Origin of the sequence: Tistrella bauzanensis (genome assembly GCF_014636235.1) — a bacterium.
Lineage (GTDB): Bacteria > Pseudomonadota > Alphaproteobacteria > Tistrellales > Tistrellaceae > Tistrella > Tistrella bauzanensis.
Genome location: NZ_BMDZ01000002.1, coordinates 1 through 115,343 on the forward strand (window position 1 = coordinate 1; position 115,343 = coordinate 115,343).

Genomic DNA, 115,343 nt, shown 5'->3' on the forward strand with positions numbered 1-115,343 from the left:
CATGTCCCCCTCTCAGGAACACTCATACAGACTCCACTTCGCCACCGGTCGCCAGGGCTATTCTTCAAATGCGATTCCCCTGGCGGGGCCCGGCAGAAGCGCGTGACGAATTTGGGATTCGGCCCGCTCCGGGCCACCGCGCCTGCCAATGTCGCTTTTGCCTTGGCGCATTTACCTTGGCACATTTCGCGCTGGACGATGATAATACCCAACCTGCCTGTCGTGACAGGTGGGGTGACTCGCGTCAGGACGGGTGTCCCCCCTTGTTCCAGAGGACTATCAGTGCTCGGTATCAAGCTCAGTGAAATCGCGACATTCCTGGCGGTGGCCGAGGCCGGATCGATCAATGGCGCGGCGCGGCGCCTCAACCTGACGCAGCCCGCGGTCACCCGTCAGGTCCAGCGGCTGGAAGCCGAACTTGGCCTGGTCCTGCTCGATCGCCGCAGCAAGCCACCGGTGCTGACCGCCGCCGGGCGCGACGCCATCGAACAATGCCGCCGGATTCTGGACGCCGTCGACGACCTGAAAGCACTGGGGTCGGGCGATAGCGGCACCGCTGGCCGGCTGCGCCTGGGCTTCGCCCATGGTGTGGTCGATCTGGCCGTCACCCGGCCGATCGACGACCTGCGGACGGCCTTTCCGATGGTGGCGCTGCAGATCGGCAGCGGCTGGACGGGCGAGTTGATCGATCAGGTTCGCGATGGTGCCTTGGACGCCGCCGTGGTGCTGATCGACCAGGACGACCAGCCGCCACAGGATCTCCAGGCGGTGCGGGTGGGGACCGAGCCGGTGTGGATCGTCGCCGCCGCCCATGCGACACCAGCGGGGCTGATCCTGAACGACACGGGCGGCGATGCCGCCCATCCGCTGCCGGTCGAGGCGCTGATGAAGGCAAGCTGGGTGCTTAACCCGGAAGGGTGCGGCTATCACATGGTCATCCAGCGCCATCTGGAGCGGATGGGTGGCCGGTTGAAGGTCGCCGCCGAGGTGCTGGGCCCCGACATCCAACTGTCGTTGATCGCACGCGGCGTGGGGCTGGGGCTGGTACCCGGCCGGCGCGTGGCACAAAGCGCAGCGGCAAGCGACCTGCGTCAGTTGAATGTCGAGGGCCTGAACCTGTCGCTGGCGGTGTGGGTCTTGCGATCATCCCTGTCCAGCCGGCTCAGTCCGGCCATCGATCATCTGGCGGCTTCCCTCGCCATCCTCTGGTCGGAACCGGCTGGCAATGCCGGCGCGGACACTGTGGCCGACGCCGATGCCTGACCAGCCGATGCCTGGCCAACCGCGCGGGCGATCGCCGACCCCAACGCCCGGGCGATACAGGCATAACCGATGGTGTTCAGGTGGAACCGGTCGGTGAACAACAGGTCGGGCGACGGATTGGCACGATCATTCTCCCATGCGGTCATCAGATCGAAGCGGGAATAGAGCGGCGTCGCCGTTTCCGTGGCCAGCCGCCGCATCAGGGCCACATAGGCCGCATAGGTCTCGGGGTCGCGGGCGCCGGGATAAACCTGAAGATCCATCAGCAGCGCATCGGCGCCATGGGTGCGGATGCGCGCCAGCCCGTCACGCACCTCGCCTGCGAACCTGACACGATCGACGGCACGCAGCGCGTCATTCGTGCCGGCCTGCCAGATCACCAGATCGGGCCGGTTGTCGGCCAGAAGCTTGTCCAGCCGCGCCAACTGATCGGCCGCGATCTCGCCACCGACGCCGGCATTGATCACCTGAATGCGGCTGTCGGGGTAGCGGCGCGCCAGATCGCGCTCCAACCGGAACGGATAGCTCGCCTCGGGCCGCGGCGCGCCATAGCCCTGGGTGGAGGATGACCCGATCGCCAGGATCACCAGCGGTCCGCCCTCGGCCAGACGCTGGCGGGTGTGCGGCAAGGGCGCGCGATCGCCCGGCCCGCCGATCGGCGGGCCGTCGCCCGGCACCGGGCAAACGCCGGCGATCTGGCCGTCCAATCGGTTGCCGAACTGGCGCGCATCTTCCTGTCGCTCGGGTTCCCGGACGTCGGATGGCTCCGCGGTCGGGGCCGCGGCGCCTGTCACAGACGGCACCGCCGCCATGCCCAGAACCAGCATGGCGGCGGCCACGTGCCGATAACACTGAACCATCAAGGACATCACGCGCCGATGGGGCCAAGGCCGTGGGTCGCCGCCGGCTGCGACCGCATGGTCGCGGGCTGGGGTGACGCAACCGGGCGCGGCAGACCGGCCTTCGGCGCGCCAGCGGGCGTGACGGCAGGCTTGGCGGCGGCACGGCGCTTCAACCATTCCAGGCTCCCGGCAAGAACGACCAGTGCGACGAGACCGGAGAGCACCAATACCATATCCAGCATCCAGCCTCCACCGAGCGGCTCGCGGATGAGCTGCGCGCCCACGGCCAGCACCGAGCCGGTGGCGAAGACCGGCAGACCCTGACGGCCCATGATCGCGAAGGGGTTGCCGGCGCCGAAGCTGCGCAGCCGCGCGCCCAGCGGCGAATAGGCGACCACATAGACCATGGCCAGCATGTGCAGGATGCGCGGCAGGGTCGCGAAGGTCTTGTCCTGGCCATACAGGAAGAACGGGATCGGCAGCATGCCGGGCTCAGGATAGAAGGCGGCCAGCTTCATCGCCAGCGACACCACCAGCCAGGCCACCGCCAGCCACCAGATCCAGGCACGATAGGGCACGATCTGTGCGCGGCCCATGATACCGGCACCGACCGTGAAGCCGATCGCGAACACGAACTGCCAGGCCAGGGGATTGAAGAACCAGCCGCCGTCATTCGGCCATTGTGGCGCGTTCAGGCCGGTGATGTTGGCGATGGCCCAGACGGTCGCCGACGCGGCCAGCATCGCGCCGACACTGGCACGCGCGATCAGCATCATCACCGGCAGCATCAGCATGAAGCAGATATACATCGGCAGAATATTGAAATAGCCGGGCTGGTGGGTCAGCGCGACCAGGCCGATCAGCGCTTGCGCCGGATCCTTGAAAACGGCGCCCAGATTGATCCAGTCCAGCTTGTCGGGGTTCAGCGTCAGGCTGGCGGTCAGCGCCACCATTGCCGCCACCACCACGATGCAGAACAGATGCACCACATAAAGGTCGAAGCCGCGCTTCGCGGCCCGGGCCGCGGCCGTCCACGGCTGACCGGTCGTGAATTTGCGGAAATAGGCCAAAGCCGCGGCAAGACCGGCCAGGAACACGAACATCTCGGTCGCGTCAGACAGACCGAAATTGCGAATGGTCAACTGGTCCAGAGGATTGCCCGGCACGTGGTCGATAAAGATCGTGGCCAGGGCAAGGCCCCGCACCGTATCGATCTCATCCAGTCGCCCACGCCTGATCGCGCCCATTGGTCCGTGTCCTTGGTGATTGTGCCACGCTGCTTTATCAGCAACACCATTGAAGCGCCCGGGCCATCATCACGAACAGGGGCATATTGTGGATCACCCGGGGCAAATCCGGGGCAGACCGTGGTCACAGCGCCCGCGAGGGCCGCTGATCCATGTCGATCCGGTAATGATCATTATGTTCATTATGCATTGGAAACATGATCTGTTTCGGCATTATGCTCTCCTTGTGTTCCCGGTATGGTTGACTTCATCCCCGCCACGACGCTCTCCCAAGGGGCGGTGTGGCGGGGATTTTTCCCTCCGGAAACCTCAACTTATGCGCAATATTCAAGCCAATGATACACGCTAGGATGCAATGGCCGGTGATCGTGATGCGACCGCCCCAGTATCGCCACCGGCGACGATGCCGACACCATCGAGGCCAAAGCTGGACCATACCGCCCGCACGGTGCTGATCGCGGCAGCACTGGTGGTGACCATCTCGATGGGCGTCCGCCAGGCCTTTGGCGTGTTTCTGACCCCGGTGGTTCAGGAACTGGGCATCGGGCGCGAGGTTTTCGGCTTTGCGATCGCGCTGCAGAACCTGTTGTTCGGGCTGATCCAGCCGTTCATCGGCATGATCGCCGACCGGTTCGGCCCGTCGCGCGTGGTGGTGGCCGGCACCGTCGCTTATGTGGCCGGTCTGGTGTTCGCCGCCTCGACCGCCGATCCGACCGGGCTGCTGGTCACATTGGGAATTGCCGTCGGCATCGGCCTTGCCGGAACCAGTTTTGTGGTGGTTCTGGGCGCCGTGGGCCGGGTGGTGCCGGAAGCACGCCGCCCGCAATGCTTCGCGCTGGTCACCGCCGGCGGTTCGCTCGGCATGTTCGCGGTGGTGCCCGGGGCCTATGCCATGCTCGACGCCTTCGGCTGGCGCGATGCCATTCTGCTGCTGGCGCTGGTGGCGAGCACCATGATCGCCTTTGGCTTCGCGCTCGACGGCAGCCGCCGCCGCGACCGTCTGTCCGCCACCGCGGGCAGCCCTTCCCCGGCTCAGCCAGCCGGCGCGGTGTCGCTGTCGCAGGCGATGACCGAGGCCCGAGGCAGCGGCAGTTTCTGGCTGTTGAGCCTGGGCTTCGGCGTCTGCGGCTTCCAGATCACCTTCATCGGCACCCATCTGCCGGCCTATGTGGGCGATGTCGGCGTCGCCGGCTGGGTCGCCGCCTGGGCGCTGGGGCTGATCGGCGCCTGCAACATCGCCGGCGCCTATATCATCGGCAGCCTGGGCAGCCGGTATCGCAGCCGGAACGTTCTGGTCGTGGTCTATGCGCTGCGGACGGCTTTCGTGCTGGCCGTGGTGCTGCTGCCGCCATCGCCGGCGGTCATTCTGGCCTTTGCCGCCTGTTTCGGCTTCACCTGGCTCGGCACCATTCCGCTCACCAGCAGTCTGGTCGCGCGGATCTTCGGCCCTCGCTATCTCTCCACCCTCTATGGCATCGTGTTTCTCAGCCATCAGGTCGGCGCCTTTCTGGGCGCCTGGGGTGGCGGTTATATCTATGACCTTCTGGGGTCTTACGATGCCGTCTGGATGGCCATGGCCGGGCTGTCGGCCGTGGCCGCCATCATCCACCTGCCGATTTCGGACCGGCCGGTGGTTCATGCGGCAGCAAAGGCCACATGAACCGCCGGCCGAAACCGGTTAGGATCATGCGTCACCACGTCGCGCGTCACAGCGCGCCATCGGAGGGACCGGCATGAGTGCTCAACCGTCACACGTCGCCGCCATCTCCCGCCGGACGGACATGTCCCCGGCTGTCGAAGGGTCTCCGCGTGCCGATGGTGCGCCGGCCGATGATGCCCCGGCGCCGGCCTGGCTGCCCTATGCCGTGGCCGGTGCGCTGGGGCTGGTCCTCGCCGTCGCCCTCTATGGCTGGGGCCGATATGCGGCCCTGATCTCGATGGACTGGGTCACGATGCTCTGTGGGTGAACGGCCGCCCCGCAGAGGGTGACCGTCGCCCCGCGGATCAGCAACGCTCGATGATCAGCGCGATGCCCTGGCCGATGCCGATGCACATCGACACGGCGGCATAGCGCCCGCCACGCCGCTCCAACTCGCGCAGGGCCGTCAGGGTCAGCCGCGTGCCCGAGGCACCCAAGGGGTGGCCGGTCGCGATCGCGCCGCCATTCGGGTTCACCCGCCTGTCGTCGAAGGCGATGTCCATCTGCTTAAGGCAGCCCAGAACCTGGGTGGCGAAGGCCTCGTTGATCTCGATCACGTCCAGATCGTCCAGCGACAGTCCGGCGCGCGCCAGCGCCTTCTGCATCGCCGGCACCGGCCCCAGCCCCATCACCCGCGGCGCCACCCCGGCCACCGCCGCCGAGACGATCCGCGCCCGCGGCTTCAGCCCGAAACGCCCGCCGGCAGCTTCGGTCCCCAGCAGCAGCGCGCCCGCGCCATCATTGATGCCCGACGCATTGCCGGCCGTCACCACACCGTCCGCCGCCAACGGCCGCAGCTTGCCAAGCGCTGCCAGATCGCTGGCCGGCCGGGGGTGTTCGTCGGCTGCCACCGCACGCGGCGGCGCCTTGCGGCCCTGATCCACCGAAATGGCGGTGATCTCGTCGTCATAGAAGCCGGCCACGCGCGCCGTCTCATAGCCGGCCTGCGAGCGCGCCGCGAAGATGTCGCTGTCCTCGCGGCCGATGCCCAGATCACGCGCGATGTTGTCGGCGGTCTCGGGCATGGTGTCGCCCCCATAGGCGGCGATCAGTTTCGGGTTGGGGAACCGGGCGCCGATGGCGCTGTCATAGACCTTGAAATCACGGCCGAAGGCCTGCTCCGATTTGGCGACCACGAAGGGGGCGCGGGTCATCGATTCCACCCCGCCCGCGATCATCAGGTCGCCATCGCCCAGCCGGATCGCGCGCGCGGCATCGATCACCGCCGCCATGCCGCTGCCACACAGCCGGTTGACGGTCTGGCCGGCCACCTCGATCGGCAGCCCCGCCAGCAGGGCGCCATGGCGGGCGACATTGCGGGCATCCTCGCCGGCCTGACAGGCGCAGCCGGCGATGACATCCTCGATCGCGGTCGGATCGATGCCGGTGCGCGCGATCAGCGCCCGGATCACCTGCCCCAGCAGATCATCGGGGCGGATATTGGCGAGCGCGCCGCCCTGGCGACCGAAGGGGCTGCGCACACCGTCGAAGATAAAGGCCTGATCGGACATCGGGGGCATGGCTCCTGCTGGCGGAATGAACGAGGGATCGGCAGTACGCATTGTACAATGTCAGGCTTCGTCGTGGGTGAGCGACAGGCCCAGCCGCGCGCGACGCGACAACCACGGGCTGGGCCGGTAGCGCGGATCACCGGTGGCGCCGAACAGACCCTCCAGCACCGTCAGCACATGCAACGGCCCCAGCCGGTCGCCCAGTGCCAGCGGCCCGGTGGGATAGCCCAGCCCCATTTCCACCGCCGGATCGATATCGCAGGGCGCCGCGATGCGCATCTGGGCAATCTCGCAGCCGACATTGATGATCTGGGCGGTGATGCGTTGGGCCACGAAGCCCACGCTGTCGCGAATACGCGTGACCGCGACATCGCCGGTGCTCAGCCGCACCGCCATGCCCTCGGCCAGTGCCGGATCGGTGGCGGGCGAGGTCATCAGGGTCAGCCGCCGGCCGACACCGAACATCGGATCCAGCGCCATCGCCCGGCGCGGGTCGACATCATGGGCCAGCGCGGCGCCGGTGCAGTCCTGGCCCAGCGGCAGCAGCAGCGCGATGCTCGATGGCTGCGGCCGCGCGCCCGCATCCACCTGAAGGCCGGCCTGTGCCACCAGTGTCTGCACCTCGCCGCGCCAGCGCGGATCGGCGGCAGGGCCGACCCAGATCGGGGCGTCGACAGCGGCACCGGCGCGCGGGTCCGGCTCCGGATCGGGCTCGATCCGCGCGCGCCCGTTCTCGTAGACATAGAACCCGGCGCCGGTCTTGCGGCCCAGCAGGCCCGACTCCATCCGGTTGCGGCCGATCGGCGACGGCCGGAAGCGCGGCTCCTGAAAGAACTGGTTGTAGATCGATTCCATCACCGGCTGCGAGACGTCGAGCCCCACCAGATCGAACAGCTCGAACGGCCCCATCCTGAAGCCAGCGGCATCGCGCATGATCCGGTCGATATCTACCGGTCGGGCGACGCCGTCCTGAAGGATGCGCAGCGCCTCGACCCCGAAGCCGCGGCCGGCATGATTGACCAGAAAGCCGGGGCTGTCGGCGACATTGGCCGCCCGATGGCCGGTGCGGCCGGCAAGGGCGGTCAGCGCCGCCGTCACCCAGGGGGCCGTGCGGGCACCCGCCACCACCTCGACGATCTTCATCACCGGCACCGGGTTGAAGAAATGGAAGCCGGCCACCCGTTCGGGCACGGCACAGCCGGCGGCGATCGCCGTCACCGACAGCGACGACGTATTGGAGGCAAGGATACAATCCGGGCCGACTGCCGGCTCCAGGCCGCTGAACAGGCGGCGCTTGACGTCCAGCGCCTCGACGATCGCCTCGACCACCAGATCGACGCCCGCAAAGGCCTCGGGCTCGGCACGCACGATGACCAGCCGGTCGAGCGTCGCCACGCGATGGGCCTCGTCGCACTGGCCCTTGGCGATCTTGCGTGCCAGCATGTCGGCGATGAAGCCGCGTGCGGCTTCGGCCGCCCCGGGATTGGCATCGGCCAGACGCACCACGACCCCGGCTTCGGCCAGAACCTGGGCGATGCCGCGGCCCATCGATCCGGTGCCGATAACGCCGGCCATGCCGATCGGGCGGCCGGTCTGACCGGATGCCGATGACGGGGAAGATGGCATTGCGGGGGGCATGGCAGGTCACTCCGGTGGTGGCCGCAGCATCATTTCCGCACTGCGGACCCTAATTCCATCACATTGACGGCGAGGTTAGGCAGTGTCAGATTGGCCTGCAACCGCAATCCGTATGCGCGCGCATTCGCGGAATTTGACGGCCATGGCGACGTTCCTGTGCGAATAGGTCGGCCCTGTGCGAATAGGTCGGCCCTGTGCGAATAGGTCGGCCCTGTGCGAATAGATCGGCCCTGTGCGAATAGATCGGCCCTGTGCGAATAGATCGGCCCTGTGCGAATAGATCGGCCCTGTGCGAATAGATCGGCGCGCGCAGCGCGGCAGGCGGGGGGTTATAAATCCGGCGACCGACCGGAGACGCCCCGGGGAGGAAAAGTGGGAGACTGGCATGCGGAAACGTGCCGAGATCGAGCCGATCGCGGAGCTCGACCCGGAAGAAGCCTCACGCGATCGGAATTTCGTCACGGCGCTGGCGCGCGGGCTGGAGGTGCTCCGCGCCTTCCGGGTCGGCAATCAGCCGATGGGCAATCAGGAACTGGCCGAGATCACCGGCCTGCCCAAGCCCACAGTGTCGCGCCTGACCTATACCCTGACCCGGCTGGGCTATCTGTCCTATAACGAGCGGATCGGCAAATACCGGTTGGGCTCGGCGGTGCTGACCCTGGGCTACAGCATGCTCGCCGGATTGACGGTGCGCGAGATCGCCCGGCCGATGCTGCAGGAGATCGCCGATTATTCCGGCGTGTCGGCGGCACTGGGCGACCGTGACCGGCTGAACGTGCTCTATGTGGAATGCTGCCGCGCCGACACCGCGGTGACGCTGCGGCTGGATGTGGGATCGCGCATCCCGATCGCCACCAGCGCCATCGGCCGGGCCTTTCTGGCTGGCCTGCCGGAAAACGAGCGCGGCTTTCTGATGGAACACATCCAGCGCCGCAGCGGCGCCGATTGGCCCAGGATCGAGGACGGCATCAAACAGGCGGTCGACGAGATCGAGGCGCGCGGCTTCTGCACCTCGATCGGTGAATGGACCACCGGCGTCAATGCCGTGGGCGTGCCCGTCCGCCGCCCATCCGGCGGGCTGATGGCGATCAATTGCGGCGGCCCCAGCTTCATCGTGCATCGCGAGCGGATCGAGAAGGATATCGGGCCGCGGCTGGTGCGCATCGCTCAGCAGATCGAGGCATCGCTGGTGCGCCGCTGACCCCCTGCCCTATCCCGACGACACCGCCCACACCTCAACCGGAGCCAGAGCCCGACCATGTCCGGACGCCCGACGATTTTCTCGCCCGCCGCATCACCCGATGCGGTGGAACTGGCCGCCATTCTGGCCGAGGGCGAGCCGCCGGGCGCCTATAACGGATTGATCGGCACCCGCCTGATGCGCTGGCAGCCCGACTATGCCGAGGTGACGCTGATGCTCGGTCCCCAGCACATGAACCGCGCCGGCGTGCCCCATGGCGGCGTCATCGCCTCGCTGCTCGACAGCGCCTGCGGCTATGCCGGCAATTACTGCGCCGACCCTGAGCGGGCGCGCTATTGCGTCACCCTGTCGCTGACCATCGGCTTCATCGGCCAGACCCGCGGCCGGCAGTTGACGGCACGCGGGCGGGTGATGGGCGGCGGTCGCAAGATCTTCATGGTGACGGGCGAGGTCTCGGACGAACACGGCGCCCTGATCGCCTCGGCCCAGGGCACCTTCCGCTATCGTGGCGGCAGCGAGGATGCCGCAGGCCAGCCGCGCCGCTGATGCGCAGCACAGCCGGCCGGATCCCGAGCCCGGTCAGATGAAGACCTTGCGCAGCCAGCCCGAGACGACGTCGATCAGGCTGACCATCACGATGACCATGATCATCACCGCACAGGTCTCGGCGAAATAGAAGCCACGGATGGCCTCCCACAACACCACACCGATACCGCCGGCGCCGACCATGCCGACCACGGTGGCCGAACGGACATTCGACTCGAACCGATACAGCGAGAACGAGATCCACAGCGGCAGCACCTGCGGGATCACGCCATAGATCACCTCGGCCAGCGGCCCGGCGCCGGTGGCGCGGATGCCTTCAACCGGGCGCGGATCGATCGCCTCGACCGCTTCGGAAAACAGCTTGGCCAGAACGCCGGTGGTGTGGACGAACAATGCCATCGCCCCGGCGAACGGCCCCAGGCCGACCGCCACCACGAACAGCATCGCGAACACCATCTCGTTGATCGCCCGCAGCGCGTCCATCAGCCGGCGCACCGGCTGCACGACCCAGATCGGCGCCACGTTGGATGACGACAGGATGCCGAAGGGAATGGCGAACACCACCGCAAGCGCCGTTCCCCAGACCGCGATCTGCATAGTGACGAGCAGTTCGCTGAGATAGAACTGCCAATCGGTGAAGTTCGGCGGGAAGAAGTCGGCGCCGAACTCCCGCATATTGCCGGCATCGCGGAACAGTTCGAGCGGCCGCATCTCGGCGCCGTCCCACGACCAGACCAGCAGGGCCGCAAGCAGGCCATAGGTGAGATAACGCAGCAGCGAGCCCTTGATGTCACGCGGCGGCGTGATGCTCGGCGTGCGGGGCTGGGCCAGATCGGTCATGGTCGGTCGGACCTTCGGGAAAAAGGACGGATCAGGGGGCAGACAAGACGAAGGCCGGCGGCACCAGGGCGCCGCCGGCCTGATCGCAGGCGGGATCAGGAGGCCTTGGCGGCCTTCTCGATCTCGGCGGCGCGCTTGTTCAGCACGTCGAGCTGCGCATCGATCTCGGCGATCTTCTTCGCCTTCTCGTCTGCGGCCATGCCCTCGTCGGCGGTGAGCTTCGCCTTGGTGCGGAACAGCTCCAGCTGGCGGATCGGGACCAGCTGATCATTGCTGCTGTCGCGGAACGGCGCCCAGGTGAGGCCGGCCAGAACCGCCTTCTCCTTCTCGACCTCGGGCCCTTCGACGCCATAGGTCATGAAGAAGCTCTTGATCTTGGTCTTGGCATCTTCCGGCAGATTGGTGCGCCAGACGATCGGATCGGCGGGGATCAGCGGCGACTTCCAGATCGCCTTGATCTGCTTGGCCTTCTCGGGGAAGGTCTTTTCCAGGCGGGCGAGGTTCTCGGTGTTGTTGGTCGCGACATCGACCTGGCCGTTGGCGACCGCCAGGGCGTTGGTCTCGTGATTGGCGCTGAGCGTGCGCTTGAAGGCGGTGCGGGCGTCGACATTGTTCTGGGCGAAGACGTAATAGCTCGGCACCAGGAAGCCCGAGGTGGAGTTGGGATCGCCATTCGCGAAGGTCAGATCCTTGGCCTTGGCCAGGAAGTCGTCGAGATTGTTCAGGTCGGTGCGGTCGGCCTGGGTGATCAGCAGCGACCAGTAGCCGGGCGAGCCATCGGCGGCCACCGTCTGCGCGAAGATCTCGCCGCCGGCGCGATCGACCGCTTCCATCGCCGACTTGTTGCCGAACCAGGCGACATCGACCTTGTCGAAACGCATGCCCTGGATGATGCCGGCATAGTCGGGGGCGAAGAAGGCCTTCACCTCGACGCCCAGCTTGGCGCTCATATCCGCCAGGAACGGATCCCACATCGTCCGCAGGTTCTGCGACGACTCGGTCGAGATGATGCCGAAGTTGATCTGGTCCATCGACGAGATCTTGAGATCGTCGGCGGCAACGGCCGGCAGGGCGGTGCCGATGGCAACCGCCGCCGCCGCGGCGGCAAGGCTCAGGCGCTTCAGGAACATGGGTGCGTGCCTTCCGTGGAGTGTGACGCAAGCGCGTGCGAGCGGTCGCAGAGGATGTGCTCCCGACCGGTGGTTCGAAAATTCAGGATGCGGCGAGCGCGCGAAGCGCGGCCGGTTCGGCGCCCAGGGGCTGCGGCGCAGCCGGGCGGTCCGGCAGGCCGATATCCTCGACCTCGGTGCCATAGAGGCTGGCCAGCAGGTCGGTGGTCAGGGCAGCGCTCGGGCCGTCATAGATCAGCCGGCCCTTGGCCAGCGCGATGACCCGCGGGCAGTATTTCAGGGCGTAATCGACCTGATGCAGCGACACCACCACGGTGGTGCCATCCTCGGCATTGATCCGCGCCAGCGTATCCATCACCCGTTTGGCGCTTTCCGGATCGAGCGAGGCGATCGGCTCGTCGGCCATGATCACCTCGGCCTGCTGGACCAGCGCGCGGGCGATCGCCGCGCGCTGCTGCTGGCCGCCGGACAGGGTGGATGCGCGGCGATGCGCCCATTCGGCGATGCCGACCCGGTCGAGCGCCGCCAGCGCCCGCAGTTGATCGACCCGCCGGAAGCGGCCGGTGATCACCCGCCACAGCGGCAATGTGCCGAGCGTGCCGGTGAGGACATTGGTGATGACGCTGAGCCGGCCGACCAGATTGAACTGCTGGAACACCACGCCGATCCGGGCGCGACGGCTGCGGATGTCGCGGGCGATGCGGCCATTCTGCTGAACGCTGCCGCCCAGCACGCGGATGGCGCCGCCATCGTTGCGGTCGCAGGCGATCAGCCCCGACAGATGCCGCATCAGTGTCGACTTTCCCGATCCGGACGCCCCGATCAGGGCCACCATCTCACCCCGGCCGATCTCGAAGCTCACCGCATCAAGTGCGCGGTGGCCACGAAAGGTCTTGGTCAGGCGCGCCACCTTGATGGCGGGTCCGCTTGCCGCATCGGTCATTGCCGATCTGCCCTCCGAAAGTCTGGATCAGGGCCGGTCGATCGCGCGGTCACCAGGTGACACGGGCATCTGCCCCTGAGACAGCACCGCTCATCGTCCTGGCGCTGCCCGTTCTCCGCCCCCGGCGGCCGGCGATCCGGCCCCGTTGCCCACTGATTACCCGTGGTCGATGACGCTTTGGTGACGGCACCATAAAGCATTGATGAAGGGGCGGTGGCCATGGCATGAGGGGGAGCATGGCGGTCGCCTTCCTAGACAAATCCTTGAGATACATCCGGTATTCCGGATGTCAGCGCCGGGATGTCGAAGGTGCGGTCCGTAAAACCCGCCCTCCGCCCCACCCGCCGTACCAAGGTGATGCCTGATGACACCGTTTCACCGCGCCGCGATCTATTTCATGCCGTCCGTCACAACACCGCTCGGCCGGTTCGGCGCAAGCTGGCTGGGGCGTGATGCGGAAGGCGGGCCGGTGGCGGCGCGGCCGCCTGTGCCGGGCCTGGACGATGCAGCACTTCACCGGCTGACCGCCGAACCACGGCGCTATGGCTTTCACGCCACACTCAGAGCGCCGTTCATGGCCGCGGACGTGCTCGACGCTCAAGCGCTGGCCACCGCCATCCGGCGGTTGGCGGCGACGCTGGCACCGGTGACGCTGGATGACGGCCTGTCCGTGCGGCGGATCGGCAGCTTCCTGGCGCTGGTGCCGGCCTCGCCTTCATCGGCACTGACCGAGCTCGCCGCCGCCATCGTCGCCGGCACCGACGATCTGCGCCGGCCATTATCGGCCGACGACCGTGCCCGCCGGATCGCCCGTGGCCGGCTGGATGCCCGCCACACCGCCCTGCTCGACCGCTGGGGCTATCCTTACGTGATGGACGCCTTCCGCTTCCACATGACCCTGACCGGCCCGCTCACCGATATGGCCGGGGCCGAGGCCGTCGAAGAGGCGCTGCCCGGCCTGGCGCGCCGGGCGGGTGCCACGGGGGCGTCTGTGATCATCGATCGGATCGCGATCGCGGTGGAGCCTGCACCGGGTGCCGCATTCAGGCTCCATCTGCAGATCCCGCTCGGCCATCCAACCGAGGGGTGACGACAAAATCCGCAGTTGAATGCCGGCAGGGTTGAAGACGGCATCGGCGGGTGACATGCTGACGTGACATCGGTCGACGCGGTCGCATGCAGGCCCGCCCACCCGGCGACCCGACCCACCGCCCGGACGAAAGCTGCATCAGACAATGCGTGGCAGGATCATCGGCTTCGACAGCCGCACCGGCACCGGCGCCCTGGAGGGTGAGGACGGCAACCGCTATGAATTCGCGGGCGCCGAATGGCGCAGCGACGGCCATCCCGCCGCCGGCTTCCAGGTCGATTTCAGCCCGGATGGCCATCTGGCCGTGGCGATCTTCCCGGTCTATGACCCGGCCGACGTCAGCGGCGATTTCTCGTGGCGGCGGTTTTTCCTGTCGTTCAGTGGCCGCACCAACCGCAAGCCTTATTGGCTGTATTACGTGCTGCCGGTCACCGTCATCAGCCTGCTGCTGATCCCGGTCGACATGGTGCTCGGCACTTATAGCGGTGACGGCAATGTCGGGTTGCTGGGCTCGCTGTTCTCGCTCGCCTGCCTGTGGCCGACCTTCGCGATCGGCGCCCGGCGCTGCCACGACCGGGGCCGCAGCGGCTGGTTTCAGCTAATCATCCTGATCCCGCTGATCGGCGCGATCTGGCTGCTGGTGGAACTGGGCTTCCTGCGTGGCACACACGGTCCCAACCGCTTCGGGCCCGATCCGCTTGGCGGCCGGGCCTGAGGCCACGAGCATTCAGCCGCCGATCGCGCGGATGAACGCGGCCGTCGCCTGATCCAGATCGCCGCCATTGTCGACCACCACGACATCCGGACCGACCGGCATCGTGGCCCGCGCCCGCATCAGGCGGGCCTGGATGTCGGCCGCATCCTCGCGGCCACGGGCGGCCAGCCGCGCAGCCAGCACAGCATCGGGCGCATCGACCACCACGATGCGCACCGGCGCCGCCTCCCGGCGTGCCTGGTCGATGACCGCGCGGGAGACATTGGCGACCACGATCCGCCCCGCCGCGCGGTCGCGGGCGATGGCCGCCGGAATGCCATACCACAGGCCATGCGCCTGCCAGTGCAGCAGGAAGTCGCCGGCCGCCGCACGCCGCGCGAAGCCGTCCGGCGTCTCGGCCAGATGATCCTCGCCACCGCTGCCGGCCGGCCGGGTGATCACCCGGCGCACGAAGACATGGCCGCCGGCCGGGGCCAGAGCCGCCCGCGCCCGATCGATCAGCGTGTCCTTGCCGGCCCCGGAGGGGCCGACGATCAGGCAGAGCAGGCCATCAACGGCCGGTGACGTGCTGGTGGTCATAGGACTACAACACCCTTTCGGCCGCGCGCCACACCGCGCGCACCACCGGCACATGCTCGTCCACAACCGACAGCCGCACCAGATCGGCACGGGCACCTGCGGCGATCCGGCCGCGATCGTCCAGCCCCACCGCCCGCGCCGGTCGGTCGGTGACGGTGCGGATCGCGGCGGCAAGACCGATGCCCCCCACCGCGCCCAGCATCAGCGCCGCATGCAGCATGCTGGCCGGCACGTAATCCGATGACAGCACGTCGAGCAGCCCCGCATCGGCCAGTTCCCGCGCCGAAACATTGCCCGAATGCGACCCGCCGCGCACGAAATTGGGCGCGCCCATCAGCACCGCCATACCCGCATCACGCGATGCCCGCGCGGCATCGATGGTGGTCGGGAATTCGGCGACAGAACAGCCATCGGCCTCAGCCTCGGCGACATGGGCCGGGGTCGCATCGTCGTGGGACGCCAGCGCATAGCCCCGCGCCCGGGCCTCCGCCACCACGAAGGCGCGGTTGGCGGGGCCGTATTCCATCTGCATGCGCTTCTGCCCGGCGATCAGCGCGTCGATCTCGTCGGCGCGCACCCCGTGCTTACCCATATAATATTCGCGGTACTTGTCCTCGTTCACGAACTGCCGCTGGCCCGGGGTGTGGTCCATGATCGACAGCATCGCGGTCAGCGGATGATCGATCAGCGGTTCGACCAGGGCCTGCATCCGCTCATGCGCGATCTCGCAGCGCAGATGCAGCCGGTGATCGATCCGAAGCAGGCCGCGTGCCTTCGCATCGGCCACCGCATTGATCATATCGGCCAGATCGCGGCCGCGATTACCCTGTTTCAGATCGCCGATGGTGACCGCATCGAACACCGTGGTGATGCCGGCCGCGGCCAGTTCCACGTCATGGGCACGCACCGCCGGCAGCGCCGGCCAGCGCACCCCCGGACGCGGCGCGAAATGCCGTTCCAGATTGTCGGTGTGCAGCTCGATCAGGCCGGGGATCAGCAGATCGCCCGCCAGATCCTGCGCCCCCGGCACCGCCGAGACACCGTCCGACAGCTCGATGATCCGGCCATCGGCGATGACCACGGTGCCGGCGGGCAGCACGGCATCGGGAGTGACCACGCGGGCATTGGTGAGAACGGTTTCGAATGTCATGCCGCAACTCCCGCGGGCGTCAGGGAAATCTGTCGGGTGGCGAGCCGGTCGCGCACCGCCCGGTCGTGAAAGATGGCCACGATCGCGGCGCCATTGTCACGGGCGGTCTCGATCAATCCGCAGGCGGCATCGACATTGGCGGCATCGAGCGAGGCGGTCGGCTCGTCGAGCAGCAACACCGGATGACCGGCCGCCAGACCACGGGCGATGTTGACCCGCTGCTGCTCACCACCGGAAAACGTCGCCGGCGGCAGATGCCACAACCGCTCGGGCAGGTTCAGCCGCGCCAGCAGGTCGGCGGCGCGGGCATCGGCGGTGGCCGCATCAACCCCGCGCCGGCGCAGGGGTTCGGCCACGATCTTCAGCGTCGGCACCCGCGGGATCACCCGCAGGAACTGACTGACATAGCCCATGGTATGACGCCGGACGTCGAGGATCTCGCGCGGTTCCGCCCGGCACATGTCGACCACCCGGCCGTCATGGCGCACCAGAACCCGGCCGCGATCGACCAGATAGTTCGCATACAGCGTCTTCAGCAGCGTGCTCTTGCCGGTGCCGGATGGACCGTCCAGCACCACGCAGTCGCCCGGCGCCACCTCAAGATCGATATCGGCCAGCACCGGCAGGCGGGTGCCGCCCTGGGTGTGCAGCACGAAGGTCTTGGCGATGCCTTCGGCCTTCAGGCTCCAGTCGTTCGCAGTCATGTTCCGCATCCCCTCAGACCTGAAGCACCGACGACACCAGCAGCTGGGTATAGGGATGCTGCGGATCATCGAGAATCTGGTCGGTCAACCCCTGCTCCACCACCCGGCCGCGACGCATCACCATCAGCCGGTCGGCCAGAAGCCGTGCGACGGCAAGGTCATGGGTGACGATCATCACCGACAATCCGAGCCCGGCATTCAGTTCGCGGATCAGATCCAGCAGCCGTGCCTGCACTGAGACGTCGAGCCCGCCGGTCGGCTCGTCCATGAACACCAGCCGCGGGCCGATCACCAGATTGCGGGCGATCTGCAAACGCTGCTGCATGCCGCCCGAGAAGGTCCTGGGCAGATCGTCGATGCGCCCGGCATCGATCTCCACCCGGGTCAGCCAGTCGAGCGCGCGGTCGCGGATCCGACCGTAATGGCGGGCACCAGTGGCCATCAGCGGCTCGCCGACATTGGCGCCCGCCGACACATCGAGCCTGAGGCCGTCGCGCGGGTTCTGATGGACCACGCCCCATTCCTCACGCGACAGCCGCCGGCGTTCCGCCTCGCCCATGGTCACCAGGTCATGGACCCGGCCGCCACGGTCGCTATAGAGCGCCTGGCCGCTATCGGCCACCAGACTGCCCGACAACAGGCCCAGAAGCGTGGTCTTGCCCGAGCCGCTTTCGCCGACGATGCCCAGCACCTCGCCCGGCCACATCCGGAAATCGATGCCGGTGCAGCCGACGGCACCGCCATAGGTCTTGGTCAGCCCGCTGACCTCCAGCAAGGGGAGATCCGGCGATCCGGCGGCAGATGGTTGAGCGGCTGGCCGCTGCATGACGGTCATTCTTCCGTCTCCCGATCGATGGCCGGCTCCGGCGAGAACGCCGGGCCTTCATGACCCTCGGCGCGCCGGCCGCCACAGTAATCGGTGTCGGAGCAGACATACATCCGCCCGCCGGCATCATCGATCACGACTTCGTCCAGATAGCTGTCGGTGGCACCGCACAGGGCGCATGGCCGGTCCCAGCCCTCGACCGCGAACGGATGATCGTCGAAATCGAGGCTGCGTACCGTGGTGTGCGGCGGGATGGCATAGATCCGCTTCTCGCGCCCGGCGCCGAACAATTGCAGGAACGGCGCGTCGTCGAGCTTGGGATTGTCGAATTTGGGGATCGGCGACGGCCGCGCCAGATGCCGCCCCGCCACCATCACCGGATAGTCATAGGTGGTGGCGATGCGGCCGTGGCGGGCGATATCCTCGTACAGCTTCACATGCATGGCGCCGTATTCGGCCAGCGCATGCATCCGCCGGGTCTCGGTCTCGCGCGGCTCCAGCCAGCGCAGCGGCTCGGGGATCGGCACCTGATAGACCAGGATCTGGCTGTCGGTCAGCGGGGCCTCGGGCACACGATGGCGGGTCTGGATGATGGTGGCGTCGGCGGTGTGCTCGGTGGTGGCGACGCCTGCGGTGCGGGCGAAGAACCGCCGGATCGACACCGCATTGGTGGTATCGTCGGCCCCCTGATCGATCACCTTCAGCACGTCGTCTTGACCGAGGATGGCGGCGGTCACCTGGATGCCACCGGTGCCCCAGCCATAAGGCAGCGGCATCTCACGGCTGGCGAACGGCACCTGATAGCCGGGTATCGCCACCGCCTTCAGGATGGCGCGGCGGATCATCCGCTTGGTCTGTTCGTCCAGATACGCAAAGTTATAGCCGGTATCGGCGGCGGCATCGGTGGCCGGCCGGTCCTGCAGGATCGCGGTCATTCTGCGGCGTCCCTGTTGCTGCTGTCGTCTTCGCAAGCCGTCCGGCGTTCGGCATGGGCCCGGCGCAGCCGGCGGACCATGTCGAGCTCCGACTGGAAGTCGACATAATGCGGCAGCTTCAGATGCTGAACAAAACCAGAGGCTTCGACATTGTCGCTGTGATACAGCACGAATTCCGGATCCTGCGCCGGCCCCCGTACCGCCTCGCCCAGTTCCTCGGCGCGCATGGCGCGGTCGACCAGCGCCATGGCCATGGTCTTGCGTTCCACCTGACCGAAGCCGATACCATAGCCGCGGGTGAATTGCGCCAGCACCTCACCATTGCCATGGAACTGGTTGATCATCTGGCATTCGGTCAGGGTGATGTCGCCGATCTCGACCGGAAAGCCCAGCTCCTCGGGCACCATCTCGACCGCAACCGCACCGATGCGGATCTCGCCGGCGAAGGGGTGACTGTTGGCATAGCCGCGCTGCGTGGAATAGCCCAGCGCTAGCAGAAAACCTTCATCGCCCCGCGCCAGATTCTGCAAGCGCAGCGCCCGGTCGGCCGGGAAGTCCAACGGCTCGCGCGTCAGGTCCGGCACCGGCGGCAGATCGGCCTCGGCGATGGTCGGATCTTCGGGCAGATCCTGTTCGATCAGCCCTTCATGGTTCAGAATTTCGGTCACGCGCGGCATGGCGTCGTCGAGCGCCGCCGCGGCCGGCACCACCGGCTCCGGTGCGCCACCGCCGGCCAGCAACGAGAAGTCGAGCAGGCGGTGGGTGTAATCGAAGGTCGACCCCAGCACCTGCCCGCCCGGCAGATCCTTGAAGGTCGCCGAAATCCGCCGCCGGATCGCCATCCGCGCGGTATCGACCGGCCGGGTGGCGCCGAAGCGTGGCAGGGTGGTGCGATAGGCGCGCAGCAGGAAGATGGCCTCGACCAAATCGCCCTGGGCCTGCTTGATGGCGAGGCCGGCGAGTTCGGGATCGTAGACCGAGCCCTCGGTCATCACCCGGTCGACCGCGCGCCCCAACTGGCCGGTGACCTGATCGACGCCGAGTTCCGCCACATCGGTGGCCCCCCGGCGATCTTCCGCCAGCAGGGCATGGGCATTGGCGATGGCCGCCTCGCCGCCCTTGACCGCGACATACATGGCTTCAACCCTCTTGCGTGACAGGGGTGGTCTGAATGATGCGGGTGGTGCGCGGTAACGCCACCAGCCGATCGCCACAGGTGAGGATGATGTCGATCCCGCGTGGATAGAGTGGCGCCAGCGCCGCGCGGGCGACCACGAACCCCACCGGCAGCCCCGTCACCCGCAGCAGCCGGCTGCCATCGATGCCGGGGCCATCGAGCCGCCATGCCACACCACGGCCGTCCTGCCCGCCTGAAAGGCCATCGACCTCGATCACCAGCGTCGTCGACCGGTCGGGATAGGCATCGCTGCCAAGAGCGAAGCGGTCCAGCGCCGGCATTGCCGTCGCATCCCCGATCACCGCGAAGGCCGCGCGGTCGGGGGTGCCGGCAACCGTGGCGCCGGTGTGGAACCGCAGATAGGGCAGCGCGGGCGCGGCGGCACGATCCAGCCACACCGCCGTGTCGTGATCGGCCAGCGCCAGCATCACGGAACAGGCGGCGCGCGACAGCGGCCGGTCATGTCCGGGCACGGCGCCGACCGTCATGATCCGGCCGGGGCGTGCCATCGCGTCCAGCACCAGGCGGAAGGTCACCTGCGCATCGGCGGTCGGGTCGGGAAAGCCGGCCGCCAGGGTGGCCAGGTCGGCGGCCGATGCTGTCTCTCGGGTGATGGTCATCCGTCTCACTCTCCCCGCACCATGGTGAAGAACTCGACGCGGCTGGCGGCGGCCTTGCGCGACGCCTGCGACCGCGCCGCCGCCTGTTCGGCGGCAAGCGGCTCAACCAGCCGGGCCGTCAAGGCGACGCCATGCGCCGGCGTCTGCAACAGGGCGTCGATCACGGCCACCAGTTCAGCCTTGTGGCGGTCGCGGCCGGCGACATAGCCGACGCCGGCCTCGCCGCCCGCCAGCCGCACCACCGCGCGCGATACCGTCATCTCGCCGATGTTGAAGCGGCCACCCGATCCACCGGCCCGGCCGCGCACCATGGCAAGTCCGGTCTCCGGCCGGCGCAACGCCACCGCGCCGGCAAGGATCGTGGCGCGGCCGCCGGGCAGGTCGTCGAGCGCCGCCTCAAGCCGCGCTACCGGCGCGCGCGCCAGTACCGCCAGCCAGTTCTGCCGCCGGGCAACCGCTCCGGCGGCAGCCTCCGGCTCGCTGGTCATCCGTGAGGCCGTCATCCCTGGGGACGTCATCCTTGGGGCCTTTCGCAGTCGGGGCAATCCGGGTCATCGGGGTCATCGGGGCCGTCGCGGATCGACCGGTCGGCTCCGAACCATCAGATGTCGACAACTTGGTATATTTGTATAGACATCCGTATCTCTTCATGGGCATGATGCCTCCACAACCCGTCGACGGCAAGGGCCCGACGGTGACGATTGTGTGACGCGCCGGGACCGGACCGGTACAGCAGGAGATGTCGGATGATCATTGAGCGCGAACCGGGGGTGACGCTCTGGCGGCAGATCGAACGGGTGCTGGCCGATGAAATTCAGCGGGGCGTGATGCCGCCGGGGGCGCAGCTCGCGACCGAACATCAGTTGGCCGAGCGCTTCGGCGCCAACCGCCACACCGTCCGCCGCGCCATCCGCGAATTGAAGACCCGCGGCCTGATCCGGGTGGAACAGGGACGCGGCACCTTCGTGCATGAGAATGTGATGGATTATGCGCTGGGTCGGAAAACCCGGTTCAGTGCCAATCTGCGGGCCCAGGACCGCCGCCCCGCGGGCCTGCTGCTCGATACCAGCGCCGTCGCCGCATCGGGGCGGATCGCCGAGGGGCTGAACGTACCTGAGGGCCGGCCGCTGATCTGCCTGGCGACACTGTCCTTCGCCGACAACGTTCCGGTCAGCCTGGGCCGGCATTATCTCGACTTCGACCGCTTCCGCGGCATCGACGAGATCTTCCGGGAAACCCCGTCGATGACCCGGGCACTCGCCCGTTTCGATATCCACGACTACAACCGCGGACGCACGCGCATCACCGCCCGCATGCCCACGGCCGAGGAAGCATCGCTGCTGCGCCAGCCACCGAACCGGCCACTTCTGAAGACCGAATATGTCGATGTCGACACCGCGGGGCGACCGTTGCAATACGGGATGACCCTGTTCGCAGGCGATCGCGTGCAGATCGTGACCGACCCACGTGCCGCTGACATTTTTGAGGCAGACACCGCGACTTGACGATGATTTCCGCCCCATGGCTTGGTTTTGCGGCACTCATCCCCTATATTCCGTCTGAACCCGCCATAACGATCACGATCAGGATCCATCCCTTGGTGATGATCAGCCGACGCGCGGCCCTTGGCTTGATAGCCGGGTGCGCCGCAGCCGCCTTGAGCCCCCTGAACGGGGCCTGGGCCCAGACGACGAACACGCCCGCCACCACGGCGCCCGATCCGGATAACACGCTGATCATGACCCTGGACGCAGGCCAGGTCGTGATCCGCCTGCGTCCGGATATCGCGCCGGCCCATGTGGCGCGGATCAAGGAACTGACCCGCCAGGGTTTCTATGACGGGGTGGTCTTCCACCGCGTCATTCCTGGCTTCATGGCCCAGACCGGCGATCCCACCGGCACGGGCCGTGGCGGCTCCGGCCAGAAGCTGACGGCGGAACTGTCGAATACGCCCTTCCGGCGCGGCACCGTGGGCATGGCGCGCGGCGGCAGCCTCGACAGCGCCGACAGCCAGTTTTTCATCTGCTATGACCGCGCGGCCCATCTGGATGGCAATTACACCGTCTGGGGCGAGGTGGTCGACGGCATGTCGGTGGTCGATCGTATCGCGCGGGGTGAACCGCCCCGACGCCCCGACCGCATCGTGACGATGAAGGTCCAGGCAGACGCCGCGACAAACAAGTAAGACCACAGCCACGGTGACCATGTCGGTCGCCGTGGCCATGTTTGCCTGTCCGTCTATCAACTAATGGTTGATAAATGACGCAGCAACAGACCCGGATCAACAACGCAGGAGGATTTCCCATGAACAACGGCCTATGGGGACCGGATAAGGCCGCGTTCGACGATGTCTATAACCTCGCGGATCCGGCAGCCTATTGGCAGAAGCTTGCCCCGCTGGATTATGTGACGCCCGAGATCGCGGCCGGCTTCTACCGGTCGCTGCTGGGCAGCCTGGCTGTTGCCCGTGGCCGCGGCTCGCTCAAGCTCATCGATCTGTGCAGCGGCTATGGCGCGCTGCCGATGATGCTGAACCACGACCTCCAGCCGGGCACGCTGCACCGGCTTTATACCGACCCGAAGCGCGCGGCGCTGCCGACCGATACGGCGCGGGTCGATTACGACCGCAATATGCTTCAGCGCCGCAAGGCGGCGGCCCAGCATCGCATCGCCGGTGTCGACGTCGCCGACAAGGCGCTCGGTTATTCGCGCGCGGCCGGCCTGATCGAGCGGGCCTTCATTGAGGATCTGGAAGCCGCCGCCCCCAGCGAGGCGCTGGCCGAATGGGCGTCGGATACCGACGTGATCGTCGAGGCCGGTGGCGTCGGCTATGTCGGTGAGGCGAGCATTTCAAAGCTGATCAGCGCCTCGGAAACCGGACGCAAGCCCTGGGTGCTGTCGATGCCGGTGCGCACCGTCGACACCAGCGGCGTGGAAGAGATGCTGGCCGATTACGGCTATGTCGTGGAGCGCAGCTCCAAGACCTTCCGGCATCGCCGCTTCCGCGACAGCAGCGAGCAGGAAGCCGCTCTGACCCGTCTGGGCGAGTTCGGCATCGATGCCGGCGGCGCCGAGATCGATGGCTTCTATCGCTGCCGTCTGCTGGTGGCGCGACCCAGCGCCGAGGCGGCCGCCTGGCCGATCGATGCGCTGCTGCCCGCTGCCTGATCGGCGATCGACGACGACCCGATCACACGCCACGGGCTTTTTCGCTCGCATCGGCGGATGATCGGGCTAGGATGGGCGCGCAAGCGGCAGCCGGTTCCCTCCGGTTGTTCCCTTGCGCGCCTCTTATCGTGGCACCGGCCGCATTCGGGCTGGTCTGCGACGCGCCGTTTTCAGATCCGCCACCTTGACCAACCGCTACGGAGCCCTCCGCTCATGACCGAGACCGCGCCCGACCGCGAGAACACGCTGGTGATGACCCTTGATCATGGGACGGTGGTGATCCGCCTGCGCCCGGATCTTGCCCCGGGCCATGTCGCCCGCATGAAGGAACTGGCGCGCGAAGGCTTTTACGACGGCGTCGTGTTCCATCGCGTGATCGAGGGCTTCATGGCCCAGACCGGCGACCCCACCGGCACCGGCCGTGGCGGTTCCGGCCAGAAGCTGAAGGCGGAATTCACCAAGGCGCCATTCGAACGCGGCGTGATCGGCGCGGCCCGCACCAACGACCCCAACAGTGCCGACAGCCAGTTCTTCATCTGCTTCGCGCCGGCTCGTTTCCTGGATGGTCAGTACACAGTGTGGGGCGAGGTCGTCGAGGGCATGGACGCGGTCGACAAGCTGGCCCGGGGCGAGCCGCCGCGCAAACCCGACCAGATCAAGTCGCTCAAGGTTCAGGCCGACATCGAAGGCTGATCCGACACCTTGGACAGCGACGACACCATTCCCGACTGGATGACCGAGCCCGATCTTGCGATCGGAGCCAGCGCCATGGCGAGCCCCGATCCCGCAACCGGGATCGGGGCCGGCCCGAAGACAGCGACCCGCGAGCCGGCCGAGGTTCTGACCGAGGTTTTCGGCTACAAGGCGTTCCGAAGTCTTCAGGCCGATGTCATCTCGCATGTCACCGCCGGCGGCGACGCCCTGGTGCTGATGCCGACCGGCGGTGGCAAATCGCTGTGCTATCAGATCCCGGCGCTGTGCCGCCCCGGCGTCGGCATCGTGATATCGCCCCTGATCGCACTGATGCAGGATCAGGTCGAGGCGCTGCGCCAACTGGGCGTGCGCGCTGCCGCGCTGAATTCCACCATCCCCTTTCAGGAAGCCATGGCGACCGAGCGGGCGATGCGCCACGGCGAGATCGATCTGGTTTATGTCGCCCCTGAGCGGCTGCTGACCGAGCCCTTCCTGCGTCTGCTCGACGAGATCGACATCGCGCTGTTCGCGATCGACGAGGCGCATTGCGTGTCGCAATGGGGGCATGATTTCCGGCCGGAATACCGCCGGCTGACCATCCTGCATGAGCAGTTTCCCCATGTGCCGCGGGTGGCGCTGACCGCCACCGCCGATGCCCCGACCCGCGCCGATATCCAGACCCATCTGGATCTGGGACAGGGCCGGGTGTTTCTATCCAGCTTCGACCGGCCGAACATCCGCTATCGCGTCGCCCCCAAGGAACAGCCGCGCCAGCAGATCAAGGACGTTCTGGACCGCCATAAGGGCGAGGCCGGAATCGTCTACTGCATGTCGCGCAACAAGGTCGACGAAACCGCGGCCTGGCTGGCCGCCGAAGGCATCGATGCCCTGCCCTATCACGCCGGACTGAACAAGGACGCCCGCGCCGCCAATCAGGATCGCTTCCTGAAGGGCGACGGCGTGGTGATGGTGGCGACCATCGCCTTCGGCATGGGCATCGACAAGCCCGATGTCCGTTTCGTCATCCATCTGGATCTGCCGAAATCGCTGGAAGCCTATTATCAGGAAACCGGCCGTGCCGGCCGTGACGGGCTGGCATCGGAAGTGATGATGCTCTATGGCACGCCCGACATCGCGCGGATCTATCAACTGATCGAGGCATCTGAGTCACCCGAGGTCCAGAAGCGGGTGGAGCGGCGCAAGGTCGATGCACTGGTCGGCTTCTGCGAAACCACGCGCTGCCGCCGTCAGGTGCTGCTGGACTATTTCGACGAGCACGGCACACAGCCCTGCGGCAATTGCGATACCTGTCTGGAACCCGCCGTCACCTTCGACGGCACGGTGGTGGCACAGAAGGCGTTGTCGGCGGTGTATCGTACCGGCCAGTTGTTCGGTGCCGCCCATGTCGTCGACGTGCTGACCGGCACCGCGACCGAGAAGGTCCGTCAGTTCGGCCACGACGCACTCAGCGTGTTCGGCATCGGCACCGAGCTGGACAAGCGGGCGTGGCGGGCGGTGTTCCGCCAACTTGTCGCGCATCGTTTTCTGGTGGTCGACAGCGTCGGGCATGGCGGGCTGAAACTGGGCGACAACGAGACCTGCCGGCCGCTGTTGCGTGGCGAGACCAGCCTGACCCTGCGCCGCGATCCCACGCCACGGGGGCGGGCGCGTGGCACCACCGGCCGCGACCGCCCACGCGCCGAGCGCCCAAGCCTCGCCGGCGAGGATGAAGATATGTTCCAGGCCCTGCGCCGCCTGCGATTTGCGCTGGCCAAGGCACAGGGCGTGCCGCCCTATGTGATCTTCCACGACGCGACGCTGGTCGAGATGGCCCGCCAGCGGCCGCTGGACGAACGCGCGCTGGCGGAAATACCCGGCGTGGCATCCACCAAGCTCAGCCGCTATGGCGAGGCCTTCATCGCGGTTCTGCAAGGCGACGATCCCGATACCGTCGCGGCCGGACACTGACGCCGGCGCATCGCCGGATCGACCATCCCGCCACAAATTATCATCTCAGCCGGCCCGGAACTCGCCCACCGGCACCGGTGCGCCATAATACCAGCCCTGGGCACAGGCGTCCGGATGATACATCGCCAGATGCAGGGCCTGCGCTTCCGTCTCGATGCCTTCCACCACCACATCGACCCCCAATGTTGCCGCCATCGAAAAGATCTGCGGCACGATCGAGGCGCTCACCGCGTCGGTGCCGATGGCCGAGGTGAACAGCCGATCGATCTTGATCACGTCGACCGGCAACTGGGTGAGATGTGCCAGCCCGGAATAGCCGGTGCCGAAATCGTCGATATGAATGTGATAGCCATGGGATCGGATGGTGGTGATCGCCGCCGCCAGCCTGGCGTAGTCGGTGGTCGAACGCTCGGTGATCTCCAGCGCCACGGCATCGGGCGACACGCCATGGCGGGCGGTCTCGGCATCCAGCATCGTCAGGAAAGCCGGATCGATCAGATCCGCCACCGTTACGTTGATGCCCAGTTGCAGCGGCGACGGGCCAGTCAGATATGGATGAAACTCCGCCAATGCCGTGCGGACGGCATAGCGCGCGATCTGCCCCATCAGACCCACCCGCTCGCCCACGGCGATGACCTGTTCCGTCGGGATGTCGCGCCCCGACGGCGTGGTCAGCCGCAGCAGGGCTTCCGCACCGATCACCCGCCCGGTGCGGACATGCACCACCGGTTGATAGACCAGTCGCAGCCGGCCGCGCGCAAGCGCCCGGCGCAGTTCCGCTTCGACCGACCGGCCGCGCCGCTGACGCAATGCGCCGAACAGGCCAAGCCCGCCGCCAGCCATGCCCCCCAGCAAGCCGATGCCTGCGCCGACCAGGGGCGGCTGGTCCAGAATACTCACCATTGCCGACGGCATCGCAATGCAGACGTCGAACCATCGCGAACAGGCGCGCTCGACATCGGCAATGACAGTGGTGGTTTCCCCGCGGCCGTCTCCGCCGGTCATGCCGGCAGCAGCCGGCCGGTCGATGTCGCCGGCGAACGCCATGCCCGGACCGCCGGTGCCCCGGTCGGTGCCTGGCGAGGCATCATTGCCGGCGACATCGACCCAGGACTGCAACAAACGGCGCACTTCGGCATCGGCAATCCGCACCGTGCGGAAGATCTGACCGGTCCCGCGACTATAGATCACGGCCGGATGGCGCGCGGCCAGATCGCGGACCCTGCTGCCGATTTCGGTCTCGGACAGATAAACCACTGTCCGGCTGAAGCCGATCATGTCGGGGGATGTTCGGCGGGTTTCCGCATCGCGCGTCGCCGTCCAGACGTCGGCACCGCTCGGCGCCTGATAGGTGACAGGGCCCAGCGCCATCGGCGTCTCCAGCCGTCCCCACATGGCGGTGCAAACGATGGCACCGTCGGCGCGGCGGGCGATGTCGCTGATGACCGGGTTGTCGAACAGGCGGTTTCTCAGGGTCGCCAGATCGGCATCTGAACAGGACGGGGCCTGATCCTCGTTGGACAACAGGATGACGCGGGTGGCGGTGCCGGTGAAGTCGTCCATCCGAGACACCATCTGTGCCAGTTCACTGCGTATGTCCGCACGGTCCATCTGCACGAGAACAAGTTGCCCGGCAGTCAGTGCCATCGCAGCCCCCGTCAGCGCGGCCGCCGCGACCCCGGCCACCAGCCATGCAGACATGCCATCATGCTCGTCCCGCCGCCGACGGTTCCGGAAAAGCATGCGTCCCCTGCCCTTCGTGTCGACGCCCCGGTTCTGCCGGATTGCAGCCGATGTGACGTCATGAGACGAGTATATGCGTCCCACGATCGCCGTACAGGGGCCATGCCGGACAAACGCTGTCCTGTGCAACCGCCTGTGCCAATCATGCCTGTGCCCATCACGCCTGTGCCAGTCACGCATATGCCTTCAGGCGCGTCTCGCCATACGCACGCCGGCGATCACCACCAGGACCCCCAGGACACGCGCCAGGGTGAGATCTTCTCCCAGCAGAACCACCGCGACCGCGACCGCAACCACCGGTGTCAGATATGTGAAGACCATCGCCCGCGCGACCCCCAGGCGCGTGATGCCTTCATACCACCAGACGAAGGCCAGGGCTGCCGCGAAGACGACACTGAACCAGAAGGCGGCCCAGTGCCCCACGGTCAGCGCCTGCCATGGCTGATCCGCCAGATCCGGTGCCGCCAGCACCGTCAGCCCGATGGCACCGAACAACATGGTCCAGGCCGTCACCGCCAGCGGCCCCAGCCGTGCCAGCACGCCGCGCGACAGGGCCGAATACAGCGCCCATGCCGCTGCGGCGGCCATCATCATCGCATCGCCCGCCAGGCTGCCGCTTTCGATATGAAACCCGGTCAGGCTGTTGTTGACCACCAGTCCCACACCGGCGAAGGCGATCAGAATGCCGGCCCAGCCGCGCGCGCCGGCCTTCTGCCCCATCATCTGCCCCAGCAGTGCACCGAAGATGGGCGCCGCCGACATCATGATCGCGGCACTGGATGCGGCCGTGCGCTGCAGCCCGGCCGCCCAGAACCCCTGAAACGCCGTGATGCCGATCAGCCCCAGCCCGATCAGGGGCAGCACGTCGCCGCGCCCCAGGCTGAGCCGCACCCCGCGCAGGCGCAGCAGCACCAGAAGAATGGCCGCCCCGGCCAGATAACGGGTGGCCGAGAACGCCAGCGGCGAGATCTGGTCGAGCACCGATTTGGCGATGGGAAAGTTCAGACCCCAGATAACGGCCACACTGGCCACATAGAACTCGCCACCGCCGCGGCGTCGTGACGCCGCCGCGCCATTGCTGGTGTCGACCGCCATGGCACGGGCTCTCCTTCAGGCGCATCCTCCACGCCGCCCGCCGCCATCGCGTCTCTGCCGCCGGCACCGCCGTCGACGCAATCGTCGGAAAATCGGGCGCATGGCGGGGGCGATGGTCGCTCAGGGCGATACTGTCGCCGATCCTGCGCCGGTGGCCCGGATCGCGTCAAGCAAACGTTCGACCAATGCAGGTGCCCGATGACCGCGATCGTCAGCCACCTGTCGCTTAATGCCCCCGGTTGGTCACAGCCGGTGCCTGGCTTGACACGCCACCGGCACAGCGATCCGGGCATGATGATCTCGATGGTGAGCGGCCGGCATGTCTCGCCCGACATACCGGCCCTTGAACCCGCAACGCCGACCAGGCCGCGTGGACGCAGGCTCTCCAGCAAGCCTCAACCCTGTCGCCTTTCACGGCGGTCGCGCAGCGCGACCGCCGTTTTTTTGATGTGTGTGGTGGAGGGGTGCGGCCCAGGTGACACAGATGGTGGCGGCAGCGCCACAAGGTGGTCCATTCCGATGCGGCCCCACCCACCGGGCTTTGCAGAGCAGCCGTTCCGGCCCTATATCGCTGAGAGCACGATCGCACTGCACAATTCGAGGCATTCACCGTCATGATCGATCGCCAGCCCACTGATCGTCCTCAGAAAGACCATGTCGACGATCCGATCGGCGATACGTCGCAGGTGTCGCCCAGCAGCGGGCAGCCCGCGGCCGCCATCCGCGCTGCCGCCAGGCGAGCCGGGGTGGTGAAGGTCAAGCCGGTGTCGCTGGCCCTTCAGGGCGGCGGGTCCCACGGTGCCTATACCTGGGGCGTGCTCGACCGTCTGCTTGAAGAGGAGAGCTTCGGTGTCGAGGCCGTCAGCGGCACCAGTGCCGGCGCCCTGAACGCGGCGGCGCTGGTGGCCGGGTTCGAAACCGATGGCCGCGCCGGCGCCCGCAGGGCGCTGGACCAGCTATGGCAGGCAGTGATGGAGGCCAGCCGGTTCAGTCCGATGCGCCGGACACTGCTCGACCGGCTGATGGGCGGCTGGAACATGGACCAGAGCCCGGCCCGGATGCTGTTCGACCTGACCAGCCGGTTCGTGTCGCCCTATCAGTTCAATCCGCTGAACATCAACCCGCTGCGCAGTGTGGTGGCCGAGGCCATCGACCTCGACGCCGTGCGACGCTGTGGCGCGGTCAAGCTGTTCGTGTCCGCCACCAATGTGCGGACGGGCAAGATCAAGGTGTTCGAGAACGCCGCCATCACCCCTGAAGCCCTGCTCGCATCAGCCTGCCTGCCCTATGTCTTCCAGGCGGTCGAGATCGAGAACGAGGCCTATTGGGACGGGGGCTATATGGGAAATCCGGCGATTTTCCCACTGATCTATGGCGCCGAGACCGCAGATGTGGTGATCATCCAGGTGACGCCGATCAACCGGCCCGATGTGCCCCACAGCGCCACCGAGATCTGGGAGCGGGTCAACGAAATCAGCTTCAATTCGTCGCTGATGCGCGAGATGCGCGCCATCGGCTTCGTCGCACGGCTGCTGGACGAGAACCGGCTGGACCCCCGGCGCTACAAGCGCATGCGGATGCACTGGATCGACGGCGAACAGGAGATGGTGCCGCTGGGCAGCTTCTCCAAAATGAATGCCGACCGCGACTTCATCCTGCATCTGCGCGATATCGGCCGCGCCTCAGCCGACACCTGGCTTGCCGCCCATGCCGACAAGATCGGCCGGGAGTCGAGCGTCGACCTCGTGGAGAAGTTTCTGTGAACACGGTCATTGCCGCACACCGCCACACGGCCAGGACAAGCCTGATCGGCGCGACGCTGATCGGCCTTGCCGTCACGGCCGCCCTGCCCGCCTGGGCGCAGACCGCCACCGCCACCGCCGGTGCCACCGTCGGCGCCGCCACGCGCTCGACCACGCCGCAGAAGGCTGACGGCCCCCGCGGCGTCATCGGCCAGATGCAGACCATGATCACACGCCACGAGGACACGCTGGTCGATCTGGCCCGTACCCTGAACGTGGGGTATGTCGAGCTGTTGACCGCCAATCCAGGGGTGGAGCCGTGGCTGCCGGGCGAAGGCACGCAGATCGTGGTCCCCAAGGCCCATCTGCTGCCGGACGTGGCCCCTGAAGGCATCGTGGTCAACATGGGCGACCTCCGGGTCTATTTCTTCCCCAAGAATGGCGGCACGCCGGTCAGCTTCCCGATCGGCATCGGCCGCGAAGGCTTTGCCACGCCCTATGGCAGCACGCGCATCACGCTGAAGCGCGACGGGCCGACCTGGACCCCGACGCCGTCGATGCGCGCCCGCAACCCTGATCTTCCGGCCTTTGTCGGCCCCGGCCCGCAGAACCCGCTTGGCACCCATGCGATGAACATGGGCTGGCCGAATTATGTCATCCACGGCACCCATCGCCCCTATGGTATCGGCCGGCGGGTCAGCCAGGGCTGTGTGCGGCTATATCCTGAAGACATCATCAAGCTGTTCGCAATGACCGAGGTCGGCACCAAGGTGACGGTCATCGACCAGCCGGCCAAAGTGCAGCTGATCGACGGCGCGCTGTATCTTCAGGTCCATCCCACCCAGATGCAGGTCGACCAGATCGAGGAGGTCGGCAAGTTCACGCCGGAGCCGATGCCGGAAGTGGAGCCCAAGGTCGCCACGGCCGCGACCCGTGCCGGCCTTCGGGTCGACTGGGCGGCGGTGACCCGTGCCGTGATCGAGCGCAGCGGCATTCCGGTCAAGGTGTCGGTTGGTGGCAACACGATCCGGGAACTGGCGGCCGTCAAGATCGACCCGCCCAGGGCGGCCGGCCGGGCCAATCCGCAGGATCGCGAGGCGCCGGCGGAAGATGGCGGGCCGCTGCGCCTGACGCCGGCCTCGACCGGCACCAGTGCGATGACGCCGCTCGCTCCCGTCCCCGCCGGAAGCAGTGCCGGTACCGGGCCTGCGAACAACGCCGCTGCGCTGCCGGCACCCTCGATCGACCCCCGGGTCGACCCGCTGACGGCCCATACCTTCCCGGCCGAGATCAAGCCGGTGGAACCCATCCGCCCCGGCGGCGGCGATGGTGTGGTGACGCTGAGCGTGTCGCCGCAGGCGCCGCGATCGGGTGCCAACATCCGGCCGCCGGTGCCATCCGCCTCTGTCCAGCAGCCATCGGGACAACAGCCATCGGGTCGGCCCGCCTCGATCTATGAGCCCGAACCGATCGATCCGAACCGCATTCCGCGCGGCGCGCCGTTGCAGCTGATCCGACCCGCCGATTGACGCCTGCCGGTATGGCTGCCCAATGACGCCTGGCACGGCATCGGCGCAGCCGACGCGACACTCTTGAGGCAAATACGCAACAACTGCATCTGTTGCCACAGATGACGCGGGTGCCGTCGGGTCTGTTCAACGACAACGGGTCTGGTAAACGATGAAACGACCAAGGGGGCCGGCAGTTCACACAGCCGGCCCCCTTGGGTCTGGTCGTCTGGTCGTCCCTAATCGCCGCCGGGCGCATGACTGGTACCGCAGAGCCTTTCGCCCCCGGTGCCTGCATCCGTCAGACGGCAAAACCCCCGGCTGGACACATCCCGCCGGGGGTTTCCACTGCGCCGGCCGGGCCGGCGCAGTCGATCACTTGCGCTGGCCGGCGCTGAACGCACGCTCGGCGCGCTCGGCGGCACGCTCGGCGCGGTCGGCCGACGAGGCAGCCGCCTGGGCGCTGCGGGCGGATTCGGCCGCCGAGGCGCGCGAGGCATCGGCGCTCTGCTTCGCCTGGGCCGCGGTGGTCTTCGCCTCATTCAGCATCATGCGATCCTCGTCCGAGAGGCTCGCGCAGCCGGCGACCGCGATCAGGGCGGTGGCGCCGAAGAGAGGCAGCGCAACGCGCTTGATACGGTTCATATTCATGACATATCTCCAGTTATCTGGGCAGCATGTGGCGCACCCACATGCATACCGTTCAGACCGTAGCATAACATCCGTCACGTTTCACCGGTCCGCGGCGCGCCTTTGCCGTCATGTCACGAGACGCATAGAGATTGTTGCCCATATATCACAGTGAAGCGCATATCACAACAAAGCGCCGGCCAGGCCCTCCATGGGCCATCCCTCCACGGGCCGCCCGTGCCCCGGCACCGGCCCCCGGGAAAATACTCTGCCGGGCGGATGGTTCCTTATGCCGCCGGCAGCAGCCAGCCGCGGCTGATCATCACCGCCTCGCCACTCAGGCGCGCGGAGATAATGCCGGTGTGATCCAGGTCGATCGCCAGATCCAGGCGGCTGGGCCGGCCCATGGCCTCGCCCTGAACGATGGTCCACGACACGGTTGCCGGAACCAGAACCTGCTCGATCGCGGCCAGCCACCCGGCCAGCGCCATGGCGGCGGACCCGGTGGCCGGATCTTCGGCAATGCCGACCGAGGGCCCGAACATCCGTGCGCGCACCCGCCGGGCCGCCCGGTCGACCACCATGGGATAGACCAGCCGCGACGGCGAACCGTGCGGCAGGATCCGGTCGAATGCGGCGAGGTCCGCCCGACAGCGGTCGAGATCGGCGTCCCGCATCAGCGGCACGAACAGGAATGGCAGACCTGCCGACACCACGGCCGCGCCATCGGCAATCGCGTCGGGCGACAGGCCCAGAAGCGCTGCCAGCGCCTCCCGATCGGGCGCATCGGCGACGGGTGCCGGGCATATGGGTGCGCCCATCACCGCCCTCCGCGCGCCGGTCGCCGTATCGGTCCGCAGCTCCACCGCAACCGGCCCGGCCTGTTCTTCGATCACCAGACGCAATGGCATGTCGTCGATGGCGGCCGACAGGCGCCCAAGCGCCGCCAGCATCAGAACACCGCCAATGGTCGGATGGCCCGCGAACGGTAACTCCGCCTGCGGCGAGAAGATCCGGAACCGCAGATCGCAATCCGCGCGGTCCGATGGCAGCACGAACGTCGTCTCGGACAGGTTGAATTCCCGCGCGATGGCCTGCATCGCCGTGCCGTCGAGCCCGGCCGCATCGGGCACGACCGCCAGCGGATTGCCCCCGAAGGGACGATCGGTGAACACGTCGGCGGTGACAAAAAACCGGCCTTCCGGACAATCGGCGTCCATGGTTTGCCCACTTTCGGTAGAAGCTTTGATCTGATGACTGCCTGAACTGGCCGGTCGGCGGCGCCTTCGGTCCCGATTCGATCGCGATCTTGCACTGGCGCGCAGCCCGGCGTCACCCCCTCATCCGCGCCCGATCACAGACCCTGCCACAGACCGCGCCACAAACGCCGGGCGGAGGGCTCCCGTCAGTCCCCGCTCTGGCCGCGCGGCTTCGGGCATGCTTTACTCTCGCTCCGCACGAGACATATCGTCGACGTGATGCACATGGCAGACGGGGGGCGGCTGCGGGCCTCCCGTGCCGGCGCAGATGCCGGCGCCAGATCAGCAGATACCGGCACGATAAAAGCAGACGGGTTTCAGATGACGATGACGGCGCGCGTGTCCTGGCTGGACGGAATGATGTTCGTGGGCGAAAGCGGTTCAGGGCATTCGGTGGTGATGGACGGGGCGCCCGACCACGGCGGCCGCAATCACGGCATCCGTCCCATGGAAATGCTGCTGCTGGGCATGGGCGGCTGCTCGGCCTTCGACGTCGTGCAGATCCTGAAGAAGGGCCGCCAGCCGATCGCCGGCTGCCGGATCGAGATCGAGGGCGACCGCGCCGAAACCGACCCCAAGGTCTATACCCGTATCGTGATGCGCTATGTGGTGTTCGGCGACGGCCTCGACCTCGCCCGGGTCGAGCGGGCGGTGGCGCTGTCGGCGGAAAAATACTGCTCGGCCTCGATCATGATGGGCAAGACCGCAGAGATCGAGCACGTGATCGAGTTGAGGCCGGCGGCGGCGGCGCGCGATGCCGAGGTCTGATCCCCCCGACGAGATGCGCGCGACATCGGGGCCTGCGGGCACGGCCGAGGCACAGGCCACGGCCAAGGCCACGCCCCCACCTCCGGGTATACCGCGCGGGCTGGATGCGCCGCTGTGGATTCTGGTGGTCATCACCGCCATCGGGCCGGTGGCGCTGAACCTGTTCGTGCCATCGATGCCGGCGGCACAGCGGATGCTGGCGATCAGCGATGCCGCGATCCAGTTGACCCTGACCCTGTATCTGGTGGCGCTGGCGGGGGCGCAGCTGATCTATGGCCCGGTCTCCGACCGCTTCGGACGGCGCCCGCCCCTGATCGCCGGACTGGTGTTCCTGGCGCTGGGCAGCGTGGTGGCCGCAACCGCCGACAGCGCCACCCAGCTGGTGCTTGGGCGTGTGCTTCAGGCGGCAGGCGGCTGTGCCGGGCTGGTGCTGGGCCGGGCGATGATCCGCGACCGGCATGATCCGTCCGAGGCAGCATCACGGATCGCGACCGTGACCCTGGCGATGATGCTGGCACCGATGCTGACCCCGGCCGTGGGCGGCTATGCCGACCAGTTCCTGGGCTGGCGGGCGGGGTTCTGGATCATTGCCGGCATCGGCGGCGCGATCTTCGCCGCCGTGGCGCTGAAGCTACCCGAAACCCATCACGACCACCGGCCGATGCCGGGCATCGCGCCCATGATCAACGCCTATCGCAACCTGTTGCGCGACCCGGCATTTCTGGGCCATGCCGGCGCCGCCGGCTTCGGAACCGCGGCCTTCTTCGCCTTCGTGGCCGGCGCGCCACATGTGATCATCGAGTTGATGGGCCGCACGCCCGGCGAATTCGGCCTGTGGTACATCATCACCTCGGGCGGCTATATGCTGGGCAATATCATCACCGCGCGTCTGGCCTCGCGGGCCGGGCCGATGCGGATGGTGGTGGCCGGATCGGCCGCGGCCGTTCTTGGCTATGGCGCGATGGTGGTCAGCACGCTGCTGCTGCCGATGGTGCCGCCGACGGTGTTCCTGCCGATGACCATGATCGCCTTCGCCAACGGCATCATACTGCCCAATGCCATCGCGGGTGCGCTGTCGGCCGCCGGCATGGCCAGCGTGGGGGCGGCGGCGGGGCTCGCCGGCTTCCTTCAGATGGGCAGTGGCGCCGTGGCGTCACAGGTGATCGGCTGGACGCGCGGCACCGACACCTGGCCGCTGGTCTGGGTGATGGTCGGCTGCGGGATCGGCACGGTGTTGTGCACCCTGCTGGCCTGGAGAGCCGAGCGCGCGCGACGAGGCTGAGCGCCGCCTGTGCCCTGAAGCCGGCTGTGCCCTGAAAAAAATCGGGACCGCATCGAGCCAGATGATGCGGTCCCGAAAGTATCGGTCGCGCCGGTGGTCCGGTAGACCGGCGGCGACCGGAGACGTGGGTCACGTGCAACACCATGCCCGCCGCCCTCCCCGCCCGCTTTGACCTGTATCAAGACTTCGACAAATATCGTGCGAATGTGCACCCGCCCCGCTTGCACACCGGCAAGTGCAGTGCCAGGGATGGTGCGGCCACAGGCACGGCGCCACGGACGTGACGGGACAGCGATGCGCGAGATCGAACTCAGATTGGCAGTGGTCTGCTTTGGCGGCATTTCGCTGGCGGTTTATATCCATGGGGTCAGCCGGGAGTTGCTGGCGCTGGTGCGGGCGTCGGAGCGGACCGCCCGCACGCGCCGTGGACAGACCCCGACACCACTCGATCCCACCGAGCAGATCTATGCCGATCTGCTGAACGCCATTGCCGCCGAACGGCCGATGCGGGTGGTGATCGACATTCTGGCCGGCGCGTCGGCAGGCGGCGTCAACGCGGTGACGCTGGCACGGTCTCTGGCCCATGATCTCAGCCTGGAGCCGTTGCGGGCGCTGTGGCTGGAGGGCGCCGATGTCGACGCCCTGACCGCCGAGCGCAACCGGGCCCGGCCGCTGTCGAAGCTGCTGCTGCGCCCGCTTCTGCCGCTGGTGCGACGGCTGGCCATGGGGCATGGTGCCGCCGCCGAGGCCGAGTTCACCGATAAACTGTCGCGCTTCCTGCGCGCACGCTGGTTCGAACCGCCCTTCGACGGCACCGCCCTTGCCGGCCGGTTTCTCGACGCCCTGGCCGCTCAGACACCGGTGCGCGATGCCGGGGCGGGCCCGGATCACCCGGGCTCGCTGATGCCACGCGGTGTGCCCTTGGACCTGATCGTCACCGCGACGGATTTCTATGGCCATCCGCGCCGGGTGGCGGTCGGTGATCCGGCCTGGGTGACGGAGCGCGACCATCGCCACCGGCTGGCCTTCACCTATCGGCGCCATGGCAGCGGCAGGGTCACTGATGATTTCGGTGCCGCCGGTCTGCCGGCGCTGGCCTTCGCGATGCGGGCGACATCATCCTTCCCCGGCGCTTTTCCCCCCGCCCATCTGGGCGAGATCGACGCAGCACTCGACGCCCGCGGTCTACACTGGCCAGCACGTGGGGCGATGGTGGCGCGCTGCTTCGCCGACCAGATTGCAAGCGGCCTGGACCCGGAGCGGATCTGGCTGATCGATGGTGCCGTGCTCGACAACAAGCCCTTCGGGGCAGCGATCGACCGGATCGCGCTTCATCCCGCGCTGCGGCCGGTGGACCGGCGGTTGATCTATATCGATCCTCACCCCCACGAGGTGCCGCCGGCCGATCTTGATGATGCCGGCAACGCCACCGCCGCCGCCGCGCGCACCCCCGGCTTTCTGGCGGCGCTGAAGGCCTCGTTGAGCGATATCCCGCGGCAGGAGCCGATCCGCGACGAGTTGGAGAGCATCGCCGAGACCAATCGCCGCGGCGCCGAGGTTCAGGACGCGGTGAGCCGGACCTGGGACCGGGTCCGGCCGCGCGTTCATGCGGTGGCGGGTGCGGCCCTTGAGCCCGGATCGGATGCGGCGGCGATCGGTGCCGCGCGGGTCGCGGGCCATGAAGCGGCCAGGCAGGATGCGGGCTTTGCCTATGACGCCTATCTTCGTCTGAAGATGGGGCGCGAAATCGACGCGCTGGCCAGGCTGCTGGTGCAACTGGCACCCGGTGGCAGACCCCTGGCCGATGGTGGCCGTGACGGCGGTGCCGGCGATGACGGCGGCGGCGGGCTGTCGCGGCTGATCCCGGACCTGCGGCGTCTGGCCGAGGCGGAAGGATCGGTCGCCTTCCTGCGCCAGTTCGACACCGCCTATGCCGCCCGCCGGCTGCGCTTTCTGCTGCGGGTGGTGAACATCCTGGCCGATGAGCCGGACCCGCCGCCCTATGAGGCGGTGGCGGCGTTGAAAGCGGACCTGTACGCCATGCTGGGCCGGATCGAGCGCGGTGCCTGCGACATGCTGTCGGCCGATGATCCGGCTGCCGCAGAGTTGCGGGCGGCTGTCGACGGCATCCGGTCGGATGATGCCGTGTCGACCGCCGACGCGGCCAGGGCCGCGGCGGGCGCGCTGGCGCTGAGCGACGCGGTCGGCGCGCTGGATGCCCGGCTGGCGGCACTGGACGGCGATTTCGGCGCCGCCTGCCGCAAACGGCTGATCGCCGCCTATATCGGCTTCGCCTGGATCGACGTTCTGCTGCTGCCCCTGTCCGATCCTGACCAGCCTGATCCGTCACAGACCGTGGGCGTGATGCGGATCAGCCCCGACGATGCCCTGTCCCTGGAACCGGGGGGGACGGCAGCAACCCTCAAGGGCATCGGCATGCAGCATTTCGGGGCATTCTTCAGTCGCGCCTGGCGCGAAAACGATTATCTGTGGGGACGGCTGCATGGCGCCGAGCGTATGGTGGACCTGCTGATCGATGCCGCGACCCGCGCCGGTGTAACCACCCTGCCCGACCCGTTGCGCGCCAAATGCCGCCTGTTCCGGGCAATCCTGGAGGTGGAAGCACCGCATCTGCCGCAGGCCAACGCCCTGATCAGGGAACTGCGCACCCGCATCGACAGGATCGAGGACGACCGTCCGTGACCGACATGCCATCGCTGATCGCGCAGCTTCCCCTCATACAGGCGGCGGAAGACTTTATCATTGCAACCACGGTTCAGGACCGGACACCTCTGCTGCCGGAGCTGGTGCTGTATCTGGCCACCGACGTGACACCGCTGTGGCTGGCGACCGAGACCCGGCTGGCCGAAACCGGCCTGCCACCACCGTTCTGGGCCTTTTCCTGGGCCGGTGGCCAGGCCGTGGCCCGTCTGCTGCTGGACCGGCCCGATCTGGTGCGCGGCCGCCGGGTGCTGGATTTCGCCTGTGGAGGCGGTGTGGCGGGGATCGCCGCGGCATTGTCGGGGGCAGCCACGGTGACCGGTGCCGATATCGACCCGATGGCGCTGGCCGCCACCAGCCTGAATGCGCGGGCCAATGATGTCGTGATCCACACCATCGCCGATGACGTCATCGGTCATGTCCCGCCCCCCGGTGGGGCCGAGGTCGTGATCGCGGGCGATGTCTGCTATGAAAAGCCGATGGCCGAACGCGTGTTGGGCTGGCTGCGCGATCTGGCCGATACCGGCGTGCTGGTGCTGCTGGGCGACCCCGCGCGCAGCTATGGCCCGGTCGACGGCGTCGAGGCCGTGATGATGGTCGATGTGCCGACCGATATCGCGATCGAGGACAAGGTCATACGCCGGACAACGGTCTGGCGGGTGCTGCCGCGCGCCTGAAGGGATCGCGCCTGAAATATGCCGGCTGGCGCATCTTCCAGCGGCACGGTGATTGCGCGACCGGGGCCGAATGCCTAAATATGAGGCGACAGCTCGCGCTGTTCCGCAACCGCCATCAATGAGCCTCGGATCATACGGATCCGGTCATCGATGGCGGCGTGCCGCCCGTTCTGGGGGTGCCGCGGAAACAGGGCACACATGGCTTTGACCACTGACTGAAGAGCATGAGGAGCATCGAGCGGTGAGCCGGATTCTGTACGACCGTCTCGGGGTCGCGTCGACTGCGAGCGACACCGACATCCGGGCGGCCTTCCGCCGCCTTGCCAAGCAGTATCATCCCGATCGCAATCCCGGCGACAAGGCGGCCGAAGACCGGTTCAAGCAGATCAGCGCCGCCTATGGCATTCTGGGCGAGCCCGATCTGCGCAAGCGCTATGACGCCGGCGAAATCGACGAAGACGGCCGCGAACGGGCGGCGGCGGGTTTCGGTCCGGGTGGCTTCGGCGGCGCAGGCTTTGGTGGCCGCGGTGGGCGCGGCTTTGAACAGGGATTTTCGGGCGGCCGTGGCGGCGCCGGTTTCGGCGGCTTTTCCGATCTGTTCGACGAGATCCTGGGCGGCCGCGGCCCGCAGGCCGGCGGGTTTTCCGATATCGGCGGCGGCGTGCCGGCCACCGAGGCCCGCATCCGTGTGGGCTTCATCGAGGCTGCGCGCGGTGCCACCCGCCGGATCGCCCTGCCGCACGCATCGGATATCGACCTGAAAATTCCCGCCGGCACCGCCGACGGTGCCAGGTTGCGGCTGCGTGGCAAGGGCCAGGGTGGTGGCGACCTGATCGTCCAGGTCGAGGTGGCGCCGCATCCGCTGTTCCGCCGCGAGGACCGCGACATCCATCTGGACCTGCCGGTGACCCTGGCCGAAGCCGTGCTGGGTGCCAAGGTCGACGTGCCGACACTGGACGGTCATGCCCGGGTGACGGTGCCGGCATCCAGCAGCAGCGGCCGAACCCTGCGGCTGAAGGGCAAGGGCATCCATGCCGGGGGCACATCGGGTGACCTGTATGTGCATCTGAAGATCGTGCTGCCCGAGAAGGCCGATCCGGGACTGGCCGATGCGGTGCGCGGCTGGGCCGAGGCACATCCACAGCCAGACCCGCGCCGCGATCTGCCGGGGATCTGAGCGGTCCCCCTCAACTGCCAGCCATCCTCGCGTCAGCCCTTCATCCCGGCGTCAGCCATTCGGCGGACGCCGGGTACCGGCCAGCGCCAGCACCACCTGCGGCCGCGCGTAGCCGCGATCGACGAAGGCCGACAGCGCCGGCCGCGATGCCAGCGCCACGCCCAGCCAGTCGGCGCGGTGCATCCAGGCCATCAGCCGCATATCGGCCGCCGACCACCGCCCGGCCAGGGTCGGGCCGTCGGCAAGGGCATCCTCGACACGCAGCAGATGCCGGCGCAGCACATCGCGTGCGGCATCGATCGCATCGGGCAGATGGCGCGGGGCGAAGCGCCGCAGGGCCAGCAGCGCCAGCATCGGCGGCACAAGATCGCTCTCGATCCAGCCGAGCCAGTCGCGGGCAACCGCCTGTTCGGCCTGCCGGCGCGGCATCAGCCGCTCGTCGGCCGCCGCCAGCGCGCTCAGGGCCGCGTGCGCCCCGATGATATGGCTGGCGCCGTCGATCACCACGACCGGGGGCCGGAAGCCCATCGGGCAATCGCCCATGAAGGCGGCGGCGGCCGGATCGATCACCCGCGCCGCCGCCGGCACCGGCACCTGCGGCCGGCGCATGGCGCCGAGCGCCAGCGCCACGGCCCCGCCATCGGGTGTGTCACCGGGATGAAAGCCGATCGGCTGCGGCCGTGGCTTGATGAAGGTGCGTTTGGCCATGAGGCGACAGGTCTTCCGGACAGCAGGACGGGTCAGAGCGGCCAGAACAGCAGCAGCAGCGGCACCGACACCACCGCCACCACGATTTCCAGCGGCAATCCCACGCGCCAGTAGTCGCCGAAATGATAGCCGCCGGGGCCCATGACCAGGGCATTGTTCTGATGCCCGATGGGGGTGAGGAACGAAGACGAGGCACCGATCGCCACCGCCATCAGGAACGGATCGGGTGATACCTGAAGCCCCTGGGCAACCGCGATCGAAATCGGCGCCATGATGACCGCGGTCGCGGCATTGTTCAGGATGTCGGACATGGTCATCGTCACCACCAGCAGCGCGCCCAGCAGCACCCAGACCGGCACATCGCCGGCCATGCCAACGATGCCCTCGGCGATCAGCCCGGTGACGCCGGTGCTCTCCAGCGCCGATCCCAGCGGGATCATGGCCCCCAGCAGCACGATCACCGGCCATTCGATGCCGGTATACAGCTCTCGCGTCGGCAGCGCCCGGCTGACCACCAGCCCCAGCACGACCAATGAGAACGCGATCGCCGTGGGCAGCAGGCCGGATGCGGCAAGGGCGATCCCGCAGGCGAACAGGCCCAGCGCCAGCAGGCCGCGGCGCTGGTTCTGCTTCAGGATCTCGCGCTCCACCAGCGGCAGGCAGCCCAGATCGGCCATCACCGCCTGCAGGCGGCGGGCATCGCCCTGCAACAGCAGCACATCGCCGGTCGCCATCCGCACCCGGCTGAGCCGAGACCGGATCGCGGCACCTTCGCGGGACAAGGCCAGCAGATTGATGCCATAGGTCTCACGCAGACCCAACTCGCCGGCATGACGGCCGATCAGCGACGAGGCCGCCCCCACCACCGCTTCCGCCATCACCACATCCTGCGACTGAAGATGTTCCGCGGTCGGGCGCTCGGATGCCGCGAATTCGAGGCCGGCCGCGCGGGCGCGCTTGGTGATCGCCTCGCTTTCGCCGCGCACCAGCAGCACGTCGCCGGCGGCGATGCGTTGACGGGCCATGGCGCCGAAGATCCGGCGGTCATCCCGGATCAGACCGATGACGGTCAGATCACTGTCCTTCCACATGCCTTCGGCATCGCCCACGGTCTTGTCGATCAGCGCCGATCCGGCCTGAACGGTCAACTCGGTGACATAGGCGCTCACCTCCATCAACTCGGCAGCGGCCCCCTTGCCCAGCCGGTCACCGGGGATCAGCCGCCATCCCAGGATGGCGATATAAACCAGCCCCGCCGCCGCAACCGGCAGCCCGACCCAGGCGAAATCGAGCAACCCGAAGGGCTGTCCCACCGCCTGGTCGCGAAAGCCCGAGACGATCAGATTGGGCGGCGTGCCGATCAGCGTGACCATGCCGCCCAGCACCGTCGCGAAGGCAAGCGGCATCAGCACCGCCGCCGGAGACCGTCCGGCGCGGGTGGAACTCTGGATCGCGATCGGCATCAGCAGCGCCAGCGCGCCGACATTGTTCATGAACGCCGATATCACCGCCCCCACGCCGCACAGCGCCAGGATATGGGTGACGGTGCTGCCCGATGCCCGACGCACCAGGCCGGTCAGCGGTTCCAATGCGCCGGTCAGCGACAGCGCCCGGCTGATTGCCAGCACGGCCGCCACGGTGATCACCGCATCATGGCCAAAGCCGGAAAACGCCTTGTCCGCCGGCACCAGGCCCAGCACCACGCCGGCGACCAGGGCGGTCAGCGCCACCAGGTCATAGCGTGGCCGGCCAAGGACGAACAGGACCAGGGCGGCGACAAGCAATCCGCTGATCAGGATCTGGTCCAACGTCATTCGGGCGCATCTTTCTGGGCATGAACGGCACCGAGGGTTGCCGATGCGCCGTCATTGGTCAACGCTGTTGTGCCCGGGGACGACTTGCCGCCGCACCGCCGCATGGCCACATCGGCTGCACGGGGCCAGGATCGGCCAGTCACGTGCGGCATGGAACCGCCATCGGGCCCCCATTCCGTCTGAGCGAGGATTGCATGACCAAGCCGATCGAGCTGTTCTATTGGCCGACCCCCAATGGCTGGAAAATCACCATCGCACTTGAAGAACTGGGCCTGCCCTACACCATCACTCCGGTCAATATCGGCGGCGGCGACCAGTTCAAGCCCGATTTCCTGAAGATCAGCCCCAATAACAAGATGCCCGCGATCATCGATCCCGACGGCCCCGGGGGCACGCCGATCTCGATTTTCGAGTCGGGGGCGATCCTGATCTATTTGGCCGAGAAGACCGGTCATTTGATGCCGTCCGATCCGGCCGGGCGCTACGAGGTTCTGCAGTGGCTGATGTTCCAGATGGGTGGCATCGGCCCGATGCTGGGCCAGGCGCATCATTTCCGCCAGTATGCGCCCGAGAAGATCCAGTATGCCATCGATCGCTATACCAACGAAGCGGGCCGGCTTTACAACGTGCTCGACACGCGGCTCGCCGATCATGAATGGGTGGCGGGCGACAGCTATTCCATCGCCGATATTGCGATCATGCCGTGGATCGTACCCTATGAGCGTCAAGGGCAGTCGCTCGCCGACCGCCCGCATCTGAAGCGCTGGTTCGAGGCGATGAACGCCCGCCCGGCCGTGGTCGCCGGGCTGGCCGTCGCCAAAGGCATCGGGGCCGGCCAGAGCCCGACCGACCCCAAGGCTTTCCAGACCCTGTTCGGCAGTGGTCAGTATCAGAAGCGCTGAGATGGCAACCACGGGCCGGACGGATGATCCATACCGCTCGGCCCGCCGTACTGACTGTGTGTCACCGCATCCATGACCGACAGATGCCCAACGGATGACGGAATGTGTCATTTGTCACCGTCATCGATGTGTGGTTGATGCAGGATGACACTGACGCCACGATGTCGAAGATCACCCGCCGCCGCTTTCACCGCCCCGGGCACGTGCCGTGGGCCGCAGACCTTGATGGCCAGAGGCCCTGCATGACCGATCGCACCATCCCGTCATCCTCGACCTCAGAGGGAACGGGCTCACCGCCGGCATCCAGGCCGGCACAGACGCGCGGCGGCAGCACCTTCCGCCGCCCCGCCGGGCGTGGCGCGCGCATGGTTGCCGCCGCAGCCATGCTGATACTGCCGGGTTGTGCGGCACTCGACCCCAAACCGGTCGCGGTCGACAAGCGGCTTCAGACCTTCCCGGTGAACGGTCTGGACCTGGAACGGCCCGTGGTCCTGCGCTGGACCGACGAACAGGTGCCGTTCATCGAAGCGGACACCGATCGCGACCTCGCCTATACGCTGGGGCTGGTGCATGCCCATCTCAGGCTGGGCCAGATCAACCTGATGAAGCGGGTGGCGCAGGGCCGGTTGTCCGAGATGGGCGGGCCGGTCGCAGGCGATATCGATCGGGCACTGCGCATTCTGGGCTTCGGCCGCGGCGCCACCGAAACCGCGGCGGCACTGCCGCCCGAAAGCCGCCAGTGGGTCAACGCCTTCGTGAAGGGCCTGAACGATTATCAGGACCGGCTGGCAGCGTCCAGGGGGCCCTGGCCGCCGGAATTCGCGCTGCTGGGCATCCGCGCCGAGCCGTGGACGGTCGAAGACGTCCTGACCATCGGCCGGCTGGCGGGCACCGATATCAATTGGCTGGCCTGGGCCGGCCTGCTGCGGGAACGCAGCCGCAATGGCCCCGACGATGCCGGGTGGAAGACCGCCTGGACACGGGCGATCGAGGCCGGTCACGGCAACGCCGCCAGCTTCGGCCCCAACGAAACCCATGCCCGCCTGGAAAAGCTGCTGGCGGATCTGGCGGGCCTGTCGCGCACCGGTTCGAATTCGGTCGCGGTATCGCCGGCCCTGTCCGACACCGGCTCGGCCCTGATCGCCAATGATCCGCATCTGGGCATGAGCCTGCCGAATTTCTGGCTGCTCGCCGGCATGCGCTCCCCCTCCTATCACGCCGTCGGCCTGATGCCGCCAGGACTGCCTTTCGTCGCGGTCGGTCGCAATCCGGGGCTTGCCTGGGGCGGCACCAATATGCGGGCACTGTCGAGCCAGCTCTATGACGTGTCATCGCTGCCTGAGAGCGCGTTCCGCACCGAAACCCACACCATCCGCACCCGATTCTGGTTCGACCGGACGGTCACGGTGCGGATCAGCCCCTATGGCCCGGTGATGTCCGACAGCGATCTCATTCCGTCGCGGCCGGGCGAGGTGCTGGCACTGCGCTGGCTGGGTCATCAGCCATCGGATGAAATCGGCGCGATGCTGGCGGCCATGCGCGCCGGCAACGGCACCGAATTCCGCGCAGCCTTTGCCGAACGGTATTCAGTCTCGGCCCAGAACATGCTCTGGGCCGACCGGGCGGGCCATATCGGTCAGGTGCTGGCCGCCCGCCTGCCGGTGCGACCGGACGGCATCCCCGACGACATGATCTCATCCGCCGGCGACCCGCAGGCCGAATGGACCGCCTATGTCGATGCCGGCAGCCTGCCCGCCGCGGTCGACCCGGCGGAAGGCTTCATCGCCAGCGCCAACAACCGGCCCACCACAACCACCGGTCTGGTGCCGATCGGCCTGTTCTTTTCCACCGATGAACGGGTCGAACGGCTTCAGGCCGTGGTTCGGGCATCCACGCCGGTTTCGATCGACGATCTGAAGCGCCTGCAACAGGACGTGACCTCGCCGGCCTCGGCGAAACTCGCGGCGGCCCTGGTCCGGACGGCGCGCGTTGTCGGCCTTGGCGACCGGCCCGCCGAGGCGCCGGGCCAGCGCAGCCTTGCCCTGATCGATGGCTGGCAGGGCGTCTATGACGCCGATGCGGCGGCACCCGTTGCCTTCGAACAACTGCTCAAGACGGTGGCGACAGCGGTCTATGGCGGCAGCGACGGCGCCGACAGCCGGCTGGGCTTCGCCAGCAACTGGACCCAGTTGACCCGCTATCTGATCGACGATCTGGCGGCACTGCCGCCGGCGGAACAGGCGCGCATCCTGTCGGACGGACTGGCCGCCGCCGATGAAACCCTGAACAGTTTCCCGAGCTGGGGCACCATGCACCGCCTGCGGCTGGGGCATCTGATGGGCCAGGCGCCGGTGATCGGCAGCTTCTTCACCTATGGCGACTGGCCAGTCGGCGGATCGCGCGAGACCCCGATGAAGACCGCGCATGACCTGGTCGACGATCTGCACAGCGCTCGCTATGGCGCCCAGTCGCGCCATGTCTCGGATCTGGGCGACCCTGACGCCAACTGGTTCGTGCTGCTGGGCGGCCAGGATGGCTGGCTGGGCTCCACCACCTTCATGGATCAGGCGAGCCTGTGGCGGAGCGGCGAATATCTGAAGCTGCCGCTGACCGATGCGGCGGTCAAACAGCGCTTCGGCCGGGTGATGACCCTGACCCCCTGACCGGTATCACGGTGCCGCCCGCATCTTCGTGGCGGGCGGCACCTGCATCTGATCGTCAGCGCGGCGTCACCACATCACCGGGGCGATCGCGATCGCCGGCACCAGGGCGATGATCGCCAGGACCAGAAGCATCAGCCCGGCAAATGGCAGAGCACCGCGAAACACGTCGCCAAGCGTGATGTTCGGATCGTCCAGCGAGGATCGGATCACGAACACCGACAGCCCCAGCGGCGGTGTCAGCAGACCCACCTCGACCGCAATCACCGTGATCACGCCGAACCAGACCATGTTCATGCCGAAGCCGTCGACCACCGGCATCGCCAGCGGCACCAGGATCAACAGGATGGAGCTGCTGTCCAGGATGGTGCCCAGCAGCACCGCGATCAGCACATAGATCACCAGGAACCCGGCAGGGCCAAGGCCCGCATCGGCGAACAGCGCGCCCATGGCATCGGGCACCCCGGTCAGCGCCAGCATGCGGCTGTAGAGCGAGGCCGCGATGATCAGCAGCGAGATCGAGGCAGTGACGTGGCCTGTGTCGACCAGCACCTTCCAGAACCCGCGCAGGTCCAGCCGCCGGCGGCCGACCGCCACCAGCAGCGCGCCGGCGGCACCCACGGCACCCGCCTCGGTGGGCGTGAACAGCCCGCCATAGATGCCGCCCAGCACCAGCAGGATCAGCCCGAACAGCGGTGCGCCCTCGGCGAAGACATTGCCCCGCCGGCCGTGGCGCTGATCGGCTGCGGCCGCCAGACGCACCGCCTCGGCAGCCGCGCGCGGCTGAACGCTGTCGGGGCGCAGATGCGCCATCAGCACGATATAAATGCCGAAGACCAGCGCCATCAGCAGTCCGGGGCCGATGCCGGCCAGGAACATGTCGCCCACCGACTGCTCGGCGACCACCGCATACAGGATCAGCAGCAGGCTGGGCGGGATCAGCATGCCCAGCACCGACGAGCCGGCGACCACACCGACCGCGAAGCGGGGCATATAGCCCAGCCGGATCATCTCGGGCACCGCCACCTTGGTGAACACGGCGGCGGAGGCAATGGAAATGCCGGTCACGGCCGCGAAGGCCGCGTTGGCGCCGACAGTGGCGACGCCCAGCCCGCCCCGCAACCGCCCGACCACCCGGTCGGCCAGCCGGAAGGCATCGCGCCCCAGATCGGACACGCCCACCAGATAGCCCATCAGCACGAACAGCGGCACGACGCCGAAGACATAGCTGTCGATCGAATCCAGCGCCGCCTGTGCGATCGCGCTGGCGGCCACCGACCAGCGGCCACGCACTTCCCAGATCGCCAGCAGCGAGACCAGACCCAGCGCCACCGACACATGCATGCCCGCCCAGATCAGCAGCAGCAGCGCCACCACCGACAGCAGGCCGATTTCAAGTCCGGTCATGACCGTCCCCCGGCGACACGGCGGAGGGCAGCCGCCGCCAGAATGAGATAGATCCCGATCACCATCACCGAGCCCGCGACCATCAGCACCCGGATCGGCCAGACCGGCAGGGTGAAGTCGCCGGCGGCGCCGACATAATCGCCTTCCTCGATCGCCCGCAGCAGGCGCGGCCACAGCGCCCAGGCCAGGATCGAGAAGAAGGCCGCGCCGGCCAGGGAATGAACGGCTTCAAGCCCCGCCGCCACCCGTGGCCGGCGCTGTACCAATTGATCCAGCAGCGCGTCGGACCGGGTGAAGCGGCCCGATGCCAGCGCGTGGCCGGCCTGAAGAAACACGATGCCCACGATCGACAGTCCGACGAATTCCGGCACGCCCCGGATCGGTGCCGACAGCGCCGCACGACCGATGACATCGGCGTTCACCAGCACCATCATCAGCAGAATCCAGGCGGTGCCGACGGCGCTTGCGATTGCCGCGATCCGGCCGAGCAGGCCGGTTTGCGGCAAGGCCGCAGGGGTGGGGTTCCCCCGCGGCTCCGCCGCCCCGCTCACTCGCGGTCCCAGTTACGCGGCAGGGTGACACCGGCTGCGCGCAGGCCATCCAGATAGCCGGTCATGACCGCCTTGCCCGGCACGCCCTTGGCTTCCAGGTCCGCCGCCCATTCTTTGGCGACGTTGGGCAGCGCGTCGGCCCAGCGCTTGCGCTCGGCCGGCGACAATTCAGTGATGGTGGCGCCGCCATCGGCCATTGTCTTGAACGACGCGTTCACCCGCGCCGCCTGGGCCTTGGCGAAGGTGTCGCTATAGAGCGCCGCCTCAGCCAGGATCGCATCCTTCACCGGCTGCGGCAGATCGGCCCAGACGTCGGCATTGATGGTGATGGCACCGGCGAACTGCGCGCCGATATTCACCTTGGTGACATAGGGCGCCACTTCCTGAAGCTTGGCCGCGGCAGCCGCGGTGGCGAAGGTCAGCGTGCCTTCGAATACACCGGTCTTGATGTCGTTGTAATAGGTCTGAAGGTTGCCGGCGACGGCGACGGCACCGGTGCCCTTCAGCCAGTTGGCGGCTGGCCCGGGTGCCGCGATCTTGCGCCCGTTCAGATCGTCGATCGAGTTGACCGGAAAATTCGTGAACAGGTGATAGCTGTCGAGTGCGGCACCCGCCAGTGCCATCTGGTTGTTGCGGGTCCATTCCTGATCCATCTCAGGAATGCGCTTCGACAGCGCCGCCACGGTCTGGGTCACCAGGAACAGATTGTCGGTCGAGAATGGCAGCATATAGGTGACGTTGTGCAGCGGCATCTTCGCGGCCTCGAACAGCGAGCCGACAAAGCCCATATCGCCGATGCCCTCTTCGATCGCCTCAAGCTCGCCGCCGATCTTGGCGACCGTGCCGCCATAAGCCTCGGTCCAGGCGATGCGATAGGCGTCGCCGCCCTCCTTCAGGCGCCGGTCGACACCGGGAATGAAGCTCTCGCTCAGCGTCTTCACCCACAGGAACGCCGGCGGATGGCCGGCGACGACCGTCAGCGGAATAGTCTCGGTCGCATGCGCCGCCGGCGCCAGAACCTGACCGGCGCCGAGCGCCAGTGCAGCCGCGCACAGCACGGTCCTGACACCCCGTCCCAGTGACCTGCCCCGTCCCAGTGACCTGCCCCGTCCCAGCGACGTGTCATGACGCGGCCGCGGGCCGCTGTCGATACGGGTATCCGTCATCTTTATCTTCCCTCCCAGGGGGCCCGGTTGTTCTGTCCCCGCCCTCGGGGCCCCGGTGCCAGGGCATCTGGTGCCTGGTCATATCGGGGCGGGAACCCGCCGGTCTGCCGGTCAGCCGCCCTCGATCCGGGCCAGCTCCGCATCCAGCAGATCGGCGGTGATGGCGATATGTTCTTCCAGAACCCCGACCGCACGGTCGGGGTCGCGGGCCAGCACGGCATCGCGCAGCAGGTCGTGCTCGGCCAGTACTTCGTCGGGCCGGAACGGCCAGCTCAGCATCAGCCGGCGATAGCGTTCGGCCTTGTCGTAAAGCAGCGCCCGGAAGCCTTTGAGCGCGTTGAGCGGGCATGCCGACACCAGACTGGCGTGAAAGGCACGGTGGCGCGCTTCCCATGCCGCCCAGGCGACATCGTCGACACTGATCGTGTGGTCGGCGGCGCTGCGTTCTGTCGCCCGGCGCAGCAGATGATGGCTGGTGACGATTTCGGCCTCCCAGTCGTCACCGCCGCAGGCGATGGCAAGCCTGAGCGCCGCCCCCTCGACGATCTGACGCGACCGGGTGATGTCGGCCAGATCCGCCCGGCTGACCGGCGCCACCCTGAAGCCGCGCTGGCCCGAGAACGACACCAGCCCGTCGGCCGCCAGCCGCGACAGCGCTTCGCGCAGCGGGCTCAACCCCACCCCATACCGGGCTCGCATGCTGCCCAGATGCAGCTTCATATCGGGCTTCAGCGCACCCGCCACGATATCGGTCCGGATCCGTTCCAACGCCTCAAGCGACAGGGTGGCGGCACGCGTGCCCTCCTCGCCCACGAAGCCGTCGGCCACGGCGGCGCGCAGATCGGAATGACCGGTCACGGCCTCGGGGTTGAGATCTGCATCGGTCATCGGTTGATCGCCCTCACGCCTGATATTGCGCTGCAATATCGGTATTGATACAGCTTACATCGTTTCAGGCAGGAATTTCGATTTTTTTATGCATGATCGCGCAAATGGCGCTGTATGCTGTGCGCAACCAGATGATCGCAACCAGCAAGCGATCACCCGCCATCAAGGGAGGATGAGCCCCATGACCCGCCGTTTCGTCGACCTGTCGATCATGCTCGAAAACGATGTCCGGTCCGACCCGCCCGGCTTCGAACCCAAGATCACCTACATGAACCACGAACAGACGCCCGCGCAGATCACCGGCTTCTTTCCGGGCCTGAGGCCCGAAGATCTGCCTGATGGCGAGGGTTGGGCGGTGGAGCAGATCAACCTGATCACCCATAACGGCACCCATCTGGACGCGCCCTATCACTTCGCCTCGACCATGAACAAAGGCGAGCGCGCGATCACGATTGACGAGGTGCCGCTGGATTGGTGCTTCCGTCCGGGCGTGAAGCTGGATTTCCGCCACCTGCCCGACGGCCATGTGGTGACCGCCGACGAGGTGGAAGCCGAGCTTGCGCGCATCGGCCACACGCTGCAGCCGCTGGACATCGTGGTGATCAACACCCGCGCCGGCAGCCGCTATGGTCATGATGATTATGTCGATGCCGGCTGCGGCATGGGTCGCGAGGCCACGATGTATCTGCTGGAACGCGGCGTGCGCGTCACCGGCACCGATGCCTGGAGCTGGGATGCGCCCTTCACGCACACGCGGGAGAAGTACATCGAAAGCGGCGATGCCGGGCTGATCTGGGAAGGCCACCGTGCCGGCCGCGACATCGGCTATTGCCACCTCGAAAAGCTGCACAACCTGGAATCGGTGCCCGCGACCGGCTTCACCATCGCCTGCTTCCCGGTGAAGATCCGCGCCGCATCGGCCGGATGGACACGTGCGGTGGCGATCTTCGACTGATCGCCATGACCAGGCCCCTGGTCCCGCCTCCATTCTCTCCGACATGACGGATCTCACCCGATGAAACTGCTCACCTTCGTGCCAGAAGCCGGCGCCACTGAATTCACCGCCGGCGAAACCCGCCATATCGGTGCACTCGCCCCCGATGGCCGGCATGTGCTGAACCTGACCCTTGCCGCACAGAGCCGCATGGGCACCGATGGCGCATTCGCCGCCAGCATGCTGGCGCTGATCGACGCCGGCGCCGACGGCCTTGCGCGCGCGCATGAGCTTTTGGCCGAAGCGGCGCGTGGCGGCGAGGCCACAGCCCATCTGGTTCCGCTTGGCGGGATCTCGTTCCGCAGCCCCCTGCCGGAACCGCGCCAGATGCGCGATTGCCTGGTGTTCGAGACCCATCTGATCCAGGCCATGGAAGGCGGACGCAAGCTGCTGGCCGAGATGCGCGACACCACACCCGAAGCGCTGGGCCTGCCGCCGGTAAAGGTGCCGCCGGTGTGGTATGAACAGCCGATCTACTACAAGGCCAATCGCTTCAGCGTGATCGGCCACGATCAGATCGTCCGCTGGCCGTCCTTCTCGCGCATGATGGATTACGAGCTGGAATTCGGCATCGTGCTGGGCCGCACCGGTCGCGACATCACCACGCAGACGGCCGCGGATCACATCTTCGGCTATACGATCTTCAACGACATGACCGCCCGCGATGCCCAGTTCGCCGAGATGCAGGGCAGCCTGGGGCCCGCCAAGGGCAAGGATTTCGACACCGGCAACATCATCGGCCCCTGGATCGTGACCAGCGACGAGTTGACCGACCCTTACAACCTGACGATGCAGGTGCGGGTGAACGGCGAGCTGCGCGGCAAGGGCTCGACCGCCAGCATGCAGCATCGCTTCGACCGCATCCTCGCCCATATCTCCCGCGACGAGACCCTGCATGCCGGCGAATTCATCGGATCGGGCACGGTCGGGAATGGCTGTGGCATCGAGACCGGCCAGCTTCTGGCGTCAGGCGACCTGATCGAGCTGGAAATCGACGGCATCGGCACCCTGCGCAACCGCATCATTGCGCCTGCCGGGTGATCGATATCAGCAGTCATCGCGCCCCGGTCGTGCCAAGCCTGAAACGGCTCAAATGGCGGACCGCGGACGCCTTGACCGCTTGGCGGAATTCCGATAAGACTTCCCTTCACAAAATATAATTACAAAAAGACTACAGGGACCCGATCGTCACGAAAACCGGACGCTGTCTCCCACGACGCCCGGCAGACGTGTGCTCATCTAGGGGAGGAGTGAGCCGTCCGTGAACACAGGCGACCCACGCACTGGTGCTGCAGGCCGATGGCCCGGCGGCAGTGCGACGGTGGTCTGCGTGTTGCGGACGCTTACAGGGGCATGGCTCAGGACATCATCATCGAGACGAAGGGTCTGACCAAGGAGTTCAAGGGCTTCACGGCGGTCAGCAAGGTCGATCTTCAGGTGCGTCGTGGTACGATCCACGCCCTGATCGGCCCCAACGGAGCGGGCAAGACGACCTGTTTCAATCTGATCACCAAGTTCCTGATCCCGACCTCCGGGCAGATTCTCTATGACGGTCACGACATCACCAGTCAGAAGCCGGCGGCGATCGCCCGGCGCGGCATGGTGCGGTCTTTCCAGATCTCTGCCGTGTTCCCGCATCTGACGGTGCGCGAGAACGTGCGGATCGCCCTTCAGCACAAGCTTGGCAATTCCTTCCATTTCTGGCGCTCGGAACGCGTGCTCGACAATCTGCACGATCGTGCCGACGAGCTGCTGGATGATGTCGGCCTGGATGGTTATGCCGACGCGATCACCGCCGAGCTGCCCTATGGCCGCAAACGGGCGCTGGAGATCGCGACCACGCTGGCGCTGGAACCCAAGGTCATGCTGCTCGACGAGCCCATGGCCGGCATGGCGCATGAAGATGTCGGGCGCATCGCCGAACTGATCAAACGGGTTGCCCAGGGCCGCACGGTTCTGATGGTGGAACACAACCTGAAGGTCGTGGCCAATCTGTCGGACACGATCACCGTGCTTCAGCGCGGCGCGATCCTGGCGGAAGGCACCTATGACCAGGTGTCGCAGAACCCCGAAGTGATTCAGGCCTATATGGGGACCGGTCATGGCTGAGCCTGCACGCACCGCATCCGCCACAGCATCTGCCACCGGCACCGCGCCGCTGCTGTCGGTTCAGGATCTGAACGCCTGGTACGGCGAAAGCCATGTCCTGCACGGTATCGGCTTCGACGTTCAGCCGGGTGAGGTCGTCACCCTGTTGGGCCGCAATGGCGCCGGCAAGACCACGACGCTGAAATGCGTCATGGGCATCGTGTCAAGCCGCAAGGGCAGCATCACCTTCGACGGTCGCGAACTGATCAAGCTGCCGTCGAACCAGATCGCCCGCGCCGGCATCGCCTTCTGCCCCGAAGAACGCGCGATCTTTGCCAGCCTCGACGTCGTCGAGAACCTGATGCTGCCGCCGGTGGTGAAGCCGGGCGGCATGACGGTCGACGAAGTTTTCGGTCTGTTCCCTCGTCTGAAGGAACGCGGCAGCAGCCAGGGCACCAAGCTATCGGGTGGCGAGCAGCAGATGCTGGCTATCGCGCGCATCCTGCGCACCGGCGCCAATCTTCTGCTGCTGGACGAGCCGACCGAGGGCCTGGCCCCGGTCATCGTGCAGCAGATCGGCGACATCATCCGGGCGCTGAAGGCAAAAGGTTTCACCATCGTGCTGGTGGAACAGAATTTCCATTTCGCATCCACCGTCGCCGACCGGCATTATGTCGTCGAGGAAGGACGGGTGGTCGACATGATCGCGTCTGACGCGATTGCGAGCAGCCAGGAAAAGCTCAAAACGTATCTCGGCGTCTGATCACGACGCCGGGCGGAAGGTCGCGGCGGTGCGTCTCCGCGTTCATGCGGGCCCACACAAGAAGGCCTGCTGAACCCGATCGAGGCTCTGTCTCCCGCCAAGTCCGTACGCGACGCTCGCGCTCGTGCACGGCCGGTCCCATCGGGCCGGCCGGGCCGGACAGGTTGCTGCGACCCGACCTTGACTGCCGACGGATACCGTCTTGTGACCTCAGGACGCTCAAGATCCTCAGGGGGAGGAAAATTTCCATGATGTTGAAGTTTACGCTGGCGGCCGTGACCGCCGCTGTTGTCGCCGCCTTCTCGGCCGGAGCCGCTCAGGCGGAGATTTCCGATAACGTCGTGCGCATTGGCGTGCTGAACGACCAGTCCGGCATCTATACTGACCTGTCGGGCCCGGGTGGCATCTCCGCCGCCCAGATGGCGGTCGAGGATTTCGGCGGCAGTGTCGCCGGCGCCAAGATCGAGGTCGTCTCGGCCGACCATCAGAACAAGCCCGATATCGGGTCCAACATCGCCAATGAATGGTATGATCGCGACGGCGTGGACGCGATCTTCGACGTGCCCACCTCGTCGGTGGCGCTTGCGGTGCAGAATATTGCCAAGGGAAAAGGCAAGATTCTGATCGATCATGGCGCAGCCACCTCGGACCTGACCGGGAAAGCCTGCTCGCCGACCGGCATCCACTGGACCTATGACACCTATGCGCTGGCCAACGGCACCGGTGGCGCGCTGGTCCAGCAGGGCGCCAAGAAGTGGTTCTTCCTGACCGCCGACTATGCCTTCGGCCATGCGCTGGAACGCGACACCATGAATGCGGTCAAGGCCGCGGACGGTGAGGTCGTGGGCACGGTGCGTCATCCGTTCCCGAACACCGACTTCTCGTCGTTCCTTTTGCAGGCGCAGGGATCAGGCGCCGAGGTGATCGGTATCGCCAATGCCGGTGGCGACACCGTCAACACCATCAAGCAGGCGTCGGAATTCGGCATCACACAAGGTGGCCAGCGTCTGGCCGGCCTGCTGCTATTCCTCTCCGATGTCCATTCCCTGGGCCTTCAGGTGTCACAGGGGCTGGTGTTGACCACCGGTTTCTACTGGGATCTGAACGACGAGACCCGCGCCTGGTCGAAGCGCTTCGCCGAGCGCAACAACGGCCGGATGCCGACAATGGTTCAGGCCGGCATCTATTCATCGGTCATGCACTATCTGAAGGCGATCGAGGCCACCAAGTCCGATGAAGGCAAGGCCGTTGTCGCGCAGATGAAGCAGACGCCGGTCAACGACTTCTTCGCCAAGGGCGGCACCATCCGCGAGGACGGCCGCATGGTCCACGACATGTATCTGATGCAGATCAAGTCGCCGGACGAGTCCAAGGCGCCTTACGACTACTACAAGCTGCTGGCGACCATTCCGGGCGATCAGGCCTTCCGGCCGCTGTCGGAAAGCGAATGCCCGCTGGTCAAGAAGTAACCAGCGCGTACCGCCAAGCAACCGTCACCCTATGATTTCGACGCCGACACGAGGGGCAACTCCTCCATGATGGAATTGATCGGCATTCCGCCGCAGGTCCTTTTCGGCCAGCTGCTTCTCGGGCTGATCAACGGCGCCTTCTACGCCATGCTCAGCCTGGGCCTGGCCCTGATCTTCGGCCTGCTCAACGTCATCAACTTCTCCCACGGCGCCCAGTACATGATGGGCGCGTTCGTGGCGTGGCTGGTGCTGCAGTATGCCGGAATCGGATACTGGGCAGCCCTGATCGTCGCCCCTCTCATCGTCGGATTGATCGGCATCATTCTGGAACGGGTGCTGATACGGCGGTTGTACAACCTCGATCACCTCTACGGACTGCTGCTGACTTTTGGTCTGTCGCTGGTGATCGAGGGCGGCTTCCGGCAGGCCTATGGCATTTCAGGCCAGCCTTATGCCATTCCGCCAGAGTTGCAGGGCGGCACCAACCTTGGCTTCATGTTCCTGCCCAACTATAGGGCCTGGATCCTGGTCGCCTCGGCTGGTATCTGCCTTGCCACCTGGCTGATCATCGAAAAGACCCGGCTTGGCGCTCACCTGCGCGCCGCAACCGAAAACCCGACGATGGTGCAGGCCTTTGGCATCAACGTGCCGCTGCTGATTACCATCACCTATGGCTTTGGTGTCGCGCTGGCTGCTTTCGCCGGCGTGATGGCGGCCCCAGCCTATCAGGTCAGCCCGTTGATGGGCTCCAACCTGATCATCATTGTCTTTGCGGTGGTGGTGATCGGCGGGATGGGGTCGATCATGGGTTCGGTTCTCACCGGGTTCGGCCTTGGGCTGCTTGAAGGTCTCACCAAGGTGTTCTATCCAGAAGCGTCGAGCACCGTGATCTTCGTGGTCATGGCCATCGTCCTGCTCATCAAGCCCGCGGGCCTTTTCGGAAAGGCGGCGTGATCCATGAGCGTCAACACCGTGTCCGGAACCCGCAGCACCCGCGGCCAGAAAGCCGCAGGTTTCACCATGATCGCCGTGGCGGTGGCGATCATGGTTGGGCTGATCGCCCCGCATGTCGTCTATCCGGTCTTCCTGATGAAAGCGCTGTGCTTCGCGCTGTTCGCATCGGGCTTCAACCTGCTGCTTGGCTATGTCGGATTGCTCAGCTTCGGTCATGCCGCCTATTTCGGGTTCGCGGCCTATGTCTGCGGACACGTGGTCAAGGTCTGGGGTCTGCCGCCTGAAGTCGGTATTCTGTTCGGCACCGCGATCGGCACCGCGCTCGGCTTCGTGATCGGCTCCCTTGCCATCCGCCGCCAGGGCATCTACTTCGCCATGGTCACTCTCGCCTTCGCGCAGATGATCTTCTTCCTGGCGCTCCAGGCCCCGTTCACCGGTGGTGAAGACGGCATCCAGGGCATTCCGCGCGGCATGCTGTTCGGCATCATCAGCCTGCATGACGACATGACCATGTATTATGTCGTCTTCACGATCTTCGTCGTCGGGCTGCTGTTCATCCATCGCGTCGTTCATTCGCCTTTCGGCCAGACGCTGAAGGCGATCCGCGAAAACGAACAGCGCGCGATCTCGCTGGGTTACGACGTCAACCGCTACAAGCTGCTGGCCTTCGTGCTGTCATCGGGCATCGCAGGCCTCGCCGGCTCCACCAAGGCTCTGGTCTTCCAGATCGCGACCCTGACCGACGTTCATTGGCACGCCTCGGGCGAGGTGGTGCTGATGACCCTGCTGGGCGGTGTCGGCACGGTGTTCGGCCCCATGGTCGGCGCCTTCCTGGTCACCGGCATCCAGAACTATTTCGCGCAGGTCGGTGCCTGGGTCACCATCATTCAGGGCGCCATCTTCGTCGCCTGCGTGCTGCTGTTCCGCCGTGGCATCGTGGGTGAATATCAGGCCTTCATCGACCGGCGCCGCAACCGCCAGAGCTGACGCGTCCTTCCCAAGCCTTGGGGCGACGGGCTTCACCGCCAGCAAATCCCGTATGGTCTGCACCATGCGGGATTTGTGCGTTCGGCGATGGTGTATTTTGTATATGAGTTGATCTATACCCATATAAATCAATCAATAGTTAATAATCCCCGCCTACAATGCCTCTGGCTGCATGTGCCGGACCGCATTGGATCGGGAGTCTGGGATGAAGAACCTCAAGACGGGGACGAAGCTCGCCGTACTGGTGATCGCGGCACTGATCGCGATCGCAACCGTCATGGCAGTTTCGCTGTCGACGCTGAAAGATCAGCTCTATGCCGACCGGCGCGACAAACTCGAAGCTCTGACCGAGATGGCAACGACGCTCGTCAGTAACCAGATCGCCAAGGCAGGCAATGACACAGCCGCCCGGGCTGCCGCACTCGACGCCGGATTACGGCTTGTCGAAGGAATGCGTTATGATGATGGTGCCGAGTACTTTCTGGGCGTCAACGCCGACGGCGTCATCATGCTGCACGGCGCGCGCCCGGATCTGATCGGCAAGAACCTGATTGCGCTGAAAGATCCGAACGGCGTCGAGTTTATCCGCGATGCGGTGACAGTGAGCTTCGGACCGGCCGGTGGCGGTTATGTCAGCTATCTGTGGCCGCGCAGCGGCGGCGATGTTCCCGAACCGAAACTCACCCTGGTTCATCGGATACCAGGCACCGACGTGGCGCTGATGACCGGGGTCTATATCGACGATCTCACCACCACCTTCCGCCATGAGGCGATCCGCCTTGGCACGATCGCCGCGATCACACTTGCCGTGATGGTGATCCTGGCCATCCAGGTCATTCGCCACACGGTGCCCCCCTTGCGCGCGATCACCACAGCACTTGGTCGCCTGGCAACCGGCGAACGCGACATTCAGGTCAATGGTGACAGCCGGCGCGATGAAATCGGCGCCATGGTCCGGGCCTTCAACGTGGTTCGCGAGGGGCTGAAGGAAGCCGACGATCTGAGCCGCCAGCGAGATGCGGACCAGACCCGGCAGTTGGAGCGGTCGCGGCGGGTCGAGGCCCTGACCGAAGGCTTCGATGCCGAAGCGGCACGGTCGCTGCAGATCGTGCTTCACGCCGCACACGAGATGGAACTGGCCGCAGGCGACCTGACCCATGCAGCCGACCAGACCCGGCAGCAGGCCGAGACCATGGTGGGTGCGGCCGATCAGGCGGATGCCAATGTCCAGACCATCGCCGCCGCGGCCGAAGAGCTGTCGACATCGATCAGCGACATCGCCCGCCGGGTGACACAGGCAGCCGATGTTGCCGCACGCGCCACCGAAGAGGCGCGCCGCACAACCGAGATCGTCCGCGGCCTTGCCGAGACCAGCGGCCGGATCGGCGAGGTTCTGGTGCTGATCGATGCCATCGCCGACCAGACGAACCTTCTGGCCCTGAATGCCACGATCGAGGCGGCGCGCGCCGGTGATGCCGGCAAGGGCTTCGCCGTGGTCGCATCCGAGGTCAAGAATCTGGCAAGCCAGACCGGCCGCGCCACCGAGGACATCTCGCGCCAGATCAGCGCCGTCCAGGAAGAAACCTGCAAGGCCGTCGGCGCCATCGACGGAATCGTCAAGACCATCTCGGCGGTCAGCGAGATCGCGAGCGACATCGCCGCAGCGGTCCAGGAACAGGGCGCCGGCACCGGTGCCATCGCCCACAGCACTCAGGCTGCCGCCCAGGCGACCGAGGCCGTGACCAGCAGCATCGGCGCCGTGGGTGCGGCCGCCAGCCAGACCGGCGGCACCGCGAGCACGGTGCGGGAAGCGGCAACCCGGCTCAATCGTCAGGCCGACGACCTCAAAACCGTGGTCGATCGCTTCCTCGGCGATATTCGCGCAGCGTGATATCCATTGAAGCTGCATCCATCAACGCCGTTCTCGCTTTCCTGCGATAGCGGCGTTTTTTCATTTCACGAATACCTCTCTTTCCAGCATGATCTTTCTCAAGATGGCCCGGGAACTGGTGCGAGGCATTGCTCGGCACCTGTCCCGCAAGATCAAAGCAAGCGGATCTTTCCGGATGACGATACACGGCACGCATGCTGGGGAGTGGCAGCGGCGTCGGGTGTCGAGACCGCGTTGCGGCATGCCTTGCATGGCGGCCGGCATCGCCTCCGGGATGACAGGGTACTGTGGCCGTCAGGCCCGGATCCGCCCAGGGAGGAAGCAGATGAACACCAGGAACGCGATCGCTGCCGCGGTTCTTGCCACCATGATGGGCATGGCCGCGGGGGCGGCCCAGGCCGAGATTTCCGACAACGTCGTGCGTATCGGCGTTCTGAACGACCAGTCTGGAGTCTATTCCGACATCACCGGCCAGGCATCGGTGATCGCCGCCCGGATGGCGGTTGAGGATTATGGCGGAAAGGTCGGCGGAAAGCCGATCGAGGTGATCTTCGCCGACCACCAGAACAAGCCGGATATCGGCTCCAACATCGCCAACCAGTGGTACGATCGCGATGGCGTCGACGTGATCATCGATGTGCCGACATCGTCGGTGGGCCTCGCGGTCCAGAACATCGCCAAGGAAAAGGGCAAGCTGCATCTGAACGCCGGCACCGGCTCGTCGGACCTGACCAGCAAGGCCTGCTCACCCACCGGCATTCACTATGTTTACGACACCTATGCTCTCGCAACCGGCACCGGCTCGGCGCTGGTCGGCCAGGGTGCCAGGAAGTGGTACTTCCTCACCGCTGACTATGCCTTCGGTCATGCGCTGGAACGCGACACCACCAACGCGGTGCTTGCAGCCGGCGGCGAGATCGTGGGCGGTGTCAAGGTGCCGTTCCCGAACACCGACTTCTCGTCGTTCCTGCTGCAGGCGCAGGGGTCCGGCGCCGACGTGATCGGGCTGGCCAACGCGGGTGGCGACACGATCAACTCGATCAAGCAGGCATCCGAGTTCGGCATCACCCAGGGCGGCCAGAAGCTGGCGGGTCTGCTGGTGTTCATCAACGACATTCATGCACTGGGTCTTGATGTCGCGCAGGGGCTGGTGGTCACCACCGGCTATTACTGGGACATGAATGACGAGACCCGCGCCTTCGCCAAGAGGTTCATGGAGAAGGCCGGCAAGATGCCGAACATGCTCCAGGCCGGTATCTACTCGTCGGTCACCCAGTACCTGAAGGCGATCGAGGCCACTGGCACAGATGACGCACTGACTGTCGTCAACAAGATGAAGGAGACCCCGATCAACGACTTCTTCGCCAAGAATGGTCATATTCGTGCCGATGGCCGCATGGTCCACGACATGTATCTGGCCGAGGTGAAGAAGCCCAGTGAGTCGAAGGGCCCGTGGGACTATTACAACATCCTGGCGACCATCCCCGGCGATCAGGCCTTCCGGCCGATCGAGAAGGGCGAATGCGAGATGGCCAAGAAGTAACACAGGGGCGGCCCTGACGGCCGGTCCGCGAGGTCCGGCCCCCAGCTCCCGACAGCCTCCCCCGCAGTTTGGTGGGGCCGAACAGAAACGCCGCCATCCGGGCATCCGGATGGCGGCGTTTCTCGTTAACGTCCGGGCCTGCGTGAGCCGGTCCGGATCAGGCGGTGTGGGCCGCCTGGGCCAGGTCAGGCCTTCTTGACCAGCAGACCACCGACATCGGCGCCGATGGTGCAGACCGCCTTGGGGTCGTCGATGCGCAGCACCAGGCTTTCCGCCAGATAGAGATGATGGTGGATGCCGTCATGCGAGGCATAGCCGGCGCGCAGATCCTGGCCCACGACCAGCACGCCGACGCGCGGGTCGACCAGCACGCCACCCTCGATCGGCGCCTTGAAGATGCCGACGGTGCAGACGCTGTTGATATGTTCGAGCTGCAGCACGTCGCTACCGTCATAGCGACGGAACAGCGAATTATACAGCTTCGGCGACAGGGCCAGCGCATAGGGGCCGCGCAGGCCGCTTTCGTCCAGCTTGTTCACCGCCGCCAGCACGTCCTGCAGAGCCTGATCGATATTCGACCAGTCGCCGCCATCGATGGCATGACGGCCTTTCGCGGTCAGCAGCCCCTCCAGGCCGAAATCGGTGTTGCCGTAATAGACCATCTCTTCTTCACGCGCGGCCACGGCTTCGGCGGCATCCTCGACCGGCGCCAGGCTCAAGGGCTGGCTCTGGTCGGTCGACGAGGCGATGCGCCGGACGCTGAGGCGAAAACCCTTGCGGAACATCGGCACCGATATCGCCCGGCTCATCACCGCGCCGGCCTCGTCCGGCCCGGGGTCACGGCAATAGACGTCATTGCCGATCTCGATCGAGGTCAGGCCGACGCCATAGGGACCGTCGACCTCGAGAAACCGGCGGGCGGTCAGCGCGTCACGGGCAGCGTCGATCGCGGCCGCGTCGATCTTCTTCCACAAATCGGCGCCGAAAGGCGCCTGGGAACGGTTCAGGTAATCCATGGTCGTGAAAACTCCTGCGGTCATGCGACGGGGAATGCAGACAAGATCGGCCGGTCAGCGCCGCCTCTTCAGGCTGCCGATGGTCAGCCCATCCTCGGAGCCACCATTGGCGCCACCAACCGACGCCCCCTTGCCGCCCTCGCCCGCGGCACCGCCGGTCGCATCTTCCTCGACCTCGGTGATCGGCCCCTCGGTGAACAGATAGGTCTTGATCTGTGCGGCGAAGTCGTCGTCGTTCCGCCGCAACCATTCCAGCGTCATCATCGCATGCTCGATTTCCTCGCGCATGTTGTGCAGCAGGATGGCCCGCAAACTGTCGTCTTCGCAGTCATCGGCGCGCTGACGATACCAGTCCACCGCCTCCAGCTCTTCCATCAGCGACGAAATCGCATGATGCAGCGCCATGGTGTGGCGGCTCAGCTTTTCACGCGGGGCATGCAGAACTTGTCCGGCCATCGGCTCGTCTCCTTCTCCGTCAATCCGTCCGCAGCGCCTGATACAGCCTGCGGGATCTCGTCCATCTCTGGCGGATCGCCCGCCCGGTCCGGGGTCCACCTATCGTTTGTTGTCATTCAACCCTGACGTCGGGCCCATCGGCACACAAGCCGTTCAGGGTCGATCCCGGCCCGTCAGCAAACGTCATCAGCCGAAGCTGGGGCCTCAGCCGAAACTGGCGGCAATCGCGGTCATCCCGGCAAAGCCCAGGATCAGCGCCCAGCTTGCCCCCATTTCCTGGCCATGACGGTGGGTTTCCGGAATCATCTCGTGGCTGACCACGAAAATCATCGCGCCGGCCGCGAAAGCCATCGTCCAGGGCAGCACCCCTGCCCCGAGCCCGGCCATGGCCACGCCCAGCCCGCCGCCGATAATTTCCAGCGCGCCGGTGCCGAACGCCACCAGCATCGCGTTGATCCGGCTGGCACCCACCATCATCATGCCGACGGCCGCCACGAAGCCTTCGGGCAGGTTCTGGATCATGATGCCGATCGCCAGCGCCAGCCCGTCGCCCAGATCACCGCCGCCGGCGATGCCGGAGCCACCCAGCCCCACACCGACCGCCAGACCTTCCGGCAGGTTGTGCAGCGCGATCGCCAGCACCATCAGCAGGGCCGGCGCCATGCGGCGCGCATCGATGGCGGCCACGCCGCCGCCATCCATCACCAGCACCGCCTCGCCACCGCTGGTGATCATCGTGCCCCGCGCGGCCGCGCCATGGGCTGCGTGGTCGACCGCATCCTTGTCCTGCTGGACGTGCAGATGTGGCACCACGGCATGCAGGGCGGCGATGGCCGCGGCACCCAGTGCGATCGCAGCCCCCACGCCCAGAGCCCCACCCAGGGCACCATAACGGGCGGTCGAACTGTCCAGCGCCGGGACCAGCAACGAAAACAGCGCCGCCGCGAGCATCACGCCGGCAGCCCCGCCAAGCAGCAGATTTTCCCGCCGGATACTGGGGCGGCGAATCACGAGCACCGGCAGGGCACCGATGCCGGTGGCAAGCCCGGCCAGCAGGCTGCCGCCGAGGCCCAGCCAGACCGGATCAATGGACGCGAGGTCTAAAATGTCAGCCTCCGAAGCCTCTGATCGTCGTCTCGGCGGTTGCCGCCGCCGATATGCCACGCCTGCCGCAGAATATGGCCCATGTGAATGACGGATCAACCGTTGCCACGATCCTCCGACGAAATCGTCACAGCCGGCGGCGGACCGTCACTGCCGATGCGGCGGAACAGGGCGAGCCCCACCAGCCCCCCCAGCGCCAGAACAGCAAAGCCGGCCCCCCAGCCCAGCGGATCGGTTTCACCTCCCGCCCCGTCGAGCACCAGCCCGAAGACCAGCGGCGACAGGATCGCGCCGCCGAAGCCCAGCAGCGCATGCAGCGCCATGGCGGCACCACGCACCGCCGGGTCGCTTTCGGCGATGGCGCCGGCGGTCAGCGAGGCGCTGTCGGCCATGACCAGCAGATTATACAGCGCCACCGCCGCCACCACCGCCAGCAGCGGCGCGCCGGCCAGTGCCGCGGTCAGTGCGGCGGCGACGGCCGTCAGCAGCATGGCGCAGGTGACCCAGCGTCGCCGCCCCATCCGCATCGCCATCTCGTTGCCAAGAAAACTGGTGATGATGCCCGATGCGATGATCGCGCCGCCAAGGCTGCTGGCAACCGCCACGGCCGAGCCGGCATGGACCAGAAAGGCAACCAGCCAGCTGCGCAGGCCGAACATCTCCCAGCAATGGCCGCCATAGGCAAAGGTATAGGCAATGGCGCGACGGTTGCGCAGCACCGGTCGGAAATCCGGTGGCAGCCACCACGGCCGCACCCGCACACCTTCAGGCAGCGGCGGCGGATCGGTACGCGGTACCAGAAAGATGCCCAGAACCAGGGCTGCCGCCGCCGACAGCCCCGCCGCCCAGAACGCGGCGGACCAGCCGCCCGCCGCGGCCACCAGTCCGGCGATCCACAACGACACCCCGGCGCCCAGCGAGAAACAGGCGGTGTAACAGGCGATCGCACGGCTGGCACGCGGGCCGCGCACATGGTCGCTGAGGATTTTCAGCCCCGGCATATAGGTGCCGGCAAATCCGGCCCCCGCCAGGGCCTGCAGCAGGCCGGCCGACCACGGCCCCTGAGCCAGCAGCGCGAACCCCATGGTGGCGGCGGCGATCAGGCCCAGGCAGCCCAGATAGACCTTGCGGGCGTCGATCCGGTCGGTGGCCCCGGTCAGGATCGGCACCCCGCCGACATAGCCGATGAAGAAGGCGCTGGAAATCCAGCCGGCGGTGCCGTTGCTCATGGCCCAGTCGTCCCGCAGCAATGGCAGCAGGGCCGGATAGCAGCCATAGGCTGCCATCGACAGCACCTCGCACAGGCACATGACCGCCACCATCCGGGCGGTTGTGTTGCCATTCCTGGCCGGGGGGCTGCCAGAGGGCGGTGCTGATTTGGGGGCGGTATCGGCAGGCACGGCAGGCAAGGCCTCCGCTGGGTGAGGATGAGCGGTCACCTTACAGCCTGCGGGCCCCTGCGACACGCGCATGTCCCGCAACCCTGCCCCTTCCGGTCATGTCATGTCCGGCCGGCACGGCCCGGACGTAAACGCGCCAGGCCTGCCCGCACACCCAGAACCAGAAACCCGGTGGCCAGGCCCCAGAAGGCCGAACCGATGCCCAGCAGCACGACGCCCGAGGCGGTGGCGGCGAAGGTCATCACCGCCACCTCGCGATCATCGGGCACGCTGAACATCGCGCCCAGCGCATTGGTCAGCGGTCCCAGCAGGGCCACCCCGGTGATGATCAGGATGGTATCGCGCGGCAGGCCCATGAACAGCGCGACCAGCGGTGTCGAAAACAGGGCCAGCACGGCATAGCATCCGGCATAGGCAACGCCCACCACCCAGCGGCGTTGCGGATCGGGATGGGCATCGGGGCCGGTACACAATGCCGCGGTGATGGCGGCCAGATTGACCGCAATGGCGCCGAACGGCGCCAGCACCAGCGATGCCGCACCGGTTGCCAACAACACCGGCCGGGTTGGCGGGCGATAGCCGGCGGCGTTCAGCACCACGAAGCCCGGCAGGTTCTGCGACACCAGCGTCACTAGAAACAGCGGCAGCCCCAGGCTGATCACCACCGCCCAGTCGAACACCGGCGCGGTCGCGTGCAGCACGCCGAACACGCCCTGCTGCGCCAGTATCCCGCCGGCCGGCCCCAGATCATCGCGCAGCACCACGGCCCCCACCACCACCGCCAGCACGATCAGCAGCGCATAGATGGGAAGACGCTGCCGGGCAATGACGAACACCACCAGCACCACGCCGGCCAACACGGCATCCGACTGAAAGCTGCGGAACAGCGCCAGGCAGAATGGCAGCAGCACCCCGGCCAGCATGGCTGCGGCGACAGCGGCCGGAATCCGCGCCGCCAGCCGCCCCAGAGCCGGCACCAGCCCCAGCACGATCATCATCAGTGCAGCGACGACATAGGCGCCGATGGCCGCGCCATAGCCCGCCTGAAGCGTGCTTGCCGCCAGCAGTGCCGCCCCCGGCGTCGACCATGCCAGCACCACCGGCATCCGCAATCCGGCGCTGAGCAGCCCGCCTGCGACCGACATACCAAGACATAACGCGGTCACCGCCGACGCGACCTGTTCAGGCGTGCCGCCCAATGCTTGGGCGGCCTGAACGATCAGGGCGACGGTGCCGCCGAATCCGACCAGTGCCGCAATCAAGGCGGCCGATAAAGATGAGAAGGGCAAGGTGGACCGGCACTGTCATTGGATGGATTTCACGCGCGGCAAGCTTTGTCGATTGCGCGTGCCACCGCAAGCGCCTTGCGCGAGGATGATGACGTTTCCATCAACATAACTTATGGTTTTGTTGTTGTCGCCCGGACGCGCAGTCGGCGTCAGCACCAGGCGGGCCAGTCGGTTGACAGCACCAGTGCCGATATCGCAGCGATATCGTTGCGCCCCAGGATCGGCCGATCGCCCAGAAGGTCGCGGTCGACTGCGCCGCAACTGAGCCGGGAGGGGTCGGGCACGACCACGGCCCGCACCGCATCGTCGCGCGGAAACAACGGCCAGCGCGCATCCGGCCGGCCGGGGCGTGCCGGCATCAGCAGTTCCAGGCGCGGATGTCCGGCGCCGGCAAAACCTTCGACGATCGCCACGTCGGCAGCACCAGCATAGCCCAGCCAGCGGCGCAATTGCCCGGCCGCATCGGGCTCGGCCACGCCATCGCTGCCATGGGCCGGCTCTTCCCGCAGCACGCCCACCAGGCCGCCACCGCCAACCACCACTGCCGCAGCACCGGCCATCCGATGGCGGTCGCTGTCCTTTCCCGGCCGGTCGAGATCGGGGCGGTGATGGCTGCGCTTGACCGTGACCACCTTAAGGCCGCGCATGGCCAGCGCCGGGATCAGTCGTTCGATCAACGTGGTCTTGCCGCTGCCGCTTGGCCCCACCAGCCCGATGATCCGCGTCATATGAAGCCTGTGTCCTTCTCGCTGAGTCGGGGGTCGACGCCCAAGAGTCGACCTGAAAGATCCGACACCTGACGTTAATGTGCATATTTTATAGCCATAAATTTAGATCTGCATAATTTATGGACAAATTAGCATGTGCAGCGCGATTAGCGGCCGACACCTGCTGCACCGCAAGCGGCCGGAATACCACGGAATCTGGTGTCTCGTCCGGGTTGGCACGAAAGTTGTAATGACTCAGGACTAGATACCTTGGTGTCGACACCTTCTCCCTCCCAGTGTCGATACGCACTTCGCCCCCCGCTGTGCCACCTGCCGCCGCAGATTGCGAGACCAGCGACCATGACCGATACCACCACATCCAGCCGCCCCGGCATCCGGATCAGCCGCCGCGCATTGCTGGGCACGGCCCTGACCCTGGCCGCCGCCCGCGCGCTGCTGCCCTCGGGTGCCTTCGCCGCCGCCGGCACCGGGCCTGAAAAGCGCGACCTGACCATCGGCTTCATTCCGCTCACCGACTGCGCACCCCTGGTCATCGCCCATGAGAAGGGATTCTTCAAGCGCGAAGGCTTGAATGTCACCCTGTCGAAAGAGGCGTCCTGGGCCAATATCCGCGACAAGATGACCATCGGCGCCCTGGATGCCGCCCATATGCTGGCCGGCATGCCGATCGCGGCGACGCTGGGCCTTGGCGCCATCGCCCAGCCCCAGATCACCGCGCTGTCGCTGGATCTGAACGGCAACGCCATCACCCTGTCCAACACGCTGTTCGACCGGATGGCCGCCGCAGACCCGGCCGCGATGGCCGAACGGCCGATGACCGCACGGGCGCTGAAGACGGTGATCGAGGCCGATAAGGCCGCCGGCCGGCCACCGCTGACCTTCGCCGCGGTGTTCCCGGTGTCGTCGCATATGTATGAATTGCGCTATTGGCTGGCCAGCGCCGGCATCGACCCCGATCAGGATCTGAGGATCATCGTGATCCCGCCGCCGCAGATGGTGGCCAATCTGCGCGCCGGCAATTGCGATGGCTATTGCGTGGGCGAGCCGTGGAACGAACGCGCGGTCGAGGCCGGCATCGGCAAGGTCGCCATCACCAGTGTCGAGCTGTGGGCCAACCAACCGGAAAAGGTGCTGGGTGTCGCCGCCGACTGGGCGGCGGCCAATCCCGCCACCCATAAGGCGATGCTGCGCGCGGTGATCAGCGCCGGCCAATGGCTGGATGATCCGGCGAACCGGCCCGAGGGCGCCGACATCATCGCCGGGCGCGCCTATGTCAATGCGCCGGCCGAGGTGGTGCGGATGTCGATGACCGGCACCTTCCGCTATGCCGCCGACGAAGCGCCGCGCCCGCTGCCCGATTTCAACGTCTTCAGCCGCCATGCCGCCAATTTCCCCTGGCTCAGCCATGCGGAATGGACCCTGACCCAGATGATCCGCTGGGGCCAGATCGACCGGCCGGTCGACATCGCCGCCACCGCCGCCGCGGTCTACAAGCCGGCGCTGTATCGCGAGGTCGCGGCCGAGATGGGGCTGGCCGCCCCCACCATCGACCGCAAGCCCGAAGGTGTTCACGACCAGCCCTGGACATTGACCGAGGCGACCAGCCCGATCGCGATGGGCCCTGACATGTTCTTCGATGGCGGCCGTTTCGACCCGGCCGATCCGGTCGGCTATGTCCGGCAATTCGCGGTCAAGGCCCCCACTGTCGATCTGGCGGCGCTGGAAGCGGCCCAGAGCGGCGCGCGCGCAGCCGCCGCCTGACCATCGTACCGCCCCCGCACCATCTGTTCACACCCCCGCCGACACCCCCGCCGACATTGGCCCGAGGACCGCACGACCATGGCAGAGATCGCCACGTCCACCACCGCCGACACGCCCGCCCGCGCCCCCGCCGGCATCGCCCACAGGCTGGGCGACCTGGCCGAGCGGGTGGTCTGGCCGCTCGTCACCCTGCTCGTCCTGCTGGGTGCCTGGACGCTGGTTCAGCAGACGGTGGCAACCGACCTGCCCAGCGTGTCCGAGACCGTCTCCCACGGCATCGCGCTGTTTTCCGACCCATTCTACATCGCAGGGCCCGGCGACCAGGGCATCATGTGGCAGTTGTTGTATTCGCTGGCGCGGGTGCTGTCGGGCTTCGCGCTCGCCTGCCTGATCGGCCTGCCGGTGGGGCTGCTGGTCGGCACCAGCCAGGCCGCCACCCGCGCGCTGACCCCGTTCATCGAGATCATGCGCCCGGTCAGCCCGCTGGCCTGGCTGCCGATCGGCCTGCTGCTGTTCCGCGCGGTCGATCCGTCGGCGGTATTCGTGATCGTGATCACCAGCATCTGGCCGATCATTCTGAACACCGCCGCCGGCGTGCGCGCCGTGCCGCAGGACTATATCCAGGTCGGCCGGGTGCTGCGTCTGAGCCGGCTGGCCATGTTCCGCCGCATCCTGCTGCCCTCGGCCCTGCCCTATGTGCTGGCCGGCATGCGGCTGTCGCTTGGCACCGCCTGGATGGTGATCGTGGCGGCCGAGATGCTGACCGGCGGCATCGGCATCGGCTTCTTCATCTGGGATGAGTGGAACAACCTGTCGGTGCCCAGCATCCTGGTCGCCATCGTGCTGATCGGCGTGGCCGGCATCGCCCTGGATGCCGGCATGGCCGCGATCCAGCGCCGCCTCAGCCATGCCGGCTGACCTCCCTCCCCCTCAGCGATCCCCCCCTCCGCCCCCGCCTCGCCTCTCCCGGTACAGGAAGCCTTGTCATGAGCACGACCCATCTTTCCATCGAAGGCGTGGACCTGGACTTCACCACCCGCGACGGTGTCCGGCCGGTGCTGCGCGGCATCGACCTCAAGGTCGCGCGCGGTGAATTCGTGGCGGTCATCGGCCATTCCGGCTGCGGCAAATCCACCCTGCTGAACATCGTGGCCGGGCTGATCACCCCCGATCGCGGCGCCATTCTGGTCGATGGCAAGCTGGTCGACGAACCCGGCCCCGACCGCGCGATGGTGTTCCAGTCGCATGCCCTGCTGCCCTGGCTGACCGTGCACGAAAACGTGGCGCTGGCCGTGGATCAGGTGCACCGCAAGGCGATGGATCAGGCCGCCCGGACGCGTCTGGTCGACGATCATCTGGCGCTGGTGCGGATGGACCATGCCGCCCGCCGTTTCCCGCATGAATTGTCGGGCGGCATGCGCCAGCGGGTCGGCATCGCCCGCGCGCTGGCCATGCGGCCGGCGGTGCTGCTGATGGACGAGCCCTTCGGCGCGCTCGACGCGCTCACCCGCGCCCGGCTTCAGGACGAGTTGATGGCCATTCAGGCCGATCTGAAGATGACCGTGATGATGGTCACCCACGATGTCGACGAAGCAGCCCTTCTGGCCGATCGGGTGGTGATGATGTCGGAAGGTCCGGGCGCGCGGATCGGGCAGATCGTCGACATCCCGCTCAGCCGGCCGCGCAAGCGGGCCCGGGTGCTGCGCGATCCGGTTTTCATCGAGGCACGGGTTCAGATGCTGTCCTTCCTGCAGGGCGACGAGCCGGAGCCGGATGTCGATAGCGATGCCGACGACATGGTGGCCGACCTGCTGCCGGTCGCGGCGGAATGACCCTGGAGCGTGATGCCATGACCGTGAACCCCACTCCTTCCCGCGCGCCCGTCCGTCCCCGTGACCACATCGTCGTCGTCGGCACCGGCATGGCCGGCACCCGGCTGGTGCAGGATCTGGTGGCCCTGGCACCGGGTCGCCATCGGATCACCATGATCGGCGCCGAACATCACGCGCCCTATGACCGGATCATGCTGTCGCCGGTATTGGCCGGCGACAAGACACCCGAGGCGATCCGCCTGCTGGACCCGGATTTCCTGAGCACCCACGCCGTCGCCCTGCATGCCGGCGACGGCGTCGCGGCGATCGACCGCCAGACCCGCCATGTCACCACCGGCACCGGTCGGGTGATTGGCTACGACCGTCTGGTTCTGGCCACCGGATCGCAGCCGATCCGCCTGCCGCTGCCGGGGGCTGAACTCGACGGTGTCGTCACCTTCCGCGACCTCGGCGATGTCGACGCCATGCTGGCACGCACGCGCCCCGGCGCGCCCGCCGTGGTGATCGGCGGCGGCCTGCTGGGGCTGGAAGCCGCTGCCGGCCTTGCCGGTCGCGGCATGGCGGTCACCGTGGTTCATCTGGCACCCACCGTCATGGAACGCCAGTTGGATGCCGAGGCCGGCGGCCTGCTGGCGGCAGCCCTGGCCCGGCGCGGCATCGCCCTTGCCACCGCCACACAAAGCCGCGCGATCCTTGGCGACGCGGCCGGATGCGTCAGCGGCCTGGAACTGGCCGATGGCCGCGTGCTGCCGGCGGAGCTGCTGGTGATGGCCGTGGGCATCCGGCCCGAGACCACGCTGGCCCGCGATGCCGGGCTGGCCGTCGGGCGCGGCATCCAGGTCGATGCCGGCCTTGCCACATCGGACCCGCATATCGACGCGCTGGGCGAATGTGTCGAGTTCGATGGCGCCACCTTCGGCCTTGTGGCACCGCTCTACGATCAGGCGAAGGTGCTGGCGCGACGGCTGGCGGGCATCGATGGTCCGGGCTTCGCGATCCGGCCGACGGCGACCCGGCTGAAGGTATCGGGTGTCGATGTGTTCTCGGCCGGCGAGTTGGGTGGCACCGATCAGGCGGCCGAAGAGATCGTGCTGCGCGATGCCGGCCGTGCCGCCTATCGCAAGCTGGTGATCCGCGACGACCGGCTGGTCGGCGTGGTGATGTATGGCGATGTCGCCGACGGGCCGTGGTTCTTCGAGACCATGCGCAAGGCGGCACCGCTGGGCGAGGCGCGCGACCGGCTGATCTTCGGCCCGGCCTTCGCCACCATGGGTGCCGCCGGCGGCGGCATGGATGCCGCAACCGCCGCGATCGCAGCCCTGCCCGCCGATGCCGAGATCTGCGGCTGTAACGGTGTCTGCAAGGGCGCGATCACCCAGGCGATCAGCGAACATGGCCTTGCCACGATCGATGCGGTGCGTGCCCATACCAAGGCGTCGGCATCCTGCGGATCGTGCACCGGCCAGGTCAAGGCGCTGATCGGGCTGACGCTGGGCGATGCGGCACCGCCTGTGACCGAGGATGCTGATCCGGCGATCTGCGCCTGCACCAGCCATGGTCATGACAGCCTGCGGGCGGCGGTGCGCGATCTGGCGCCGATGACCGCGATCGAGGCAATGACTGCCCTGGGTTGGACAACGCCCGAGGGCTGCGCCAAATGCCGGCCGGCGCTGAATTACTATCTGCTCTGTGCCCATCCCGGCGCCGGCATCGACGATCCTGCCTCGCGCTTCGTCAATGAACGGGTCCATGCCAACATCCAGAAGGATGGCAGCTTCTCGGTGGTGCCGCGGATGTGGGGCGGGCTGACCTCGGCCAGCGAATTGCGGGCCATCGCCGATGTGGTCGACCGATACGACATCCCGACCGTCAAGGTCACCGGTGGCCAGCGCATCGACCTGCTGGGGGTCCGCAAACAGGATCTGCCGGCGGTGTGGCGCGACCTGAATGCGGCCGGCATGGTGTCGGGCCATGCCTATGCCAAGGGCCTGCGCACGGTGAAGACCTGCGTCGGATCGGAATGGTGCCGGTTCGGGACGCAGGATTCGACCGGGCTGGGCGTGCGGCTGGAACGGCTGACCTGGGGCGCCTGGATGCCGCACAAGTTCAAGATGGCGGTGTCGGGCTGCCCGCGGAACTGTGCCGAGGCCACGATCAAGGATTTCGGCGTGGTCTGCGTCGACAGCGGTTACGAGCTGGTGGTCGGCGGCAATGGCGGCATCCATCTGCGCGGCACCGATGCGCTCACCAAGGTTGCGACCGAGGATGAGGCGATCGAGATCTGCCTGGCCTTCATCCAGTTCTATCGCGAGGACGCCCGCTATCTGGAGCGCACGGCACCGTGGATCGAGCGGATCGGCATCGATCGGGTGCTGTCGGTGATCGTGGAGGATGCGACCGGGCGCAAGGCGCTGGCCGCGCGCTTCCAGGCATCGCAGGTCCATGCCCGCCACGACCCATGGGCCGCTCTGGTCGACCGGCCGACGGCCGAATTCACAGCGATCGACCTGCCCGCCCGCGCGGCGGCCGAGTGAGAGGAGACGACAGCATGAACGCGCTCATCGACACCGGCCACAGCGACATGACCGACTGGATCGACTGCGGCAGCATCGAGCAGTTGCCGCTGCGCGGTGCACGGGTGATCCGCCATGCCGGCGGCAGCATCGCGGTGTTCCGCCCGGCCCAGGGCCTGCCGGCCGCGATCAACAATGCCTGCCCGCACAAGGCGGGACCGCTGGCCGACGGCATGGTTCACGGCCGGTCGGTGAGTTGCCCGCTGCATGGCCGGGTGTTCGACCTGGACAGCGGCCGGGCCGCAGCACCCGATCGCGATTGCGTGACCCGCTATCCGGTGGCGGTGACGGTGGATGGCCGGGTGCTGGTGCGGCTGCGGCCGCTGAGCCCGGCCGCACCGGCCGGCGCCGCGATCATGCCCGCCCCCGTCATGCCCGATCCTGTCATGCCCGGTCCCGTCACAACCATGACCGAGGCGGCGGAATGACCGCCCTGCCGCCCATGGCCGCCACCCGCACGACCTGCCCCTATTGCGGGGTGGGCTGCGGGGTGCTGGCCCGGCCGGATGGGCTGGGCGGCCTGGCGCCCGTCCAAGGCGACCCCGATCATCCGGCCAATCGCGGCCGGCTGTGTGGCAAGGGCCGGTCGCTGGCCGACACGCTGGGCGGCGTCGGGCGGCTGACCCGCGCCCGGCTGCATGGCCGGCCGGTGGCGCTGGATGCGGCACTGGACCGGGTGGCGGCGGGGTTTGCGGCGGCGCTGGCGCGCAACGGACCGTCGGGGGTCGCGTTCTATCTGTCGGGCCAGATGCTGACCGAGGATTACTACGCCGCCAACAAGCTGGCCAAGGGCTTCCTCGGCACCGCCAATATCGACACCAATTCGCGGCTGTGCATGTCGTCGACGGTGGCCGGTCATGTCCGGGCCTTCGGCGAGGATCTGGTGCCCGGCGCCTATGACGATCTGGATGGCTGCGATCTGGCGGTGCTGGTTGGGTCGAACGCCGCCTGGTGTCATCCGGTGCTGTTCGGCCGATTGATGGATGCCCGCGGCAGCCGTGGCACCAGGCTGGTGGTCATCGATCCCCGCCGCACCGAAACCGCCGCCGGCGCCGATCTGCATCTGCCGATCCGGCCGGGTGGCGATGTGGCGCTGTATCAGTTTCTGCTGGTCGAAGCGGTGCGGCGCGGCCTGATCGCGGCCCCGCCCGCCATCGGGCTTGCCGATGCGCTGGTCGCCGCCCGCGCCGACACGCCCGATCTTGCCGTCGCCGCGGACCTGACCGGGCTCACCCCCGACAGCCTGCACCGCTTCGCCGATATGGTGCTGTCCACCGACCGCACCGTCACCCTGTTCAGCCAGGGCGTGAACCAGTCCGGCGCCGGCACCGACAAGGTCAATGCGATCCTGAACCTGGATATCGCCCTTGGCCGCATCGGCCGGCCGGGCGCCGGGCCATTCTCGCTGACCGGCCAGCCCAATGCCATGGGCGGGCGCGAGGTCGGCGGCCTCGCCAACCAGTTGGCCGCACATCTGGGATTTTCGGATGCCGAGCGCGCCATGGTCGGCGCTTTCTGGGGCACAGATACGGTCGCCACCGGTCCCGGGATCAAGGCGGTCGAGATGATCGATGCGCTTGAGGATGGCCGGATCGAGGCGATCTGGATCATCGGCACCAATCCCGCCGTCAGCCTGCCCGATGCCGGCCGGTTCCGCCGGGCACTGGCGCGATGCCCCCTGGTGGTGGTGTCGGATTGCGTGACCGGCACCGATACCCAGGCGCTGGCCCATATCCTGCTGCCCGCCGCCGGCTGGTCGGAGAAGGATGGCACCGTCACCAATTCGGAACGCCGGATCAGCCGCCAGCGCGCGGTTCTGCCGGCCCCCGGCGACGCTCTGCCCGACTGGCGGCTGATCCAGGCCGTGGCCCATCGGCTGGGTTTCGGCCACGCCTTCGACTGGCGGCACCCATCCGAGATCTTCGACGAACACGCTCGCCTGTCGGCCGAAGCCGCGCAGCACTTCGGCCGGCGGTTCGACATCGGCGGCCTTGCCGGGCTGGGGCGGCAGGGGTATGACGCGCTCTCCCCTGTGCAATGGCCAGTACCGGTGTCACGGAACGGGCCACTGGGCCATGCCGGCACCGCGCGCCTGACGCTTAGCGGCGATGCGGCGCGGATGATGGCGGTCCGCCATCGCCGGCCCGATGACCAGCCGGACACGGATTTTCCGCTGGTGCTGAACACCGGCAGGCTGCGCGATCAATGGCACACCATGACCCGCACTGGCCGCGCGGCGCGGCTGGCCGCCCACAGCCCTGAGCCGTGTCTGGCCCTGCATCCCGCCGATGCGGCGGCGGCAGGCGTGCAGGATGGTGACATCGCCACCGTCACCGGGCGGCGTGGCGCCTGTCTGCTGCGGGTGATGATCGATGCCGGCCAGCGTCCGGGCGAGGCCTTTGCGCCGATCCACTGGTCGGATGCCTTTGCGGCCGAGGCCGCGATCGGCCGCATCGCATCGCCCGTCACCGATCCGCTCTCCGGGCAGCCGGAGCTGAAACATGCAGCGATCCGCGTCGAGCGCTGGCAAGCCGACTGGGCCGGCATTCTGGTCGATCGCAGCACGGCGGCACCGCTGCGCCGCGGCGTGCGCCTGCCCCGCTATTGGACCCGCCATGCGGTCGAGGCCGGACGCGCGCTGATCATGGCCGCCGATGACGGCCGGCCCGCCGATGCCGATGGCTGGCGATCGCTGGCCAACCGGCTGGCGCGCGGCTTCGGTGCCGCCATCGACACCAGCCCGCCGATCGAGCTGTTCGATGGCGGTCGTGGCCGGATGCGGATCGCCTGGACCGGCAGCGACGGGCGCATTGCCGCGGTGATGGCGCTGGCGCCCCGCCACGACGACCTGCCGGCGGTGGCAAGTCTGGCCCGGCTGCTGGACCCGGCGGCGGATCGCGGACCCTCGGCACCGCTGCTGCTGCGGCTGGCCCTGCTGGCCGATCATGATCCGGCCGGAGACGGCGGCGTCGCGGCGGAACCGGCGGTCTGTGCCTGTGCCGGCATCGGCCGCAGCGCCATTCTTGCCGCTGCCGGCACCGGCGGCGACATGACGGCGCGCCTGAACCGCATCACCGAAACCACCGGCGCCGGCGGGGGCTGCGGCTCGTGCCGGGGCGCAATCCGGGAGCTGCTGGCCCATGACCTCGTCACTGCCTGATCATGCCGCCGGCGCGTCCGGTGCCGGCGCGTCTGGTGCCCCCTTGCCTGGAGACGGCGGCGACCTGCCGGTGGCGCTGATCCTGCGCGACCGCCCGGTGGCGGTCTTCGGTGCCGGCCCCGGTGCCGCCGCCAAGCTGGCGCTGCTGATCGCGGCAGGCGCCCGGCCCCGGGTCTTCGCCGATCCGGCAGATGCCAATGGTCCCTGCCCTGATCTGCGTGCCCTGCCCGGCATGGCATCGGCCGAGATCGCCCCGATCGATCCGACCCGCCTGCCCCGGCTTCAGGGCATGCGGCTGGTGGTGATCGCGCCGGAACTGTCGGCATCGCTTGCCCATGCGATCGCACAGGCCGCCCATGACGCTGGCGTGCTGGTTCATGCGGTCGACCGGCCGGATCTCGGCGACATCAGCCTGCCGGCCATGGTCCGGCGCGGGCCGTTGACGATCGCCATCCATACCGGTGGCCGGTTTCCGGCCCTGGCATCGGTGCTGCGCCAGCGGCTGGACGCCCTGCTGCCGGCGGATCTGGGCGCGCGGGTCAGGGCAGCCGGTGCCGCCCGCGCCGGCATTGCCCGGCTGGTCACCGATCCTGGCGCCCGCCGGTCGCTGTGGCGGCAGGCGGCGGCGCTGATCCTCGACCGGCCGGCGGCACCGGGCCTGGATGCGGCAGCCCTGGTCGACGATGTTCTGACCGGGCTGCGGGGGTCGGCCACCACATGCTGCGGCCGGGTCGATCTGGTCGGCGCAGGCCCCGGTGGCCCCGGCATGCTGACCGGCGATGCCGCCCGCGCGATCGAGGCCGCCGACGTCATCCTGTATGACGCGCTGACCGATCCGGCGATCCTGGAACTCGGCCGCCGCGAGGCACGCCGGATCCCGGTCGGCAAGCGCTGCGGCGCCCATGCCATGCGCCAGCCCGCAATCTCGGCGCTGATGGTCAGGCTGGCCGGCGACGGCCTGCATGTGGTGCGCCTGAAGGGGGGTGACCCGGCGATCTTCGGCCGGCTGGATGAAGAACTGGCCGCCTTGGATGCAGCCGGCATCCCCGCCCATGTCATTCCGGGTGTGACCGCCGCCGCGGCCGCAGCCGCCTATCTGCGCCGGCCGCTGACCCTGCGCGGCACGGCGCGCGCGGTCACCCTGGTGGCGGGCCATGATGCCGAAGGCGGCCTGCCGGACGATCTGGCGGCACTGGCCGCCACGCGTGGCACGATCGCCATCTATATGGGCCGCGACCGGGCCGGGGCGATTGCCGCGGCCCTGATCGCGGGTGGCCGCCCCGCCCATGAGCCCGCCATTGCGGTGGAATGGGCAGGCCGCGCCACAGCCCGTCATGTCGCCGCGACACTGGCCGATCTGCCGGCGGCACTTGCGGGGCTCGACGCCGACGGCCCGGTGACGATACTGGTGGGAGAGGCCCTGGCGGCGACGGCGATGGCCGGCGCCACCGCCGCCGATGACCGCCGGGTCGCCTGATCCCACCTCCCAGGCCGGAACCGCCAGACCATCATGACCACCGACACCCGCCCCACCACACCCACGCAGGCCGGCATCTCCACCCTGGCCAACGCCCTTGGCATCATCGGGCGCGGCCCGGGCCGGTCACGGCCGCTGACGCGCGACGAGGCATGCGATGCCTTCGGCGCCCTGCTTACTGGTCAGGCGCTGGACGTGCAGGCCGGGGCCTTTCTGCTGCTGATGCGCTATCGCGGGGAAACCGCCGAGGAACTGGCCGGGCTGGTCGATGCCGCCCGCGCCCATATCGGCCCGCCGCCGGCCGATGCGCCGGTGCCGGCGCTGGACTGGCCCAGCTATGCGGCGGGCCGCACCCGCGGCCTGCCATGGTATCTGCTGGCGGCGCGGCTGATCGGTGCGGCCGGTGTGCCGGTGCTGATGCATGGCGACAATGATCTTCAGACCGGCGGCGCCGGCGCCATGCAGGGGCTGGCGGCGCTGGGGCTGGCGCCGGCGCGCGACCTGGATGACGCGTCGGGGCAGCTTGCCGCCACAGGCTTCGCCTATCTGCCGCTGGCGCATTTATGTCCGGCGCTCAAGACCCTGCTGGATCTGCGCGCGGTGCTGGGCCTGCGATCCCCGGTCAACACGCTGGTTCGCCACCTCAACCCGTTGAATGCGCCCGCAACCCTGATCGGCGTGTTTCATCCGGGCTATCTGGACAGCCACGCCGCCGCCGCCCTGCTGCTTGATGCCGGGCGGCGGCTGGGTGTGGTGAAGGGGGCCGGCGGCGAAGGCGAGCGCCGGCCGTTCAAGCCGGTGGATCTGCGACTGGTCGATGCCGGCACCACCGGCGTTGAGCACTGGCCGGCGCTGATCGATGCCGCCACGCAAGCCCGCGACACCGAGCGTGACGATGTGGCCCATCTGGCCGCCGTCTGGCGCGGCGAGGCACGGGACGAGGCCGGCGAGGCAACGGTGATCGGCACCGCGGCGGTGGCGCTCAGGATCGCCGGCCGTGCTGCCTCTCCGGCCGGGGCGGAAGCGCAGGCCCGCGCATTGTGGGCCGCGCGCGGGCACCATCCATGACCACGGCCATGTCATGAAGATCGACGGCGGCGATCCGACACGGATGGCATTGCGCTATCGGCTGGCGCTGGGGCTGGTGGCCGTGCTCGCCATCGGGTCTTTCGTGGTGCTGACCCAGGTGATCAGCCGCGAGCGCGCCACTGCCGGCATCATCAATGTCAGTGGCCAGCAGCGGTTTCTGTCACAGCGCGGCGCGCTCTATGTCGGCCGGCTGACCTATCCGGTGACCGCCGCCGACCACAGCGACGCCCGTCTGCGGCTGGCCGAGGTGATCGCGCAGATGCGCGCCAATCATCTGGCGCTGCTGGCCGGCGGATCGGGCAGCGGCGCAGATCTGGGCCTGTCGACCGGCATGGCAGAGCTGTTCCACGAAGAGCCGGCGGCGATCGACCGGCGGGTGCGGGCCTATCTGGCCGCCATGGAAACCGTGCTGGCCGATCCGCGCGCGCCGGTGCCGCGCGATGATCCCGCCGTCGCCCATGTCCTGACCGAAGGACCGGGTGAGCTTCTGGCCCAGCTCGACCGGGTGGTGGCGCGGTTTCAGGCCGAGGGCGAAGCCTCGGTCGACCGGCTGCACGACCTGCATATCGCGCTGCTGATGCTGACCCTGCTGACCCTGGCCCTTGAGGCAGCGCTTGTGTTCCAGCCGATGGCCAATGCCGCCCGGCGCCGGATCGGCGATCTGGAAGCCGCGTCGGCGGCACTCAGGGCCTCGGCCGACGGGCTGGAAGCCGAGGTTGCCGGCCGCACCCGCGAACTGCGTCAGGCCAAGGACCGCGCCGAGCAGGCCAATATCGCCAAGGCCCGTTTCCTGGCGACGGCGGGCCATGATCTGTTGCAGCCGATCGAGTCGCTGCGCCTGTTGCTGGGGTCGCTGGCCCGGCGCAACCGCGACCCGGCGCTGGGCGCCCCGATCGACGATATGCGCAAGGCGCTGTCGGGCATGCGCCAGATGCTGGGCAATCTGCTGGACACCGCCCGCCTCGATACCGGATCGGTGACACCCCAGATCCAGCCGGTGGATGCCGCCCGGCTGATCGACGATCTGGCGCGGGAGTTCGAGCCGCTGGCCGAGGACAAGGGCCTGGGCTTCGGCGTGGTGCTGTCGATCGCCCCCGACACCATGATCCTGACCGATCCGGTGATGACCGGCCGGATCCTGCGCAACCTGCTGGGCAATGCCGTGCGCTATACCCCCGCAGGCATGGTGACCCTGACCGCCGAGGCCACAGCACTGCACGGCCGGGATGCCATACGCTTTACCGTCACCGATACCGGCCCCGGCATCGATCCCGCCGATCAGGAGCGGATCTTCGCCGAATTCACCCAGATCGACGATGCCCGCCGCGACCGTTCAACCGGCGTCGGCCTCGGTCTGTCGATCGCGCGGCGGATGGCCGAGATCCTGGAACACGACCTCACCCTCGTGAGCCAGCCGGGCCATGGCGCGCGGTTCATGCTGACGGTGGCGCTCGCACCGCCACTCAAAGCCCGCCAGCGCCGGGATATGCCGGCAGATTGAGGAAGCGACGCAGTGCCAGATCGACCGCGGCAGATGTCTCGACGTCGATCCGGCCGATCGCCACGCCGATCCTGGCACGCGGCAGGGTCACGATCTTGTCGACCATCACCTGAGATGGCTTCTTCAGGCCGTTCTTATCGTCAGGCTGAATGGTAATGCGCAGCAGAGGCGCATCCTCCAGAAAGCTGGTCAACGGCAGCACGGTCACCGACGGCAATGCCGCATAGAGGTCATGCTGGATAATCAGCGCAGGCCGGGGCTTGCCGTAATCGCCGGATGCGGCGGCGGTGACGATGTCGCCACGCCTCACTGCCAGCCCTGTGTATCGGCAGCCGCATCAATCCACTGCATCATTTCAGCTTCTGCGCTCTGCGGATCTTGCGCACGGGCAGCAATCAGCCGGGACTGACGATCCACTTCACTGGCAAAAATGGCATCGTCTTCAGTCAAGGCGACACGATGCCGCGCAAGGTCTCTGAGCACATCCCCCAGCGACTTCTGATCCCGCCGCGCCAATTCCGTCAACCGGGTCTTCAAGGCCGAATCCAGGCGGAAGGACACCGTCTCGGTCTTTCGATGACCATGACCAGATCGTGTATTGGGGCCGGTGTGCATCAGTCTGCATCCCCTGCTCATCGGTGTGGGCCGCATCATCCTAGCATCAATATATGATGTGCAGGAGGCAATCCTGCGATCGGTTCCGCCGGTTCAATCGCCACGCCGCCCGGGCCGCGGGCGCGGCCTCATCACCGACGCATCCCGTAGAAACATGCCCCGGATCATCGCCACCAGTTCGGCCAGAACACGGGTGGGATCGTCGATATCGATGGCGTCGCCCGCCAACGCCTTCAGCCGGGTGCGCTTACGCAGCACATTGTCGCGCACACCCAGTGCCGCATGCAGCCGCCAGCCGATCTCGGCACGGGTCAGATGCGGCGCCAGCTTTGCCAGCGCATCGGCGAACAGGTTCAGATGCTCGACATTCTCGGATATGTCACGGCCAAGATCAGGATTGGCGCTGTGGCGGGTGATGGCGCGGAAGTTCAAGAACACCCGGTAATCGGATGACGGGTCATAGCGCCAGCGCACCGATGGCTCCAGCAGGGCGGTCAGCACCGCATCTAGCCGCGGCGGCGCCGGCCATGCGCCATCGATCGCCGCTTGCAGCAGGTTCAGCCGTTCGGCGTTGAACCGGGTGTAGCAGCGGGCCATCGCCGCCACCATCAGATCGTCCCGCGAGCCGAAATGATAGCTGATCGCCGACATGGCGACCCCTGCCTCGACGGCGATCCGCCGGACGGTGATCTGATCGGGATCGTCGGTGGTGGCCATCAGGCGTTCGGTGACCTGAAGAATGCGCGCCACGGTCAGCTCGGTCGACATCGCAAGCGGAGCCCGGGTGGAGAGATGACAGTTTCGCGACCGGTTTCGGGCAGCGTTCGAAGGCGGTCACGGCGCTGACATCATGACCGCTTATGGTCGGCCCGTCACCGCCGCCGATGCGATGGGGTCGCGTTCCCGGCATACCCGTGGATGCGGCCCCCCGCCGGCCCACCCGGGAGCCCCCAAGATGCGCATCGCCCTTGTCTCAGACACTCATCTGGCCGACCGCGCCACCGCCTTCGTCGCCAACTGGCGGGTGCTGGCCGGGCTGATCAACGCCGATGCCCCCGATCTGGTGGTGCATCTGGGCGACATCACCGTCGATGGCGCCGGCGATCCGACCGAACACGCCCAGGCGCTGGCGGAACTGGCCCGCCTGCATGCGCCGCTGCTCGTCGTCCCCGGCAATCATGATCTGGGGGACAATCCACCCGCCCCCGACATGGCGGTGTCGAGCCCAGTGCTGCCCGCCCGCCTCGCCGCCTATGAAGCGGCCTTCGGGCCCGATCGCTGGCAGCGCGATCTGGCGGGGTTCCGGCTGATCGGCATCAATGCCCAGTTGCTGGGCAGCGGTCTGGATGCCGAGGCCGATCAGTTCGCCTGGCTGGACATGGTCCTTGCCACCGCCGACCGGCCGGTGGGTCTGTTCCTGCACAAGCCGCTGTTTCGCGACGGCCCCGACGACACCGAAATTCATGTCCGCTATGTGCCGGCGGCGCCACGGGCGCGGCTGCTGGCACTGCTCGACCGGGCCGACCTGCGCTTCGTGATCTCGGGCCATGCCCATCAGGCGCGGCGGCTGCACCGTGGCGGGGTGGAGCATCTGTGGATGCCGTCCACCGCCTTCATCATCCCCGATGCGGTGCAGGAACGGATCGGCGACAAGCGCGTCGGCTATGCCCTGCTGACGCTCGCCCCCGACGACCACGCGATCACGCTGCGCCATCCGGCCGGATTGACCGATCACGACCTGCTCGACCATGCCGAGGCCTATCCCGGTGTCGCGGCGCTGCGCGACCGGCTTGCCCGGTCTGGTACCGCAAGCCTCACCTGACGTCACGCCGCTGTTCAAGGATTCGACCCATGACCATCAATCGTCGCGATCTGCTGCGTCTGTTCGGAACTGGCCTGACCGCGGGCGGCCTCGTCAGCCGGGGCCTGCTGGGCAGTGGCAGCCTGATGGCCGGCACCGCCACCGGCGCGCTTGCCCAGGCCGCCGGCGACAGCCGGCCGGTGCTGCGGGTCGCGGTTCAGGCCCTGCCCGCCAGCCTGGAGCCGCTGGAGACCATTTCCAATATCGGCCTGCGCCAGACCACCTGCCTGTTCGACACGGCCCTGCGCCGCGACTTCAAGGCCGAGGTGGCAATGCCCGGCACCAGTGCCCTGATGCCGCAACTGGCGACCGGCCTGCGCCGGGTCGACGACCTGACCTGGGAACTGGCCCTGCGCCCCGATGTCCACCTGCATGACGGCTCGATCCTGTCGGCTGATGACATTCTGGCGACCTTCTCACCGGCCCGGATCGGCCCGGACGGGCCCTATCCCGAAGGCCGGATCCTGTTCGGCCATATCGCCGCATTGCGCCGGATCGACGATCTGACCGTGCAGATCGTGACCAGCGCGCCCGACGAGGTGATGGACCAGCGGCTTGCCGGCTATGGCGGCTGGGTGATCGGCGCGAAGGCCTATGCCGCCGGCGGTGCCGAGGGCGTGCGCAGCCATCCGATTGGCGCCGGCCCCTACAAGCTTGCCGAATTCATCCGCGACACCCGGCTGGTTCTGGCGGCACATGACGATTACTGGATGGGCCGGCCCGCGGCCCGCGAAGTCCGGCTTGACGTGGTGCCCGAGGCCGCGACCCGCATCGCCGGGCTGATCTCCGGCGAATACGACATCGTCACCAATCTGCTGCCCGACCAGATGTCGCAGCTCGATGGCTATGACGATGTCGAAGCGGTGTCGGTGCCGCTGGATCTGGTCCATATGCTGTTCTACGACACCCGCAGGCCCGGCGTCGCCAAGGCGACGGTCCGGCAGGCGCTGAACCATGCCATCGATTATCAGGCCCTTGGCCGCGCGGTCTGGGGTGACGCCGCCACCCGCCCGAACGGCTTGCAGACCCCGGCCTTCGGCCCGCTCTATGATCCCGATCGCAAGCACTTCCCCTATGACCCCGCGCGCGCCAAGGCGCTGCTGGCCAAGGGCGGTTTCGACGGCAAACCGCTGAAAATGCGCCTGATCTCGGGCTATTACGTCGGCGCCGAGGCCGCCGGCCAGATCATTCAGGCGATGTGGGCGCAGATCGGTGTGACGGTCGAGCTTGAGTTCGTCGAGAGCATGAAGCAGGCGCTGGAGCCCGGCGCCGATGTGCGGATGATCTCGGCCGCCTTCCGCTTCCCCGATCCGCTTGGCGGCGGCGTCATTCCCGCCTGGGGGCCGGATTCGGCGGTGCAGAAGCGCGGTTTCTGGGCCTCGACCGCCTATAATGACGGTGTCGCGGCGCTGATCGCGGCCCGCAGCCCGGCCGATCGCCGGCGGACCTTTCAGGCCCTGCTCGATATCTTCGAGGATGAGGCACCGGGCACGATCCTGTATGGCGTCAACGAGGTCTTCGCCAAGCGGAAAGCGGTCAACTGGACCCATTATCCGCTCTACTACATGGATTTCCGCCCCGACAACCTGTCGTTCTCATGACCATGATGGCGATGCCCGGCCGGGTGGCGGCAGAACCCGCGCCATCCGGCGGCGAGGTGCCGGCGCTCGATCTGTGCGGCCTCACCATATCGGTGACGGGCGGCGCGGCGGTCGAGGGGCTGGACATCCGGATCGATACCGGCCGGATCTTCTGCCTTGTCGGTGAAAGCGGCTGTGGCAAGAGCCTGACGGCGCTGGCGCTGATGGGTCTGCTGCCGCCGGGCGCGCGGGTGACGGCGGGCCGTGCCCGAATTGCCGGGCAAGCCGTCACCATTGGTGCCGGCACGCCCGCCGGCCTCGCCATGGTCCATCAGGATGCGATCGCCTCGCTCGACCCGCTGATGCCGGTCGGCCGGCAGATCGCCGAACCCCTGATGGTTCATGACGGCCTGAGCCGTGGCCGCGCGCTGGACGAAGCCGTGCGGCTGATGGACCGGGTGGGCATTGCCGGCGCGCGCCAGCGGGCCCTGGCTTTTCCGCATGAATTTTCGGGCGGCATGAACCAGCGGGTGGCGATCGCCATGGCGCTGGCCTGCCGGCCGTCGCTGCTGATCGCCGATGAACCGACCACGGCGCTTGATGTCACCATTCAGGCACAGATTCTCGACCTGCTGCTCGACCTGCGGGCCGATACCGGAATGGGTGTATTGTTTATCACCCATGATCTGGGCGTGGTCGCCGAAATCGCCGACGAGATGGCGGTGATGTATGCCGGCCGGATCGTGGAGACCGGTCCGGTCGCCCGGATCTTCGATCAGGCAGCCCATCCCTACACCGCCGGCCTGCTGGCCTGCCGCCCTGGCCATGCCATTCGCGGCACCGCCCTGGCCGCCATTCCCGGTCAGGTGCCGCCTCCGGCCGCGCGCGGCCCCGGTTGCGGCTTCGCCGATCGCTGCCGCAGGGCAGTCGATGCCTGCCGCCGTCAGCCGCCGGCCGTTCGCAGCGTGACCGGTGGCGGCATGGTCGCCTGCGGGGTGCGGGGATGAGTGCCGCGCTGCTCGACGCCCGCGATCTGACCGCGATTTTCAGCCTGCCGGCTGCCCGGCTCTGGCAGCGCCGGCAGCAGGTGACGGCCGTCGCACAGATCAGCCTGACGCTCGACCATGGCGAGGCGCTGGGGATCGTCGGCGAAAGCGGTTCGGGCAAGACCACGGTCGGCCGGATGCTGGCCGGGGAACTCAGACCCGATGCCGGAACCATTCATGTCGCGGGGCAGCCCTTCCAGCCCCCCTTCACGCCCGATCGCCGGGCTGCCGTGCAACTGGTCTTTCAGGACACGCTCGGCGCCTTCGATCCGCGCCTGTCGATCGGCCGGCAACTGGCCGAGCCGCTGGTGATCCGTGGCATCGATGCGGCCGCGCGGCGCCAGCGGATCGATCAGGCGCTGGCGGCCGTGGGACTGGAGGTGGGCCTGCTCGACCGGCTGCCCCATGAGGTCTCGGGCGGGCAGCGCCAGCGGGCGGTGCTTGCCCGGGCGCTGGCGCTGAACCCGTCGGTGCTGGTGCTCGACGAACCGGTCTCGGCGCTCGACGTGTCGGTGCAGGCGCAGGTGGTCAATCATCTGGCGGGTCTGGCCCGCGATCACGGCCTGGGGCTGGTGTTCATCAGCCATGACCTCGGCGTCGTCGGCCATCTCTGCGACCGGGTGGCGGTGATGTATCTGGGCCGGATCGTCGAGACCGGACCGATCGAGGCGGTGTTCGACCACCCGGCCCATCCCTATACCCGCGCCCTGCTCGACGCCATCCCGGTCGCCCACCCCGCCGCCCGCCGCCGGCGCGCGCGTCTGGCGGGTGAACCGCCGAGCCTGCTGGCGCCGCCATCGGGTTGTGCATTTCATCCACGCTGCGCCAGGGCCGTGCCAGCCTGCGCCACCAGCCGCCCCAGCCTGCGGATGGTGGCGACCCATCCCGGCCATCAGGCCGCCTGCCACCGTCTCGACGAGGTCTGAGCCCTGATGCCCCGCACCCTGCTGATCCGCCTGCTCCGCACCCTGGCAACCGTTCTGATCTGCATCAGCCTCACCTTCATCGTGCTCAGGCTGTCGGGCGATCCGCTCGACGCGCTGTTGCCCGAAGACGCACCGCAAAGCATCCGCGATGCCTATGCCACCCGACTCGGCCTCGACCGGCCGATCGGCGAGCAATACGTCCGCTATGTGCTGTCGGTGTTCGAAGGCGATTTCGGCCGCTCGATGCTCGATGGCCGCGACGCGCTGGGGGTGGTGGCGGAACGGCTGCCCGCGACGCTGCTGCTCGGCGGCACCGCCTTCGCGCTGGCCCTGCTGATCGGTGTGCCAGCGGGCACCGTCGCCGCCCTGCGTCGTGACAGCACCACCGATCGCGGCGTGATGGGGGCGGCGGTCATCGGTTATGCAATGCCGAATTTCTTTCTGGGGCTGGTGCTGATCATCATCTTCGCGCTGTGGCTGCGGGTGCTGCCATCCTCGGGCCATGGCACCGCCGCGCATCTGGTGCTGCCGGCGCTGACGCTGGGCACCGCCATGGCCGGCAAGCTCGCGCGCTTCGTGCGCGGCGCCGTGCTCGACGTTCTGGGGCAGTTGCACATCCGGGTGGCACGCGGCAAGCGCCTGCCGCCACTGCGGATCCTCACCGCCCATATCGCGCCCAATGCCGCGGTGCCGGTGATCACCTTCCTCGGCTTCGAGTTGGGGTTGATCGTCGGCGGCGGTGTGGTGGTGGAAAGCGTGTTCGGCTGGCCGGGTGTCGGCCGGCTGCTGGTGCAGTCGGTGGCGGCCCGCGATCTGGCTGTGGTGCAGACCATCATCCTGATGATCGCGCTGGCCATGATCACCGCCAATCTGCTGGCCGACATCGTCCATGCCCGTCTCGATCCGCGGGTGCGCTGACATGACCCGCAGCATCCGCACCCCTGCCCCCGCAAGCGTCGTCGCCGCGACTGCCCCGCGCGGCCGGCGCAACGCCACCCCATGGTCGGTGCGTCTGGCGCTGGCCTTCCTGGTGCTCATGCTCGTGATCGCCATCGGCGCCGACTGGGTGGCACCGATGGACCCCAAGGCCATGAATCTCGGTGCCCGGCTGCACCCGCCGGCGCTGTTCGGGGGCAGCATGGCCTATCCGCTCGGCACCGACGGTCTGGGCCGGGACATCCTGTCGCGGGTGATCCATGGCGCGCGGATCTCGATCCTGATCGCGGTGGCCGGCACCCTGATCGGTGCGGTTCTGGGCACGGTTCTGGGGTTTCTTGCCGCCCATTTCCGCAAAGGGGTGGATCAGCTTCTGATGATGCTGGTCGATGTCCAGGCGGCTATCCCATCGATCGTGCTGGCGCTGGCGGTGATCGCCTTCCTTGGCAACGACCTGATCCTGTTCGTGCTGCTGGTGGGGCTGGATGGCTGGGAACGCTATGCCCGGCTGTCGCGCAATCTGGTGCGCGGTGCCAGCGGCGCCGGCTATGTCCGGGCGCTGAAAATGGCCGGTGCCGGGGCCGGTCGCATCCATGCCCGCCATGTGCTGCCCAATATCGCCGGCCCCCTGGTGGTGCAGGCGACGTTGAACTTTCCCGGCACCATCCTGCTGGAAACCGCGCTGTCATTCCTGGGGCTGGGCGTGCAGCCGCCTGAAACCTCGCTCGGCCAGATGCTGGGCGACGGTCGCGGCTTTCTGCTGAACGCGTGGTGGATCGCGGTCGTGCCGGGGGTGCTTATCCTGCTGACCACGATGTCGGTCTGCCTGCTGGGCGACCGTCTGCGCGACCGGCTGGACCCGATGACCGTCACCGGCCGCTGAACCAGCCGCTGACGGGCCTATTCGCCGCGCATCCGCTGATATTTCAGGATCGCCTGGGTCCGGCTCTCCACCCCCATCTGCCGGAAGATCCGCGACAGATGACCCTTGACCGTGTTCAGGTTCAGGCCCAGCACGTCGCCGATCTGCTGGTTGGAATGGCCGCGGGCCAGCAGGTCCATGATCTCGGCCTGCCGCTCGGTCAGCGCGCCGCCGGCTTCGCCCTCGTCATCCTCGCCGCCGGCGGCGGGTTGCGGGTTCGCGGACGGCGCCGGCGCGGATGACGGCCGCCCGGCATCGGCATCGCGCGCCAGAAGCTCATAGGGGAAATAGGTGCCGCCCACCTGGATCATCCGCAGAATGCCGATGATCACCTCGTCATGGGTCGATTTGGGGATATAGCCGCGCAACCCCGCCGCCAGCGCGGCGCGCAGATCGGATTTGCTCTCCGACATGGTGAAGGCCACCACCGGCGCCGGCTCCAGCCGCCGGCGGATGCGGTCCAGCCGGTCCTGCCCCAGAAAATCGGGCAGATACAGGTCGATCACCGCAAAGTTGAACCGCGTGCCCTCGTCCAGCAATACCTCAAGCGCCGCGATGCCATTGGCCTCGACGATCTCGACCGGATCGAACACCTCCGACAACAGATGCCGCAGCCCCGCGCGCACCACGGAATGATCATCCACGATCAGGACACGATAGGCGGAGATGGGCTCTGACATGGTCGGCACGGCATCCTCGGGAATGGGTGTCGTGTCGAGGATAGCGTGGGGAGGGGGTTGGGGGAATGGAAAGAACGTCGCCTGGATCACCCGAAGCAGGCGGTCGGCAATGGCCGTCGAGGCGGTCATCGCTTCTGCTGAAACCTCACCTTTGTGCCGCAGCCGTCATGCCGCTCGTCCGACGGGTCGCGAGATCAGGATGAGTTTCGGGTCGAACGCCAAGGCTCCGCAGGTGACGCATCCAAGGCCGATCTTGACGTGATCGCCCATGCAGGCGCAGGCTGACGGGATGGGGCAAATTCAGCCATCCGCCTGCCGCAGGCCCGGTCGTTCCGTCATCCGGCGGGACGAGGCGCCGTTTCATCCCGATTGACTGGCAGGAGGCCGGATCAGACGTCATATTTCGGGTTGCCGTTGCCAGTAATTTCGACCCGACCCACCTGCCTCCCCGACCCGCCTGCCTCCCCGACCCGCCAGCCTCCCCGACCCGCCAGCCTCCCCGACCCAGTGGTGATCCCGCTTGTGCTTCACGCTGATGGCCGATGGCATCAGCCGGCTGGTGGTGGCGCCCGGACCCGACGGCCTCTGACCACCCGGAGACGACTTTGCGCCGCTTCCTGCCGAGCCTGTCCGCACTTCACGCCTTCGATGCGTCGGTGCGCTATCTGAGCTTCACGAAAGCCGCCGAGGATCTCTGCGTCACCCAGAGCGGTATCAGCCGCCAGATCCGCAATCTGGAAGAATTTCTGGGTGTCACGCTGTTTGAACGCGCCGGCCCGAGGATCATCCTGACTGCCGCAGGCCGGGCCTACTACGAAGAAATCTCGCATCTGCTCGACCGGATGGAGGAAGTCTCCATCGATGCCGTGCGTGGCCGGACCACCGAGGATTTTCTCCGCATCGCCATGTCGCCGACCCTGGCCCGGCGCTGGGCCCTGCCGGTGCTGAAGCACTTCACGCTGGCCGAGCCCGAGATCCTGTTCGAGGTGGTGGCCTGCCCCAATACCCAGGATCCGGCGGATTTCGACGCCAATCTGTTCTTCCTGCGCGGCGTCGGCAACTGGGCCGCCTGCCGCAGCCATCTGCTGTTCGAGGAAGATCTAGTGGTGGTCGGCGCCCCCGCCCTGCTGCCGGCCGAGGGTTCCCTGACCGAGGAGGATCTGAGGCGGATCACCCTGATCCAGAACGTCTCGCGGCCGAGCCTCTGGATGCACTGGCTGCGCGCGGCCGGCATCCCGTTCACCGGACCGGTCCTGGGGCCGCGCTTCTCGGTCACCGACATGATCATAGAGGCGGCGATCAGCGGCATGGGCCTGGCCGTGGTGCCGGAAAGCTATGTCCTGGCCGAACTGGCCGACGGCCGGCTGAAGCCCGCCTTCCCCCAGCGCTGTTCTTCGGGCGAAGGCTTCTACATGTGCTGCCCCGAAGCCTTCATGAGCCAGAACGGTGTCGTCGCCTTCCGCCGCTGGTTCCTGGCCGAGGCGCGGCGGCGGAACCTGCTGCCCGCCCCGCGCCCGGCCGTGTGATGCCTCTGACCCGCGGGCTCAACGGTAACTGTGATCGTTACTCTCAAGCGCCATCGGATCCTCGCCGCGCTTGCGCAACCAGGAATAGACCGGTGGCACCCGCTCGGCGAGGGATTCGATCCGCACATCGATGAAGCATGGGCCCGTCTTCCAGGCGAAGGCCTGCTCCAGCGCCGTATCGAGTTCGGCGCCCCGACGCGCCGTCCACGCCTTCAAGCCGAAGGCTTCGGCGATCGCCTGTCCCTCGGGCGGCAGGAAATCGACGCCGAAACACTGATTATGCCCCTTCAGCCGGTGCAGCCCCTTGATCCAGCCATAGGTGCCATTGTTGAACAGGATCAGGATCGCCGGCACCTGAAGCCGCACCAGGGTCTCCAACTCGCCCACGCTCATGCCGAAGGAGCCGTCGCCGAACAGGCCGATCGGCCGCTTCGACGGGTCCGCCGCCCAGGCCCCCACCGTTGCCGGCAGGGCCGATCCCAGCCCGCCGAAGGCGCGCGGGATGGCGAACCGGGTCTCGCGATCGTTGATCTTCAGGAAGCGGGTCATATAGGGCGTGGGCGTGCCCGCATCGGAATAGATCAGCGCCGGTGTACCCGATGCTTCCAGCGCGCGGTTGAAGGCATGCACCGCCCGCTCGGGCCGCAGCGGCACCCGCTCATCGGTCAGCAGCGGCGCCGCATTCTCCCAGAAGATGGCACGGTCGGCGTTCAACTCATCGACCCAGCCGGTACGTCGGCCGGGCCCGGTATCGGCCTCGATCTGTACCAGGCGCTGGAAGACCAGTTTCGCATCGCCCTGCACTGAAAGCAGGTTCTCATAATTGTTGGCCATCACATCGGGCGATATGTCGATCTGGACCAGCCGACGGTTCAGGGTCACCTGTGGGAAGGTCCAGCCGATGGTGACCACCGAGCCGATGCGCGACCCGACGAAGATCGCGAGATCGGACTTCTCCAGCGCCAGATTGGCGTGGGGGTGATAGCCATTGTCGCCGATCACACCGATCGCCAGGCGGTGGTCGTCGGGGATCGAGCCCTGACCGGTCATGGTGGTGCAGATCGGGATGTCATGGCGCTCGGCAAAGGCGGTGACCGCATCCCCGGCATCGGCGCGATTGACACCGCCACCAGCGATGATCAGCGGCCGCTCCGAACGAGCGATCAATTCCAGGAGTTGGGTCAGCTTGGTTTCGGGCGGGAGCGTCGGATAGGCCGGGAAGGTTCGGCATTCCTCCTCGACATGCAGCGAGATGCGTGCGGGATCGACCTCCGCCAGCAGCATGTCCTCGGGGATCTGAAGATGCACCGCGCCGGGCCTGCCCGAACAGGCGACCCTGAAGGCCCGCCGGACGATCTCGGGCAGTTTTTCAGGCGATTTCACCTGCACCGATAGCTTGGTCACCGGCTCGAACAGCTTCGCGCAATCCAGTTCCGTAAGCACGCCCCGGCCTTCGCCCGGCAGCGGGATATCGATGGTGAGCAAAATCACCGGCACGGACGAGCCGTTGCTTTCCGCCACCGGCGGCAGCGAATACATCGCCCCGGCCCCCGAAGGGCATTCAAACACACCGGGTCGGTTGGTGAACCGGCCATAGGCATCGGCCATGAAGCCGGCGGAACGCTCGTCGCGCGCCATCACATGGCGGATCTCGTCGGCACGCAGTTGCAGCGCCTCGTAGAACGGCACATTGGTGTCGCCGGGCACACCGAAGATGGTGTCAACGCCATAACCGACCAGCATCTCGACCAGAATATCTGCACCACGCATCGTCGATCCTCTCAAGGCAGGCTCACCACCAGCCCCCGAAGCGGCTTGCCGCAAAGGGTTCCGGGGACAGGGGTGGCGCGGATCCGGTGATGAGAGCGGCAACCAGCGCCGCACTCTTGGGGCCTGCTGCCAGGCCGACATGGCCATGGCCGAAGGCATAGAAGACATCAGGACTGCGGCGGGCGCGGGAGATGACCGGCAGCCCGTCAGGGGTGGAGGGGCGATTGCCCATCCAGCGGCGCACCGGCAGATCCCGGGCAACCCCCGGCCAGGTCGCGTGGAGATGGCGGAGCAGAATATCGGCCCGGCGCCAGTCGGGTGCCGCACCAGGGCCTGCCAGTTCCACCTGCCCGGCCGCGCGCAGCCCTTCGCGCGTGACGGTATTGGCCATCTTGCCGTCGCTCGGCATCACCGGCAGATGCGGTCCGCCCACGGCACCACCAGTCAGCTGGACGTGATAGCCGCGCTCGGCCTCAAGGGGGATACGGTCCCCGGCCGCGGCCGCCAGGCGACCCGAGGCGAGCCCCGCCGCCACCACCGCCCGGTCACAGGCAACCGGTCCGCCATCGGTCTCCACGGCCCGCAATCGCGCGCCCTCGAAGGTGAAGCCGGTGGCACGCGCCGCGACCCGGCGCACGCCAAGGCTGGCCGCGTGTGCCGCCAGCGCCGCGACATAGGTGCCCGGATCGGCGCAACTGGCGGCCACCGGCACATGCACGCCGAAACCATAGGCTGGCGACAGCGCCGGCTCGAAGACGCGCAGCGCTGCCGCATCCAGCTCTCGCCACGTGACACCCGCCTCGCGCCGCAGCCGCCAGGACAAAGCCTCGGCCGCGAAGGCGGCGCGATCGGGATAGACGTAGAGGACGCCGCGCCGCTCGATCAGGTCCGGCACACCTGCGGCCTGAGCCAGCGCCGCATGCCGGTCGGGGCTGTCATGCAGCAGGCGTGAGAGAATGGCAGCGGTGCGCTCCACCCGCGTCGTGGTCATACCGGCGGCCAGGAAGCGCAGCAGCCAGGGGGCCAGCCGCGGCAGATGCCGCCAGCGGATGGTCAGCGGGCCGTCGCGATCGAACAGATAGCCCGGCACCTTGCGCCAGAGGCCCGGCACCGACATCGGGACGATCGAGGCCGGGGAGATGAAGGCACCATTGCCATAGCTCGCCGCCTGCTCGCCGCCGGGCTCGTCCGGATCGACCAATATGACGGCCAGGCCGGCCTGGCGGAGCGCAAGCGCCGCGCACACGCCGACGATACCGGCGCCGATGACGACGGCCTGCGTCTCGTTTGTCTTGGACATCTCTGTTTCCTGGGGGCGTCCTGTCCGGCCCCGAAAGGCGGGCCGGACAGGCATGTTAGGCCTCGGCGAGGATGCGGGCGTTGCCGCGCACCGACTGCTCCGTGACCTCGATACCAAGGCCCGGGCCGGTGGGTACGATCACCTGGCCGTTGCGGTTGGGAACCCGCTCCAGCAGGACGTCCTCCGTCAGCACGTGATGGGGCATGTAGAATTCGCAGCCGAGCGACATACCCGGCGTCGCCGCGATGAACTGGGTACCGGCGGCGAGCGCGATACCGCCTTCCCAGAGCGTGCCGCCATAACCCGGCAGATGCACCGCGTCCGCCACTGCCATCAGCGCCTGCGCCTTGAGGATGCCACCGGCCTTCATCAGCTTGACCGAGACGGCATCGGCCGCACCCAGGCGGGCGATCTCCAGCAGATCGCGGGCATCGAAACAGCTTTCATCGGCCAGAATCGGCGTGTCGAGAGCGGCCGCGAAGGATGCCATTGCCGCCAGGCAGTCGCGCGGCACCGGCTGTTCGATAAAGGTCGGCCGGAAGCGATCGACATCGCGCAGGATGGTGATGGCGCCGAAGGGGTCGAGCGCCTGATTGTAGTCGAGCCGGAGGTCGACGCTGTCGCCGAAGGCCGTGCGGATCGCCTCCAGATGCGCCATGTCCTCGGCATGCGGCTTGACCCCGGTCTTCACCTTGAAGATCCGGTTGCCGGCCGGGACCATAGCCTGCATGCGGACGAAATCGGCGTCGAAATCGGGATCCGCGATCGAGAAGGAGAGCGGGATCTCGTCCCGCACCCGACCGCCGAGCAGGTCGGCCACCGATAGGCCGCAGCTCTTGCCCAGGATGTCGAACAAGGCCGTCTCGATCGCGAGCTTGGCCTCGCCATGGCCGACCAGCGCCTTGTCCATCACCCGGGTCAGTTCCCGTATGCGGTTGACCGGCGCGCCAATGACCATCGGTCGCAGATAGACATCGATCGCGGCGAAGGCCGCCTCGGCCGTGCCGGTGAAGACCTCCCAGGGCGCCGCCTCGCCCCAGCCGGTGATGCCGGTGGTGGAGGTCGCCTCGACCAGGACGCGCTTGACCGTGCCCTTGACGTTGCCGACGCCCTGGAGGCGGGCCATGGCGATCGGGCTTTCGATCAGGAAGACGCGCAGTCGTTCTATGCGCTCCATACATTCACTCCTGCGCCCGTCATGCGACGGGCCTGTTTCTAGAGCCGATTCCGGTCAGGCGGGACCACCTGATCGGGTAAAGATGCTCGACCAACCAAACCTTAGCGCCGTCTTTCGTGAGCCGGAGCAAACGGACAATGGCTCTAGATGGCTTTGTGGAAATGGCTGNCCGATTCCGGTCAGGCGGGACCACCTGATCGGGTAAAGAGGCTCGACCAACCAAACCTTAGCGCCGTCTTTCGTGAGCCGGAGCAAACGGACAATGGCTCTAGATGGCTTTGTGGAAATGGCTGAGGAACTGGCGCGTGGCCTCCTGGCGGGGATCGCCGATCACCTGCGCCGCGGGGCCGTCCTCGACGACGACGCCGTCACGCATGAACACCACCCGGTCCGAGACCTCGCGGGCAAAGGCGATCTCGTGGGTCACGATCACCATGGTCATGCCGTCGGCGGCGAGTTTCAGGATCGTCGCCAGCACCTCGCCGACCAGTTCGGGATCCAGCGCCGAGGTCACCTCGTCGAACAGCATCACCTCGGGCTCCATGGCAAGCGCCCGGGCGATCGCCACCCGCTGCTTCTGGCCACCCGAAAGCGTGTCGGGCATCTGCCCGGCCCGGTCGGCCAGATCCACTTTCTCAAGCTGGGCCAGCGCCATCTGCCGCGCCTCGGCCTTCGGCCGGCGCCGCACCTGGACCGGAGCCTCCATGACGTTCTGGAGCACGGTCATGTGCGGGAAGAGGTTGAAGTTCTGGAACACCATGCCAGTGCGTGCCCGGAAGCCCGCCAGCTTGCGATGCGAGGGCATCGGCGCGCCGGTGCCGAAGACGAAGCGGGTATCACCGACGCGGATGCTGCCGCGATCAGGTGTCACCAGCAGGTTCATGCAGCGCAGCAGCGTCGACTTGCCCGAGCCCGACGGCCCGATCAGCGAGACCACCCCGCCGGTCGGCACCGTGAAGCTGATATCGCGCAGCACGGCGAGCGATCCGAAGGATTTCCGCAGGCCGGTAATCTCGATCTTGGTCTCCGGCGGCCTGATCTCTTCCAGCCTGGTTTCAGCGGCAGTCATGACCGGCTCCCCAACCTGCGCTCCCGATGGCGGACGAAGAGCGTCAGCGGGAACAGGATGACGAAATAAGCGACCGCGATCGCGGTATAGGTCTCCAGCGGCCGGAAGCTGTCATGGGCGGCCATCTGGCCCTGATAGACCAGGTCGGGCACCGCCAGCACCGAGACCAGCGAGGTGTTCTTGAACTGCAGGATCGACTGGTTCATCAGCGCCGGGATCATACGCCGGAGCGCCTGGGGCAGGATGATCCGCCGCATGGTCTGCGCCGGCATCATGCCCAGCGCCGCCCCCGCCTCGCTTTGCCCGGGATCGATCGAGACGATGCCGCCGCGGATGATCTCGGCATAGAAGGCACCGCCATAGCACGACAGCGCGATCAGTGCCGCACTCGTCGCGCTGAGCTCGATACCTGCCAGGATCGGCAGGGCATAGTAGCACCAGATCAGCTGCACCAGGATGGGCGTGCAGCGGAAGACCTCAATGAAGGCGAGGCTTGCCATGCGCAGCGGCGCGAAGCGGCAGAGCAGACCCAGCGCACCCGCCAGCCCGACCGTCAGCCCGCCGGCCACGATCGCGACGGTGAACGACACCGTCACCCATAACCCGTCGAGGAAGAGCCAGCGATAGCCCCACAAGAGGCTGTTGCCGAATGCCCGCTACCCATGGTTTGACGCCGTCTGCTGACGGCTTGGGAGCTTGGCGGGGGTCTCGCGCGGTNGGTGCGTGCCCGGAAGCCCGCCAGCTTGCGATGCGAGGGCATCGGCGCGCCGGTGCCGAAGACGAAGCGGACATCGCCGACGCGGATGCTGCCGCGATCGGGGGTCACCAGCAGGTTCATGCAGCGCAACAGGGTCGATTTGCCCGAGCCCGACGGTCCGATCAGCGAGACCACCCCGCCTGTCGGCACCGTGAAGCTGATATCGCGCAGGACGGCCAGCGATCCGAAGGATTTCCGCAGGCCGGTAATCTCGATCTTGGTCTCCGGCGGCCTGATCTCTTCCAGCCTGGTTTCAGCGGCAGTCATGACCGGCCCCCCAGCCTGCGCTCCCGATGGCGGACGAACAGCGTCAGCGGGAACAGGATGACGAAATAGGCAACCGCGATCGCGGTATAGGTCTCCAGCGGCCGGAAGCTGTCATGGGCGGCCATCTGGCCCTGATAGACCAGATCGGGCACCGCCAGCACCGAGACCAGCGAGGTGTTCTTGAACTGCAGGATCGACTGGTTCATCAGCGCCGGGATCATGCGCCGGAGCGCCTGGGGCAGGATGATCCGCCGCATGGTCTGGGCCGGCATCATGCCCAGCGCCGCCCCCGCCTCGCTTTGCCCGGGATCGATCGAGACGATGCCGCCGCGGATGATCTCGGCATAGAAGGCGCCGCCATAGCAGGACAAGGCGATCAGGGCAGCACTCGTCGCGCTGAGTTCGATGCCCGCCAGGATCGGCAGGGCGTAGTAGCACCAGATCAGCTGCACCAGGATGGGCGTGCAGCGGAAGACTTCAATGAAGGCGAGGCTTGCCATGCGCAGCGGCGCGAAGCGGCAGAGCAGACCCAGCGCGCCGACCAATCCCACCGCCAGCCCGCCGGTCACGATGGCCACGGTGAACGACACCGTCACCCATAACCCGTCGAGGAAAAGCCAGCGATAGCCCCACAACAGGCCGAAATCCCATTCGTACATCCGGATCTCCCGGTCCAGGGTGGCAATGGATCCGCGGCGGCGGCAGCCTGCCCCCGCCGCGGATCCGGGGAGATCAGACGTCGAAACCGGGCGGGAAGTCGGACTGCTTGACGCCCACCAACTGCATATTGCGGATGATCGCGTCCTTGATGAAGCCGCTCGCACGATTGGCCTTGATCCAGCCATCGACGAACTGCCGCCAGGACTGGTCGTCCTCGCGCCGGAAACCGGCATTGGAGGTGGTAAAATCGGCTGGTGTCGGGATGATCAGCTTGCCGATCTTCGGGTTCTTGGCCCGCAGCGACAGGCCGAGCACCAGCACCAGACATTGCGCATCCGCACGCCCCGACTGCAGGGCGGCGGTGGCGTCGCTCTGGTTCTTCAGACGCACGACGGTTGCGTTCGGCGCATGGCGTGTCACCGCCGCGTCATGCGACGAGCCGGCATCGACCGCAATGCGGATCTCCGGCTTGTTCACATCCTCCCAGCTTGTGGCCTCAAGCCCCTCCTTCGCCACCAGGGAGAAGGCGTTGTTGAACACCGGCACCGAGAAGTCGATGACCTTCTGCCGCTCGGGCGTGGGATTCAGGCCGAAGAAGACGTCGACCTTGTTGGCCTGAAGATCCAGCACCGAATTGCCCCAGGTGGTCTCCAGAACCGAGAGTTCGAGACGAAGATCATCCGCGAGTTTCTTGCAGATATCGATATAGAAGCCCTGCCACGTCCCATCGGTCAGGCTCTTCTTGTAATAGGGGGCGCCATCCGGCACACCACCGATGCGTAATACCCCCGAATTCTTCACGCGCTGGAATGAACTCTCAGCCGCAAAGGCCCGTCCCATCCCGATCGACAGCCCTGCCGCAGCCGAGACCATGCCCGCGCCGAGGAAGGTGTTGAACCGCCTGCGATTCATCATATCCCGCATGTCTCCTGACCTTGTTTTTATTTGCAGGTCGAGTATGGAATCATACAACCGGCATCACAACGCATGAATACTGGGCATTGCATGATGAAAAGTCATGATGCGAGATCGATACTCATGACAGTCAGGTGCATGACGCGACGGTTGAGGGCGCAGCCGCCGCAGTTCTGGATCGACGCAATGCGCTTCTGAATTTCGGTTGCGCAGTTATGCGGGCAGGCCATGCGCGGGCCAGTGTCGCCTCAGGCCTGCTTCCGGCATTCGGTATCCATCATGCCTCCAGATCGAACGCCTTCAATCTGCGATTTCGGCGCACCCGAATGCGTAAAGATCACCGCGTTCTCAGTTGGTTATGCTGAAGGCAACTCACCATGGGCAAATACCACGGCTCGATCCCTCTTGAGAGGTCGGATGCTCTCAGCTGGGCTCCGCGCCACGCAACCTGAGGGGAATGAATATCGTGTCGCGGATAACATGCGCATCGTGAACGACGAGATGACGCGGTCCGCGCAGGTCACGGGCTGTCAGGGTCGTGGAGCACCCGGAATCCACTGACGAAACCGTGCACGCGGAATGGAATGCCACGCGCGATCGCCTCGCTGTCGATCATCTCTACCGCACCGTCGGGAGAGACCTCCAAGTCGACGACAAAGAGGGTGCTGTCGTAGCACATGACAGCTTCGATCAGATAGGCTCCATTGGCTCTCACCGCCTTCAGGACGACCGGCTTCAGCGATCTGTCGAGCACGGCGGCGATGAGGGGCGCCGAGATGTGGGATGGCGCGTCGGCTTTGCTCTCGACAATCAGAAAAGGCCCTGCCTCGCCACAGACGAGATTGCCGTGAAGGATCAGGTAGGCTCGGGCATCGCTGTCATCCGCGATTCTCACCCGGCCGGCCGCACGCAGACGATCAAGCGCCGCCGCCGTCCCGTCGAAATGCACAACCTGGTCCGCCGACATCGCGAACATGACCGATAGAGCGAAACCCTCTCCCGCCGTGTCGAGCAGGATCTCCACGAGGATCGTATCGGTCAGGAAGCGGGGCACCAGTACACGCAGCCCGACAAGCGCACTGATCCGGCCTTCATGGCCGGCATCGCAAAGCGTGTTGAGAATCGCCATACCCTCGGTCAGGGATGGCTGTCGCCATACCCCAGGCACGACCGGTGGCAGTCGCCAATTCGCGATGGACACATCCATCTGGTCCCGCCAGTTCCCCATCGCTGGGTAGCCCTCGTCAGCTAGAGTATCCGTGATGGTCAAGCGCGAGATTGGCGCCAAAAACGGTCTAAACAGACGTTTGCGACAGGTGGCGTTGCAAAATCGGGGCATCCGCCACCATGCCGCGCATCACGGCATCATATATGTCGTATTGCTCCGGCTCCACGAGGCAGAAGACGATCTCCATATCTGGATGCCGGTCGAGATGATCCGACACAGCCGCCAATGCCGTCCGGGCGCCGAACTCGGGATCGATGCCATAGGATCGGGTTCCGATCGGCGGTAGCGCCAGACGGACGATTTCATGACGCATCGCCACGGCCAGGATCTCGGTATAAAGGCGTACCAACAGCATGGGTGCCTGATCGGAAGCCTTCACACCCCCTCTCGGCGCGACTGCATGAAGGATGTAAAGCGCGGGCAATCGGAAGCCGGGCGTAAGGACGCAGCATCCAGGCCGGCAACGCACCGGTTGGCCCTCTGGCCCTGTGTCGACTTGCGATAGCGCCACGCAGTACCGGTACAGTTCGGGACCGGCTGCCCGATGAATGGCGCCGTCGACGCCGCCAGATCCGTCCGGAAGGTCAGGCCCGATGCCGGTGAGCGATGGATTGGCCGAATTGACGACAGCATCGACATTCAGGGTCGTGATATCGGATCGGGTAAGTCTGAGAGGCATGGCTGCTTCACACCATAGACCACCGCCAGGAAGCCCGGCCCCGGACAGTACGGGCGGAATACCACAATATTCCGCCCGATTGTCACCGATGCCCGGGTGCGGTCAAAGACCGGACGCCGTCAAAGATGATGGTGGCCCGACGTCCGAGGATTGCAGCCGCAGCGGCGGTGATAGCCCTTCTCGTCAAAGGTCACAACCGTGGTCTGAGCGGTTACGCCGTTCTCGTCCATCCACGACTGCTTGACTGGCCGAAGGAACTGCTCGCGCGTGTTCACGTCGGTCGTCTCCAGAAGGATCTCATCTTCCGCAAGATCGAAATGGTTGTGCAGAAGCGCCACTCCAAACCGCTCCAGACAACGGTGCTTCTCCAGCACGGCACGGATCTCCATCAGACATGACGCATCAGTGTCGTCGATGGGTCTGACGTCTGCAATATGATCGAGCGAGCTCCACTGGACGGCAGAAATCTGCAAGGTCATGGATTACGTCTCCTCTTCAGTACCAACCAATGCGACGTGCATCATGACAGAATATCCGGGCGGACAACCGCCACTGCACTGTTCAGATCTTCATCGACAAGCCCATTGGCGCGTCTTCACAAGTAAAACAGAATCTCTTAAAGCATTGCAATGACATATATGATCAAAATATCTTCAGGCTCTTGAAAGAGAAAGCAATTCCTGCGAAATCATCTCAATAATAATTTCCAAGCTATTGATATATTTATATTTTAAACGGCATACAGGAGTATAATAACAGCCGGCCGTCGATGCCGGATCGCCCCCAGCCCCGGTTGCCCCCAGCCAAGTGACGCCGCCCTCATGCCGCGCTATGCTGCGCCCCCTGCATTCCACCCGCCGCCCGTCCGGAGCCCCGCCCATGACCACCGACGCCACCACCCCCCGCCTGCCCGTCACCGCCATCATCGCGCCGGGATGGGATCTGCCGCGCTGGGCGGCGGCGTTGCGGGCGGCGGCGCCGGGGATCGATCTGCGGCTGTGGCCGGATCTGGGGGATCGGGGCGAGATCGAGGCGGCGCTGTTGTGGAAGCAGCCAGAGGGTGCGCTTGAGGGCATGACCCGGCTGGGTCTTGCCCAGTCGCTGGGGGCCGGGGTCGAGCATCTGCTGGCGGACCCGGCGATCGGGCCGGGTGTCGCACTCGGGCGCGCGGTCGACCCTGAGATGACAATCGAGATGGTGCGCTTCGTGGTTCATGCGGTGCTGGCGGTGTCGGTGGATGCCCTGGGCTACCGGCAACAGCAGGCGGCCGGACGCTGGGCGAAACGCGACGTTCCTGGCGGCGCGCTTGCCGTGGGCATGCTGGGGCTGGGGGAGTTGGGGGCCAGTGCCGCCCGCGCCCTGACGGCGCTGGGCTTCGGCGTCACCGGCTGGTCGCGCAGCCCCAAGGCGATCAACGGCATCACCTGCCTGTCGGGCGCCGACGGGCTGGATCGGGTGATCGCCACATCCGGTTGCCTGGTCAATCTGCTGCCGCTGACCGATGAGACGCGCGGCCTGATCGATGCCCGGCGTCTGGCGCAGATGCCCGCCGGCAGCCATCTGGTCAATGTCGCGCGCGGCGGCCATGTGATCGAGGACGATCTTCTGGCGGCCCTCGACAGCGGCCACCTTGCCTCCGCGACACTCGATGTCACCGCGACCGAGCCGTTGGCCCCCGGGCACCGGTTCTGGCACCACCCGAGGATCGTGCTCACACCCCATGTCGCCGCCGACAGCACGCCCGAGACGATGGCGCCGATCCTGGCCGACAGCCTGCGCCGCCATGCGGGCGGCCTGCCGCCGCGCGATCCCGTGCTGCGTGATCGCGGATACTGACCCAAGTTCAGTTGCTTGTCCGCCGGCACGGCCGCATCGGCGTCGCCGGCGGTTGCAGTGCGGCATTTTTTCGGCGATTTTTAGCGCGCCGCCGTCATGGTATCGCGCTTGACCACCCCGGTTCGCAGCGCCAAACTTCTCGTCGCCCGGTCGGATGCAAACAAGGGGTCTGAACCCCGACACCGATGCCGGCGGAGGACGAGTGAATGAACCGGCGGGCGACCGATCGCCCGGGTTCCGCCTGTGGTGGCCGTGCAATCGGCCCTGTGGCGGTGCGACCAGAGCCAACCGCTCCGATTGAGCGACGGGCAGACTGATCGCCGTATCATCCAACGCTTCCCCGGCCCCGATGCCTCCGGCCCGTGCGTGATCCACGGCGGCCTGCCCGTGCGGCCGTCGTCTACCGACCGATGGGGAGGTTATACATGCCGGTCCAGATCAGCCTGACGGTGAACGGCGAGCGGGTGGAACGCCCGGTCGAGCCGCGGACCCTGCTGGTGCAGTTCATCCGCGACCATCTCGGACTCACCGGGACCCATGTCGGCTGCGACACCAGCCAGTGCGGTGCCTGCGTGGTCCATGTCGACGGCGCATCCGTGAAGTCGTGCACGCTGCTGGCGGTGCAGGCCGATGGCTGCGAGGTCACCACCATCGAAGGCATGGCACAGAACGGCACCCTGCACCCGATGCAGGCGGCGTTTCACGAGAATCACGGCCTTCAGTGCGGCTTCTGCACGCCCGGCATGGTGATGAGCGCCGTCGACCTGCTGAAGAACAACCCCGACCCGACCGAAGCGGAAATCCGCAAGCATCTGGAAGGCAATATCTGCCGCTGCACCGGATACCACAACATCGTGAAGGCGGTGCAGTCCGCCGCCGAGACGATGCGCGGCTGACCCGCTGCCCGGACGCGCCGCAACACGAGAACAGGCCCGGCGGCATGAACCGGCCGGGCGATGGGGAGGAGTTGAGGACATGACCGAGCAGTCGATGGGCAAGCCCGTGAGGCGCACCGAGGACCGGCGCTTCCTGACCGGCCGGGGCCGATATACCGACGACATCCAGCTGGCGCGCCAGACCTATGCCTATATCATCCGCAGCCCCCATGCCCATGCCGACATCGCCGGCATCGATGCCTCGGCGGCTCTGGCGCGGCCGGGGGTGATCGCGGTGTTCACCGGCAAGGACATGGCGGCCGACGGCGTCGGCGGCCTGCCCTGCGGCTGGGCGGTGCATTCCAAGGACGGCTCGCCGATGAAGGAGCCGGCGCATCCGCCGCTGATCCCCGATCGGGTGCGCCATGTCGGCGACAATGTCGCGGTGGTGATCGCGACATCCAAGGAACTGGCCAAGGATGCGGCCGAAGACGTGGTCGTCGACTATGTCGAGCTGCCGGCCGTGGCCGATGCCCGCAAGGCACTCGCCTCCGGCGCGCCGGCGGTCTGGGACGATCAGGCGCCAGGCAATCTGTGCTATGACTGGGAGCTGGGCGACAAGGCCGCGACCGATGCCGCCTTCGCCAATGCCCACCGGGTGGTGGAACTGGAGCTGATCAACAACCGCCTGATCCCCAATGCCATGGAGCCGCGGGCGGCGATCGGCGACTACGAGCCGTCGAGCGGCAACTATACCCTCTATACCACCAGCCAGAATCCGCATGTCATCCGCCTGCTGATGGGCGCCTATGTGCTCCAGATCCCCGAACACAAGCTGCGGGTGGTGGCGCCGGATGTCGGCGGCGGCTTCGGGTCGAAGATCTATCATTATGCCGAAGAGGCCATCGTCACCTGGGCGGCGCGCAAGCTGGAACGCCCGGTCCGCTGGACGGCGGAGCGCACCGAAAGCTTCATGACCGATGCCCATGGCCGCGATCACTGGAGCCGCGCGCGGCTGGCCATGGATGCCGATGGCAATTTCCTGGGCCTGCATGTCGAGACGGTGGCCAATCTCGGCGCCTATCTTTCCACCTTCGCACCCTCGATCCCGACCTATCTGTACGGCACGCTGCTGGCGGGCCTGTACAAGACGCCGGCGATCTATTGCGAGGTGAAGGCCGCCTTCACCAACACCACGCCGGTGGATGCCTATCGCGGCGCCGGCCGGCCCGAGGCCTGCTATCTTCTGGAACGGCTGGTCGACAAGGCGGCAGTCGAGGCCGGCATCGACCGGATCGCGCTGCGCAAGCAGAACTTCATCACCCCCGACATGATGCCCTATCAGACCCCGGTGGCGGTGCAGTACGACAGCGGCAATTTCCACAAGAATCTCGATGATGCCATGGCGCTGATCGACTATGCGGGCCTGGATGCCCGCAAGGCCGAGGCGAAGGCGCGTGGCCGGATGCTGGGCCTGGGCGTGTCGACCTATATCGAGGCCTGCGGTCTGGCACCATCGGCGCTGGCCGGCCAGCTCGGCGCCCGCGCCGGTCTGTATGAGGCGGCCGAGGTGCGGCTGCATCCCACCGGATCGGTCACCGTGTTCACCGGCGCCCACAGCCATGGCCAGGGCCACGAGACCACCTTCGCGCAGGTGGTGGCCGACAAGCTGGGCGTGCCGCTGTCGCAGGTGGAAATCGTTCATGGCGACACCGACCGGGTGCCGTTCGGCATGGGCACCTATGGCTCGCGCTCGCTGCCGGTCGGCGGCTCGGCGCTGGTCAAGGCGATCGACAAGGTGGTCGACAAGAGCCGCAAGATCGCGGCCCATCTGATGGAAGCAGCCGAAGCCGACATCGAGTTCAAGGACGGCCGGTTCTCGGTCAAGGGTACCGACAAGGGGGTCACGATCGGCGAGGTGGCGCTGGCGGCCTATGTCCCGCACAACTATCCGCTCGACAAGCTGGAACCGGGGCTGGACGAGAGCGCCTATTACGATCCGATCAACTTCACCTATCCCAATGGCTGCCATCTGTGCGAGGTGGAGATCGACCCGGAAACCGGTGTGGTCGAGATCAAGCGCTTCGTGGCGGTCGACGATTTCGGCAATGTCGTCAATCCGATGATCGTCGAAGGCCAGGTCCATGGCGGAATCGGCCAGGGCATCGGTCAGGCCCTGCTGGAAGCGGCGGTCTATGATCAGGACAGCGGCCAGCTGATGACCGGCTCGTTCATGGATTACTGCATGCCGCGCGCCGACGATCTGCCCAACTTCACGGTCGCCCACAACGAAGTCCCCTGCACCACCAACCCGCTGGGGGTGAAGGGCTGCGGCGAGGCCGGCGCCATCGGCTCGCCGCCGGCGATCATCAATGCGGTGATCGACGCGCTCAGGCCGCTGGGCGTCACCGACATGGACATGCCCGCGACGCCGAACCGGGTGTGGACGACGATCAATGCGGCACGCATGCCCGCCGCGGCGGAATGATCGACATGCAGCGATCATGGACCTGTCTGTCTGATCACGCCTGCCTGCCTGATCACGCCCGCCTGTCTGATCACGATCGGGGAACGCTTTAAGATGTACGCTTTCGAATATCACCGCCCGGGCACGGTCGCCGACGCCGCGGCCACCCTTGCCGGCAATGACGAGGCCAAGCTGGTCGCCGGGGGGATGACCCTGGTGCCGACCATGAAACAGCGTCTGGCGGCACCGTCGGACATCATCGACCTGAACGGCATCGCCGATCTGGCCGGCATCAGCCGCGATGGCGACCATCTGGTCATCGGCGCCATGACCCGTCATGCCGCCGTCGGCCGCTCCGACGAGGTCAAGGCCGCCATTCCGGCCCTGGCCCATCTGGCGGCGCATATCGGCGATGCCCAGGTCCGCAACCGCGGCACCATCGGCGGATCGCTGGCCAATAACGATCCGGCCGCGGATTATCCGGCGGCGGCGCTGGCCCTGGCTGCCGACATCGTCACCGACCAGCGGACCATCGCCGCCGACGACTATTTCGTCGGCATGTTCGAAACCGCGCTGGCCCCGGCCGAAATCGTCCAGGCGGTCCGCTTCCCGCTGGTCGACAAGGCCGGCTATGTGAAGTTCCCCAACCCGGCCTCGCGCTATGCCCTGGTGGGCGTGTTCGTGGCCCGGCACAAGGATGGATCGGTCCGGGTGGCGGTCACCGGTGCCGCACCGTCGGTGTTCAGGATCGACGCCATGGAAGCGGCGCTTGCCGCCGATTTCCGGCCCGAAGCGGTCGACGGCATCACCGTGCCGGCCGATGGCCTGAATGCCGACATGCATGCCAGTGCCGCCTATCGCGCGCATCTGGTGAGCGTGATCGCCAAACGTGCGGTGGCCGCCGCCCTCGCCTGATCCGGCGGCCAAGACCCACTCCGGTAACGGCAGCGCCGACATGGCGGCGGCATGGTGGCGGATCCGCGCCGTGCCGCCGCTTGCCGTTTGCCGGCCCGGTGCCCAGATTGACCGGGCGGGGCTATGCCCTCGCCACTGCGGCCCGGCCCGCCATCGCTATCCCGTCGCCTGAGGAGCCTGTCTTGACGCAGTCAGAACCCGCCGCCATGCCCACCTCCGTCGCCGAGACCCTGGCCCTGCTCGATGCCGGCGATTATGTCGCCGACGAGGCCCTGGCCACGGTGCTGTTCCTGGCCATGCGGCTGGGCCGGCCGCTGCTGCTGGAAGGGGAAGCCGGAGTCGGCAAGACCGAGATCGCCAAGGTGCTGGCCAAGTCGCTGGGCCGCCGACTGATCCGCCTGCAATGCTATGAGGGGCTGGATCAGGCCCAGGCATTGTATGACTGGAACTATGCCCGCCAGATGCTGGAGATCCGGCTGGCCGAGGCGGCCGGCGAGGTTGAAGGCGCGGGCGCCCGCGAGCGGCTGGGCGCCGATCTGTTCTCAGAACGCTTTCTGTTGCGCCGGCCATTGCTCGACGCTATCACCCCCGACCCAGCGGGACCGCCGGTGCTGCTGATCGACGAGATCGACCGCGCCGATGAGCCGTTCGAAGCCTTCCTGCTGGAATTGCTGGCCGATTTTCAGGTCACCATCCCCGAGATCGGCACCATCCGCGCCGAAACGCCGCCGATCGTGATCGTGACCTCGAACCGCACCCGTGAAATCCACGATGCCCTGAAACGGCGCTGCCTGTATCGCTGGATCGATTTTCCGAACGAGGCGCGCGAGATCGCCATCGTCCGCCGCAAGACCCCCGCCGTGGCCGAGGCGATGGCCGCCCAGATCGTGGGCTTCGTGCAGCGGCTGCGGTCTGAAGATCTTTTCAAGGCGCCCGGCGTTGCCGAAACGCTCGATTGGGCCAATGCCCTGGTCCAACTGGATGCGGTGGATCTGAACCCCGGGCTGATCGATGGCAGCATGGGCGTGCTGCTGAAATATCAGGATGACATCGCCCGGATGACTGGCGCCGAGACCGCCCGTCTGCTGGCCGAGGCACAGGCAGACATCCAGAGGCGGGCCAATGCCGGCACAAGGGCCGCGACCGCGTGACCGGTAACAGCATGACCGGTGACAGCATGACCGGCCGCCCTGCGACCGACAATGGCACCAGCGGCCGGCTTCCGGCCAATATCGCCCGCTTCGCGCGACTGCTCAGGCGTGCCGGCCTGACCATCGGCCCCGGAGACGTGCTGGTTGCGGCCGAGGCGATGGCCGCCGTCGACATGGCGTCGCGGCCGCAGGTTCATGCGGCACTGAAAGCAACGCTGGTCAAACGGCGCGAGCATCTGGCGCTGTTCGAACAGGCTTTCGACGTGTTCTGGCGCGACCCGCAATTGCGGGAACGGCTGCTGGCGCTGCTGCTGCCGCAGGTGGAGGCCGACCGGCCGCCCGATGGCCGCAAGCTGGCCCGGCGGCTGGCCGATGCCTTCACCGGCGATGCGCCACCACCCCCGCCACCATCCGGGCAGAAGGTGCGTGAGGAAACCCGCATCGATGCCAGCCTGACCTGGGATGCGACCGAACGGCTGAAGACCCGCGACTTCGAACAGATGAGCGCCGTGGAAGCCGCCGAGGCCCGGCGCGCCATCCGCCTGATCCGCGCCCGCCTGCCGGAACGGCCGACACGCCGGATGAAGCCGGCGCCCCATGGCCGGCGCATCGATCTGCGCCGCAGCCTGCAGGCCCAGATCCGCAGCGGCGGCGAGGCGGTGCGGCTGGCCCGCCGGGGGCCCCGGCGTGAACGGCCGCCGCTGGTGGCGATCGTCGATGTCTCGGGCTCGATGGACGCCTATGCACGGATGATGCTGCATTTGCTGCACGCGATGATGCAGGATGCCGGGCAGCGGGTGAGCGTGTTCCTGTTCGGCACACGGTTGAGCAACGTCACCCATGATCTGGCGCGCCGCGACCCCGACGAGGCCCTGGCGGCGGTGGGCGGTCGGGTGAAGGACTGGTCCGGCGGCACCCGGATCGGGCCCAGTCTGGCCGATTTCAACCGGCGCTTCGCCCGTCGGGTGCTGACCCGCAATGCCGTGGTGCTGCTGGTCACCGACGGGCTGGACCGGGCCGAAGACGACGTTCTTGGCCGGGCGGTCGAGCGTCTGTCGCGGTTGACGCCACGGCTGATCTGGCTGAACCCGCTGCTGCGGTTCGACGGGTTCCAGCCGGCCGCCCGTGGCGTGCGGGCGATTTTGCCCCATGTGCATGAATTCAGGGCGGTGCATAATCTGATCGGGATCGAGGCACTGGCAACCGCACTGACCCGCCCCGCCGCCGCGGCCGATCCGCGGCTGGAGGCATGGCGCCGCCAGATCCGGTCTGAGACCCAGATCCGGCCCGAAACATTGCAGCCGGGCGCGTGACGCGCGCCACGGCACGGGCTGGCGACGACGAGAAGGAGGCGATCATGACCGGACGTCCGGCTGCTGCAAACGATACGACCGCCATCACCGGCGACGACGTTCTGGCCGCGGCACTGGGCTGGCGCGATGCCGGCACCGGCGTGGCTCTGGCGACGGTGGTGTCCACCTGGGGCAGCGCGCCGCGCCTGCCCGGCGCCCAGATGGCCGTCACCGCCGATGGCCGTTTCGCGGGGTCGGTATCGGGCGGCTGCGTCGAAGGTGCCGTGATCGAGGCGGCGCAGGCCTGCATCGACGGCGCGCCGCCGCAATTGATGGATTTCTCGATCGGCGACGATCAGGCCTGGGCCGTGGGTCTGGCCTGCGGCGGCCGGCTGGAAGTCTGGGTCGAACGGCTGGATTGACAGGAGCGCGCAGAACCCATGGATGCAACCCTGATCCGCCGCATCGCCGCCGACCGTGCCGCACGCCGTGGCCTGGCACTGGTCAGCGCCCTCACCCCCGGCGGGCCGACAGCGCTGATCGCCGACAATGGCGACGACGCCGGTGCCCCGTTGCCGGATGCCCTGCATGATGCGGCGCTGGCGGCGATCCGCGACGATCGCGCGGCCACGGTCGAGGCCGACGGCAGGCGCTGGTTCATCAACGTCTTCGCGCCCCGGCCACGGCTGATCGTGATCGGCGCCGTGCACATCGCCCAGGCGCTGGCGCCAATGGCGGCAGCCATCGGCTATGACATGGTGGTGGTGGACCCGCGCGGCGCGTTTCTGACGCCGGAGCGCTTCCCAGGTGTCACCGCCCATGTTGCCTGGCCCGAGGACGTGCTGGGCGAGATCGGCCTGGATGGTGCCTCGGCGATGCTGGCGCTGACCCATGATCCGAAGCTCGACGACCCGGCGCTACAGATGGCGGTGACCTCTGATCTGTTCTATATCGGCGCCCTTGGCAGCAGCCGCACCCATGGCAAGCGGGTCGCGCGTCTGCAGGAGGCCGGTATCGATGCCGGCCGGATCGCCCGCATCCATGCGCCGATCGGCCTGGCCATCGGTGCGCGCACCGCGCCCGAGATCGCCTTGTCTATCCTGTCGGAAGTGGTCGCCGTGCGCCGCACCGGCTCGGCCGCCAGCCTGCGGCAGCGCCCGCCCAAGGGATAGCACGGCCGCCATCCTGTCTGACGCTCCCGATCCTCCACCCTGTCCCTGCCATATGCGAAGTCGACCGACCCCATGGATTTCTCCGAACATCCGCTTGATCAGGCAGACGGCGTTCTGCTGGCCCATGCCATTGCCGTCGAGGGCCGCGTGCTCAAGAAGGGCCACCGGCTGGATGCGGAGACGATTGCCCTGATCCGGGATCAGGGCCGCACCCAGGTTCTGGGCGCGCGCCTGGGCCCCGACGACGTGCATGAGGACGAGGCCGCGGCCCAGGTGACCGAGGCGCTGGCCGGGCCGAATGTACGCGTCGCCCGCGCTTTCACCGGCCGCGTCAACCTGTATGCGGCCACCCGCGGCCTGGTGCGGATCGACGAGCCCATGATCCGGGCGGTCAACCGGATCGATGAGTCCATCACCGTTGCGACCCTGGCCGACGACACCGCCTGCGAGGGCGGCGAGATGCTGGCGACGATCAAGATCATCCCCTTCGCGGCACCCCGCCCGGCGCTTGAGAAGGTGCTGGCATCGATCGCCCGTGCCGGACGGCCGGCGATCCGGATCGCGCCCTGGCGGGTGATCCATGCGGCGCTGATCATGACCGAACTGCCGCATCTGAAAGAGAAGATCTACGAGGAAACCGCGCGCGCCATCGGTGCCCGGTTGATGCGGCTGGGCGCGCGGGCACCGGTGATCGAACGCGTGCCCCACGACCGCACGCGTCTGGCCCGTGCCATGGCCGATCTGGCGCGGGAGCCGATGGATCTCATTGTCGTGGCCGGTGCCTCGGCGATCGTCGATCGGGCCGATGTGATCCCGGCGGCGCTGACCGATATCGGCGGCACGGTGGTGCGGCTGGGCATGCCGGTCGATCCGGGCAATCTGCTGATGCTGGGGCGTCTGGCCGGGCGGGTGGTGATCGGCGCGCCGGGGTGTGCCCGCAGCCCCAAGATGAATGGGTTCGACCGGGTTCTTGAGCGCGCTGCGGCCGGCGAGGCGATCGAGGCCCTCGACATCGCCGATTTCGGTGTCGGCGGACTGCTGAAAGAGGTGGGTGAACGGCCGCTGCCACGGGCCGCCGCCTCTCCCGGTCCGCGCCGGCGGGGCCCGCGGGCGGTGCGCAATGTGGCGGGTGTCGTGCTGGCCGCCGGCCGTGGCACCCGGATGGGACCGCCCAACAAGCTGGTGCGCCAGATCATGGGCAAGCCGCTGATCGGCCATGTGCTGGACGCGGCGCTGGAAAGCCGGCTGCGGGCGCTGACTGTGGTCACCGGCCCCGAAACCGATGTCCGGCTGGCGATCGGCGGCCGGCCGGTGCCGGTGGTGGTGAACGAGGATCCCGCGGCCGGCATGTCGCTGTCGCTGTCGCTGGGGCTGGCCGACGTGCCGGACGGCGCCGAAGCGGCCGTGGTGCTGCTGGCCGACATGCCCGGCATCAGCGCCCGGCACCTGGACCGGCTGATCGATGCCTATGACCCGGATGAGGGCCGGTTGATCTGCGTGCCGGTCTATAAGGGGCGGCGCGGCAATCCCGTCTTGTTCGACCGCCGGTTCTTCACCGAGATGATGTCCCAAACCGGCGATCGTGGCGCCCGCGAGGTGATCCGCGCCCATGAGGATGTGGTCGTCGAGGTGGAGATGCCCGATGCCGCGATCCTGGGCGATATCGACACGCCCGAGGCGCTGGCCGCCGCCGAGGCCGCCGCACGCGCCCAGGGCCTGCCGCCGGCAAGCGGCGCCCCACTGCCGACCGCCCCGACTGCCGCCGCCCCGTCGGTGGCCACCTCCCCCTCCCCCACCGACCAAGGATGACCCGAGCCGTGACCGCCACCACCCCGACCGCCGCCCCCGAGACCGCCGCCTCCGTGACCAGTGTTGTCACTGACGCCGACGCTGCCGCCGCCCGCACCCGCGAACAGAGTGCCTTATGGGCCGCGAAGGCCGAGACCTGGGTGCGCTGGGCGCGGCCGATGGAAGCCATGGCGACCCGCTTCAACGAGATTCTGCTGGACGCGGCCGGCGTGGCGCCCGGCCATCGGGTGCTGGATCTGGCGAGCGGCGCGGGTGAACCGGCGATGACGCTGGCCCGCAAGGTCGGCGCCGATGGCCTGGTGATCGCTACCGATCTGGTGCCGGCGATGCTGCCGGCAATCCGCGCCCGCGCCGGAGAGTCCGGGCTTGGCGATGTCGTGTCGGTCTGCGCCGCCGATATGGAGCGCCTGCCGCTGGCCGATGCCAGCGTCGACGCCGTGGTCAGCCGGTTCGGCATCATGTTCGCCCCGCAGACAGACGTGGTGATGGCCGGCATACGCCGGGTGCTGCGTCCGGGCGGGCGGGTGGCGCTGATGGTCTGGACCCGGCGCAGTGCCTCGACCATGGTCGACGTGCTGGGCAGTGCGGTCGATGCCGAGCTTGGTGGCGATGACGGCGATCACGCCGACGCCCTGACCCCGTTCCGTTTCGGCAGTTGCACCCGGCTGGCCGATACGATGACCGAGGCCGGATTGGAGGATATCCGTACCGACACCCACAACTTCGCGCCCCGCCCACGGCTGTCCGACAATTTCTGGCGCCCGCAGCTTGAGATGAGCTGGGGCCATCGCCTGGACGCCGCACCGCAGACCCGACCGCTGATCGAGGCCCGCATCCGCGCGGCCTTCGCGGCCCTGGCCGATGCCGAAGGCCGCGTGCCTCTGGCGGCGGAAGTGCGGGTGGTGTCGGCCGCCCTGCCACGCCGCTGACCGGCCGCCGCTGACCAGTCGTGGCCGTCGCCGGTCGTCCGACGGCCCGGACCTGCCCCGCCCGATTCCACGCCGCGCGTTCATCTGCGCCACCAGATCTGATGTGAAGTCTTGTTAATTGTAAGATAAGTCACACCGCCTGGACCGGCGAGACATGTCAGAGTCCGCTCTGGATATATCGGGTCGATATGTCGGACCGATAGGGGATGGCCGCAAAGGCGGATGGTGGCATGGACGTGCGAACGCTGTGCCTTGGCGTGCTGACGCATGGCGAGGCGACCGGCTATGAGGTGAAGCAGTATTTCGAGAACGCCTTCGCGCATTTCCATGCGGCGGGCTTCGGCTCGATCTATCCGGCGCTTGCCACCCTGGCCGACGAGGGCCTGGTGACCGTGACCGGGGTCGAACGTGACGGTCGCCCCGACAAGAAGGTGTATCGCATCACCGCCGCTGGCGAAGCGGCATTCACCGATGCGCTGGCGACAACCCGGCCGCGACAGAAGGTGCGGTCGGAATTCCTGGTGCTGCTGTTCTTCGCACGGATGATGACCCTGGATCGGGTCGAGGACGTGCTGAAGATGAAAGCCGCCTTCTATCGCCAGATGCTCGATATATTGAACCGGCACGAAGAGGCCGCCTGCGGCCCGATCGGTACCGGCCCCCGCTTCACGCTCGACTTTGGCCGTGCCGTCTATGGCGCGGCGCTGGCCCATGTCGAGCGGGAAGGCCCCGCGCTGCTGGAAGCGCTGGCGCGCGAACGCGAACAGCCCCCCGCCCCCGGGGCAGCTGCCGAAACCGATCCCTCAACCGACGATGGCCCGACCGGGGCCGACTGCCACAGCCGGGACCGATCATGAACCGCTCCATCCTGCTTGCCCTGATCCTTGCCGCCGCCCTTGGCGCCTGGATGTATACCGGCCGCATCGAATACGGCTTCGATGCCGATGCAGCGTCGACCGCCGACGCGACAGCCGCGCCGGAGGCAGGTGGCGATACCGGTGCCGATCCGGCCACATCGCCACCGGCAGAGGCCGGACCGTTCACCGTGCGCACCGCGCGGCTGTCGCAGGCATCGCAGGTGCGTGACCTGGTGGTCAGCGGCCATACCGAGATGCGCAGGGTGGTCGACCTGTCGGCGGAAAGCGCCGGCCGGATCATCGAACTGCCGGTGGCGCAGGGCGTGCGGGTAGAGGCTGGCGACGTGATCGCCCGTCTGGATCGCCGTGATCTGGAGGCCCGCAGCGCCCGCGCCAAGGCATTGGTCGATCAGCGCCGGGCGGAGTTGAAAGCGGCGACGGCGCTCAGCGCCAAGGGCTTTCAGACCGAGCTCCGGCTGGCCGAGGCCCGCGCCCAGTTCGAGGCGGCCCGCGCCGAACGTGCCGAGATCGAGCAGGATCTGGCCGACAGCACGCTTAACGCGCCCTTCGCAGGCTTCATCGATCGCCGCCATGTCGAGATCGGCGCCTATGTATCGCCCGGCAGCCAGATCGCCCGCCTGCTGGCGCCCGAGCCCTATCTGATCGTGGCCGAGATCGCCGAGCGCGACATCGGCTCGCTCACCCGCGGCCAGACCGCGCGCGCGCGGCTGGCCGACGGCACCGAGGTTTCGGGCACACTCGCCCATATCAGCCGCCAGGCCGATCCCCAGACCCGGACCTTCCGCATCGAGATCGAGGTCGGCAATCCCGACGGCACCCTGCCCGGGGGCGTCACGGCCGAACTGGC

General features: G+C 67.3%; 103 protein-coding genes and 2 pseudogenes (1 of these 105 running past the window's edge). 59 read left to right on the forward strand and 46 right to left on the reverse strand.

The window, feature by feature from the left end:
* The first annotated feature begins 282 nt into the window (after positions 1-282).
* Positions 283-1,263: a LysR family transcriptional regulator gene (locus tag IEW15_RS01135; RefSeq protein ID WP_188574125.1), complete on the forward strand. Its 981-nt coding sequence runs from the start codon at positions 283-285 to the stop codon at positions 1,261-1,263.
* On the opposite strand, the gene IEW15_RS01140 is transcribed toward IEW15_RS01135, so the two are convergent.
* Entirely contained in the window at positions 1,179-2,123 is a 945-nt protein-coding gene (locus tag IEW15_RS01140; RefSeq protein ID WP_188574126.1) for an SGNH/GDSL hydrolase family protein, read from the reverse strand. The genes IEW15_RS01135 and IEW15_RS01140 overlap by 85 nt on opposite strands.
* A gap of 8 nt (positions 2,124-2,131) precedes the next feature.
* Complete coding sequence (locus tag IEW15_RS01145) at positions 2,132-3,352, reverse strand: OpgC family protein (RefSeq protein ID WP_188574127.1); 1,221 nt, start codon at positions 3,350-3,352, stop codon at positions 2,132-2,134.
* Between the two features lie 403 nt (positions 3,353-3,755).
* Here IEW15_RS01145 and IEW15_RS01150 point away from each other — a divergent pair, with 403 nt between their 5' ends.
* Positions 3,756-5,012 (forward strand): MFS transporter, encoded by a 1,257-nt coding sequence (locus IEW15_RS01150; protein ID WP_188574128.1) that lies wholly within the window; start codon positions 3,756-3,758, stop codon positions 5,010-5,012.
* 121 nt (positions 5,013-5,133) lie between these two features.
* A complete protein-coding gene (locus IEW15_RS01155; RefSeq protein ID WP_188574129.1) occupies positions 5,134-5,319 on the forward strand; it encodes a hypothetical protein in 186 nt (61 codons plus the stop codon).
* 37 nt (positions 5,320-5,356) lie between these two features.
* Here IEW15_RS01155 and IEW15_RS01160 read toward each other — a convergent pair whose 3' ends face one another.
* On the reverse strand, positions 5,357-6,562 hold the full coding sequence (locus tag IEW15_RS01160; protein ID WP_188574130.1) for a 3-oxoadipyl-CoA thiolase: 1,206 nt from the start codon (positions 6,560-6,562) through the stop codon (positions 5,357-5,359).
* Between the two features lie 60 nt (positions 6,563-6,622).
* A complete protein-coding gene (locus IEW15_RS01165) occupies positions 6,623-8,200 on the reverse strand; it encodes a 3-hydroxyacyl-CoA dehydrogenase (RefSeq protein ID WP_229707729.1) in 1,578 nt (525 codons plus the stop codon).
* A gap of 385 nt (positions 8,201-8,585) precedes the next feature.
* Between IEW15_RS01165 and IEW15_RS01170 the strand changes: the two genes are divergently transcribed.
* Positions 8,586-9,401, forward strand: a complete 816-nt coding sequence (locus IEW15_RS01170) for an IclR family transcriptional regulator (RefSeq protein WP_188574131.1) — start codon at positions 8,586-8,588, stop codon at positions 9,399-9,401.
* A gap of 57 nt (positions 9,402-9,458) precedes the next feature.
* Complete coding sequence (locus tag IEW15_RS01175; RefSeq protein ID WP_188574132.1) at positions 9,459-9,947, forward strand: PaaI family thioesterase; 489 nt, start codon at positions 9,459-9,461, stop codon at positions 9,945-9,947.
* 33 nt (positions 9,948-9,980) lie between these two features.
* Here the strand turns inward: IEW15_RS01175 and phnE are convergent, their stop codons facing one another.
* The 3 genes from phnE to phnC all read right to left on the reverse strand — a co-directional run bounded on the left by phnE (position 9,981) and on the right by phnC (position 12,860).
* On the reverse strand, positions 9,981-10,787 hold the full coding sequence (gene phnE / locus IEW15_RS01180) for a phosphonate ABC transporter, permease protein PhnE (RefSeq protein WP_188574133.1): 807 nt from the start codon (positions 10,785-10,787) through the stop codon (positions 9,981-9,983).
* Between the two features lie 95 nt (positions 10,788-10,882).
* Positions 10,883-11,917 carry a phosphonate ABC transporter substrate-binding protein gene (gene phnD / locus IEW15_RS01185; protein ID WP_188574134.1) on the reverse strand — a complete coding sequence of 345 codons (1,035 nt, stop codon included), beginning with the start codon at positions 11,915-11,917 and terminating at the stop codon, positions 10,883-10,885.
* An 82-nt stretch (positions 11,918-11,999) separates the two neighbouring features.
* On the reverse strand, positions 12,000-12,860 hold the full coding sequence (gene phnC, locus IEW15_RS01190; protein WP_188574135.1) for a phosphonate ABC transporter ATP-binding protein: 861 nt from the start codon (positions 12,858-12,860) through the stop codon (positions 12,000-12,002).
* A 364-nt stretch (positions 12,861-13,224) separates the two neighbouring features.
* Here phnC and IEW15_RS01195 point away from each other — a divergent pair, with 364 nt between their 5' ends.
* Together IEW15_RS01195 and IEW15_RS01200 are read left to right on the forward strand one after the other, a co-directional pair.
* Positions 13,225-13,950, forward strand: a complete 726-nt coding sequence (locus tag IEW15_RS01195; protein ID WP_188574136.1) for a DUF1045 domain-containing protein — start codon at positions 13,225-13,227, stop codon at positions 13,948-13,950.
* A gap of 145 nt (positions 13,951-14,095) precedes the next feature.
* A complete protein-coding gene (locus IEW15_RS01200; protein ID WP_188574137.1) occupies positions 14,096-14,665 on the forward strand; it encodes a DUF805 domain-containing protein in 570 nt (189 codons plus the stop codon).
* A 12-nt stretch (positions 14,666-14,677) separates the two neighbouring features.
* On the opposite strand, the gene phnN is transcribed toward IEW15_RS01200, so the two are convergent.
* Genes phnN through phnG form a run of 8 tightly spaced genes read right to left on the reverse strand, consistent with a single transcriptional unit; the run spans position 14,678 to position 21,144 of the window.
* Positions 14,678-15,244, reverse strand: a complete 567-nt coding sequence (phnN, locus tag IEW15_RS01205) for a phosphonate metabolism protein/1,5-bisphosphokinase (PRPP-forming) PhnN (protein WP_188574138.1) — start codon at positions 15,242-15,244, stop codon at positions 14,678-14,680.
* 4 nt (positions 15,245-15,248) lie between these two features.
* Positions 15,249-16,394, reverse strand: coding sequence for an alpha-D-ribose 1-methylphosphonate 5-triphosphate diphosphatase (locus IEW15_RS01210; RefSeq protein ID WP_188574139.1), 1,146 nt, complete (start codon positions 16,392-16,394; stop codon positions 15,249-15,251).
* Entirely contained in the window at positions 16,391-17,098 is a 708-nt protein-coding gene (gene phnL / locus IEW15_RS01215; RefSeq protein WP_229707730.1) for a phosphonate C-P lyase system protein PhnL, read from the reverse strand. Before phnL ends, IEW15_RS01210 begins: the two co-directional genes overlap by 4 nt.
* Positions 17,099-17,111: 13 nt before the next feature.
* On the reverse strand, positions 17,112-17,924 hold the full coding sequence (gene phnK, locus IEW15_RS01220; RefSeq protein WP_188574417.1) for a phosphonate C-P lyase system protein PhnK: 813 nt from the start codon (positions 17,922-17,924) through the stop codon (positions 17,112-17,114).
* Positions 17,925-17,929: 5 nt separating this feature from the next.
* The gene (locus IEW15_RS01225) at positions 17,930-18,859 is read right to left on the reverse strand and encodes an alpha-D-ribose 1-methylphosphonate 5-phosphate C-P-lyase PhnJ (protein WP_188574141.1); all 930 of its coding nucleotides are present in this window, start codon (positions 18,857-18,859) and stop codon (positions 17,930-17,932) included.
* Entirely contained in the window at positions 18,856-19,995 is a 1,140-nt protein-coding gene (locus tag IEW15_RS01230; RefSeq protein ID WP_188574142.1) for a carbon-phosphorus lyase complex subunit PhnI, read from the reverse strand. The genes IEW15_RS01225 and IEW15_RS01230 overlap by 4 nt, the downstream gene beginning before the upstream one ends.
* Positions 19,996-19,999: 4 nt before the next feature.
* Entirely contained in the window at positions 20,000-20,656 is a 657-nt protein-coding gene (gene phnH, locus IEW15_RS01235; RefSeq protein ID WP_188574143.1) for a phosphonate C-P lyase system protein PhnH, read from the reverse strand.
* 5 nt (positions 20,657-20,661) lie between these two features.
* Positions 20,662-21,144, reverse strand: coding sequence for a phosphonate C-P lyase system protein PhnG (gene phnG / locus IEW15_RS01240; protein WP_188574144.1), 483 nt, complete (start codon positions 21,142-21,144; stop codon positions 20,662-20,664).
* Positions 21,145-21,402: 258 nt separating this feature from the next.
* Between phnG and phnF the strand changes: the two genes are divergently transcribed.
* The 5 genes from phnF to recQ all read left to right on the forward strand — a co-directional run bounded on the left by phnF (position 21,403) and on the right by recQ (position 26,485).
* Positions 21,403-22,161: a phosphonate metabolism transcriptional regulator PhnF gene (gene phnF, locus IEW15_RS01245; protein ID WP_188574145.1), complete on the forward strand. Its 759-nt coding sequence runs from the start codon at positions 21,403-21,405 to the stop codon at positions 22,159-22,161.
* Positions 22,162-22,394: 233 nt separating this feature from the next.
* Entirely contained in the window at positions 22,395-22,841 is a 447-nt protein-coding gene (locus IEW15_RS01250) for a peptidylprolyl isomerase (RefSeq protein WP_229707732.1), read from the forward strand.
* Positions 22,842-22,960: 119 nt separating this feature from the next.
* Positions 22,961-23,824, forward strand: a complete 864-nt coding sequence (locus IEW15_RS01255; protein ID WP_188574147.1) for a hypothetical protein — start codon at positions 22,961-22,963, stop codon at positions 23,822-23,824.
* A gap of 213 nt (positions 23,825-24,037) precedes the next feature.
* Positions 24,038-24,517, forward strand: a complete 480-nt coding sequence (locus IEW15_RS01260) for a peptidylprolyl isomerase (RefSeq protein ID WP_188574148.1) — start codon at positions 24,038-24,040, stop codon at positions 24,515-24,517.
* A 75-nt stretch (positions 24,518-24,592) separates the two neighbouring features.
* Entirely contained in the window at positions 24,593-26,485 is a 1,893-nt protein-coding gene (recQ, locus tag IEW15_RS01265; protein ID WP_188574419.1) for a DNA helicase RecQ, read from the forward strand.
* Between the two features lie 45 nt (positions 26,486-26,530).
* Here the strand turns inward: recQ and IEW15_RS01270 are convergent, their stop codons facing one another.
* Positions 26,531-28,186, reverse strand: a complete 1,656-nt coding sequence (locus IEW15_RS01270; RefSeq protein ID WP_188574149.1) for an EAL domain-containing protein — start codon at positions 28,184-28,186, stop codon at positions 26,531-26,533.
* Between the two features lie 228 nt (positions 28,187-28,414).
* The gene (locus IEW15_RS01275) at positions 28,415-29,323 is read right to left on the reverse strand and encodes a DMT family transporter (RefSeq protein WP_188574150.1); all 909 of its coding nucleotides are present in this window, start codon (positions 29,321-29,323) and stop codon (positions 28,415-28,417) included.
* Positions 29,324-29,937: 614 nt separating this feature from the next.
* Here IEW15_RS01275 and IEW15_RS01280 point away from each other — a divergent pair.
* Both IEW15_RS01280 and IEW15_RS01285 read left to right on the forward strand, forming a co-directional pair.
* Complete coding sequence (locus tag IEW15_RS01280) at positions 29,938-31,086, forward strand: patatin-like phospholipase family protein (protein ID WP_188574151.1); 1,149 nt, start codon at positions 29,938-29,940, stop codon at positions 31,084-31,086.
* Complete coding sequence (locus tag IEW15_RS01285; RefSeq protein WP_188574152.1) at positions 31,083-32,594, forward strand: L,D-transpeptidase family protein; 1,512 nt, start codon at positions 31,083-31,085, stop codon at positions 32,592-32,594. The genes IEW15_RS01280 and IEW15_RS01285 overlap by 4 nt, the downstream gene beginning before the upstream one ends.
* 354 nt (positions 32,595-32,948) lie before the next feature.
* On the opposite strand, the gene IEW15_RS01290 is transcribed toward IEW15_RS01285, so the two are convergent.
* Positions 32,949-33,224 (reverse strand): hypothetical protein, encoded by a 276-nt coding sequence (locus IEW15_RS01290; protein ID WP_188574153.1) that lies wholly within the window; start codon positions 33,222-33,224, stop codon positions 32,949-32,951.
* A gap of 266 nt (positions 33,225-33,490) precedes the next feature.
* Entirely contained in the window at positions 33,491-34,423 is a 933-nt protein-coding gene (locus IEW15_RS01295) for a PhzF family phenazine biosynthesis protein (RefSeq protein ID WP_188574154.1), read from the reverse strand.
* 366 nt (positions 34,424-34,789) lie between these two features.
* Here IEW15_RS01295 and IEW15_RS01300 point away from each other — a divergent pair, with 366 nt between their 5' ends.
* The 5 genes from IEW15_RS01300 (at position 34,790) to IEW15_RS01320 (ending at position 41,087) form a co-directional block, all read left to right on the forward strand.
* Positions 34,790-35,230, forward strand: a complete 441-nt coding sequence (locus IEW15_RS01300; protein ID WP_188574421.1) for an OsmC family protein — start codon at positions 34,790-34,792, stop codon at positions 35,228-35,230.
* Complete coding sequence (locus tag IEW15_RS01305; protein WP_188574155.1) at positions 35,217-36,512, forward strand: multidrug effflux MFS transporter; 1,296 nt, start codon at positions 35,217-35,219, stop codon at positions 36,510-36,512. Before IEW15_RS01300 ends, IEW15_RS01305 begins: the two co-directional genes overlap by 14 nt.
* Before the next feature lie 294 nt (positions 36,513-36,806).
* Entirely contained in the window at positions 36,807-39,215 is a 2,409-nt protein-coding gene (locus tag IEW15_RS01310; protein WP_188574156.1) for a patatin-like protein, read from the forward strand.
* 5 nt (positions 39,216-39,220) lie between these two features.
* Positions 39,221-39,910 (forward strand): class I SAM-dependent methyltransferase, encoded by a 690-nt coding sequence (locus IEW15_RS01315; RefSeq protein WP_188574424.1) that lies wholly within the window; start codon positions 39,221-39,223, stop codon positions 39,908-39,910.
* Between the two features lie 241 nt (positions 39,911-40,151).
* Positions 40,152-41,087: a DnaJ C-terminal domain-containing protein gene (locus tag IEW15_RS01320; protein ID WP_229707733.1), complete on the forward strand. Its 936-nt coding sequence runs from the start codon at positions 40,152-40,154 to the stop codon at positions 41,085-41,087.
* 51 nt (positions 41,088-41,138) lie between these two features.
* On the opposite strand, the gene IEW15_RS01325 is transcribed toward IEW15_RS01320, so the two are convergent.
* Positions 41,139-41,795: a glutathione S-transferase family protein gene (locus IEW15_RS01325; RefSeq protein ID WP_188574157.1), complete on the reverse strand. Its 657-nt coding sequence runs from the start codon at positions 41,793-41,795 to the stop codon at positions 41,139-41,141.
* 32 nt (positions 41,796-41,827) lie between these two features.
* Positions 41,828-43,609, reverse strand: a complete 1,782-nt coding sequence (locus IEW15_RS01330) for an SLC13 family permease (RefSeq protein WP_188574158.1) — start codon at positions 43,607-43,609, stop codon at positions 41,828-41,830.
* A 194-nt stretch (positions 43,610-43,803) separates the two neighbouring features.
* Here IEW15_RS01330 and IEW15_RS01335 point away from each other — a divergent pair, with 194 nt between their 5' ends.
* Together IEW15_RS01335 and IEW15_RS01340 are read left to right on the forward strand one after the other, a co-directional pair.
* Positions 43,804-44,511: a glutathione S-transferase family protein gene (locus IEW15_RS01335; RefSeq protein WP_188574159.1), complete on the forward strand. Its 708-nt coding sequence runs from the start codon at positions 43,804-43,806 to the stop codon at positions 44,509-44,511.
* 242 nt (positions 44,512-44,753) lie between these two features.
* On the forward strand, positions 44,754-47,174 hold the full coding sequence (locus tag IEW15_RS01340) for a penicillin acylase family protein (protein WP_188574160.1): 2,421 nt from the start codon (positions 44,754-44,756) through the stop codon (positions 47,172-47,174).
* Between the two features lie 66 nt (positions 47,175-47,240).
* Here the strand turns inward: IEW15_RS01340 and IEW15_RS01345 are convergent, their stop codons facing one another.
* The 4 genes from IEW15_RS01345 to IEW15_RS01360 all read right to left on the reverse strand — a co-directional run bounded on the left by IEW15_RS01345 (position 47,241) and on the right by IEW15_RS01360 (position 51,183).
* Positions 47,241-48,578 (reverse strand): TRAP transporter large permease, encoded by a 1,338-nt coding sequence (locus IEW15_RS01345; protein ID WP_188574161.1) that lies wholly within the window; start codon positions 48,576-48,578, stop codon positions 47,241-47,243.
* Positions 48,575-49,129, reverse strand: a complete 555-nt coding sequence (locus tag IEW15_RS01350) for a TRAP transporter small permease subunit (RefSeq protein WP_188574162.1) — start codon at positions 49,127-49,129, stop codon at positions 48,575-48,577. Before IEW15_RS01350 ends, IEW15_RS01345 begins: the two co-directional genes overlap by 4 nt.
* Positions 49,126-50,295 (reverse strand): C4-dicarboxylate TRAP transporter substrate-binding protein, encoded by a 1,170-nt coding sequence (locus tag IEW15_RS01355; RefSeq protein ID WP_188574163.1) that lies wholly within the window; start codon positions 50,293-50,295, stop codon positions 49,126-49,128. The genes IEW15_RS01350 and IEW15_RS01355 overlap by 4 nt, the downstream gene beginning before the upstream one ends.
* A 111-nt stretch (positions 50,296-50,406) precedes the next feature.
* Positions 50,407-51,183 carry an FCD domain-containing protein gene (locus IEW15_RS01360; protein WP_188574164.1) on the reverse strand — a complete coding sequence of 259 codons (777 nt, stop codon included), beginning with the start codon at positions 51,181-51,183 and terminating at the stop codon, positions 50,407-50,409.
* Between the two features lie 181 nt (positions 51,184-51,364).
* On the opposite strand from IEW15_RS01360, the gene IEW15_RS01365 reads away from it, so the two are divergent.
* The 9 genes from IEW15_RS01365 (at position 51,365) to IEW15_RS01405 (ending at position 61,872) form a co-directional block, all read left to right on the forward strand.
* Entirely contained in the window at positions 51,365-52,138 is a 774-nt protein-coding gene (locus IEW15_RS01365; RefSeq protein WP_188574165.1) for a cyclase family protein, read from the forward strand.
* Positions 52,139-52,198: 60 nt separating this feature from the next.
* Positions 52,199-53,218: a fumarylacetoacetate hydrolase family protein gene (locus tag IEW15_RS01370; protein ID WP_188574166.1), complete on the forward strand. Its 1,020-nt coding sequence runs from the start codon at positions 52,199-52,201 to the stop codon at positions 53,216-53,218.
* Positions 53,219-53,530: 312 nt separating this feature from the next.
* A complete protein-coding gene (locus IEW15_RS01375; RefSeq protein WP_188574167.1) occupies positions 53,531-54,286 on the forward strand; it encodes an ABC transporter ATP-binding protein in 756 nt (251 codons plus the stop codon).
* The gene (locus tag IEW15_RS01380; protein ID WP_188574168.1) at positions 54,279-55,028 is read left to right on the forward strand and encodes an ABC transporter ATP-binding protein; all 750 of its coding nucleotides are present in this window, start codon (positions 54,279-54,281) and stop codon (positions 55,026-55,028) included. The genes IEW15_RS01375 and IEW15_RS01380 overlap by 8 nt, the downstream gene beginning before the upstream one ends.
* Before the next feature lie 248 nt (positions 55,029-55,276).
* A complete protein-coding gene (locus IEW15_RS01385) occupies positions 55,277-56,497 on the forward strand; it encodes an ABC transporter substrate-binding protein (RefSeq protein ID WP_188574169.1) in 1,221 nt (406 codons plus the stop codon).
* 66 nt (positions 56,498-56,563) lie between these two features.
* Entirely contained in the window at positions 56,564-57,451 is an 888-nt protein-coding gene (locus tag IEW15_RS01390) for a branched-chain amino acid ABC transporter permease (protein WP_188574170.1), read from the forward strand.
* A gap of 3 nt (positions 57,452-57,454) precedes the next feature.
* Entirely contained in the window at positions 57,455-58,438 is a 984-nt protein-coding gene (locus IEW15_RS01395; RefSeq protein ID WP_188574171.1) for a branched-chain amino acid ABC transporter permease, read from the forward strand.
* Positions 58,439-58,643: 205 nt separating this feature from the next.
* Positions 58,644-60,329, forward strand: a complete 1,686-nt coding sequence (locus tag IEW15_RS01400) for a methyl-accepting chemotaxis protein (RefSeq protein WP_188574172.1) — start codon at positions 58,644-58,646, stop codon at positions 60,327-60,329.
* Positions 60,330-60,654: 325 nt separating this feature from the next.
* Positions 60,655-61,872, forward strand: coding sequence for an ABC transporter substrate-binding protein (locus IEW15_RS01405; RefSeq protein ID WP_188574173.1), 1,218 nt, complete (start codon positions 60,655-60,657; stop codon positions 61,870-61,872).
* A 185-nt stretch (positions 61,873-62,057) separates the two neighbouring features.
* Here IEW15_RS01405 and IEW15_RS01410 read toward each other — a convergent pair whose 3' ends face one another.
* The 6 genes from IEW15_RS01410 to mobB form a co-directional block, all read right to left on the reverse strand.
* Positions 62,058-62,888 carry a family 1 encapsulin nanocompartment shell protein gene (locus IEW15_RS01410; protein ID WP_188574174.1) on the reverse strand — a complete coding sequence of 277 codons (831 nt, stop codon included), beginning with the start codon at positions 62,886-62,888 and terminating at the stop codon, positions 62,058-62,060.
* A gap of 54 nt (positions 62,889-62,942) precedes the next feature.
* Positions 62,943-63,344 (reverse strand): encapsulin-associated ferritin-like protein, encoded by a 402-nt coding sequence (locus tag IEW15_RS01415; RefSeq protein ID WP_188574175.1) that lies wholly within the window; start codon positions 63,342-63,344, stop codon positions 62,943-62,945.
* Between the two features lie 204 nt (positions 63,345-63,548).
* Positions 63,549-64,508, reverse strand: a complete 960-nt coding sequence (locus tag IEW15_RS01420) for a ZIP family metal transporter (protein WP_372402841.1) — start codon at positions 64,506-64,508, stop codon at positions 63,549-63,551.
* A 35-nt stretch (positions 64,509-64,543) separates the two neighbouring features.
* Positions 64,544-65,848: an MFS transporter gene (locus IEW15_RS01425; RefSeq protein WP_188574176.1), complete on the reverse strand. Its 1,305-nt coding sequence runs from the start codon at positions 65,846-65,848 to the stop codon at positions 64,544-64,546.
* Positions 65,849-65,949: 101 nt separating this feature from the next.
* Entirely contained in the window at positions 65,950-67,137 is a 1,188-nt protein-coding gene (locus IEW15_RS01430; RefSeq protein WP_188574177.1) for a benzoate/H(+) symporter BenE family transporter, read from the reverse strand.
* 149 nt (positions 67,138-67,286) lie between these two features.
* On the reverse strand, positions 67,287-67,865 hold the full coding sequence (mobB, locus tag IEW15_RS01435; protein ID WP_188574178.1) for a molybdopterin-guanine dinucleotide biosynthesis protein B: 579 nt from the start codon (positions 67,863-67,865) through the stop codon (positions 67,287-67,289).
* A 339-nt stretch (positions 67,866-68,204) separates the two neighbouring features.
* Here mobB and IEW15_RS01440 point away from each other — a divergent pair, with 339 nt between their 5' ends.
* The 9 genes from IEW15_RS01440 to IEW15_RS01480 all read left to right on the forward strand — a co-directional run bounded on the left by IEW15_RS01440 (position 68,205) and on the right by IEW15_RS01480 (position 81,258).
* Complete coding sequence (locus IEW15_RS01440) at positions 68,205-69,626, forward strand: CmpA/NrtA family ABC transporter substrate-binding protein (protein ID WP_188574179.1); 1,422 nt, start codon at positions 68,205-68,207, stop codon at positions 69,624-69,626.
* A 78-nt stretch (positions 69,627-69,704) separates the two neighbouring features.
* Complete coding sequence (gene ntrB / locus IEW15_RS01445) at positions 69,705-70,544, forward strand: nitrate ABC transporter permease (protein WP_188574180.1); 840 nt, start codon at positions 69,705-69,707, stop codon at positions 70,542-70,544.
* A gap of 68 nt (positions 70,545-70,612) precedes the next feature.
* Entirely contained in the window at positions 70,613-71,458 is an 846-nt protein-coding gene (locus IEW15_RS01450) for an ABC transporter ATP-binding protein (protein ID WP_188574181.1), read from the forward strand.
* A 17-nt stretch (positions 71,459-71,475) separates the two neighbouring features.
* Entirely contained in the window at positions 71,476-73,992 is a 2,517-nt protein-coding gene (gene nirB / locus IEW15_RS01455) for a nitrite reductase large subunit NirB (RefSeq protein ID WP_229707735.1), read from the forward strand.
* 14 nt (positions 73,993-74,006) lie between these two features.
* Complete coding sequence (locus IEW15_RS01460; protein ID WP_229707736.1) at positions 74,007-74,459, forward strand: nitrite reductase (NAD(P)H) small subunit; 453 nt, start codon at positions 74,007-74,009, stop codon at positions 74,457-74,459.
* A complete protein-coding gene (locus IEW15_RS01465) occupies positions 74,456-77,191 on the forward strand; it encodes a nitrate reductase (protein ID WP_188574183.1) in 2,736 nt (911 codons plus the stop codon). Before IEW15_RS01460 ends, IEW15_RS01465 begins: the two co-directional genes overlap by 4 nt.
* Positions 77,172-78,668 (forward strand): uroporphyrinogen-III C-methyltransferase, encoded by a 1,497-nt coding sequence (gene cobA / locus IEW15_RS01470; RefSeq protein WP_188574184.1) that lies wholly within the window; start codon positions 77,172-77,174, stop codon positions 78,666-78,668. Before IEW15_RS01465 ends, cobA begins: the two co-directional genes overlap by 20 nt.
* A gap of 33 nt (positions 78,669-78,701) precedes the next feature.
* Entirely contained in the window at positions 78,702-79,736 is a 1,035-nt protein-coding gene (locus IEW15_RS01475; RefSeq protein ID WP_188574185.1) for a glycosyl transferase family protein, read from the forward strand.
* Between the two features lie 13 nt (positions 79,737-79,749).
* Positions 79,750-81,258: an ATP-binding protein gene (locus IEW15_RS01480; RefSeq protein ID WP_188574186.1), complete on the forward strand. Its 1,509-nt coding sequence runs from the start codon at positions 79,750-79,752 to the stop codon at positions 81,256-81,258.
* Here IEW15_RS01480 and IEW15_RS01485 read toward each other — a convergent pair.
* From IEW15_RS01485 to IEW15_RS01495, 3 genes are all read right to left on the reverse strand, one after another.
* Positions 81,221-81,568: a type II toxin-antitoxin system PemK/MazF family toxin gene (locus IEW15_RS01485; protein ID WP_188574187.1), complete on the reverse strand. Its 348-nt coding sequence runs from the start codon at positions 81,566-81,568 to the stop codon at positions 81,221-81,223. The genes IEW15_RS01480 and IEW15_RS01485 overlap by 38 nt on opposite strands.
* On the reverse strand, positions 81,565-81,873 hold the full coding sequence (locus IEW15_RS01490; RefSeq protein ID WP_188574188.1) for a ribbon-helix-helix protein, CopG family: 309 nt from the start codon (positions 81,871-81,873) through the stop codon (positions 81,565-81,567). Before IEW15_RS01490 ends, IEW15_RS01485 begins: the two co-directional genes overlap by 4 nt.
* A 93-nt stretch (positions 81,874-81,966) precedes the next feature.
* Positions 81,967-82,641, reverse strand: a complete 675-nt coding sequence (locus IEW15_RS01495; protein WP_188574189.1) for a TetR/AcrR family transcriptional regulator — start codon at positions 82,639-82,641, stop codon at positions 81,967-81,969.
* 187 nt (positions 82,642-82,828) lie between these two features.
* On the opposite strand from IEW15_RS01495, the gene IEW15_RS01500 reads away from it, so the two are divergent.
* From IEW15_RS01500 to IEW15_RS01525, 6 genes are read left to right on the forward strand one after another with little or no spacing between them, the layout of a single operon-like run.
* Positions 82,829-83,695, forward strand: a complete 867-nt coding sequence (locus IEW15_RS01500) for a metallophosphoesterase family protein (RefSeq protein ID WP_188574190.1) — start codon at positions 82,829-82,831, stop codon at positions 83,693-83,695.
* Positions 83,696-83,724: 29 nt separating this feature from the next.
* Entirely contained in the window at positions 83,725-85,335 is a 1,611-nt protein-coding gene (locus tag IEW15_RS01505; protein WP_188574191.1) for an ABC transporter substrate-binding protein, read from the forward strand.
* Positions 85,332-86,321, forward strand: a complete 990-nt coding sequence (locus tag IEW15_RS01510) for an ABC transporter ATP-binding protein (protein ID WP_229707737.1) — start codon at positions 85,332-85,334, stop codon at positions 86,319-86,321. The genes IEW15_RS01505 and IEW15_RS01510 overlap by 4 nt, the downstream gene beginning before the upstream one ends.
* Positions 86,318-87,286, forward strand: a complete 969-nt coding sequence (locus IEW15_RS01515) for an oligopeptide/dipeptide ABC transporter ATP-binding protein (RefSeq protein ID WP_188574192.1) — start codon at positions 86,318-86,320, stop codon at positions 87,284-87,286. Before IEW15_RS01510 ends, IEW15_RS01515 begins: the two co-directional genes overlap by 4 nt.
* A 6-nt stretch (positions 87,287-87,292) precedes the next feature.
* Entirely contained in the window at positions 87,293-88,204 is a 912-nt protein-coding gene (locus tag IEW15_RS01520) for an ABC transporter permease (RefSeq protein ID WP_188574193.1), read from the forward strand.
* A gap of 1 nt (position 88,205) precedes the next feature.
* Positions 88,206-89,105 (forward strand): ABC transporter permease, encoded by a 900-nt coding sequence (locus tag IEW15_RS01525; protein ID WP_188574194.1) that lies wholly within the window; start codon positions 88,206-88,208, stop codon positions 89,103-89,105.
* 17 nt (positions 89,106-89,122) lie between these two features.
* On the opposite strand, the gene IEW15_RS01530 is transcribed toward IEW15_RS01525, so the two are convergent.
* Positions 89,123-89,824: a response regulator transcription factor gene (locus IEW15_RS01530; RefSeq protein ID WP_188574195.1), complete on the reverse strand. Its 702-nt coding sequence runs from the start codon at positions 89,822-89,824 to the stop codon at positions 89,123-89,125.
* A 605-nt stretch (positions 89,825-90,429) separates the two neighbouring features.
* Between IEW15_RS01530 and IEW15_RS01535 the strand changes: the two genes are divergently transcribed.
* Complete coding sequence (locus IEW15_RS01535; protein WP_188574196.1) at positions 90,430-91,350, forward strand: LysR substrate-binding domain-containing protein; 921 nt, start codon at positions 90,430-90,432, stop codon at positions 91,348-91,350.
* Positions 91,351-91,368: 18 nt separating this feature from the next.
* Here IEW15_RS01535 and IEW15_RS01540 read toward each other — a convergent pair whose 3' ends face one another.
* From IEW15_RS01540 to IEW15_RS01575, 8 genes and pseudogenes are all read right to left on the reverse strand, one after another.
* The gene (locus IEW15_RS01540; RefSeq protein ID WP_188574197.1) at positions 91,369-93,120 is read right to left on the reverse strand and encodes a thiamine pyrophosphate-binding protein; all 1,752 of its coding nucleotides are present in this window, start codon (positions 93,118-93,120) and stop codon (positions 91,369-91,371) included.
* 22 nt (positions 93,121-93,142) lie between these two features.
* Positions 93,143-94,420, reverse strand: coding sequence for an NAD(P)/FAD-dependent oxidoreductase (locus tag IEW15_RS01545; RefSeq protein ID WP_188574198.1), 1,278 nt, complete (start codon positions 94,418-94,420; stop codon positions 93,143-93,145).
* Positions 94,421-94,475: 55 nt separating this feature from the next.
* On the reverse strand, positions 94,476-95,597 hold the full coding sequence (locus IEW15_RS01550; RefSeq protein WP_188574199.1) for an enolase C-terminal domain-like protein: 1,122 nt from the start codon (positions 95,595-95,597) through the stop codon (positions 94,476-94,478).
* A 268-nt stretch (positions 95,598-95,865) separates the two neighbouring features.
* A complete protein-coding gene (locus tag IEW15_RS01555) occupies positions 95,866-96,666 on the reverse strand; it encodes an amino acid ABC transporter ATP-binding protein (RefSeq protein WP_188574200.1) in 801 nt (266 codons plus the stop codon).
* Positions 96,663-97,256 carry an amino acid ABC transporter permease gene (locus IEW15_RS01560; protein ID WP_229707738.1) on the reverse strand — a complete coding sequence of 198 codons (594 nt, stop codon included), beginning with the start codon at positions 97,254-97,256 and terminating at the stop codon, positions 96,663-96,665. The genes IEW15_RS01555 and IEW15_RS01560 overlap by 4 nt, the downstream gene beginning before the upstream one ends.
* A gap of 128 nt (positions 97,257-97,384) precedes the next feature.
* Positions 97,385-97,690 (reverse strand): annotated as a pseudogene (locus IEW15_RS26440) (ATP-binding cassette domain-containing protein); the annotation flags it as partial.
* Positions 97,687-98,349 (reverse strand): amino acid ABC transporter permease, encoded by a 663-nt coding sequence (locus tag IEW15_RS01570; RefSeq protein ID WP_188574202.1) that lies wholly within the window; start codon positions 98,347-98,349, stop codon positions 97,687-97,689. The pseudogene IEW15_RS26440 and the gene IEW15_RS01570, both read right to left, overlap by 4 nt.
* 73 nt (positions 98,350-98,422) lie before the next feature.
* Positions 98,423-99,265, reverse strand: a complete 843-nt coding sequence (locus tag IEW15_RS01575; protein WP_188574203.1) for a transporter substrate-binding domain-containing protein — start codon at positions 99,263-99,265, stop codon at positions 98,423-98,425.
* A gap of 176 nt (positions 99,266-99,441) precedes the next feature.
* Between IEW15_RS01575 and IEW15_RS26515 the strand changes: the two are divergent.
* Positions 99,442-99,573, forward strand: a pseudogene (locus IEW15_RS26515) (CRISPR-associated endonuclease Cas1); the annotation flags it as partial.
* A gap of 212 nt (positions 99,574-99,785) precedes the next feature.
* Here IEW15_RS26515 and IEW15_RS01580 read toward each other — a convergent pair.
* The 3 genes from IEW15_RS01580 to IEW15_RS01590 form a co-directional block, all read right to left on the reverse strand.
* Complete coding sequence (locus tag IEW15_RS01580) at positions 99,786-100,394, reverse strand: hypothetical protein (protein WP_188574204.1); 609 nt, start codon at positions 100,392-100,394, stop codon at positions 99,786-99,788.
* Between the two features lie 166 nt (positions 100,395-100,560).
* The gene (locus IEW15_RS01585) at positions 100,561-101,172 is read right to left on the reverse strand and encodes a macro domain-containing protein (protein WP_188574205.1); all 612 of its coding nucleotides are present in this window, start codon (positions 101,170-101,172) and stop codon (positions 100,561-100,563) included.
* 119 nt (positions 101,173-101,291) lie between these two features.
* The gene (locus tag IEW15_RS01590) at positions 101,292-101,651 is read right to left on the reverse strand and encodes a hypothetical protein (RefSeq protein ID WP_188574206.1); all 360 of its coding nucleotides are present in this window, start codon (positions 101,649-101,651) and stop codon (positions 101,292-101,294) included.
* Between the two features lie 400 nt (positions 101,652-102,051).
* On the opposite strand from IEW15_RS01590, the gene IEW15_RS01595 reads away from it, so the two are divergent.
* From IEW15_RS01595 to IEW15_RS01650, 12 genes are all read left to right on the forward strand, one after another.
* The gene (locus IEW15_RS01595) at positions 102,052-103,008 is read left to right on the forward strand and encodes a 2-hydroxyacid dehydrogenase (RefSeq protein ID WP_188574207.1); all 957 of its coding nucleotides are present in this window, start codon (positions 102,052-102,054) and stop codon (positions 103,006-103,008) included.
* A 425-nt stretch (positions 103,009-103,433) separates the two neighbouring features.
* The gene (locus IEW15_RS01600) at positions 103,434-103,904 is read left to right on the forward strand and encodes a (2Fe-2S)-binding protein (protein WP_188574208.1); all 471 of its coding nucleotides are present in this window, start codon (positions 103,434-103,436) and stop codon (positions 103,902-103,904) included.
* Positions 103,905-103,983: 79 nt separating this feature from the next.
* Positions 103,984-106,371, forward strand: coding sequence for a xanthine dehydrogenase family protein molybdopterin-binding subunit (locus IEW15_RS01605; RefSeq protein ID WP_188574209.1), 2,388 nt, complete (start codon positions 103,984-103,986; stop codon positions 106,369-106,371).
* A 93-nt stretch (positions 106,372-106,464) separates the two neighbouring features.
* Entirely contained in the window at positions 106,465-107,265 is an 801-nt protein-coding gene (locus tag IEW15_RS01610; protein ID WP_188574210.1) for an FAD binding domain-containing protein, read from the forward strand.
* Positions 107,266-107,471: 206 nt separating this feature from the next.
* On the forward strand, positions 107,472-108,416 hold the full coding sequence (locus IEW15_RS01615; RefSeq protein ID WP_188574211.1) for an AAA family ATPase: 945 nt from the start codon (positions 107,472-107,474) through the stop codon (positions 108,414-108,416).
* An 11-nt stretch (positions 108,417-108,427) separates the two neighbouring features.
* On the forward strand, positions 108,428-109,729 hold the full coding sequence (locus IEW15_RS01620; RefSeq protein WP_229707739.1) for a vWA domain-containing protein: 1,302 nt from the start codon (positions 108,428-108,430) through the stop codon (positions 109,727-109,729).
* Positions 109,730-109,773: 44 nt separating this feature from the next.
* Complete coding sequence (locus tag IEW15_RS01625; protein WP_188574212.1) at positions 109,774-110,130, forward strand: XdhC family protein; 357 nt, start codon at positions 109,774-109,776, stop codon at positions 110,128-110,130.
* An 18-nt stretch (positions 110,131-110,148) separates the two neighbouring features.
* On the forward strand, positions 110,149-110,880 hold the full coding sequence (locus tag IEW15_RS01630; protein WP_188574213.1) for an XdhC family protein: 732 nt from the start codon (positions 110,149-110,151) through the stop codon (positions 110,878-110,880).
* A 72-nt stretch (positions 110,881-110,952) separates the two neighbouring features.
* Positions 110,953-112,689: an NTP transferase domain-containing protein gene (locus IEW15_RS01635; RefSeq protein ID WP_188574214.1), complete on the forward strand. Its 1,737-nt coding sequence runs from the start codon at positions 110,953-110,955 to the stop codon at positions 112,687-112,689.
* 8 nt (positions 112,690-112,697) lie between these two features.
* Positions 112,698-113,618, forward strand: a complete 921-nt coding sequence (locus IEW15_RS01640) for a class I SAM-dependent methyltransferase (RefSeq protein ID WP_188574215.1) — start codon at positions 112,698-112,700, stop codon at positions 113,616-113,618.
* A 206-nt stretch (positions 113,619-113,824) separates the two neighbouring features.
* On the forward strand, positions 113,825-114,475 hold the full coding sequence (locus IEW15_RS01645; protein ID WP_188574216.1) for a PadR family transcriptional regulator: 651 nt from the start codon (positions 113,825-113,827) through the stop codon (positions 114,473-114,475).
* A protein-coding gene (locus IEW15_RS01650) for an efflux RND transporter periplasmic adaptor subunit (protein WP_188574217.1) crosses the window boundary here: on the forward strand, positions 114,472-115,343 show its 5' portion. Its footprint extends 373 nt past the window's final position; 872 of the gene's 1,245 nt are visible here — the first part of the coding sequence; it begins with the start codon at positions 114,472-114,474; its stop codon lies beyond the right edge, outside the window. The genes IEW15_RS01645 and IEW15_RS01650 overlap by 4 nt, the downstream gene beginning before the upstream one ends.

What these genes read in the sequence shown, in the direction of transcription:
- IEW15_RS01150 (WP_188574128.1), top strand. Translation starts at nt 3,756, where the DNA reads ATGCCGACACCATCGAGGCCAAAGCTGGACCATACCGCCCGCACGGTG.
- IEW15_RS01155 (WP_188574129.1), top strand. Translation starts at nt 5,134, where the DNA reads ATGTCCCCGGCTGTCGAAGGGTCTCCGCGTGCCGATGGTGCGCCGGCC.
- IEW15_RS01605 (WP_188574209.1), top strand. Translation starts at nt 103,984, where the DNA reads ATGACCGAGCAGTCGATGGGCAAGCCCGTGAGGCGCACCGAGGACCGG.
- phnK (WP_188574417.1), bottom strand. Translation starts at nt 17,924, where the DNA reads ATGCAGCGGCCAGCCGCTCAACCATCTGCCGCCGGATCGCCGGATCTC.
- IEW15_RS01260 (WP_188574148.1), top strand. Translation starts at nt 24,038, where the DNA reads ATGACCGAGACCGCGCCCGACCGCGAGAACACGCTGGTGATGACCCTT.
- IEW15_RS01520 (WP_188574193.1), top strand. Translation starts at nt 87,293, where the DNA reads ATGCCCCGCACCCTGCTGATCCGCCTGCTCCGCACCCTGGCAACCGTT.
- phnH (WP_188574143.1), bottom strand. Translation starts at nt 20,656, where the DNA reads ATGACCATCACCCGAGAGACAGCATCGGCCGCCGACCTGGCCACCCTG.
- IEW15_RS01305 (WP_188574155.1), top strand. Translation starts at nt 35,217, where the DNA reads ATGCCGAGGTCTGATCCCCCCGACGAGATGCGCGCGACATCGGGGCCT.
- IEW15_RS01230 (WP_188574142.1), bottom strand. Translation starts at nt 19,995, where the DNA reads ATGTATGTCGCGGTCAAGGGCGGCGAGGCGGCCATCGCCAATGCCCAT.
- IEW15_RS01140 (WP_188574126.1), bottom strand. Translation starts at nt 2,123, where the DNA reads ATGGTTCAGTGTTATCGGCACGTGGCCGCCGCCATGCTGGTTCTGGGC.
- phnC (WP_188574135.1), bottom strand. Translation starts at nt 12,860, where the DNA reads ATGACCGATGCGGCAAGCGGACCCGCCATCAAGGTGGCGCGCCTGACC.
- IEW15_RS01400 (WP_188574172.1), top strand. Translation starts at nt 58,644, where the DNA reads ATGAAGAACCTCAAGACGGGGACGAAGCTCGCCGTACTGGTGATCGCG.
- phnE (WP_188574133.1), bottom strand. Translation starts at nt 10,787, where the DNA reads ATGACCGATCTGGCCCAGCCCCGCACGCCGAGCATCACGCCGCCGCGT.
- IEW15_RS01525 (WP_188574194.1), top strand. Translation starts at nt 88,206, where the DNA reads ATGACCCGCAGCATCCGCACCCCTGCCCCCGCAAGCGTCGTCGCCGCG.
- phnD (WP_188574134.1), bottom strand. Translation starts at nt 11,917, where the DNA reads ATGTTCCTGAAGCGCCTGAGCCTTGCCGCCGCGGCGGCGGCGGTTGCC.
- IEW15_RS01615 (WP_188574211.1), top strand. Translation starts at nt 107,472, where the DNA reads ATGCCCACCTCCGTCGCCGAGACCCTGGCCCTGCTCGATGCCGGCGAT.
- IEW15_RS01360 (WP_188574164.1), bottom strand. Translation starts at nt 51,183, where the DNA reads ATGACCGATGCAGATCTCAACCCCGAGGCCGTGACCGGTCATTCCGAT.
- IEW15_RS01275 (WP_188574150.1), bottom strand. Translation starts at nt 29,323, where the DNA reads ATGGCGGTCGACACCAGCAATGGCGCGGCGGCGTCACGACGCCGCGGC.
- IEW15_RS01195 (WP_188574136.1), top strand. Translation starts at nt 13,225, where the DNA reads ATGACACCGTTTCACCGCGCCGCGATCTATTTCATGCCGTCCGTCACA.
- IEW15_RS01145 (WP_188574127.1), bottom strand. Translation starts at nt 3,352, where the DNA reads ATGGGCGCGATCAGGCGTGGGCGACTGGATGAGATCGATACGGTGCGG.
- IEW15_RS01355 (WP_188574163.1), bottom strand. Translation starts at nt 50,295, where the DNA reads ATGACGGATACCCGTATCGACAGCGGCCCGCGGCCGCGTCATGACACG.
- nirB (WP_229707735.1), top strand. Translation starts at nt 71,476, where the DNA reads ATGACCGTGAACCCCACTCCTTCCCGCGCGCCCGTCCGTCCCCGTGAC.
- IEW15_RS01325 (WP_188574157.1), bottom strand. Translation starts at nt 41,795, where the DNA reads ATGGCCAAACGCACCTTCATCAAGCCACGGCCGCAGCCGATCGGCTTT.
- IEW15_RS01495 (WP_188574189.1), bottom strand. Translation starts at nt 82,641, where the DNA reads ATGTCGACCGAGCTGACCGTGGCGCGCATTCTTCAGGTCACCGAACGC.
- IEW15_RS01555 (WP_188574200.1), bottom strand. Translation starts at nt 96,666, where the DNA reads ATGACTGCCGCTGAAACCAGGCTGGAAGAGATCAGGCCGCCGGAGACC.
- IEW15_RS01625 (WP_188574212.1), top strand. Translation starts at nt 109,774, where the DNA reads ATGACCGGACGTCCGGCTGCTGCAAACGATACGACCGCCATCACCGGC.
- phnF (WP_188574145.1), top strand. Translation starts at nt 21,403, where the DNA reads ATGATCATTGAGCGCGAACCGGGGGTGACGCTCTGGCGGCAGATCGAA.
- IEW15_RS01600 (WP_188574208.1), top strand. Translation starts at nt 103,434, where the DNA reads ATGCCGGTCCAGATCAGCCTGACGGTGAACGGCGAGCGGGTGGAACGC.
- IEW15_RS01345 (WP_188574161.1), bottom strand. Translation starts at nt 48,578, where the DNA reads ATGACCGGACTTGAAATCGGCCTGCTGTCGGTGGTGGCGCTGCTGCTG.
- IEW15_RS01375 (WP_188574167.1), top strand. Translation starts at nt 53,531, where the DNA reads ATGGCTCAGGACATCATCATCGAGACGAAGGGTCTGACCAAGGAGTTC.
- IEW15_RS01575 (WP_188574203.1), bottom strand. Translation starts at nt 99,265, where the DNA reads ATGATGAATCGCAGGCGGTTCAACACCTTCCTCGGCGCGGGCATGGTC.
- IEW15_RS01385 (WP_188574169.1), top strand. Translation starts at nt 55,277, where the DNA reads ATGATGTTGAAGTTTACGCTGGCGGCCGTGACCGCCGCTGTTGTCGCC.
- IEW15_RS01610 (WP_188574210.1), top strand. Translation starts at nt 106,465, where the DNA reads ATGTACGCTTTCGAATATCACCGCCCGGGCACGGTCGCCGACGCCGCG.
- IEW15_RS01585 (WP_188574205.1), bottom strand. Translation starts at nt 101,172, where the DNA reads ATGCCTCTCAGACTTACCCGATCCGATATCACGACCCTGAATGTCGAT.
- IEW15_RS01580 (WP_188574204.1), bottom strand. Translation starts at nt 100,394, where the DNA reads ATGGCGATTCTCAACACGCTTTGCGATGCCGGCCATGAAGGCCGGATC.
- IEW15_RS01210 (WP_188574139.1), bottom strand. Translation starts at nt 16,394, where the DNA reads ATGACATTCGAAACCGTTCTCACCAATGCCCGCGTGGTCACTCCCGAT.
- IEW15_RS01365 (WP_188574165.1), top strand. Translation starts at nt 51,365, where the DNA reads ATGACCCGCCGTTTCGTCGACCTGTCGATCATGCTCGAAAACGATGTC.
- IEW15_RS01490 (WP_188574188.1), bottom strand. Translation starts at nt 81,873, where the DNA reads ATGCACACCGGCCCCAATACACGATCTGGTCATGGTCATCGAAAGACC.
- IEW15_RS01310 (WP_188574156.1), top strand. Translation starts at nt 36,807, where the DNA reads ATGCGCGAGATCGAACTCAGATTGGCAGTGGTCTGCTTTGGCGGCATT.
- IEW15_RS01170 (WP_188574131.1), top strand. Translation starts at nt 8,586, where the DNA reads ATGCGGAAACGTGCCGAGATCGAGCCGATCGCGGAGCTCGACCCGGAA.
- ntrB (WP_188574180.1), top strand. Translation starts at nt 69,705, where the DNA reads ATGGCAGAGATCGCCACGTCCACCACCGCCGACACGCCCGCCCGCGCC.
- IEW15_RS01500 (WP_188574190.1), top strand. Translation starts at nt 82,829, where the DNA reads ATGCGCATCGCCCTTGTCTCAGACACTCATCTGGCCGACCGCGCCACC.
- IEW15_RS01200 (WP_188574137.1), top strand. Translation starts at nt 14,096, where the DNA reads ATGCGTGGCAGGATCATCGGCTTCGACAGCCGCACCGGCACCGGCGCC.
- IEW15_RS01370 (WP_188574166.1), top strand. Translation starts at nt 52,199, where the DNA reads ATGAAACTGCTCACCTTCGTGCCAGAAGCCGGCGCCACTGAATTCACC.
- IEW15_RS01440 (WP_188574179.1), top strand. Translation starts at nt 68,205, where the DNA reads ATGACCGATACCACCACATCCAGCCGCCCCGGCATCCGGATCAGCCGC.
- IEW15_RS01540 (WP_188574197.1), bottom strand. Translation starts at nt 93,120, where the DNA reads ATGCGTGGTGCAGATATTCTGGTCGAGATGCTGGTCGGTTATGGCGTT.
- phnN (WP_188574138.1), bottom strand. Translation starts at nt 15,244, where the DNA reads ATGACCACCAGCACGTCACCGGCCGTTGATGGCCTGCTCTGCCTGATC.
- IEW15_RS01510 (WP_229707737.1), top strand. Translation starts at nt 85,332, where the DNA reads ATGACCATGATGGCGATGCCCGGCCGGGTGGCGGCAGAACCCGCGCCA.
- IEW15_RS01570 (WP_188574202.1), bottom strand. Translation starts at nt 98,349, where the DNA reads ATGTACGAATGGGATTTCGGCCTGTTGTGGGGCTATCGCTGGCTTTTC.
- IEW15_RS01175 (WP_188574132.1), top strand. Translation starts at nt 9,459, where the DNA reads ATGTCCGGACGCCCGACGATTTTCTCGCCCGCCGCATCACCCGATGCG.
- IEW15_RS01630 (WP_188574213.1), top strand. Translation starts at nt 110,149, where the DNA reads ATGGATGCAACCCTGATCCGCCGCATCGCCGCCGACCGTGCCGCACGC.
- IEW15_RS01280 (WP_188574151.1), top strand. Translation starts at nt 29,938, where the DNA reads ATGATCGATCGCCAGCCCACTGATCGTCCTCAGAAAGACCATGTCGAC.
- phnL (WP_229707730.1), bottom strand. Translation starts at nt 17,098, where the DNA reads ATGACTGCGAACGACTGGAGCCTGAAGGCCGAAGGCATCGCCAAGACC.
- cobA (WP_188574184.1), top strand. Translation starts at nt 77,172, where the DNA reads ATGACCTCGTCACTGCCTGATCATGCCGCCGGCGCGTCCGGTGCCGGC.
- IEW15_RS01505 (WP_188574191.1), top strand. Translation starts at nt 83,725, where the DNA reads ATGACCATCAATCGTCGCGATCTGCTGCGTCTGTTCGGAACTGGCCTG.
- IEW15_RS01290 (WP_188574153.1), bottom strand. Translation starts at nt 33,224, where the DNA reads ATGAATATGAACCGTATCAAGCGCGTTGCGCTGCCTCTCTTCGGCGCC.
- IEW15_RS01330 (WP_188574158.1), bottom strand. Translation starts at nt 43,609, where the DNA reads ATGACGTTGGACCAGATCCTGATCAGCGGATTGCTTGTCGCCGCCCTG.
- IEW15_RS01395 (WP_188574171.1), top strand. Translation starts at nt 57,455, where the DNA reads ATGAGCGTCAACACCGTGTCCGGAACCCGCAGCACCCGCGGCCAGAAA.
- IEW15_RS01335 (WP_188574159.1), top strand. Translation starts at nt 43,804, where the DNA reads ATGACCAAGCCGATCGAGCTGTTCTATTGGCCGACCCCCAATGGCTGG.
- IEW15_RS01295 (WP_188574154.1), bottom strand. Translation starts at nt 34,423, where the DNA reads ATGGACGCCGATTGTCCGGAAGGCCGGTTTTTTGTCACCGCCGACGTG.
- IEW15_RS01515 (WP_188574192.1), top strand. Translation starts at nt 86,318, where the DNA reads ATGAGTGCCGCGCTGCTCGACGCCCGCGATCTGACCGCGATTTTCAGC.
- IEW15_RS01590 (WP_188574206.1), bottom strand. Translation starts at nt 101,651, where the DNA reads ATGACCTTGCAGATTTCTGCCGTCCAGTGGAGCTCGCTCGATCATATT.
- IEW15_RS01390 (WP_188574170.1), top strand. Translation starts at nt 56,564, where the DNA reads ATGATGGAATTGATCGGCATTCCGCCGCAGGTCCTTTTCGGCCAGCTG.
- IEW15_RS01475 (WP_188574185.1), top strand. Translation starts at nt 78,702, where the DNA reads ATGACCACCGACACCCGCCCCACCACACCCACGCAGGCCGGCATCTCC.
- IEW15_RS01270 (WP_188574149.1), bottom strand. Translation starts at nt 28,186, where the DNA reads ATGTCTGCATGGCTGGTGGCCGGGGTCGCGGCGGCCGCGCTGACGGGG.
- recQ (WP_188574419.1), top strand. Translation starts at nt 24,593, where the DNA reads ATGGCGAGCCCCGATCCCGCAACCGGGATCGGGGCCGGCCCGAAGACA.
- IEW15_RS01620 (WP_229707739.1), top strand. Translation starts at nt 108,428, where the DNA reads ATGACCGGTGACAGCATGACCGGCCGCCCTGCGACCGACAATGGCACC.
- IEW15_RS01165 (WP_229707729.1), bottom strand. Translation starts at nt 8,200, where the DNA reads ATGCCCCCCGCAATGCCATCTTCCCCGTCATCGGCATCCGGTCAGACC.
- IEW15_RS01460 (WP_229707736.1), top strand. Translation starts at nt 74,007, where the DNA reads ATGAACGCGCTCATCGACACCGGCCACAGCGACATGACCGACTGGATC.
- phnG (WP_188574144.1), bottom strand. Translation starts at nt 21,144, where the DNA reads ATGACCAGCGAGCCGGAGGCTGCCGCCGGAGCGGTTGCCCGGCGGCAG.
- IEW15_RS01380 (WP_188574168.1), top strand. Translation starts at nt 54,279, where the DNA reads ATGGCTGAGCCTGCACGCACCGCATCCGCCACAGCATCTGCCACCGGC.
- IEW15_RS01415 (WP_188574175.1), bottom strand. Translation starts at nt 63,344, where the DNA reads ATGGCCGGACAAGTTCTGCATGCCCCGCGTGAAAAGCTGAGCCGCCAC.
- IEW15_RS01300 (WP_188574421.1), top strand. Translation starts at nt 34,790, where the DNA reads ATGACGGCGCGCGTGTCCTGGCTGGACGGAATGATGTTCGTGGGCGAA.
- IEW15_RS01530 (WP_188574195.1), bottom strand. Translation starts at nt 89,824, where the DNA reads ATGTCAGAGCCCATCTCCGCCTATCGTGTCCTGATCGTGGATGATCAT.
- IEW15_RS01450 (WP_188574181.1), top strand. Translation starts at nt 70,613, where the DNA reads ATGAGCACGACCCATCTTTCCATCGAAGGCGTGGACCTGGACTTCACC.
- IEW15_RS01225 (WP_188574141.1), bottom strand. Translation starts at nt 18,859, where the DNA reads ATGACCGCGATCCTGCAGGACCGGCCGGCCACCGATGCCGCCGCCGAT.
- IEW15_RS01255 (WP_188574147.1), top strand. Translation starts at nt 22,961, where the DNA reads ATGAACAACGGCCTATGGGGACCGGATAAGGCCGCGTTCGACGATGTC.
- IEW15_RS01645 (WP_188574216.1), top strand. Translation starts at nt 113,825, where the DNA reads ATGGCCGCAAAGGCGGATGGTGGCATGGACGTGCGAACGCTGTGCCTT.
- IEW15_RS01340 (WP_188574160.1), top strand. Translation starts at nt 44,754, where the DNA reads ATGACCGATCGCACCATCCCGTCATCCTCGACCTCAGAGGGAACGGGC.
- IEW15_RS01160 (WP_188574130.1), bottom strand. Translation starts at nt 6,562, where the DNA reads ATGTCCGATCAGGCCTTTATCTTCGACGGTGTGCGCAGCCCCTTCGGT.
- IEW15_RS01595 (WP_188574207.1), top strand. Translation starts at nt 102,052, where the DNA reads ATGACCACCGACGCCACCACCCCCCGCCTGCCCGTCACCGCCATCATC.
- IEW15_RS01405 (WP_188574173.1), top strand. Translation starts at nt 60,655, where the DNA reads ATGAACACCAGGAACGCGATCGCTGCCGCGGTTCTTGCCACCATGATG.
- IEW15_RS01410 (WP_188574174.1), bottom strand. Translation starts at nt 62,888, where the DNA reads ATGGATTACCTGAACCGTTCCCAGGCGCCTTTCGGCGCCGATTTGTGG.
- IEW15_RS01315 (WP_188574424.1), top strand. Translation starts at nt 39,221, where the DNA reads ATGCCATCGCTGATCGCGCAGCTTCCCCTCATACAGGCGGCGGAAGAC.
- IEW15_RS01550 (WP_188574199.1), bottom strand. Translation starts at nt 95,597, where the DNA reads ATGGAGCGCATAGAACGACTGCGCGTCTTCCTGATCGAAAGCCCGATC.
- IEW15_RS01465 (WP_188574183.1), top strand. Translation starts at nt 74,456, where the DNA reads ATGACCGCCCTGCCGCCCATGGCCGCCACCCGCACGACCTGCCCCTAT.
- IEW15_RS01545 (WP_188574198.1), bottom strand. Translation starts at nt 94,420, where the DNA reads ATGTCCAAGACAAACGAGACGCAGGCCGTCGTCATCGGCGCCGGTATC.
- IEW15_RS01480 (WP_188574186.1), top strand. Translation starts at nt 79,750, where the DNA reads ATGAAGATCGACGGCGGCGATCCGACACGGATGGCATTGCGCTATCGG.
- mobB (WP_188574178.1), bottom strand. Translation starts at nt 67,865, where the DNA reads ATGACGCGGATCATCGGGCTGGTGGGGCCAAGCGGCAGCGGCAAGACC.
- IEW15_RS01635 (WP_188574214.1), top strand. Translation starts at nt 110,953, where the DNA reads ATGGATTTCTCCGAACATCCGCTTGATCAGGCAGACGGCGTTCTGCTG.
- IEW15_RS01250 (WP_229707732.1), top strand. Translation starts at nt 22,395, where the DNA reads ATGACCCTGGACGCAGGCCAGGTCGTGATCCGCCTGCGTCCGGATATC.